Annotated in this window: 138 protein-coding genes and 3 tRNA genes (2 of these 141 cut by a window edge); 71 read left to right on the plus strand and 70 right to left on the minus strand. The window is 35.0% G+C overall.

The window, feature by feature from the left end:
• The 4 genes in view from VG895_01255 to VG895_01270 are tightly spaced (at most 4 nt apart) and all read left to right on the plus strand, a layout consistent with a single transcriptional unit that may run on beyond the window.
• On the plus strand, positions 1-13 hold the final stretch of the coding sequence (locus VG895_01255) for a hypothetical protein (GenBank protein ID HWA51664.1). 200 nt of this gene lie to the left of the window's left edge; the window shows 13 of its 213 coding nt (coding positions 201-213); its start codon lies off the left edge, out of view; its stop codon occupies positions 11-13.
• Complete coding sequence (locus tag VG895_01260) at positions 10-735, plus strand: Fic family protein (protein ID HWA51665.1); 726 nt, start codon at positions 10-12, stop codon at positions 733-735. The genes VG895_01255 and VG895_01260 overlap by 4 nt, the downstream gene beginning before the upstream one ends.
• A gap of 4 nt (positions 736-739) precedes the next feature.
• Complete coding sequence (gene cysS, locus VG895_01265; GenBank protein ID HWA51666.1) at positions 740-2,143, plus strand: cysteine--tRNA ligase; 1,404 nt, start codon at positions 740-742, stop codon at positions 2,141-2,143.
• Positions 2,127-2,756 (plus strand): hypothetical protein, encoded by a 630-nt coding sequence (locus tag VG895_01270; protein ID HWA51667.1) that lies wholly within the window; start codon positions 2,127-2,129, stop codon positions 2,754-2,756. The genes cysS and VG895_01270 overlap by 17 nt, the downstream gene beginning before the upstream one ends.
• On the opposite strand, the gene VG895_01275 is transcribed toward VG895_01270, so the two are convergent.
• Complete coding sequence (locus tag VG895_01275) at positions 2,753-3,889, minus strand: hypothetical protein (protein ID HWA51668.1); 1,137 nt, start codon at positions 3,887-3,889, stop codon at positions 2,753-2,755. The two genes, VG895_01270 and VG895_01275, sit on opposite strands and share 4 nt — an antisense overlap.
• Before the next feature lie 66 nt (positions 3,890-3,955).
• Between VG895_01275 and VG895_01280 the strand changes: the two genes are divergently transcribed.
• Positions 3,956-4,753 carry a hypothetical protein gene (locus VG895_01280; GenBank protein HWA51669.1) on the plus strand — a complete coding sequence of 266 codons (798 nt, stop codon included), beginning with the start codon at positions 3,956-3,958 and terminating at the stop codon, positions 4,751-4,753.
• 9 nt (positions 4,754-4,762) lie between these two features.
• Positions 4,763-5,257 carry a hypothetical protein gene (locus VG895_01285; GenBank protein ID HWA51670.1) on the plus strand — a complete coding sequence of 165 codons (495 nt, stop codon included), beginning with the start codon at positions 4,763-4,765 and terminating at the stop codon, positions 5,255-5,257.
• On the opposite strand, the gene VG895_01290 is transcribed toward VG895_01285, so the two are convergent.
• Both VG895_01290 and VG895_01295 read right to left on the minus strand, forming a co-directional pair.
• Complete coding sequence (locus VG895_01290; GenBank protein ID HWA51671.1) at positions 5,258-5,584, minus strand: GNAT family N-acetyltransferase; 327 nt, start codon at positions 5,582-5,584, stop codon at positions 5,258-5,260.
• Between the two features lie 17 nt (positions 5,585-5,601).
• Complete coding sequence (locus VG895_01295; GenBank protein ID HWA51672.1) at positions 5,602-5,946, minus strand: hypothetical protein; 345 nt, start codon at positions 5,944-5,946, stop codon at positions 5,602-5,604.
• Positions 5,947-5,991: 45 nt separating this feature from the next.
• Here VG895_01295 and VG895_01300 point away from each other — a divergent pair, with 45 nt between their 5' ends.
• From VG895_01300 to VG895_01310, 3 genes are read left to right on the plus strand one after another with little or no spacing between them, the layout of a single operon-like run.
• Positions 5,992-6,522, plus strand: a complete 531-nt coding sequence (locus VG895_01300; GenBank protein HWA51673.1) for a hypothetical protein — start codon at positions 5,992-5,994, stop codon at positions 6,520-6,522.
• Between the two features lie 49 nt (positions 6,523-6,571).
• On the plus strand, positions 6,572-7,756 hold the full coding sequence (locus VG895_01305; GenBank protein HWA51674.1) for an MFS transporter: 1,185 nt from the start codon (positions 6,572-6,574) through the stop codon (positions 7,754-7,756).
• Positions 7,757-7,791: 35 nt separating this feature from the next.
• Positions 7,792-8,130: a hypothetical protein gene (locus tag VG895_01310; protein ID HWA51675.1), complete on the plus strand. Its 339-nt coding sequence runs from the start codon at positions 7,792-7,794 to the stop codon at positions 8,128-8,130.
• On the opposite strand, the gene VG895_01315 is transcribed toward VG895_01310, so the two are convergent.
• Positions 8,123-9,103 carry a Fic family protein gene (locus VG895_01315; protein HWA51676.1) on the minus strand — a complete coding sequence of 327 codons (981 nt, stop codon included), beginning with the start codon at positions 9,101-9,103 and terminating at the stop codon, positions 8,123-8,125. The genes VG895_01310 and VG895_01315 overlap by 8 nt on opposite strands.
• A gap of 104 nt (positions 9,104-9,207) precedes the next feature.
• Between VG895_01315 and VG895_01320 the strand changes: the two genes are divergently transcribed.
• Together VG895_01320 and VG895_01325 are read left to right on the plus strand one after the other, a co-directional pair.
• Positions 9,208-9,738 (plus strand): FKBP-type peptidyl-prolyl cis-trans isomerase, encoded by a 531-nt coding sequence (locus VG895_01320; GenBank protein ID HWA51677.1) that lies wholly within the window; start codon positions 9,208-9,210, stop codon positions 9,736-9,738.
• Positions 9,739-9,752: 14 nt separating this feature from the next.
• Positions 9,753-9,992, plus strand: a complete 240-nt coding sequence (locus tag VG895_01325; protein HWA51678.1) for a hypothetical protein — start codon at positions 9,753-9,755, stop codon at positions 9,990-9,992.
• A 1-nt stretch (position 9,993) separates the two neighbouring features.
• On the opposite strand, the gene VG895_01330 is transcribed toward VG895_01325, so the two are convergent.
• From VG895_01330 to VG895_01350, 5 genes are all read right to left on the minus strand, one after another.
• Complete coding sequence (locus tag VG895_01330) at positions 9,994-11,913, minus strand: hypothetical protein (protein HWA51679.1); 1,920 nt, start codon at positions 11,911-11,913, stop codon at positions 9,994-9,996.
• Positions 11,910-12,194: a hypothetical protein gene (locus tag VG895_01335; GenBank protein ID HWA51680.1), complete on the minus strand. Its 285-nt coding sequence runs from the start codon at positions 12,192-12,194 to the stop codon at positions 11,910-11,912. The genes VG895_01330 and VG895_01335 overlap by 4 nt, the downstream gene beginning before the upstream one ends.
• Positions 12,195-12,452 carry an SHOCT domain-containing protein gene (locus VG895_01340; GenBank protein HWA51681.1) on the minus strand — a complete coding sequence of 86 codons (258 nt, stop codon included), beginning with the start codon at positions 12,450-12,452 and terminating at the stop codon, positions 12,195-12,197.
• A 15-nt stretch (positions 12,453-12,467) separates the two neighbouring features.
• On the minus strand, positions 12,468-13,013 hold the full coding sequence (locus tag VG895_01345) for a DUF4232 domain-containing protein (protein HWA51682.1): 546 nt from the start codon (positions 13,011-13,013) through the stop codon (positions 12,468-12,470).
• A gap of 171 nt (positions 13,014-13,184) precedes the next feature.
• Entirely contained in the window at positions 13,185-13,532 is a 348-nt protein-coding gene (locus VG895_01350; GenBank protein HWA51683.1) for a hypothetical protein, read from the minus strand.
• Positions 13,533-13,583: 51 nt separating this feature from the next.
• On the opposite strand from VG895_01350, the gene VG895_01355 reads away from it, so the two are divergent.
• Together VG895_01355 and VG895_01360 are read left to right on the plus strand one after the other, a co-directional pair.
• Complete coding sequence (locus VG895_01355; GenBank protein HWA51684.1) at positions 13,584-13,730, plus strand: hypothetical protein; 147 nt, start codon at positions 13,584-13,586, stop codon at positions 13,728-13,730.
• On the plus strand, positions 13,727-14,209 hold the full coding sequence (locus tag VG895_01360) for a YdeI/OmpD-associated family protein (protein ID HWA51685.1): 483 nt from the start codon (positions 13,727-13,729) through the stop codon (positions 14,207-14,209). The genes VG895_01355 and VG895_01360 overlap by 4 nt, the downstream gene beginning before the upstream one ends.
• 7 nt (positions 14,210-14,216) lie before the next feature.
• On the opposite strand, the gene VG895_01365 is transcribed toward VG895_01360, so the two are convergent.
• Positions 14,217-14,903 (minus strand): hypothetical protein, encoded by a 687-nt coding sequence (locus VG895_01365; GenBank protein ID HWA51686.1) that lies wholly within the window; start codon positions 14,901-14,903, stop codon positions 14,217-14,219.
• 95 nt (positions 14,904-14,998) lie between these two features.
• Positions 14,999-15,322 carry a hypothetical protein gene (locus VG895_01370; protein ID HWA51687.1) on the minus strand — a complete coding sequence of 108 codons (324 nt, stop codon included), beginning with the start codon at positions 15,320-15,322 and terminating at the stop codon, positions 14,999-15,001.
• A 310-nt stretch (positions 15,323-15,632) separates the two neighbouring features.
• Between VG895_01370 and VG895_01375 the strand changes: the two genes are divergently transcribed.
• Together VG895_01375 and VG895_01380 are read left to right on the plus strand one after the other, a co-directional pair.
• Entirely contained in the window at positions 15,633-16,727 is a 1,095-nt protein-coding gene (locus VG895_01375; protein HWA51688.1) for a trypsin-like peptidase domain-containing protein, read from the plus strand.
• A 24-nt stretch (positions 16,728-16,751) separates the two neighbouring features.
• On the plus strand, positions 16,752-17,747 hold the full coding sequence (locus VG895_01380; GenBank protein ID HWA51689.1) for a redox-regulated ATPase YchF: 996 nt from the start codon (positions 16,752-16,754) through the stop codon (positions 17,745-17,747).
• Here VG895_01380 and VG895_01385 read toward each other — a convergent pair.
• Positions 17,731-18,018 carry a hypothetical protein gene (locus tag VG895_01385; GenBank protein ID HWA51690.1) on the minus strand — a complete coding sequence of 96 codons (288 nt, stop codon included), beginning with the start codon at positions 18,016-18,018 and terminating at the stop codon, positions 17,731-17,733. The two genes, VG895_01380 and VG895_01385, sit on opposite strands and share 17 nt — an antisense overlap.
• 23 nt (positions 18,019-18,041) lie before the next feature.
• Here VG895_01385 and rpsF point away from each other — a divergent pair, with 23 nt between their 5' ends.
• The 8 genes from rpsF to VG895_01425 all read left to right on the plus strand — a co-directional run bounded on the left by rpsF (position 18,042) and on the right by VG895_01425 (position 23,162).
• The gene (rpsF, locus tag VG895_01390) at positions 18,042-18,329 is read left to right on the plus strand and encodes a 30S ribosomal protein S6 (protein HWA51691.1); all 288 of its coding nucleotides are present in this window, start codon (positions 18,042-18,044) and stop codon (positions 18,327-18,329) included.
• Between the two features lie 2 nt (positions 18,330-18,331).
• Positions 18,332-18,811: a single-stranded DNA-binding protein gene (locus tag VG895_01395; GenBank protein ID HWA51692.1), complete on the plus strand. Its 480-nt coding sequence runs from the start codon at positions 18,332-18,334 to the stop codon at positions 18,809-18,811.
• 5 nt (positions 18,812-18,816) lie between these two features.
• Entirely contained in the window at positions 18,817-19,059 is a 243-nt protein-coding gene (gene rpsR, locus VG895_01400; protein ID HWA51693.1) for a 30S ribosomal protein S18, read from the plus strand.
• Positions 19,060-19,084: 25 nt separating this feature from the next.
• The gene (locus VG895_01405) at positions 19,085-20,308 is read left to right on the plus strand and encodes a S41 family peptidase (protein ID HWA51694.1); all 1,224 of its coding nucleotides are present in this window, start codon (positions 19,085-19,087) and stop codon (positions 20,306-20,308) included.
• Positions 20,309-20,338: 30 nt separating this feature from the next.
• Entirely contained in the window at positions 20,339-21,535 is a 1,197-nt protein-coding gene (locus tag VG895_01410) for a trypsin-like peptidase domain-containing protein (GenBank protein HWA51695.1), read from the plus strand.
• Between the two features lie 88 nt (positions 21,536-21,623).
• A complete protein-coding gene (locus VG895_01415; GenBank protein ID HWA51696.1) occupies positions 21,624-21,845 on the plus strand; it encodes a hypothetical protein in 222 nt (73 codons plus the stop codon).
• A gap of 107 nt (positions 21,846-21,952) precedes the next feature.
• Positions 21,953-22,324, plus strand: coding sequence for a hypothetical protein (locus VG895_01420; GenBank protein HWA51697.1), 372 nt, complete (start codon positions 21,953-21,955; stop codon positions 22,322-22,324).
• Between the two features lie 7 nt (positions 22,325-22,331).
• Positions 22,332-23,162 (plus strand): hypothetical protein, encoded by an 831-nt coding sequence (locus VG895_01425; GenBank protein ID HWA51698.1) that lies wholly within the window; start codon positions 22,332-22,334, stop codon positions 23,160-23,162.
• Here the strand turns inward: VG895_01425 and VG895_01430 are convergent.
• From VG895_01430 to VG895_01440, 3 genes are read right to left on the minus strand one after another with little or no spacing between them, the layout of a single operon-like run.
• On the minus strand, positions 23,152-23,838 hold the full coding sequence (locus tag VG895_01430) for a peptide chain release factor-like protein (protein HWA51699.1): 687 nt from the start codon (positions 23,836-23,838) through the stop codon (positions 23,152-23,154). The genes VG895_01425 and VG895_01430 overlap by 11 nt on opposite strands.
• On the minus strand, positions 23,831-24,136 hold the full coding sequence (gene rpmE, locus VG895_01435) for a 50S ribosomal protein L31 (GenBank protein HWA51700.1): 306 nt from the start codon (positions 24,134-24,136) through the stop codon (positions 23,831-23,833). The genes VG895_01430 and rpmE overlap by 8 nt, the downstream gene beginning before the upstream one ends.
• A gap of 7 nt (positions 24,137-24,143) precedes the next feature.
• Positions 24,144-25,049 carry a DMT family transporter gene (locus VG895_01440; GenBank protein HWA51701.1) on the minus strand — a complete coding sequence of 302 codons (906 nt, stop codon included), beginning with the start codon at positions 25,047-25,049 and terminating at the stop codon, positions 24,144-24,146.
• A 47-nt stretch (positions 25,050-25,096) separates the two neighbouring features.
• On the opposite strand from VG895_01440, the gene VG895_01445 reads away from it, so the two are divergent.
• Positions 25,097-27,442, plus strand: coding sequence for a plasma-membrane proton-efflux P-type ATPase (locus VG895_01445; protein ID HWA51702.1), 2,346 nt, complete (start codon positions 25,097-25,099; stop codon positions 27,440-27,442).
• On the opposite strand, the gene VG895_01450 is transcribed toward VG895_01445, so the two are convergent.
• Entirely contained in the window at positions 27,435-28,307 is an 873-nt protein-coding gene (locus VG895_01450) for a HisS family protein (protein HWA51703.1), read from the minus strand. The genes VG895_01445 and VG895_01450 overlap by 8 nt on opposite strands.
• Before the next feature lie 12 nt (positions 28,308-28,319).
• Positions 28,320-29,252, minus strand: a complete 933-nt coding sequence (locus VG895_01455; protein ID HWA51704.1) for a hypothetical protein — start codon at positions 29,250-29,252, stop codon at positions 28,320-28,322.
• Positions 29,253-29,318: 66 nt separating this feature from the next.
• Between VG895_01455 and VG895_01460 the strand changes: the two genes are divergently transcribed.
• Together VG895_01460 and dnaB are read left to right on the plus strand one after the other, a co-directional pair.
• Positions 29,319-29,969 carry an MBL fold metallo-hydrolase gene (locus VG895_01460; protein ID HWA51705.1) on the plus strand — a complete coding sequence of 217 codons (651 nt, stop codon included), beginning with the start codon at positions 29,319-29,321 and terminating at the stop codon, positions 29,967-29,969.
• A complete protein-coding gene (dnaB, locus tag VG895_01465; protein HWA51706.1) occupies positions 29,944-31,296 on the plus strand; it encodes a replicative DNA helicase in 1,353 nt (450 codons plus the stop codon). The genes VG895_01460 and dnaB overlap by 26 nt, the downstream gene beginning before the upstream one ends.
• Positions 31,297-31,299: 3 nt before the next feature.
• Here dnaB and VG895_01470 read toward each other — a convergent pair whose 3' ends face one another.
• The 3 genes from VG895_01470 to VG895_01480 all read right to left on the minus strand — a co-directional run bounded on the left by VG895_01470 (position 31,300) and on the right by VG895_01480 (position 31,839).
• On the minus strand, positions 31,300-31,509 hold the full coding sequence (locus tag VG895_01470) for a hypothetical protein (protein ID HWA51707.1): 210 nt from the start codon (positions 31,507-31,509) through the stop codon (positions 31,300-31,302).
• 12 nt (positions 31,510-31,521) lie between these two features.
• A tRNA-Leu gene (locus VG895_01475) sits at positions 31,522-31,606 on the minus strand.
• Between the two features lie 23 nt (positions 31,607-31,629).
• Complete coding sequence (locus VG895_01480; GenBank protein HWA51708.1) at positions 31,630-31,839, minus strand: hypothetical protein; 210 nt, start codon at positions 31,837-31,839, stop codon at positions 31,630-31,632.
• Between the two features lie 84 nt (positions 31,840-31,923).
• On the opposite strand from VG895_01480, the gene efp reads away from it, so the two are divergent.
• From efp to VG895_01495, 3 genes are read left to right on the plus strand one after another with little or no spacing between them, the layout of a single operon-like run.
• Entirely contained in the window at positions 31,924-32,487 is a 564-nt protein-coding gene (gene efp / locus VG895_01485) for an elongation factor P (protein HWA51709.1), read from the plus strand.
• Positions 32,484-32,966, plus strand: coding sequence for a hypothetical protein (locus VG895_01490; GenBank protein HWA51710.1), 483 nt, complete (start codon positions 32,484-32,486; stop codon positions 32,964-32,966). The genes efp and VG895_01490 overlap by 4 nt, the downstream gene beginning before the upstream one ends.
• A 2-nt stretch (positions 32,967-32,968) precedes the next feature.
• Entirely contained in the window at positions 32,969-33,532 is a 564-nt protein-coding gene (locus VG895_01495) for a hypothetical protein (GenBank protein ID HWA51711.1), read from the plus strand.
• Here the strand turns inward: VG895_01495 and VG895_01500 are convergent, their stop codons facing one another.
• Entirely contained in the window at positions 33,533-33,991 is a 459-nt protein-coding gene (locus tag VG895_01500) for a hypothetical protein (protein ID HWA51712.1), read from the minus strand.
• A gap of 34 nt (positions 33,992-34,025) precedes the next feature.
• Here VG895_01500 and VG895_01505 point away from each other — a divergent pair, with 34 nt between their 5' ends.
• From VG895_01505 to VG895_01530, 6 genes are read left to right on the plus strand one after another with little or no spacing between them, the layout of a single operon-like run.
• Positions 34,026-34,667 (plus strand): hypothetical protein, encoded by a 642-nt coding sequence (locus tag VG895_01505; GenBank protein HWA51713.1) that lies wholly within the window; start codon positions 34,026-34,028, stop codon positions 34,665-34,667.
• A 1-nt stretch (position 34,668) separates the two neighbouring features.
• Entirely contained in the window at positions 34,669-35,058 is a 390-nt protein-coding gene (locus VG895_01510) for a TraR/DksA C4-type zinc finger protein (protein HWA51714.1), read from the plus strand.
• On the plus strand, positions 35,058-35,759 hold the full coding sequence (locus tag VG895_01515) for an RluA family pseudouridine synthase (protein ID HWA51715.1): 702 nt from the start codon (positions 35,058-35,060) through the stop codon (positions 35,757-35,759). The genes VG895_01510 and VG895_01515 overlap by 1 nt, the downstream gene beginning before the upstream one ends.
• A 29-nt stretch (positions 35,760-35,788) precedes the next feature.
• On the plus strand, positions 35,789-36,097 hold the full coding sequence (locus VG895_01520; GenBank protein HWA51716.1) for a hypothetical protein: 309 nt from the start codon (positions 35,789-35,791) through the stop codon (positions 36,095-36,097).
• Positions 36,098-36,125: 28 nt separating this feature from the next.
• Positions 36,126-37,811 carry a cation:proton antiporter gene (locus VG895_01525; GenBank protein ID HWA51717.1) on the plus strand — a complete coding sequence of 562 codons (1,686 nt, stop codon included), beginning with the start codon at positions 36,126-36,128 and terminating at the stop codon, positions 37,809-37,811.
• A 6-nt stretch (positions 37,812-37,817) separates the two neighbouring features.
• Positions 37,818-38,765, plus strand: a complete 948-nt coding sequence (locus VG895_01530; protein ID HWA51718.1) for a hypothetical protein — start codon at positions 37,818-37,820, stop codon at positions 38,763-38,765.
• On the opposite strand, the gene VG895_01535 is transcribed toward VG895_01530, so the two are convergent.
• Positions 38,749-39,321: a tetratricopeptide repeat protein gene (locus VG895_01535; GenBank protein ID HWA51719.1), complete on the minus strand. Its 573-nt coding sequence runs from the start codon at positions 39,319-39,321 to the stop codon at positions 38,749-38,751. The two genes, VG895_01530 and VG895_01535, sit on opposite strands and share 17 nt — an antisense overlap.
• 67 nt (positions 39,322-39,388) lie before the next feature.
• Here VG895_01535 and VG895_01540 point away from each other — a divergent pair, with 67 nt between their 5' ends.
• The 4 genes from VG895_01540 to VG895_01555 all read left to right on the plus strand — a co-directional run bounded on the left by VG895_01540 (position 39,389) and on the right by VG895_01555 (position 42,911).
• Positions 39,389-40,090, plus strand: coding sequence for a YebC/PmpR family DNA-binding transcriptional regulator (locus VG895_01540; protein ID HWA51720.1), 702 nt, complete (start codon positions 39,389-39,391; stop codon positions 40,088-40,090).
• The gene (locus VG895_01545) at positions 40,077-40,856 is read left to right on the plus strand and encodes a hypothetical protein (protein ID HWA51721.1); all 780 of its coding nucleotides are present in this window, start codon (positions 40,077-40,079) and stop codon (positions 40,854-40,856) included. The genes VG895_01540 and VG895_01545 overlap by 14 nt, the downstream gene beginning before the upstream one ends.
• A 787-nt stretch (positions 40,857-41,643) precedes the next feature.
• Positions 41,644-42,579: a site-specific tyrosine recombinase/integron integrase gene (gene xerA, locus VG895_01550; protein HWA51722.1), complete on the plus strand. Its 936-nt coding sequence runs from the start codon at positions 41,644-41,646 to the stop codon at positions 42,577-42,579.
• 29 nt (positions 42,580-42,608) lie between these two features.
• The gene (locus VG895_01555; GenBank protein ID HWA51723.1) at positions 42,609-42,911 is read left to right on the plus strand and encodes a hypothetical protein; all 303 of its coding nucleotides are present in this window, start codon (positions 42,609-42,611) and stop codon (positions 42,909-42,911) included.
• Here VG895_01555 and VG895_01560 read toward each other — a convergent pair.
• Positions 42,889-43,386, minus strand: a complete 498-nt coding sequence (locus tag VG895_01560; protein ID HWA51724.1) for a hypothetical protein — start codon at positions 43,384-43,386, stop codon at positions 42,889-42,891. The two genes, VG895_01555 and VG895_01560, sit on opposite strands and share 23 nt — an antisense overlap.
• 49 nt (positions 43,387-43,435) lie before the next feature.
• Between VG895_01560 and VG895_01565 the strand changes: the two genes are divergently transcribed.
• Positions 43,436-44,449, plus strand: coding sequence for a DnaJ domain-containing protein (locus VG895_01565; GenBank protein HWA51725.1), 1,014 nt, complete (start codon positions 43,436-43,438; stop codon positions 44,447-44,449).
• A 1-nt stretch (position 44,450) separates the two neighbouring features.
• Here VG895_01565 and VG895_01570 read toward each other — a convergent pair whose 3' ends face one another.
• The 3 genes from VG895_01570 to VG895_01580 are packed head-to-tail and all read right to left on the minus strand — an operon-like array spanning position 44,451 to position 47,899.
• Positions 44,451-47,075 carry a DNA gyrase subunit A gene (locus VG895_01570; protein ID HWA51726.1) on the minus strand — a complete coding sequence of 875 codons (2,625 nt, stop codon included), beginning with the start codon at positions 47,073-47,075 and terminating at the stop codon, positions 44,451-44,453.
• A 45-nt stretch (positions 47,076-47,120) separates the two neighbouring features.
• Complete coding sequence (locus tag VG895_01575; protein ID HWA51727.1) at positions 47,121-47,456, minus strand: 4a-hydroxytetrahydrobiopterin dehydratase; 336 nt, start codon at positions 47,454-47,456, stop codon at positions 47,121-47,123.
• 23 nt (positions 47,457-47,479) lie between these two features.
• The gene (locus VG895_01580) at positions 47,480-47,899 is read right to left on the minus strand and encodes an EamA family transporter (protein ID HWA51728.1); all 420 of its coding nucleotides are present in this window, start codon (positions 47,897-47,899) and stop codon (positions 47,480-47,482) included.
• Positions 47,900-47,962: 63 nt separating this feature from the next.
• On the opposite strand from VG895_01580, the gene VG895_01585 reads away from it, so the two are divergent.
• Positions 47,963-48,439: a hypothetical protein gene (locus VG895_01585; GenBank protein ID HWA51729.1), complete on the plus strand. Its 477-nt coding sequence runs from the start codon at positions 47,963-47,965 to the stop codon at positions 48,437-48,439.
• A 450-nt stretch (positions 48,440-48,889) separates the two neighbouring features.
• Here the strand turns inward: VG895_01585 and VG895_01590 are convergent, their stop codons facing one another.
• A complete protein-coding gene (locus VG895_01590; GenBank protein HWA51730.1) occupies positions 48,890-49,291 on the minus strand; it encodes a hypothetical protein in 402 nt (133 codons plus the stop codon).
• A gap of 31 nt (positions 49,292-49,322) precedes the next feature.
• Here VG895_01590 and VG895_01595 point away from each other — a divergent pair, with 31 nt between their 5' ends.
• Positions 49,323-49,883 carry a hypothetical protein gene (locus VG895_01595; GenBank protein HWA51731.1) on the plus strand — a complete coding sequence of 187 codons (561 nt, stop codon included), beginning with the start codon at positions 49,323-49,325 and terminating at the stop codon, positions 49,881-49,883.
• A 180-nt stretch (positions 49,884-50,063) separates the two neighbouring features.
• On the opposite strand, the gene VG895_01600 is transcribed toward VG895_01595, so the two are convergent.
• Positions 50,064-50,615, minus strand: a complete 552-nt coding sequence (locus VG895_01600) for a hypothetical protein (GenBank protein ID HWA51732.1) — start codon at positions 50,613-50,615, stop codon at positions 50,064-50,066.
• A 35-nt stretch (positions 50,616-50,650) separates the two neighbouring features.
• Between VG895_01600 and VG895_01605 the strand changes: the two genes are divergently transcribed.
• From VG895_01605 to VG895_01620, 4 genes are read left to right on the plus strand one after another with little or no spacing between them, the layout of a single operon-like run.
• Entirely contained in the window at positions 50,651-50,917 is a 267-nt protein-coding gene (locus VG895_01605) for a hypothetical protein (GenBank protein ID HWA51733.1), read from the plus strand.
• Positions 50,896-52,641, plus strand: coding sequence for a type IV secretion system DNA-binding domain-containing protein (locus VG895_01610; GenBank protein ID HWA51734.1), 1,746 nt, complete (start codon positions 50,896-50,898; stop codon positions 52,639-52,641). The genes VG895_01605 and VG895_01610 overlap by 22 nt, the downstream gene beginning before the upstream one ends.
• A 7-nt stretch (positions 52,642-52,648) precedes the next feature.
• Positions 52,649-53,197 (plus strand): hypothetical protein, encoded by a 549-nt coding sequence (locus tag VG895_01615; protein ID HWA51735.1) that lies wholly within the window; start codon positions 52,649-52,651, stop codon positions 53,195-53,197.
• 36 nt (positions 53,198-53,233) lie between these two features.
• Entirely contained in the window at positions 53,234-53,620 is a 387-nt protein-coding gene (locus VG895_01620; protein ID HWA51736.1) for a hypothetical protein, read from the plus strand.
• Positions 53,621-53,834: 214 nt separating this feature from the next.
• Here the strand turns inward: VG895_01620 and VG895_01625 are convergent, their stop codons facing one another.
• Positions 53,835-55,541 (minus strand): hypothetical protein, encoded by a 1,707-nt coding sequence (locus VG895_01625; GenBank protein ID HWA51737.1) that lies wholly within the window; start codon positions 55,539-55,541, stop codon positions 53,835-53,837.
• A gap of 98 nt (positions 55,542-55,639) precedes the next feature.
• A complete protein-coding gene (gene typA / locus VG895_01630; GenBank protein ID HWA51738.1) occupies positions 55,640-57,445 on the minus strand; it encodes a translational GTPase TypA in 1,806 nt (601 codons plus the stop codon).
• A gap of 75 nt (positions 57,446-57,520) precedes the next feature.
• Here typA and VG895_01635 point away from each other — a divergent pair, with 75 nt between their 5' ends.
• From VG895_01635 to VG895_01650, 4 genes are read left to right on the plus strand one after another with little or no spacing between them, the layout of a single operon-like run.
• Complete coding sequence (locus VG895_01635) at positions 57,521-57,775, plus strand: DUF2730 family protein (protein ID HWA51739.1); 255 nt, start codon at positions 57,521-57,523, stop codon at positions 57,773-57,775.
• The gene (locus VG895_01640) at positions 57,772-58,512 is read left to right on the plus strand and encodes an SIMPL domain-containing protein (GenBank protein HWA51740.1); all 741 of its coding nucleotides are present in this window, start codon (positions 57,772-57,774) and stop codon (positions 58,510-58,512) included. The genes VG895_01635 and VG895_01640 overlap by 4 nt, the downstream gene beginning before the upstream one ends.
• A complete protein-coding gene (locus VG895_01645) occupies positions 58,497-58,883 on the plus strand; it encodes a hypothetical protein (GenBank protein HWA51741.1) in 387 nt (128 codons plus the stop codon). The genes VG895_01640 and VG895_01645 overlap by 16 nt, the downstream gene beginning before the upstream one ends.
• Complete coding sequence (locus VG895_01650) at positions 58,880-59,371, plus strand: DUF1697 domain-containing protein (protein ID HWA51742.1); 492 nt, start codon at positions 58,880-58,882, stop codon at positions 59,369-59,371. The genes VG895_01645 and VG895_01650 overlap by 4 nt, the downstream gene beginning before the upstream one ends.
• Here the strand turns inward: VG895_01650 and ppa are convergent.
• Together ppa and VG895_01660 are read right to left on the minus strand one after the other, a co-directional pair.
• Complete coding sequence (gene ppa, locus VG895_01655; protein ID HWA51743.1) at positions 59,361-59,897, minus strand: inorganic diphosphatase; 537 nt, start codon at positions 59,895-59,897, stop codon at positions 59,361-59,363. The two genes, VG895_01650 and ppa, sit on opposite strands and share 11 nt — an antisense overlap.
• Before the next feature lie 50 nt (positions 59,898-59,947).
• Positions 59,948-61,906, minus strand: coding sequence for a DNA gyrase subunit B (locus VG895_01660; GenBank protein ID HWA51744.1), 1,959 nt, complete (start codon positions 61,904-61,906; stop codon positions 59,948-59,950).
• A gap of 118 nt (positions 61,907-62,024) precedes the next feature.
• On the opposite strand from VG895_01660, the gene VG895_01665 reads away from it, so the two are divergent.
• A complete protein-coding gene (locus VG895_01665) occupies positions 62,025-63,752 on the plus strand; it encodes an ABC transporter ATP-binding protein (protein ID HWA51745.1) in 1,728 nt (575 codons plus the stop codon).
• On the opposite strand, the gene VG895_01670 is transcribed toward VG895_01665, so the two are convergent.
• The 4 genes from VG895_01670 to VG895_01685 all read right to left on the minus strand — a co-directional run bounded on the left by VG895_01670 (position 63,724) and on the right by VG895_01685 (position 69,470).
• On the minus strand, positions 63,724-64,299 hold the full coding sequence (locus VG895_01670) for a hypothetical protein (protein ID HWA51746.1): 576 nt from the start codon (positions 64,297-64,299) through the stop codon (positions 63,724-63,726). The genes VG895_01665 and VG895_01670 overlap by 29 nt on opposite strands.
• 519 nt (positions 64,300-64,818) lie before the next feature.
• Positions 64,819-66,825, minus strand: coding sequence for a hypothetical protein (locus VG895_01675; GenBank protein HWA51747.1), 2,007 nt, complete (start codon positions 66,823-66,825; stop codon positions 64,819-64,821).
• Positions 66,826-66,827: 2 nt separating this feature from the next.
• On the minus strand, positions 66,828-67,427 hold the full coding sequence (locus VG895_01680; GenBank protein HWA51748.1) for a hypothetical protein: 600 nt from the start codon (positions 67,425-67,427) through the stop codon (positions 66,828-66,830).
• A gap of 57 nt (positions 67,428-67,484) precedes the next feature.
• The gene (locus VG895_01685) at positions 67,485-69,470 is read right to left on the minus strand and encodes an SH3 domain-containing protein (protein ID HWA51749.1); all 1,986 of its coding nucleotides are present in this window, start codon (positions 69,468-69,470) and stop codon (positions 67,485-67,487) included.
• Positions 69,471-69,712: 242 nt separating this feature from the next.
• Here VG895_01685 and VG895_01690 point away from each other — a divergent pair, with 242 nt between their 5' ends.
• From VG895_01690 to pilO, 14 genes are read left to right on the plus strand one after another with little or no spacing between them, the layout of a single operon-like run.
• Positions 69,713-71,452: a GspE/PulE family protein gene (locus VG895_01690; protein ID HWA51750.1), complete on the plus strand. Its 1,740-nt coding sequence runs from the start codon at positions 69,713-69,715 to the stop codon at positions 71,450-71,452.
• A 15-nt stretch (positions 71,453-71,467) separates the two neighbouring features.
• Positions 71,468-72,523, plus strand: a complete 1,056-nt coding sequence (locus tag VG895_01695; protein HWA51751.1) for a type IV pilus twitching motility protein PilT — start codon at positions 71,468-71,470, stop codon at positions 72,521-72,523.
• Positions 72,520-73,725 (plus strand): type II secretion system F family protein, encoded by a 1,206-nt coding sequence (locus VG895_01700; protein HWA51752.1) that lies wholly within the window; start codon positions 72,520-72,522, stop codon positions 73,723-73,725. The genes VG895_01695 and VG895_01700 overlap by 4 nt, the downstream gene beginning before the upstream one ends.
• Before the next feature lie 52 nt (positions 73,726-73,777).
• Complete coding sequence (locus tag VG895_01705; GenBank protein ID HWA51753.1) at positions 73,778-74,287, plus strand: type II secretion system protein; 510 nt, start codon at positions 73,778-73,780, stop codon at positions 74,285-74,287.
• On the plus strand, positions 74,287-75,003 hold the full coding sequence (locus VG895_01710) for a prepilin peptidase (protein ID HWA51754.1): 717 nt from the start codon (positions 74,287-74,289) through the stop codon (positions 75,001-75,003). The genes VG895_01705 and VG895_01710 overlap by 1 nt, the downstream gene beginning before the upstream one ends.
• A complete protein-coding gene (locus VG895_01715; protein ID HWA51755.1) occupies positions 75,000-75,452 on the plus strand; it encodes a hypothetical protein in 453 nt (150 codons plus the stop codon). The genes VG895_01710 and VG895_01715 overlap by 4 nt, the downstream gene beginning before the upstream one ends.
• Positions 75,430-75,891, plus strand: coding sequence for a type II secretion system protein (locus tag VG895_01720; GenBank protein HWA51756.1), 462 nt, complete (start codon positions 75,430-75,432; stop codon positions 75,889-75,891). The genes VG895_01715 and VG895_01720 overlap by 23 nt, the downstream gene beginning before the upstream one ends.
• Positions 75,888-76,352, plus strand: coding sequence for a type II secretion system protein (locus VG895_01725; GenBank protein ID HWA51757.1), 465 nt, complete (start codon positions 75,888-75,890; stop codon positions 76,350-76,352). Before VG895_01720 ends, VG895_01725 begins: the two co-directional genes overlap by 4 nt.
• Entirely contained in the window at positions 76,336-77,502 is a 1,167-nt protein-coding gene (locus tag VG895_01730) for a LamG-like jellyroll fold domain-containing protein (protein ID HWA51758.1), read from the plus strand. The genes VG895_01725 and VG895_01730 overlap by 17 nt, the downstream gene beginning before the upstream one ends.
• Positions 77,503-77,997: a prepilin-type N-terminal cleavage/methylation domain-containing protein gene (locus tag VG895_01735; protein ID HWA51759.1), complete on the plus strand. Its 495-nt coding sequence runs from the start codon at positions 77,503-77,505 to the stop codon at positions 77,995-77,997.
• Positions 77,998-78,033: 36 nt separating this feature from the next.
• Positions 78,034-78,915 carry a hypothetical protein gene (locus VG895_01740; GenBank protein HWA51760.1) on the plus strand — a complete coding sequence of 294 codons (882 nt, stop codon included), beginning with the start codon at positions 78,034-78,036 and terminating at the stop codon, positions 78,913-78,915.
• A gap of 4 nt (positions 78,916-78,919) precedes the next feature.
• Positions 78,920-79,936 (plus strand): type IV pilus assembly protein PilM, encoded by a 1,017-nt coding sequence (pilM, locus tag VG895_01745; protein ID HWA51761.1) that lies wholly within the window; start codon positions 78,920-78,922, stop codon positions 79,934-79,936.
• 1 nt (position 79,937) lies between these two features.
• A complete protein-coding gene (locus VG895_01750) occupies positions 79,938-80,462 on the plus strand; it encodes a hypothetical protein (GenBank protein HWA51762.1) in 525 nt (174 codons plus the stop codon).
• A 3-nt stretch (positions 80,463-80,465) separates the two neighbouring features.
• Entirely contained in the window at positions 80,466-81,140 is a 675-nt protein-coding gene (gene pilO / locus VG895_01755; GenBank protein ID HWA51763.1) for a type 4a pilus biogenesis protein PilO, read from the plus strand.
• On the opposite strand, the gene VG895_01760 is transcribed toward pilO, so the two are convergent.
• The 10 genes from VG895_01760 to VG895_01805 are packed head-to-tail and all read right to left on the minus strand — an operon-like array spanning position 81,124 to position 86,624.
• Positions 81,124-81,357 (minus strand): KH domain-containing protein, encoded by a 234-nt coding sequence (locus VG895_01760; protein HWA51764.1) that lies wholly within the window; start codon positions 81,355-81,357, stop codon positions 81,124-81,126. The two genes, pilO and VG895_01760, sit on opposite strands and share 17 nt — an antisense overlap.
• 12 nt (positions 81,358-81,369) lie before the next feature.
• Entirely contained in the window at positions 81,370-81,588 is a 219-nt protein-coding gene (rpsP, locus tag VG895_01765; GenBank protein ID HWA51765.1) for a 30S ribosomal protein S16, read from the minus strand.
• Between the two features lie 10 nt (positions 81,589-81,598).
• Entirely contained in the window at positions 81,599-82,270 is a 672-nt protein-coding gene (gene rnc / locus VG895_01770) for a ribonuclease III (protein ID HWA51766.1), read from the minus strand.
• Positions 82,260-82,610 (minus strand): transcription antitermination factor NusB, encoded by a 351-nt coding sequence (gene nusB / locus VG895_01775; GenBank protein HWA51767.1) that lies wholly within the window; start codon positions 82,608-82,610, stop codon positions 82,260-82,262. Before nusB ends, rnc begins: the two co-directional genes overlap by 11 nt.
• A 3-nt stretch (positions 82,611-82,613) precedes the next feature.
• A complete protein-coding gene (gene rpmF / locus VG895_01780) occupies positions 82,614-82,772 on the minus strand; it encodes a 50S ribosomal protein L32 (protein HWA51768.1) in 159 nt (52 codons plus the stop codon).
• Between the two features lie 9 nt (positions 82,773-82,781).
• Positions 82,782-84,764 carry an ATP-dependent DNA helicase RecG gene (gene recG, locus VG895_01785; GenBank protein ID HWA51769.1) on the minus strand — a complete coding sequence of 661 codons (1,983 nt, stop codon included), beginning with the start codon at positions 84,762-84,764 and terminating at the stop codon, positions 82,782-82,784.
• Between the two features lie 27 nt (positions 84,765-84,791).
• Entirely contained in the window at positions 84,792-85,139 is a 348-nt protein-coding gene (locus VG895_01790) for a hypothetical protein (protein ID HWA51770.1), read from the minus strand.
• A gap of 22 nt (positions 85,140-85,161) precedes the next feature.
• The gene (locus VG895_01795) at positions 85,162-85,296 is read right to left on the minus strand and encodes a hypothetical protein (GenBank protein ID HWA51771.1); all 135 of its coding nucleotides are present in this window, start codon (positions 85,294-85,296) and stop codon (positions 85,162-85,164) included.
• Between the two features lies 1 nt (position 85,297).
• Positions 85,298-86,464, minus strand: a complete 1,167-nt coding sequence (tyrS, locus tag VG895_01800; GenBank protein ID HWA51772.1) for a tyrosine--tRNA ligase — start codon at positions 86,462-86,464, stop codon at positions 85,298-85,300.
• 25 nt (positions 86,465-86,489) lie between these two features.
• Positions 86,490-86,624 carry a hypothetical protein gene (locus VG895_01805; protein HWA51773.1) on the minus strand — a complete coding sequence of 45 codons (135 nt, stop codon included), beginning with the start codon at positions 86,622-86,624 and terminating at the stop codon, positions 86,490-86,492.
• A 304-nt stretch (positions 86,625-86,928) separates the two neighbouring features.
• Between VG895_01805 and VG895_01810 the strand changes: the two genes are divergently transcribed.
• Both VG895_01810 and VG895_01815 read left to right on the plus strand, forming a co-directional pair.
• Positions 86,929-89,538 (plus strand): transglycosylase domain-containing protein, encoded by a 2,610-nt coding sequence (locus tag VG895_01810; protein HWA51774.1) that lies wholly within the window; start codon positions 86,929-86,931, stop codon positions 89,536-89,538.
• A 30-nt stretch (positions 89,539-89,568) separates the two neighbouring features.
• On the plus strand, positions 89,569-89,991 hold the full coding sequence (locus tag VG895_01815) for a hypothetical protein (GenBank protein HWA51775.1): 423 nt from the start codon (positions 89,569-89,571) through the stop codon (positions 89,989-89,991).
• Here the strand turns inward: VG895_01815 and VG895_01820 are convergent.
• The 9 genes from VG895_01820 to VG895_01860 form a co-directional block, all read right to left on the minus strand.
• A complete protein-coding gene (locus tag VG895_01820) occupies positions 89,988-91,913 on the minus strand; it encodes a phenylalanine--tRNA ligase subunit beta (protein ID HWA51776.1) in 1,926 nt (641 codons plus the stop codon). The genes VG895_01815 and VG895_01820 overlap by 4 nt on opposite strands.
• A 3-nt stretch (positions 91,914-91,916) precedes the next feature.
• A complete protein-coding gene (gene pheS / locus VG895_01825) occupies positions 91,917-92,939 on the minus strand; it encodes a phenylalanine--tRNA ligase subunit alpha (protein ID HWA51777.1) in 1,023 nt (340 codons plus the stop codon).
• A 12-nt stretch (positions 92,940-92,951) separates the two neighbouring features.
• A complete protein-coding gene (locus VG895_01830; GenBank protein ID HWA51778.1) occupies positions 92,952-93,356 on the minus strand; it encodes a prephenate dehydratase domain-containing protein in 405 nt (134 codons plus the stop codon).
• A gap of 161 nt (positions 93,357-93,517) precedes the next feature.
• On the minus strand, positions 93,518-93,856 hold the full coding sequence (gene rplT, locus VG895_01835) for a 50S ribosomal protein L20 (protein HWA51779.1): 339 nt from the start codon (positions 93,854-93,856) through the stop codon (positions 93,518-93,520).
• Position 93,857: 1 nt separating this feature from the next.
• Positions 93,858-94,064 (minus strand): 50S ribosomal protein L35, encoded by a 207-nt coding sequence (rpmI, locus tag VG895_01840; GenBank protein ID HWA51780.1) that lies wholly within the window; start codon positions 94,062-94,064, stop codon positions 93,858-93,860.
• The gene (infC, locus tag VG895_01845) at positions 94,021-94,620 is read right to left on the minus strand and encodes a translation initiation factor IF-3 (GenBank protein HWA51781.1); all 600 of its coding nucleotides are present in this window, start codon (positions 94,618-94,620) and stop codon (positions 94,021-94,023) included. Before infC ends, rpmI begins: the two co-directional genes overlap by 44 nt.
• Before the next feature lie 17 nt (positions 94,621-94,637).
• The gene (thrS, locus tag VG895_01850) at positions 94,638-95,933 is read right to left on the minus strand and encodes a threonine--tRNA ligase (GenBank protein ID HWA51782.1); all 1,296 of its coding nucleotides are present in this window, start codon (positions 95,931-95,933) and stop codon (positions 94,638-94,640) included.
• A 128-nt stretch (positions 95,934-96,061) separates the two neighbouring features.
• Entirely contained in the window at positions 96,062-96,337 is a 276-nt protein-coding gene (locus tag VG895_01855; GenBank protein HWA51783.1) for a hypothetical protein, read from the minus strand.
• Between the two features lie 37 nt (positions 96,338-96,374).
• A tRNA-Ala gene (locus tag VG895_01860) sits at positions 96,375-96,445 on the minus strand.
• 180 nt (positions 96,446-96,625) lie between these two features.
• On the opposite strand from VG895_01860, the gene VG895_01865 reads away from it, so the two are divergent.
• Positions 96,626-97,150: an NUDIX domain-containing protein gene (locus tag VG895_01865; protein ID HWA51784.1), complete on the plus strand. Its 525-nt coding sequence runs from the start codon at positions 96,626-96,628 to the stop codon at positions 97,148-97,150.
• Here the strand turns inward: VG895_01865 and VG895_01870 are convergent, their stop codons facing one another.
• The 5 genes from VG895_01870 to VG895_01890 form a co-directional block, all read right to left on the minus strand.
• Positions 97,151-97,687, minus strand: a complete 537-nt coding sequence (locus VG895_01870; protein ID HWA51785.1) for a hypothetical protein — start codon at positions 97,685-97,687, stop codon at positions 97,151-97,153.
• A 39-nt stretch (positions 97,688-97,726) separates the two neighbouring features.
• The gene (locus tag VG895_01875) at positions 97,727-99,583 is read right to left on the minus strand and encodes an adenylate/guanylate cyclase domain-containing protein (protein HWA51786.1); all 1,857 of its coding nucleotides are present in this window, start codon (positions 99,581-99,583) and stop codon (positions 97,727-97,729) included.
• 3 nt (positions 99,584-99,586) lie between these two features.
• Complete coding sequence (locus VG895_01880; protein ID HWA51787.1) at positions 99,587-100,564, minus strand: FecR domain-containing protein; 978 nt, start codon at positions 100,562-100,564, stop codon at positions 99,587-99,589.
• Between the two features lie 39 nt (positions 100,565-100,603).
• On the minus strand, positions 100,604-102,766 hold the full coding sequence (locus tag VG895_01885; GenBank protein ID HWA51788.1) for a right-handed parallel beta-helix repeat-containing protein: 2,163 nt from the start codon (positions 102,764-102,766) through the stop codon (positions 100,604-100,606).
• Positions 102,767-102,827: 61 nt separating this feature from the next.
• Positions 102,828-103,133, minus strand: a complete 306-nt coding sequence (locus VG895_01890; GenBank protein HWA51789.1) for a metalloregulator ArsR/SmtB family transcription factor — start codon at positions 103,131-103,133, stop codon at positions 102,828-102,830.
• Positions 103,134-103,312: 179 nt separating this feature from the next.
• Between VG895_01890 and VG895_01895 the strand changes: the two genes are divergently transcribed.
• A complete protein-coding gene (locus tag VG895_01895; GenBank protein HWA51790.1) occupies positions 103,313-104,230 on the plus strand; it encodes a phosphotransferase in 918 nt (305 codons plus the stop codon).
• Here VG895_01895 and VG895_01900 read toward each other — a convergent pair.
• From VG895_01900 to VG895_01915, 4 genes are read right to left on the minus strand one after another with little or no spacing between them, the layout of a single operon-like run.
• The gene (locus VG895_01900) at positions 104,224-104,877 is read right to left on the minus strand and encodes a histidine phosphatase family protein (protein ID HWA51791.1); all 654 of its coding nucleotides are present in this window, start codon (positions 104,875-104,877) and stop codon (positions 104,224-104,226) included. The two genes, VG895_01895 and VG895_01900, sit on opposite strands and share 7 nt — an antisense overlap.
• Positions 104,878-104,890: 13 nt before the next feature.
• Positions 104,891-105,661, minus strand: coding sequence for a SagB/ThcOx family dehydrogenase (locus tag VG895_01905; GenBank protein HWA51792.1), 771 nt, complete (start codon positions 105,659-105,661; stop codon positions 104,891-104,893).
• Positions 105,658-106,965 (minus strand): YcaO-like family protein, encoded by a 1,308-nt coding sequence (locus VG895_01910; protein ID HWA51793.1) that lies wholly within the window; start codon positions 106,963-106,965, stop codon positions 105,658-105,660. Before VG895_01910 ends, VG895_01905 begins: the two co-directional genes overlap by 4 nt.
• Positions 106,966-107,021: 56 nt before the next feature.
• A complete protein-coding gene (locus tag VG895_01915) occupies positions 107,022-107,183 on the minus strand; it encodes a hypothetical protein (GenBank protein HWA51794.1) in 162 nt (53 codons plus the stop codon).
• A 104-nt stretch (positions 107,184-107,287) separates the two neighbouring features.
• Here VG895_01915 and VG895_01920 point away from each other — a divergent pair, with 104 nt between their 5' ends.
• The gene (locus tag VG895_01920; protein ID HWA51795.1) at positions 107,288-107,515 is read left to right on the plus strand and encodes a hypothetical protein; all 228 of its coding nucleotides are present in this window, start codon (positions 107,288-107,290) and stop codon (positions 107,513-107,515) included.
• A 47-nt stretch (positions 107,516-107,562) separates the two neighbouring features.
• Positions 107,563-109,230: a hypothetical protein gene (locus VG895_01925; protein HWA51796.1), complete on the plus strand. Its 1,668-nt coding sequence runs from the start codon at positions 107,563-107,565 to the stop codon at positions 109,228-109,230.
• On the opposite strand, the gene VG895_01930 is transcribed toward VG895_01925, so the two are convergent.
• From VG895_01930 to VG895_01955, 6 genes are all read right to left on the minus strand, one after another.
• Positions 109,231-110,307 carry a tyrosine-type recombinase/integrase gene (locus VG895_01930; GenBank protein ID HWA51797.1) on the minus strand — a complete coding sequence of 359 codons (1,077 nt, stop codon included), beginning with the start codon at positions 110,305-110,307 and terminating at the stop codon, positions 109,231-109,233.
• 25 nt (positions 110,308-110,332) lie between these two features.
• Positions 110,333-110,406 (minus strand) — tRNA-Val (locus tag VG895_01935).
• A 40-nt stretch (positions 110,407-110,446) separates the two neighbouring features.
• Positions 110,447-110,638 carry a hypothetical protein gene (locus VG895_01940; protein HWA51798.1) on the minus strand — a complete coding sequence of 64 codons (192 nt, stop codon included), beginning with the start codon at positions 110,636-110,638 and terminating at the stop codon, positions 110,447-110,449.
• Between the two features lie 4 nt (positions 110,639-110,642).
• Complete coding sequence (locus VG895_01945) at positions 110,643-111,047, minus strand: YkgJ family cysteine cluster protein (protein HWA51799.1); 405 nt, start codon at positions 111,045-111,047, stop codon at positions 110,643-110,645.
• 167 nt (positions 111,048-111,214) lie between these two features.
• The gene (locus VG895_01950) at positions 111,215-111,844 is read right to left on the minus strand and encodes a DUF5660 family protein (GenBank protein ID HWA51800.1); all 630 of its coding nucleotides are present in this window, start codon (positions 111,842-111,844) and stop codon (positions 111,215-111,217) included.
• A 10-nt stretch (positions 111,845-111,854) separates the two neighbouring features.
• Positions 111,855-111,917, minus strand: partial view of a trigger factor gene (locus VG895_01955; GenBank protein HWA51801.1) — the end only. 762 nt of this gene lie beyond the right edge of the window; 63 of the gene's 825 nt are visible here — the last part of the coding sequence; the start codon falls outside the window, past its right edge; the stop codon is at positions 111,855-111,857.

Consider the following 111,917-nt stretch of genomic DNA (forward strand, 5'->3'; position numbering starts at 1 on the left):
ATACGGCTTATGATTGTACGAATTGAAAGTGAAGGAAACCGATTACCTGAGAATGAAAACAAAAAAGACAGTGTTTCAGCTTTATGCAGAGCTCATCTTGCAAGGCAATATTCTATTTCAGTTGCAAAAAAATTTAATTTACCCGCTTTTGAAACAATAGTCAAAAATTTAAACTTAAGATTGGTATCAAAAGAAGAATTAAAAGGTAGACTGGATGCTGTAGCAGGGGAATATCGAACAAAAAACGTTTTTATGCCAATATCCCCAGTCTCACCGCCACAACCAGAAGATGTTCCTTATTTAATGAAAAAATTAGGAGTAGCATCTGATGAAAAAATAAAAGCGATAGATTGTAAAAAAGTCGCTGGAATTGAAATTGGAAAAATTTTAGAAACAATGTCATTTACCCATTACTGGATGGCACGCATTCATCCCTTCAGAGAAGGAAACGGTCGAGACGCTAGAGAAACAAACGCTTTACTATCTATCAGAACCGGTCTTCCAATAATTATCATTGGACCTGTAGATAGAGATGAATATATTAAAACGCTTAACACAATACATTTTTATACTTATTTAAACGACAAATTAGAAGCTGACCTTAAACCGTTAACATTGTTTCTTGGAAGAAGAATGCTAAGATCGTTTCCAAATTCTAATTTATCAAAACCGCAAATGGTTCAAAGAGAAAAACTTATATCATATATTTCTAAATTAGATTCTGATATAAAATAAATAAATGCAACTTTATAACTCTCTCTCAAGAAAAGTTGAAGAATTCAAACCCATAAATCCTCCCCATGTTGGAATGTATACTTGCGGCCCGACAGTTTATTCTTATCCCACAATTGGAAATTATCGTACTTATGTAACCTCTGATTTGCTTTTAAGAACATTAAAATTTTTGGGATATGAAACTAAATATGTAATGAATCTCACAGATGTTGGTCATTTGACAGGGGACAATTCTGGAGACGCTGACACTGGCGAAGATCGCCTTGAAAAAGCTTCAAAAAAAGAAAATAAAACAGCCTGGGATATTGCGAAGTTTTATGGAGACGATTTCGTAAATAGTTTGTCTAAATTAAATATCGAAAAACCAGATATTATCGCAAAAGCAACAGATCACATTGACGATCAAATAAAATTAATTGAAGTATTAGAAAAGAAAAAATTAACTTACAAAATTAGTGATGGAATTTATTTTGATACTGTAGCCTTCGAAAAACAAACTGGAGAAAAATATGGTGAGATGTCTAATTTGGATCAAATTAAAGAGGGTGCAAGAGTCGAGCCAAATCCACAGAAAAAAAATCCTCGAGATTTTGCATTATGGAAATTTTCTCCGAAAGACGAAAAGAGACAAATGGAATGGGAAAGCCCATGGGGAACTGGTTTTCCTGGCTGGCATATTGAGTGTTCTGCCATGAGCATGAAATATTTAGGAGAGCAGTTTGATATTCACGCAGGCGGCGAAGACCTTCGGTCCACTCATCATCCAAATGAAATTGCCCAGTCAGAAGGAGCAACTGGTAAAATTCCCTTTGTAAAATATTGGGTTCATGGAGCATTTTTAACTGTTGATGGAGGAAGAATGGGAAAAAGTTTAGGCAATGCTTATACATTGCATGATGTTGAAGAAAAAGGTTTTGATGATTTGGATTTGCGATATTTTTATTTTACAGGGCACTACAGAAAGCAATTAAATTTCACCTGGGAAGCTTTGTCTGCGGCACAGGCTGCATTGAATAAACTGAAACTTCAGGTTCAAAATTTACGTTCACAAGAAGAAAGAAATTCTCTTTCTGAAGAAAAATTATCAAAAGTTGATGCATACAGAAAAGAATTTACAGATGCAATTTCTGATGATTTAAATATGCCGCAAGCTCTTGCAGTAGTTTGGGAAGTTTTAAAATCAAATATTCCCTCCGAGGATAAATATGATCTAATTATGGATTTTGACGAAGTTTTAGGTCTTGAATTAAATAAAGAAGTTACACAAAAAGAAATTCCTCAGGAGATCAAAGATTTAATGCAAAAAAGAGAGGAATTAAGAAAATCTGGAAATTATGAAGAAGCAGATAAAATCAGAGACGAAATAATTCAAAAAGGATATACTGTTAATGATGATAAATCATCATGATAAGGCAATTTGGGTTGTAATTTTTATTCTTACTTTCTTTTTCATTGGTAATTTTATTTTTACGCAAGTCGAAATTCTCCAGCTTAAAAATAATTTAAATACTCCAGTCCAGACTCAAACTCCAGTTGTTTATAATCCAGTACAGCAAACTTCATCTCCTACAAACTCTCCAATTGCAACGTCTACAGTTTTTCCAACAGCTTCTCCAAAAGCCATTGCTACAGCAAAGCCTATTACTCAAATTACCTATATACCATTAACTGGTGGTTCAACTCAGAATACAGATTGGACAACAATAAACAGCTCTCAATTTAATTTTAATATTAACGACTATGGTACGCCGCAAGGCGATAAACTCCCGTATGTAATTTGGGATGCAAATTTAAGAGTTGATAATGGCAGCGGCGAAACCTTCGCAAGGATATATGACACAACTCACAATATTGCAGTAAATGGATCAGAAATAAATATCAGTAATACCAGCACTTCAACTGATGTGATTTCCGGAAGTTTACAATTCTGGAGCGGGAATAATACTTATGTAATTCAAGTAAAATCTTTAAACGGTTCAACTGCTTTTGTTGATAGTGGAAGGATCAAAGTTACCTACTAACTTATTCTTTTTATTTCACCGTTATTTTTAAGCTCGTATGTATGAGTTGGAAATAGAATGTGTAGTAATTGTGCAGCCAAATCTGGACGGTTTACGAACTCTCCAGAAAGACAATATAATACCTTGAAACCATGATGCCCTCTCAAATCCATGACTCTTGAATATTTATTTCGATTTATTGTTAACTCTTCGACATAATTTTCTATAAATTCTCTTGCAGCAGTTAAATCATGTTTTTTTTGAGAATCTGATATGTTTACAGGTCTTTTTTTGGTTGCAGCTTCCTGGCTCCTTCTAACACAAGTTTCCCAGTTGACGCTTTCACTCCAACCATTATCAATTAATATATGACCAAAACCTTTATTGAATAAGCTTTCTATTTTCTCTATATGCTCGTTCTCAAGTAAGGCAGTACTTAGTCTAATTTCATGAATTGGCTCAATTTGTGCAGTTAATTCATCTGTTTTATCTGGTTCTCTTCTATATAAAACTTGATCTATAAAATCAGTTACTAAATATTCTCCATATATTGTTGCTGCGTTTTCATAAAAATCTTTTAGTGTCGACTGACCACTTTTAGATGGTCTCTCGAAATAGTCTCGAAAATCTCTAACAGTTCGTATTTCAGGTTTAGCGATAACAGCTTTTTCAATTGTATCTTTAACGTGTAACCTAGCGTGTAATAACGATCTAGTTGCTTTTTCTTCAGGCATATTAAATTTGTCACTAGCTAAAACAACAATATCTTCTTTCCTGTATTTAAAAGTTCCATCATTGTTTTTCATAATAAGCGTAGACAGGATAAAAGGCCTAACTTTAGTGTTTTTCTGAATAGTTTCCTTTGAAGTAATGTGGCCAGCTAGTCCTTCCATGAATTCTTCTAAGTTGAAATCTTCTTCGTTGATTCCATATTCTTGAATAAAATTTGTGTAATCAGATAGAATTTGTTCAAGTCTAGCTCGAGCAGTGAAATCAAGTGAAGCGAGAGAACCTGTCACAGAGTTCAAAACACCATAATTGTTTTCGTCAATTGCACGATGAGCTTCTGTTTTTAAAGCATCTGTTTTTCTATTTATGGCTTTTTGGGTTAAATCTCCCAAGCGTTCACTAAACCTTTCAAGTTTTGGTGACATATTTACGGACTCCTATAATAAATAATTATTTTGCAAAAGTCAATAATTCCAGTATCATATTTATAGATGAAAAAGTTTTCTGTAATTTTTCTTTCTTTATTTTTAATTTCTACTTTTACACTCATTGTCCATGCTGATTATGCTTCTGATTATCAAAATTATATTAATCAAACAGGAACTTATAACGCTGCTCATGACGCTTATTTAACAGCTCGTGCAACATATATTGCTTCAGGAAGTATTGATAGTCAGGATAAAGCGATTCAGGCAACTTCTCAAATGCTTCAAAGCCGTGATGCAGTATTTATAAATTATTTGACAGCAATTCGCACTAAACTATCTTCTACGGTAGGGATAAATAGTACTGATCAAAGCTCATTAACCGGCCAAATTAATACTGAAATTTCCTGGTACCAAAATCATGCAAGCCGTATTCCTTCTGCTTCAACTCTAAACGACCTGGTTAATGACAGCAACGAAGCTCAAGATCAATATAAAAGTTCCACTCTTGATTTAATTTACAGAAGTTTGATAACAATTGGCGCAGCTAATAATTCTTTTATAAGAGGGGAGTTATCAAACGAAATCACAACCCTTTCTGCAAAAATTGATGAAATAAAAGCAAATCAGGATAAAGATGTAACAGTTGTTTCAAGATCTTTAATTGATGTTCAGGATAAAATAAGTAGAAGCGAGAGTAAAGATAGCGACGCAGTCAACAATATTAATTCTGCAAAGCCAAATGATAATCAGCTGGATAACGATTTTGAAGATTCTCAAAGTAATTTAAGCGATTCAAATTCATATCTTAAAGAAGCAAATCAGGAAATGTTGCAAATAATTGCTGAAATAAAATCAAATTAAAAATAAATTATGGAAAATCAAAACAACCAAAATATAACACCACCACAGCCGATAGCTCCTGTTCCAAATCCAGTAGCAACAAATACTCAGGAGACCGCAGTTCAATCTCCTCAAATGGCAACAGATTTTAATAATTTCAAAAATACAATTGATAATTTAAGACAAAACTGGAAAGAAAAATTTAATAATCTATCTCCAAGATCACGAATGCTTGTAATTATTGCTTCAATTGTCTTTGCAATTATTTTTATTTTATTTTTATTACTTCTTTTAATAGGACCTAAGAAAAAAACAGTTCCAGTTCTGACTCCTTCACCAACACCAGTTTCAGTTACTCCAGCTCCAAATATCATTTTAAATGCAAGCAGATACGCAACAGATAGCGGAGTATTAAAAATCGAAAGTGACTTAAACGGTTTTCAAAGCCAATTAAATAGTAGTGATGTGAAGCAAAGCGATCTTAATTTACCAAATGTAGATTTCAATATTAACTTCAATCAATAATTAAAGTCTCATTGTTGCATACTCATCGTCAATTTCGAAATTATTTTTTCTATAAAATTCTTCTAATTTAGGAATATCAAGCGAACCAATTGTTGCTCTAATATCTCTAGCCCCGTTTTCTTTAGCTTCTTGTACAAATCTATTAAGTAGGGCACTCCCTATTCCATTTCCTCGTTCATTTAATCCGACATTCAACATTTCAACAAACGCGGAATTTTTGATAGTTTTTCCAAATAAAGATCCCAGATCTTCATTTCCATTGCGAGCAAATATGTAAAAAACTTTTCGATCACCCTGAATATGATCAGGTACTTCAAAACTATTCACGATCAAATTATAATTTTTCATAAATTAATCTTCTTTAAATTAAATACAGGTTCTTCGACAAGTGCCGGGGCTTGTCTAATTATTCCCACATTGTCAATTAGAGGAAACATTTTTCTCACTTCATCTTGAAATTTCTGTGCCAATCCTCCTGAATAACTTGCATATCCTGAACCTTCGCTTCGTCCACAAAGTTTATCTTCCCATTGGCGAATTACGGTTTGTACTTTTGCCCCAATTTCATTAAATTCTTTTTGAAGTTTCTCCTCTTCAAGTCCATATCTGTCGTGAATTTGTTTAAATTCATCAAAAAGCTCCTTATTATTTGCAATCATGTTATTAAAATATTCTTGGTATTTTGTCATAAGCAAAGCTTGTCCGTACGGATAAAATTCATTATACTATGCATCATGATAGATTTTGAAGGCCAATTATCAAAAGCTGACTTAAATGAACAATCTCGAAGTTTTGTAACAAAAACAACTTCTCGTTTGATAAGTAAATATCAAAGAGATTGGATGATTGCAGATAATTCAATAAGGATAATTTCCAGTAGAGACACAACTGTGTTGCCAAATCACGAAGAATTACAAGCCCGTGTGGAAAAAAATAAACAACTAAAACCAAAATTAGAAGAACAGGCAAGTATAATGCAATTATTTCCGGCAGAAGTAGCTAAAATGAGTATTACAGGTGAAGAAATGCCGTTACCAGAATTTTTAGGTATGGAACTAGCTCATCTTGAAGATACTGATGGTTTATTGATGACAATTGATTACACTAAAAAGTTTGAAGAGAATCATAAAACTGGATTTAATGCTATGGTATTTGCAGGTATGGAATTAGCTTTAAAATTGAACTTTGGCGATAAAGATGGCAATCCTACCAATATTGTAACTTCATTCAGCTTATGCTTGATGAATAAGATACAAGGAATTTAGCACTTGACCTTCTAAATTGCTATCGGTTAAAATATAACTTCGTTGCCAAATGTTTAAAAACAACCGCCCGTTATTAATTGTTTCTCTTATCGCGATAGTAAATGCCCTTGGATACGGCATTATTATTCCTATTCAATTTTCCTACGCTGCACGTTTTGGTTTAAGTAATTTTCAAAATGGACTGTTGTTTTCGTTGTTTTCATTGTGTCAATTTTTATCATCTCCTGTGATAGGAAATTTCTCTGACCGCTTTGGCAGAAGGCCTCTTTTAATTCTTTCCTTGGCTGGAACAGTTTTATCATTTTTGACCATGGCTTTTGCTCCGAGCGCTATCTTTTTATTTATAGCTCGCGCTCTTGATGGTCTTACTGCTGGGAATGTTCCTGTCGCCATGTCTGTTATATCAGATACCGTCGAGCCAAAAGACAGGGCAAAAGGCTTCGGAATAATTGGAGCAGCTTTTGGTTTTGGATTTGTTTTCGGCCCTGCAATTTCAGCTTTAACAGTGGGAATTAATCCATCTTTGCCATTTATAATTGCAGCCGTCATTACGTTTATTTCAGTAGTTATAACCTGGTTTATGCTTCCAGAAACTAACCAGCACATTGGCCAAGTAAACCAGAGAAAGTTATTTGATTTTCCAAAGCTCGCAAAATCAATTGTTGACGAAAACGTCGGTTCAACGCTCATGGTTGGTTTGATTTATGCTCTTGCTTTTGGTCTCCTTATTTATGCATACAATCCTTTCGCAAAAAGCGTTTTAGGTTTATCAGATACTGTAATTGCTCTAAACTTTGTTATTTTTGGAATTGTCGGCTTAGTTGCCCAAGGTTTTTTGATTCCGCAATTGACAAAGCGTATTGCTGACAAAAAACTGATGATACAGGCATTAATTATTTCAGTTGTTGGCTTTTTCGGAGTTTTCATAGCACATTCATATCTTTTCTTTGTGATCACATCCATTTTTATTTCTCTTTCAAACTCTTTTGTCCAGCCTTTAATTGCATCCTTACTATCAAAAGAAGTTGATTTCAAATCTCAGGGAGAAATTATGGGAATAAACCAAAGCTATGCAAGTATCGGTACAATCTTTGGCCCGATTATTGGCGGATTAATGGCCAGTGTCTTTAGCGTGGCCAGCCCATTTTTAGGAGGAGCACTTTTGAGTTTAGTCTGTGTTTATGTTGGTTACCAAATCTTCAAAAAGCCAGAAAAAGTTGTGAGTTTGGAATGATTGTAAGTAAATAAAACTTATAATATAATCCACTTATGTCACCAGATCAAAAACCAGAAATTCAAAAACAAAATAATCCAGCTAAAAATTTGTTAGCCCATGTTCATGAACTTTATAAAGTTGGATTGCAAAAAGATTTAGCTTTGTTGAACTTATTAGAACAACCTACACCAGAGAATGAAAATACATATAACCAAAAACGTTTGCAATACGATGACATCCAAGAAAGAATAAATACTTCAACTAACGAAGAAAAAGAAGAAGCGTTAATTTTATTAATAGAAGAACAGGAAGAAATAACCAAAAGACATGAAAGTAAGATGAGAGAAATGTCAGAAGCCAGAATTACTATTTCAAGGATACCTGCTAAATAACTTCATAATAAACTCCTCTTGTACTTCCTCTTTTTCGTATTTGCCCTCCATCTTGCAGTTTTTTCAAATCATATCTTAAAGTTCTTTCATTAACATCTCTAAATCTTCTTCGGATCTGATCAAAATTAACTAATTTCTGCTCTTTTATAATTTGATAAATCTCAGCCCGCCTCGGAAGCAAAAAATCAGCAACTTGCGGCTCCTGTTTTTGTAAAATATTTTTCTTAGTAGCGCTTGATGCATCGCGAATTGTCTCAAGCATAAACTCTATATAATTTGTAATATCACGCTCGCTTTCTTCAAGCATTTTGTAATAAGTTTCGCGCCTTTTATCAATCATTTCTTCAAAAGGCAAAATTCCTTTAAATCCGTAGCCGCTTTTAGCAAGTATCATAAGTAAAAACAACCTGCCAACGCGGCCGTTACCGTCTGCAAAGGGATGAATTTTTTCAAATGCATAATGAGAAATCACAGCTCTAATCGGCGCAAAAGTTTCCCTGTCTGCATTTGCATATTTGATAAGTCTGTCAATTAATTTAGGGACATGAGAAGGTGGAGGAGTGTGATAAATCATTACGCCTCCTGCTGCAAACACTCCTTCGTGTTTTTTTCTAAATCTCCCAAGCTCTTCATATTCGATTCCTTTCATGGTTATAGAATGCAGATTTAAAATATCCTTTACTGTGATATCCCTGCCACTTCGCTCAAAAATCCAGTTAATTGCTCTTAAAATATTATTTACTTCAACTCTTTTCTGGTCTTTTGAAGGAAGGTGTGCAAAATCTTCAAGCGTTGTTGGATTTCCCTCAATTCGCGCAGAAAAAACAGAGCTTGCAAGCGTAGATTTGCGCCTTAAGTTTTGTTCTATTTCAATTGGAACCGGGATCGAATCTACGACTTCTTTGTTGGCTTCAATCTCAGCAAGCAGTTTGCTTATTTGTGGGGTCAAGAAATATTTTGGAGGAATAATCATTACCTAATGCTACCAGATCTTGCCAAATATTGCCATATATCGCCAGATATAACACATAAATTTATTATCTTGTGACTACAAAAAATATAAGTTATTATTCTTTTATGAAGGTTTCAGCGAAAGTGGTGTTCGCAATAATTGCAATAATTGCAGTGCTTGCAATTGTTGTTCGAAATGTTAAAGTTGGTGGAGACGAAGGTGTAAATAATTCACCAAGTCCTACAATTACAACAATGAACGATAATTCAAATCAAACACCAAGTGCTACAAGTTCGGCAACTCCAAACGGATTGCAAATCACAGACGAGGTGGTTGGAACAGGCGATACCGCAGTTGCCGGTAAAATGGTTACGGTAAATTATTCAGGTACATTAACAGACGGTACTGTATTTGATTCAAATACAGATCCAAAATTTCAACACGTAACTCCCTTTAGTTTTGATCTTGGAGCAGGTGAAGTAATAAAAGGCTGGGATGAAGGCGTTGCCGGCATGAAAGTTGGAGGAAAACGAAAATTAGTTATCCCTCCAGATTTGGGTTATGGAGCATATGGTGCTCCTCCATCTATTCCAGGAAATGCAACGTTAGTCTTTGAGGTTGAACTTCTCAAAGTTGAGCAAATTCTAGGCAATTAATGCTAGAATAAATCATGACCAATAATCAAATGCTCCAGGCAATCTTTGACACAGTTTCTAGCTTACGAAATGAAATAAAAGACTTAAGAAACGAAATGAACGACAAATTTAAAAAAGTCGATGAAAACTTTAAAAAAGTAAATCAAAGACTCAATAAAATCGGTGAATCTGTCGCATATCTTGAAGATGATACTCCAACTCGTAAAGAATTTGAAAACCTAGAAAATAGAGTTAATAAACTTATTAATAACTAATTTATTTGTATTTCAAAAACTTCCTGTAACTTTGATTAACTAAATAATCAAGTAAGTCTGAGAATTTTACTCTGGCAACTCCAATGTTTTTATCTGCAGCACCATAATACACATATAAATAGTCTCCAATTTCAACCACGCCGCAAGGAAAAACAATTCCTCGTCCGTTTACCTTTTCCCATTCCTCGCTTGGCTCAAGAATTGGATATTTTGTACGTGCATCAACTAATTGTGGATTTTTTATATCAAGAAGCATTGCTCCAGCTCGGTACCAGTGATCAATTGTCGAAATTCCATGATAAATAAGAAGCCACCCTTTTGTTGTCTTTATTGGCGTTGGTCCGATTCCAATTTTTTCATCATCCCACATTCCTTTGCGAGGAATTATATAAGACTTTGTCGCAAGCCACTTTCCTTCGCCAAAAGTTAAAGATTCGCTTTTATCAATTGAAATTCCAGGCGTTATGCGATGAAAAAACACATATTTGTCAGAAATTTTATCAGGAAGAAGGCATGCATCTTTATCATAAATTCCTGGAGCTGTCACAAGTTCTGGTTTAGTCCAGGCGTCCCATTTCCGATTTAAAAAATCTTCTACAGTTATTGAAGTGAGCGCGACTCGCACAGTATTGTCTCCTTCGTAAGCTGTGTAACACATATAAATTTTATTATCCATCAAGGTAACTCTTGGATCTTCGCAGCCCATTTTCTCCTCAGGTTCGCGAGGAGAATAAATAGGGTCAGGAAGCCTCTCATCAATTTTTACTCCATCAGTTGAGATGGCAAGCCCCATCCGGGAAACACTATTTTTATCAACTGCTCGATAAATTAAATATGTTTTGCCATCAAGAAGTATTGCTGCAGGGTTAAGTACACCGTTTGCCTCCCATTCTTTCCCTCCCTCCGGAGTTAGTATTGGATTTCCAGTAAGTTTTTCCATATGTATTGGGACAACATTATTTATTCGGATACGGGAATAAAGTTCTTCCATTGCAACAGTCGCTAAGCAAATTGTTGTATCAGCTCCGCTGTAATAAATAGATAAAGTCCCGTTTTCTATAATTACAGAAGTTGGAAAAATAGTATTTGGCGCATTACCATTTAATTCATAGTCAGTTTCTGGAACGAGAAAAGCATCTTTTACTGCTCCAACTATTTTTTGTGGATCATTCAAATCAAGAAGTACTCCTTTTATTTGAAATTGCCGCCTGGGGGAAAAATAATCCAAAACATAACAATAAATCAAAAGCCAACCGTATGGAGTTTTAATTGGCGTTGAGCCAACTTCAACCTGGTCCATATTACTCCAAAGAAGTGGAAGTGTATGTTCATCAATATTTTTATACCAGTCTTTCCATTTTTCGTGGTCCCAAATATCTTCTTTTTTGTCAAAATACGCGATAGCGATCTTCGAAGGAGGTAAATCTGTATTTGTCGCAAGTATTACAGCATATTTATCATTTATTTTTTCAGGAAACAAAGCACACGCCTTTGCATTAAACGGCGTCACTAAATGTTTTTCTTTTACTGTTTTCAAATCATCTGAAATTGCAAGCCCGGCTTTTATCCCGTTTGCATTAAAAGGAAATTCGCTTAAAGCTGTATAAAAAGTAAAATATTCGCCGTCAATTTCTGTGACGCGAGGGTCTTCGCATCCAAACTGATCCCAGTCTTCGCTGCCTCTTATAAAAATCTGGTTTTTACTAAAATTTATTCCATCAGATCCTTCCGCTTTTCCGATAACAGAGATTGAAAGTTCAGCTCCTTTTACAAAAATCTTTTTACCTTGAGCTCTGTAAAGAATGTTGTAATTATCATTTATTTTGCAAATGCTTCCGTTAAAAACTGCGCTTGATTCCCATGGGTTTGTCGGGTTTGGTTTCAAAATTGGATTATCTGGATATCTTGAAACTGTAATCATTCTAATTTAATTGGATTTATTCGCCCGCTCCACAAATACTTTGTGCCAAGAAAAGCTCCCGTTAAAACTATTCCTGCAATTTCAATATTTCTTGATAATTCGAAAGTTCTTATTTCGCTTTGGTAGGGAAGTAAACATGCATCAATCCAGACTTTTTCCGTATATTGTGAATGGCAGATCGTATCAAATTCATTTGTTTCATAACGAGAATTGTGGAAAAAAATTAAACCTACTGTAAAAATAAAAAGTACTATAAAGAAAAAAAGAATCTGTTTTGCCATCTATGAAATATGTTTCCGCATTTCATCAAATTCTTTTTTTGTAATCTCTCCTTTTGCGTAGCGCTTCTTTAAAATTTCAAGCGCAGTGTCGCTTGTAAATCCATGTCTTGCTTTTATTCTTTCCATTCGTTCGATATGTCGATTTGGATGAAATATGCGAACGATAATAAAAACAAAAGCAAAAATTAAAATTATCCAAATAAATGGAGTAAAAAATCCCGTAAATGGGGAATAATTATAGTAAGGATAATTCAACATAATTTATTATAACACTTACTGTGTAATAGGGGACGAAGAAAGAGGCCAGATTTCTATTGCAGTATTTTCATTAGCCGCAGAACAAGCTTGAATTGTTATACTTCCAACGGTTTGATTATTATAAATAAAATCAACTTTTTGCTGGGAAATGGTACTTTGGCATTGTGGGCCATTAGGAACACGGACCTGCGAATAAGCGCTTGTATTTGGCTGCAATATAAAATTTTGCTGCACTGGGCTTTGATTTTCATAATTTACAGAAATATTACTTGCGCTATATTTTGCTGAAATAGAATTTCCCAAAATTACATTGCAGGCGATCGCTGATGTATTTGTCGCTTTTATATTTGAATAAATGCTTCCTGCAGCTCCTTCAGTTTGAATATCAACTTTTAATTCGCTAGTTGTACAATCTGGAACTGCGCTAGTTGTCGGTACAGTGCTGGCAGATGGAAAAACAGTTGGCGCAGTAATTGAATTATTTTGTTCTCGCCAAAATAAAAATCCGCCAGTAATAATCAACAAAATAATTAATACTAAAACAATTTTAAAACCCTTCATACATATATTTTAATCCGCAAAGTCAAATATTTAGCAAATCAAAATAACTATTCCAAATTACCTTTATGTAATATGGCAAATTTTTCTAGTGCAAGTCAGAAATTCCTAATATTTCTTCTTTAGATAAAATTCTTGGCTCAGAACTAAAGCGGTAGGCCGACTCAGACATAATTATTCTTCTTGTTGGAGAATTGGAGAATAATAAATTATATGTCTTGTAGTATCTCCTGATTTTTCGTTTTTTGCCTCACAATTGATATTACCTTTGTCTGCAAGTTCTGATAATTTGCCTTCTAAAAATCTTGCAAATCCTCGCTCGTCATCTAAGTATTCTATGGGTACTAGTTCAGAAATTGTAGGTCTTGGAAATTCCTGTCTTAAAGCTAGTAGGCCCTTAGCTAAAAATTTGCTTGTCATTCCTGGATTTTTATTAGCTCGAGGAATACCAGAAAATCTTTCTTCTTGCATGGCTCGCGTCTGAACAAATTTTAATGCTTTAATAATGTTTTCAAATTCCATATTAAGTAATATAAAGCCAGAAACTAATCTCAACAAGTGCTAAAATGGTTCATGAAGAAAAATGGCAGATTAACATATATTGCTCTCGGCCTTGCTATTGGTTTAGCCCTCGGCGCAGCTTTAAAAAATATCGGCGCAGGGATTACTATAGGAATTGCAATCGGTCTTGCCCTGGATTCTTCAAAGAAAAATAAATGAAATTTCAAGCAAAAATAGAAATCATTAGTGTAAATCTATATGTAATCCCGCCGCAAAAAGCTTTAGAAGAAATCTTTAAAGATTCAGGCAAATCAAAAGGCCCAATTCAAATCAAAGGCAAAATAAACAGCCATAAATTTATTCAAACCCTTGTTAGATATCAAAATGCCTGGAGACTGTACATAAATACTCCGATAATAAAGGCAACAGGAGTAAAAGTAGGGGACACTGCCGATTTCTCAATTGAGTTTGATAATGTGGCAAGAACTGTTCCCATAAATCCCAAATTAAAATTAGCTTTTGATAAAAATAAAAAAGCAAAAGAAGAATTTGAAAAATTAATTCCTTCAAGGCAAAAAGAAATTAATAGATATTTAAATAATATAAAAAGCGAAGAAGTGTTAGAAAAAAATGTAGACAAAGTTATCAGGTACTTAAATGGAGAAAAAGTTGATTATTTTGTGATATTAAGAAATTAGAGTATTATTACAAATTCAAATCGGGCAGACACTCAACTTTGTTTCCTGAATAATCAACTCCATAAACTTTTACAATTTCTTTCGGATCTAAACCTGTAAGCGTTGCCCAATATCTGTTGCGTCTTCCATATGTATCCGGAACTAAATATTCTTTTTGGTGTGTTATTTGGCTTTCGCAATAGCTTTTAGAAAGATTAATAACACCACCTGTGACTTCCATATCGCAGCCAATATATCCAAAACCCTTAGGATCAATAACCATCTCTGTATTTAAAGTTTTGCATGTAAGCAGCTCGTTTGGTATCAAACTTTCTGGGGATTGAGTAGTAAACTTTTGTGCAACTAAATTAAAGCAATCAAAACCTACTTTGTGCACAAGAACGCTTGAGGTTATACCTTCTGTAATATTTGTTTTAAAAGTAGCACATATTTTGTATGTATTAACGCCTGTAATACTATATTGATAACCTTCCAAATTATTAAAGTAATTCGCGTCAGATAGCGCAGTTAAATCATATGGAAGTTTTTTAAATTTATAATAATATCCCTGGATACTATCTTCCAAACTTTCTATCTCGCTAGTTTTTGCATCATCTTCTTGGATATATCTACCAATCCACGGTGGACCAATTTTCACAAAAATAAAAAGTGAAATACAGATCGCAACAGCCAAATAAAAAAATACAATAATCATTCGATAAAGAAAAGTTCTCTTAGTTTGAGCTACAAAAGTTCTTAAAAGTAAGATAAAAGGTACAGAAATCAGTAGCAGTATACCAAAATCAACCACTAGTTTAGGATCAATATTTCCTGAAGACAAAAACGATGAAATAAAAATAATAAAATAAATAATACCGCAGGAAAAATTAATCCTAAATAATAAAATGTCTTACTAATTATGTCCCGTTTACCCAAAATCACAAAAATAAACCCGATAACAAACGATACGAGCATCACGGAAACAAAACTATCCATCAAATTATTTAAATAAGGGCTGATTGCAATTAATGTAGAGCTAGAAGAGTTTTGACCGGTTGCAAGAGACACAACGAAAAAAAGAAGTAGAGAAAAGACCACAAACGAGGCAAAAACAACCAAGAATCTTAATTTCATCCCCATGAGCAATTATATCATTTAAATTAAAACCATCCGAAAGTGCTAAAATAACTCACGTCTTACGTCGATGGCATTGGCGGTTTTTTATTTCGCTCCAAAAATCCAGAAGAATTAAAGAAATGGTATGTTGAAGTTCTTGGTACTGTAATTACTTATTACAGCTTGACTCAAATTTAGTATTTGCTCAAACTATTGGGAAGATATATATTAATTATAAATGGAAGAGCTACATACTCAACATGTGCACTCAATAGATTTAAACACTCGCCCTTACCCTTACGTTATATCGATCAAAAAGCTTGTAATCATGTCCATCTGTACCTTTGGTATATATGATATATATTGGTTTTATAAGCAATGGAAATCTTTTAAATCAGATAAAAACCTCAAAATTTCTCCGTTTTGGCGATCAATATTCTCTCCCATATTTTCATACTCACTATTCAAAACGATTTCGAATGCATCTAAAGAAATTGATGGAAATAAAGGACTTGAAGCAGGAGCTTGGGCTCTAATATATTTCTTCCTTTGTAGAGTTTGGCCCCTCAGCTCGCTCAGTCTCATACAAGCTCAAAGATCCATTAATTTCTATTGGAAGAAAAAATTAGGTAATCAATTGGTCAGGTCAAAATTTGGTGCTTGGAACTGGATTGTTTTATCAGGTTTCTTGGGATTATTTATTTTTGGATTTGGTGATTCATCAAATTCTACAACTACACCAACAACCAGTATTCCAAATAATGCTGTAACCATAAATTCTCCGAGTCCAACACCAACACTTGAAAGCAATGTTTCGTATGTTGTAGTAGATATACTTTGTAATAATCAAAGTGCTGGTTCGGGAACTATACTAACAAGTGATGGGTTGGTATTGACCAATAATCACGTTATAGATCAAGCAACATCATGTATAGTTACTTTACCAGATAGTACAACAGGCTCCCCAAAAGAAATTTATGTAGGTACCCCTCAAAGTGTTCCGGGTTTAAGTAAGTTGTACGATATTGCAACAGTTCAGATAAATAAACCTTATACAGACTCATCTGGAAAGACATGGGGAATGGATCCTCTAAATTTTGCAACATATAAAAGTCCAGACACATGTAAAACTTATACGCCACATCTAGGTGATTCAATTAGGATTTACGGTTACCCGGTCACGAGCGGAGGATATAATCTTACAATAACAGAGGGTATTATAAGTAGCTTCTCGAATGACGGTTATATACTTACTTCCGCAAAGGTTGATAGTGGAAACTCAGGGGGTTTTGCAACAAGTCAAGATGGATGTTGGATTGGAATACCGTCAGCAGTTGTGTCAGGTAACTTTCAAAATCTTGGTGTAATAATACCTGCAAGTACGATAGAAGATTTTGCAAGTCGTATCCCAACTTCTCAGTAAATTTAAATCTGTTAAAATACAGCAATGTCATCCTTAAAGGTAGGAATAGTTGGTCTGCCAAATGTAGGGAAGTCTACACTCTTTAACGCATTGATGAAAAGGCAGGTTGCTTATGCTGCAAACTTTCCTTTTGCGACGATCGAACCAAACATAGGGGTCGTACCCGTGCCTGACGAAAGATTAACTAAGCTTGCAGAAGTTACAGCTTTAGAAACAAAAGGAGCAACCCCTCCAATAGTGAACGCTACAGTTGAGTTTGTAGACATTGCAGGAATTGTTAAAGGCGCAAGTACTGGAGCAGGGTTAGGAAATAAATTTTTGGCAAACATTCGCGAAGTCGATGCAATTTGTTTTTGCCTTCGTGCTTTTACTGATAACGATATTATTCGAGAGGGAAGTACCAATCCAAAAGACGACTTTGAAATTTTAAAAACAGAATTAGACTTGGCTGATCTTGAAACTGTAGAAAATCATTCTAAGAAAAAAAATCAGGACGTTGAAAATTTGCCCTTATTTAATAAAAAACCATTTTTAGTTGTAATTAATGTCGACGAAAATGCTCTTCATGAAGCTCAAGGATTGGAAGTAAAATATGCAGAAGAATTAGGGTTAAAAGTAGAACAAATTGTTGTAATTTCAGCTAAAATTGAATCAGAACTTTCAGACTTAAGTGAATCTGACCAGAAAAATTATTTAGAAGATTTGGGAGTAAAAGAATCAGGACTAGAAAGGCTTGCCAAAAAAGCTTTTGAGACTCTGGGTTTGATTACATTTTTGACAGCTGGAGAAAAGGAAGTCCACGCCTGGACTATTAATAAGGGAATTGATGCTCAAAACGCGGCTGGAGCAATCCACACAGACTTCATCAAAAAGTTTATCAAAGCAGACGTTTGTGATTTTAAGGATTTTGTCGAGCTTGGAGGATGGAAAAATTCAAGAGAAAACGGAAAAGTCAGAAGCGAAGGAAGAGATTATATTATGCAAGATGGAGATGTTGTGGAATTTAAGATTGGCGCATAATAATTTCCTCGCCGCCAACAATTTGCCCAATTATTTCATGACGTGTTTCTTCAGCGACTACAAGTACTCTTTGATCTGCAATTCCCGGAATAACGATTACTTTTCCAGTTTTAGCCTGCTTTTTAATATCTTCTACCCCTTTATTAATATTTTCCACACAAATCTGGGTACCGCGTTCAAGGTTTTTCCCGCAGCGGTTTCCAAAAAAGCAGTGCTCTTTACATTCCAATCCCACAAAACCAATGGTAGTCTTACGGTCTAGAAATTTCAATACACATTTGATATACTACATCCATGCGTAAATATGAATTAACTATTGTCTTGGATGGCAAAGCAACAGCTGCAAAGAAAAAATCAGTCCAAGAAAGAATAGAGAAATTAATTAAAGAAGCTAAGGGAAAGACAGATAAAGTCAAAGATCTTGGAACAAAAGATCTTGCATACAAAATTGGTAAAAGCGAAACTGGAGCATATTTAATGTTTCCTTTGGAACTTGAATCAGAAAGCGCAAAAGAAATAAACAGTAAAATGAGAGTCGACACTGAAGTTATCAGATATCTTTTAATTAATACAGAAAAATAAATATGGCAAGAAGTTTAAATAAAGTTTTACTTATCGGAAATTTAACTCGAGATCCAGAATTAAGATACACACCGCAGGGAACTGCAGTAGTTACTTTTTCTATTGCAACCAATCGTCAGTGGAAAACTGAGAGTGGGGAAATGAAAGATCAGGCAGAATTTCATCGAGTTGTCGCCTGGGATAAATTAGCAGAAATCTGCGGCAAGATGCTTAAAAAGGGGACAAGATGTTATGTTGAAGGAAGATTGCAAACTCGTTCTTGGCAGGCTCAGGACGGAGCACAAAAACAAACAACAGAAATTGTTATTTCTGATATGATTGTCCTTGATAATAAAAGTTCAAATACAACTTCTGATGTGAATATTCCAGATGATTTTAATCAGGAGCCACAAGAAAAAGCAGAACCAAAAAAGGAAGTTAAAAAGGAAGAACCAAAAGTTGAAGAAGAGCCAGAAGTAAATGAAGACGATATACCATTTTAAAAAATATGCCAAAACAAAAATCTAAACCAAGAAGAAAAGTTCCAACAAATTTAAAGTGTTACTTTTGCGAAAACAAAAAAACACCTAATTATTTGGAAACCGACGAGCTTAAAAGATTTGTAACCGAGCGTGGAAAGATTGCAAGCCGAGAATACACAGGAACTTGTAGCAAGCATCAAAAACAGGTTGCTCAGGCAGTTAAGCGCGCAAGGCATTTAGCTCTTCTTCCTTTCAAGGCTTCTGTGTAATATACTTTAGTATTGTCGATTTATCATGAAGTCTACAAATTTTAAAAATTTAATTGTCGTTGCAGTCCTTATGATTTTTTGCCTTGCCTTAGGCTATGGTATTGGTGCAAAAGGTTTTGAAGTAAATTATGTAAAAGGCGGAAATGTAACCATTAGCCGCGTTACTCCAGAGCCAAATGTGGATTTTTCTCTTTTCTGGAAAGTTTGGGACGATATTAATAGCACTTACTACGACAAATCAAAAATAATTCCTTCTCAAATGGTTTACGGCGCGATTCAAGGAATGGTAAATAGTTTGGGTGATCCTTATACAATGTTCTTGCCGCCTTCTGAAAATCAGGTCACAAATCAGGATCTTCAGGGAAACTTTAGCGGTGTAGGAATTGAATTAGGTTATAAAGGACAAAACCTCGCAGTTGAAGCGCCGCTTCCTGGAAGCCCTGCAGAAAAAGCTGGCGTAAAGCCGGGAGATTTAATTGTTGGTATTAAAGATGCCGCAAAAAATGTGAATATCACAAATACACAAAATATTACTTTGGGGCAGGCGGTTGAAGATATACGAGGAAATACTGGGACAAAAGTTACTTTAACTTTAGTTCGAGACGGAACAAGTCAGCCAATCACAGTTGATATAATCAGAGAAAATATTAATGTCCCATCTGTCACTCTTGAATATGTTGGCGACAATAAAGACATTGCTCACATTTCTATTTTAAAGTTTGGCGCAGATACTTATACAGAATGGCAAAAGGAAGTTGCAGACATTCAGACCCATCAAAACATAAAGGGTGTAATTTTAGATTTACGAAATAATCCAGGAGGATATCTTCAAGATGCTGTTGATATTGCAGGAGAATTTTTGCCGGAAGGATCGACAGTTGTTATTCAGCAGGATGGAAACGGAAATAAAGAACCATTACTAACAAATCGTGAAGGAGCTTTTGTAAATACCAAAACAGTTGTCTTGATAAATGGCGGAAGTGCAAGTGCTTCAGAAATTTTATCAGGAGCGCTTCGCGATGACAGAAAAATTCAATTGGTTGGAGAAAAATCTTTTGGTAAAGGAACTGTGCAGGAGCCTCTTGATCTTGACGGAGGAGCAGGAATTCATATCACAGTTGCCAAATGGCTTACTCCAAACGGTACCTGGGTCCACGGAGTTGGTCTTACTCCAGATGTAAAAGTTACACAAAGTGCAACAAGCACAAGCGATGATCAGTTGAATGCTGCAGTTAAATTATTTCAGTAACCTTTCAGGATTTGATAATATATTTTAAGTATGAGGAAATTAGATCTTCGTAAAGTATTAATAATCGGCGCTTTGATAATTGTAGTTTTGGTTGCAATTGGCGGCGGTGCAGTTGCTGACCGCGTTTTTGGTTTTAAACCTCTGGATTCGCTTTTTCCATCGTCGATTGGCAATGGAAGTACCGTTGGGCCGACAGTTGTCACAAGCGAAGAGCAGGATGTTGAAAATGTTGTTGCCAAATCTTCTCCTTCCGTCGTTACAGTTTCAGGAACCGCAACAAGTCAGCCTTCAATTCAATTTGATCCATTCGGAGGAGGATTTAGCCAAACTCCTGGCGGAAGCCAGTCTCAAGATATTGGAAGCGGTTTCATAGTTTCGGCAAATGGTTTAATTGTGACTAATAAACATGTTGTAAGTGATACTACGATGACTTACAAAGTCATTACAGAAGATAATAAAGAATATCCAGTCCAAACAATTTCCCGCGATCCAAATAACGATATTGCAGTCTTAAAAATTAATGCAAACGGATTGACTCCAATTACTTTAGGCGATTCAACAAATCTTAAAGTTGGCCAATCAGTTATCGCAATAGGGACAGCTCTTGGGCAATTTAGGCATTCTGTCACAACAGGCGTTGTCTCAGGGCTTGGCCGGGGAATTCAGGCTGGCGATCCTTATCAGGGTTATGTTGAAGAGCTTGATAATATTATTCAAACAGATGCAGCAATTAACCCTGGAAATTCGGGCGGTCCATTAATTAATTCTTCAAATCAGGTAATTGGTATTAATGTTGCAGTAGCCCAAGGTGCTCAAAATATTGGCTTTGCAATTCCAATTAATGTTGTCAAAGATGCTCTAAATACCTTCACCAAAAACGGCGGTTTTCCTGGAAAAGCATTTTTAGGAGTCCAATATCAAATGATCAGCCAGCAAGCAGCAATTCTAAACGATGTTCCTCAAGGAGCTTATGTAACCGATGTTGTCACAGGAAGTGCAGCTGATAAAGCCGGAGTTCAGACAGGAGATATTATTACAAAAGCAGACGGACAGACTTTAAATGATAATTCATCAAGTAATAGTTCATCTGATAGCACACAAACAAGCAAACTTGCACAAATAATAAATGGTAAAAAAGTAGGGGATAGTTTGTCTATGGAAGTTTGGAGAAACGGCCAGACCTTAAATCTCACAGCAACTCTTGCAGCTGATACTTCAAATCAGTAATTTAAGCCGACTATCCTAATTATAATCACCCTGTCAATATTAAAAAATTCTTGAAAATTTCATCAGCAGTTCTAAAATTTGATTAATTATGAGTGAATATGATTTTTTAGGTAAAGGTGAGCGTGTACCGTCAGATGAATTTATTGGTGATGATCATGATTGTGGTCCAAATGGCCATTTTACTCAAATCATTGTACGCAAAGATGGGAAAAATATTATTTTTACAGAAAATCTTACAGGTGGAGATCGTGTCATACCAGAACGAGAAATTGCTAGAGTTGAAGAAAAAATAAAACCAAAAACTTCTTGACAATTCACTTTATAAATTTAATTCCTCGTTAATTAATACATAAAATTTAAAAATCTTTGTAATGACTCACTTGTAAAATAGATAAGGAGAATATATAATGAAAACATATGGAAGATTACAGTTTTAAAAAATTTGAAGGTGTAGGTCAAAGATTAGAAAACAGAATAACTATTACTAGCAATAAGTCTTTCGGACTTCCTACCAAGTTTTATATTGATGAACAAGTAGGAAACAATAATTACTTAGTAATATATTATGACGAAAATAAAAAAGTCGTGGCGCTACACTTCACAAACTTAGAAGAAGAACCTAATAAATTTACGATTATGAAGAATCCTGAAGGGAAAGGCGCCTCAGTTATCGCCACGAGTTTTTTCAAAACATACAATATAGATACAAAGGCTATCAAAGGAAGATACACTTGGGAAAAAAGAGAGCTAGAAGGGATAGGAGTAGTCTATATAATCAAACTCCCGTAAGTATGCCATGCAAAACTTCAAGCCTCCCTCGATGTTCTCCAAACTAATTAAAATAATTTGCAACTTTCTGATTGAGGAAATCCACGATCTTGCGCATACTATATTCAAAGCGACAATAGGTGCTTTTCTTGGCACGTTTTTAATAAGTTATGGTGGATTTACTGCATTTTTTCATTCACTTAATCCTCAAATTGATATTGCAAAAACTTCAACAGTCGAGTCAGTACCAACTCAAAATACCATAGCAAATAAAACAAATAATGAAATATTACATGAAGGCTATAGCTTAGAAAATAATCAGTACTGCAGAAAACCTACGTCATCTATTTTTTATTGGCTCCCAATTTATTCTACAAAAAAATACAATATTACAACTGAAAAATTCCAAACAATCATACAAGTTACTGATCCGCAATTAATTAATCCACCCCATGCTGTAATTTTTCTGTTAAAAGACAACAATCCAGTAATACATTTTATAATGCCAACAGTAAATAAAGCTCGTTCTCAGCAGCTTGTTCAATTTGAATATTTATCTACAGATTCGAATGGGAATCCACAGTGGATTCCCCAACAAGGACAAGTACTCAAGGCACCAATAGATCTTTCCCAAGACACTTCTGTTGCCGCTAGTATTATTACGGTAAATGAAACAGACGTTCGTTTTGAAATAGATTTAACGTATTACGATTCAATAAGTGGAGCTAAGCATTTCCAATCAATAACTTCAGAAACTATCCCAAATATAATTTCATTATATTCACAAAATGATTTTACTTTCGGCACTGGATCTCTAAAGGGTCAATGTATTCTAATTAAAGAAGGATTTAATTCTTAGTAAGTTCCACAACTCTATCTAATTCTCCATCCATAATTTTCTCTAAATTTCCCCAATTTTTATGAATTCTGTGATCTGTTACTCTGTCTTGTGGAAAATTATAAGTTCTGATTTTTTCAGCTCTCATTCCTCGCCCAATCGCGCTACGATATCCTGCAACTGTTCTTTCTTTCTCAAGTTCTGCTTTTTCCCAAAGCTTAGCGCGAAGCAAATCCATCGCAATAATTCTATTTTGTTGCTGAAATCGCTCTTCTCTTGCAACAATCATAATTCCAGTTGGTTTGTGTGTTAGTCGTACAGCTGTCGAAACCTTATTAACATTTTGCCCTCCATGTCCGCCAGCTCTAATAAATTGCCAATCAAGGTCTTGCGGGTTTATTTTAATGTCTGTTTCTGTTAATTGAGGAAGAACAGCAACAGTTGCAGTTGACGTATGAATGCGTCCTCGCTTTTCAGTGGAAGGGACTCGCTGCACTCTATGAACTCCGCTTTCATTTTTTAATAATGCAAAAACATTTTCGCCAGTAATCTTCAAAGTTGCCTCATCTATAAGTTCAAATTTCCAGAGCTTACGTGTGGCAAATCGGGAATACATACGAAGGAGATCTTGCCCCCAAAGTTTGGCTTCGTCTCCGCCTGTAGCTCCGCGGATTTCAAGATAAATTGTTTCAACCATTTCGAAGTGCGCTCAAAGTTTCTGGTCTTGCAGATTCTTCTTTCAATTTCTTTTCGCGCTTCAAGCGTCTCTTTTCAGTCTTGCTGATTTTCTTTTCATTTACTTTTTGCATACGGGCGTTAAACGCATCAACTCGTCCTGCTGTATCTACAAATTTCATTTGCCCTGTGTAAAAAGGATGGCAAACAGAACAAACTTCAACATGAATTTCAGGCACAGTTGCGCCAACTGTAAATGTATTGCCACAAGCGCAAATTACAGTCGCATCAAAATATTTTGGGTGAATCTTCGCTTTCATAATGAAATTATACCACCTTGTGCCTAGTTTCAGCAAGATATACTCCTGCAAAAGTAATTATTGTTCCAATTATCACATAAACCGTTATTGCATCGCCCAGAAGAATGACAGCAAGAATCGCAGAAATTACAGACGGGACATATCCAAATACTGCAGCTTCGCTAACGCTAAGCGTTTTTTGAGCTGAATTCCCAAGATAATAAGCAATGCTGCCACTAAAAATTGCCATGTATAAAACCCCAAGATGATATTGTATTGGCAGACTTTGAATTGTTTCAAAAGTATTCACGAGCTTCCCGTTAAACAAAATAATAATTAAAAAGCTAAAAAAACCAATAACCCAGGAAAAATTGCTTAAGCTCAGAGGGTCTTCTCCTTGGCGCAGTAAATTTTTAACAATTATGGTGCTTGCAGCTCCTGCGATCATGGAAATAACCACAAAAATATTTCCAGACACTTCGCCGACATTGTCTCCAGTGGTTATAAACGGTCCGATTAAAATTATAAAAGCTCCCAAAAAGGTAATTAAAATTCCCATTTTAAGCTTTCTGGAAATGCGGTCATGCAGCATAATATATCCTGCAAGGATTGTAAGAATTGGAGAAATAAGTGTAATCAAGCTCCAGTTGAGAAGTGTTGTTTTATTTGCCCCCAGAAATAAAAATCCAAGTGCAACTGTCGAGTTTAAAAATCCGTACAAAATAAAATTTAACAATATCGAAGGCTTTTTGGGAATTTTTAACTTTGCAAAAGGCAAAAGCAAAATTACAATTACGCTTGATATAAAAAATCTGTAAAAAAGAAACGTATCAACAGGTACATTTTTTAAAGTAAGTTTTATAACAGGCCCTGCAATTCCGCTAATAAGAGCGCTAATAATTAAAAAAACAAAAGCGCGAAATCTGTATTTCATATATTTTAGTTTTGCAATTTTTATCAAAAAAAGCAAAAATGTAAATCATGGATCAAGGTTTATCTTCAATCGCCGCAAAAGAGCTTCTCGCCAAAAACGGATTTAATGAAATCCCGCAAAAACACATAAGTATCTTTAAAAAAATCTTAAAAAATTTAATTTCTCCGATTGCTGTAATGCTTCTTTTGGCGTCATTTTTATCTTTTATTCTGCAAAAAACTTTCGACGGTTATTTTATTTTATTGTTATTGTTTCTAAATACAGGAATAACTCTCTGGCAGGAGAATAAGGCTGACAATGCAATTCAAAAATTAAATGAGCATCTCAATCAAAAAGTAAAAGTTTTGCGGGATAATGTCTGGGTTCAAATTGATTCCAGGTTTTTGGTAATTGGAGATGTTGTCAAATTGGCTTCAGGCGAAGTAATTCCTGCTGATGCAAAAATTGTGGGAGAAGAACATCTATCGATTAACGAATCAGCTCTAACGGGAGAATCTCTTCCCAAAGACAAAAAAATAAACGATGAAGTTTTTTCAGGGTCTTTTGTCGCATCAGGAATTGCAACTATAAAAGTTACAGCAGTTGGGACAAATACTCATTTTGGGAAAACTCTTTTCTCTGTCGAAAATATCAAAAAGCAAAGTTCACTTGAAAAAGATATTTTAAGCATTTCAAAATTTTTGACCCTCCTAAGTCTTACTGCAGTAGTAGTTTTGTCAGTTTATTTTATCATTCATAAAGCCCCGATTCTTGAGCTTTTAACCCTTGATTTAAGCCTCGTTATCGCAGGAATTCCCATCAGTCTTCCCACAGTTATGACATTGATTATCGAGTTTGGAGTTATTAATCTCGCCAAAAAAAACGTAATCATTCGCCGTCTTTCAGCTCTTGAAGATTTAGCAAATGTAAATTTTTTACTAACAGATAAAACAGGAACATTAACAAAAAATAAAATTGTTGTTTCTGATATTTACGCCTACGACGGCTTTACTCACAATGATGTCTTGTCTCTTTCAAGTATTATTTCCGGTCTTGAAAGTGATAATCCAATCGATATTGCGATAAACGAAAAATTAAAAGAACTTCATTTAAATATTCCCAAATTTATTAAAAAAGATTTTATTCCAGCAGACTCAAAAAGAAAAAGAAGTACAGTTTTTATTCAAAAAGAAAATAAAGATCAGGTTATAAGCATTGGTGCTCCCCAAATTATCATTAGTCTTTGCAAAATTGATAAAAAGACCCTAGACAAATTTAATAGAGAAGTGGAAACGCTCGCTCAAAAAGGTTTTCGCACTTTAGCAATTGCATCAGGAGACGGCAAAAAAGAAAATAACTTGAAAATAGTTGGCCTGATAGCTTTATCTGACGAGCTTCGTCCGGATGCAAAATCAGTTTTAAATTTTCTAAAACAAAACGGAATTAATTCTTCAATTGTGACAGGGGATAATCGTGCAATTGCCGAAAACATTTCTCGTGAACTAGAGCTAAACGGAGAAATAATTACAAAAGACAAATTAGATAAAACCAATTTTGATGCAATAAGCCCAGCTTTTTTTGAAAATACAGCAGCTTTTGCAGAAATTTTGCCTGAAGACAAACTTGATCTTGTTGAAAAAGCCAAAAAATTCTTTACAGTTGCAGCAAACGGCGACGGAGTGAATGATTTGCCGGCAGTCAAAGCTGCAAGCGTTGGCATGGCTGTTTCCAATGCAGTAAGCGTCTTAAAGGCCACAGCCGATATTGTTTTATTATCAGCTGGGATTAGTGTCATAAAAGATGCAATTTTAGAAAGCCGCAAAATTTTTGAAAGGCTTTATACTTATTCTCTTTATAGGATTTCAGAAAGCCTTCGTTTGATTGTAACAATTGCAGTTCTTGGAATTTCATATGGAGTTTATCCGCTTACTGCTTTGCAGTTAATTTTGGCCGCGCTTTTAAACGATATTCCTATCATTTCTCTCGCCTTTGATAACGTTGAAATTGCTAATAGTCCAGCAAAAATTGATGTTAAAAAAAGATTTACATTAAGCTCAGCCTTCGGTTTAGTAGGCGTATTAAACAGTCTTATTTTATTTTTCATTATGAAAAATGTTTGGAATCTCTCCTGGCCTGTTATTCAAACAATGTATTTTCTAAAGCTCACAGTTTCAGGCCATATGTTAATTTACGTTGCTCATACAAAAAAACACTGGTGGAATTTTTTGCCAAGTAAGCAAGTTGTTATTGCGACATCTCTGACGCAGTTAGTTGCAACTCTTTTCGCATTCTTTGGTTTTTTAATGCCAGGGAAAATTTCTCTAACTCAAATTCTTTTTGTCTGGGTATGGGCGCTTTTATGGATGCAAGTAGGGGAGATTGTAAAATTTATTCAGGAAAAATCTTTTAAATAAGTTCCATTATTCGGTCAATTCCAAAGGAGAAGCCAACAGCAGGAATTTTTCGCTCTGCAAACATTCCAATAAGTTCATCATATCGTCCACCTCCGCCAATTGATTGTTCTTCAGGGCGTCCGTTTGGTTTTAATTCCAAAATAGTTGAAGTGTAATAATCTAATCCTCTTGCAAGTGTCGGGTCAAAGAAAAAGTCTTTTCCTTCTTTTAATTCAAATTCTTTTTCTAAAATATCAAAAATATTCTTAAGATTATCAGTTAATGTAGTTTGTTCTACGAATTCTAATAAATCTTTTCTAATATTTTCTTTGCCGATTTTATACATCTTATCGATTTCTCTGATATCTTCAATTTTTAAATCTTTAAAGTTTTTCCTGTCATTAACTGCCATCTTTGCATCAGTTAGTCCAATTTTTCTCGCAGCTTTAATTGCCGCAGCAATTACTTTTGCATCTTCTCGTTTCTCAGTTGATCCAATAGTATCCATGTCAAATTGTGTAAATTCTCTATAACGCCCTTTTTGTGTATTTTCTCCCCGAAAAACATTCCCAGTTTGATATCTCCTAAATGGACCATTTGCAATTACATTCAAATTGTTGGCAATATATCTTGCAAGGGGAACAGTAAGGTCATAGCGTAGAGCTAGTTCGCGTCCGCCGCGGTCTGTAAATTTATAAATTAATTTTTCTTCATCTCCATATTTTCCAGTTAAAGTCTCTGCAAATTCAACTGTTGGAGTTTCAAGTGGTACAAAATCAAATCCTTCCAAGACATCAGCGATCATATTCATCGTAGCTCGTCGTTTCTTTGCAAGCTCTGGGTTAATATCGCGAAATCCTTTTGGTGTTGTTGGCCCTTTTTGCATATAGTTATTGTATCATTTTAAAACCTGAATACTTCTTGCATCAATATTTCCTTCTTTAAATTCTCCAGCAGCAATTATTTTGTCTCCTGTCTTAATTTGTGAAAAAGTATCATCTCCTGCAATTGTTGCATCAGTATTTGGTGTAACAGTAACTGTTGTATTACTATTTGGATTTTTGACTGTAACAGTTCCAGTTTCTGTATCGATCACAATTCCATAAAATGCAACTCTATCTGTTTTAATTACGGCATCAGATACAACGACTCTTGTTGCCTGCAAAATGTTATTTGCATCTTTATAACCCATCGCGATCAAATAATCTCCAATTGCAACATCAGTTTGCTTAATAATTTTTGTATCATTATTACGGGTATCAATAAAATTAGCGCTTGCGGTTGGATTTATTTGTTCAATATCTCCAGCATCATTTTTAATTTGTATTACAGAATTTGTGATATCTGTAATTGTCCCAACATATGAAAGTGCTTCTCCTTGTTGTGTTGGATCTTTTTGAAATTGGCTTGAAAAAACAAGGTTTAAATTTGCATCAGCTTCATTTCCGTTTTCATCAAATCCGCTAACGATGATTTGATTAACTCCGCCTTCAAGATCTGTGTTTGCACTAAAGCCTCCTGAAGTACTTGCATCAATAATGGAATCTCCATCTTCTCCGGAAATAACAACCCATGTGTTTGGATTTGTAGTTCCAGAAATTGCAATTGGTGTATCAGTTGCAAGTTGATTATTAACCAAATTTTGCAAAACAATTTTAAATTCCTGATTTGTACTGCTTGTTGCGGTTGGGATATTGCTTGCTAACGGAGTAGAAGAGGATGAAGGAGTTGATTTAGATTTTAAAATTGCATTAGCTTTCCATGCTCCAAAAGCTATTAAAAGCCCGAAAGCTCCGCCTGCAATAATGGCAAACAATATTTCTTTGCGCATCGAATATGAGAATTTTTGCAAAGTTGGCCTTGAAAGTCAAGCTGGATGATGATATTTTAATCCTACATGGATATTACTTTTTTTGGCCAGGCTTCTTTTAAAATCAAAGGCAAAAATGCATCAGTCGTTACAGATCCGTTTGATGGCAAAATGCTTGGAATTAAATATCCGAAAGTAGATGCAGACATTGTTACAGTTTCTCATCACCACGGCGATCACGACAAAGTAGAAAACGTCGAAAATGTGAAACGCGTCGTCGATGGCCCGGGCGAATATGAAATAAACGGCGTTTCAATAATTGGTTTGCCAACTTTCCATGATGCGGTAAAGGGAGCAGAGCGCGGCAAAAATACTATTTATGTAATTGAAATCGATGGCTTAAGATTGCTTCATCTTGGAGATCTTGGGCATACATTACCTGATGAAACAGTAAAAGAAATTGGTCCAATTGATATTATGATGATTCCAGTTGGCGGAAGCTTTACAATTGATGCAGAAAAAGCAACCCAAGTGCAAAAGCAAGTCGGCGCATCAATTGTCGTCCCGATGCATTATCGTCTTGATGGACTAACTCCAGAGCTATCAGAAAAGCTTGCTCCGGTTGAAGATTTTATAACTGCATCAAGTTTAAGAACAGAAAAACTACCAAAGCTTTCTGTCAAGTTTGGTGATATAAATAACGAAGAAGAATATGCCGTTATCCTCGAAAAAAAGTGATTTACATGTCCCGCCCCACAGTAACGATGCCGAAATTTCAGTTTTAGGCGCATTACTTCTTGATAAAGATGCAATTATAGAAGTCGCCGAAATAATAAGAGGCGAGCATTTTTATGACGATCGCCATAAAGAAATTTTTGAAGCAATAGTTGCTTTATATGAAGAGCGCGCTCCTATAGATATTATTACTGTCGGGGAAAATTTAAAAAAAAGAAAAACTTTAAAAGAAGTTGGCGGTCAAAATTATCTTCGTGAGCTTTTAGGAAGCGTCCCAACCGCAGCCCATGTTGCTCAATATGCAAAGATTGTAAAAAATCTGGCAACAAAAAGATTATTAATGGCCAAGGCAACCAAGTTGGTTGATTTAAGTTTTGATGAAAGTTTGGAAGCAGAAGATCTTCTTGATAAAGCAGAAAGCGAAATCTTTTCTCTTACTCAAAGTTCTTTAGGCGGAAGTTTCACTCCGGTTCGCGCCGCTCTTGCAGATTCTTTTGATCGCCTCGATGAATTACATAAGATGGATAGCGGGCTTCGCGGAATCCCCACAAGTTTTAAAGAATTAGATGATCTGACAGCAGGATTACAAAAATCAAATTTAATTATTCTTGCAGCGCGCCCTGGAGTTGGAAAAACTTCTTTTGCATTAAATATTGCCCAAAACCTAGCAGTTAATGAAAAAAGATCTGTCGGAATGTTTTCACTTGAAATGAGCAAAGAAGAATTAGTTGATAGATTATTAACTGCCCAAGCAGATATTGATGCATGGAAATTAAAAACTGGAAAATTAAATGATGAAGATTTTACAAATCTTAGTAATGCGATGGGGGAATTAGCAGAGGCGCCTTTTTATATTGACGATACGCCAGCCTTATCAATTTTGGAGATGAGAACAAAAGCGCGAAGGCTTCAAGTTGAATATGGAATCGATTTATTAATTATCGATTATCTTCAGTTGGCCAAGTCTCGTAATTTGGAAAACCGCGTCCAGGAAGTTTCAGAAATTTCTCAAGGGTTTAAAAATATTGCAAGGGAATTAAAAATTCCGGTTCTTGCCCTTTCTCAGTTATCAAGATCTGTTGAGCAGCGCGGTGTAAAACGCCCTCAGCTTTCAGATCTGAGAGAGTCGGGAAGCATTGAGCAGGATGCAGATGTTGTTATGTTTTTATGGCGTGAAGATGATGCAGAAGATCAGGAGCCAGGAAAGCCATTAAATATCACTCTTGATATTGCAAAACACCGTAACGGTGCACTAGGAAGTATAAAGTTATCATTCCATGGGGACAGAACAAGATTTTATCCTCGCGACACAAAACATTCTAAGGAATAAATATTAATTATTATGAAGTTCATCTTCAAACGGAATACCTGCTCCTAAAGGTTGTACAATAGAATTATGTTCGCGATCAATTGCTAGCTTAAGTTCTGCTTCATCTTCTTTACTTAATTTTCCTTCATAAAATGCACGCAAAAAGTAGTCATGATGTCTTTGTTTTGCTCTTTGGAATATTTCTCCAAAATCTAGATTATTATCGAATTCCATTTTATTAGTAAGTGCCGGAGGAGGGAGTCGAACCCTCACGAGGTGTTATCCCCATAGGTTTTTGAGACCTACGCGTCTGCCATTCCGCCACCCCGGCAATTACGCATATTATCTCACGTATTAGTCCAAAAATTCAAAAAAATCCCTTCCGAAAGGATCTCTTTCGTTTAGCCCGACATGTCTTGCTATTTTTCTGACCTCTCGTTGTTTCAAACCTCGGCCAATCATTTGAAAAAACAACTCTGTTGATTTATCTTCAGCATGTCTGACATTATCTTCAGCCAACAATTGTCTTGGTAAATTTGGGTGTGTAATTTCTTTTAGCGACATGAGCATTAATTTTATCATAGTGACAAGCTTCGCTTATTAAAAACTAGCTAAATGAGCTAACTGCGAGGTATAATACCTCTGCAAATGATAAATTCAACAGATCTTAAAAACGGCAAAACATTTATTTATTACGATAAACCTTTCAAAGTCGTAAATTATTCATTAATCAAAATGGGTCGTGGAGCTGCAACTGTAAAACTCATGGTTAAAAACATGGAAACAGGTACAACTCAGCCTCTTTCTCTAGGCACTGAAAATAAATTTGATGAATTAATTACCACAAAGCGCCGCCTTCAATATTTATTTAAAGATGCAACCACAGCAACTTTCATGGATCCACAAACTTTTGATCAAGTAGAAGTTCCTGTCGCAGTTATTAGCGAAGAATTACCTTTTGTAAAAGAAGGGGATAATGTTGATTTACTTTTTTGGAATGAAAAAGTTTTATCAATTGATATTGCTCCAAAAGTAGTTTTGACAGTTGTCGAGACAGATCCAGGAGTCAAAGGAAATACAGTAAGCAATTTATATAAGCCGGCAAAATTAAGTAACGGCATAATCATCAAAGTGCCACTTTTTATAAATGTCGGTGAAGAAATTAGAGTTGATACAAGAACTTCCTCTTATGTCGAACGAGCAAATAAATGAAAACAAAAGAAAAATTTCATAAACTTCACTGGATTATTACAATTATTCTTGGACTTTTGGCATTAATATTGATAATTTACATACTAATTAAAAATAATGACGCTACTGTTTATCTCCAATATCAACCGCATAATATAGAAAACTTCACAACTCTAAACTGTAATGAATTTATAGAAAACGACTTTAATCCCTACACGCCGGATAGTTCATATTATGCAATCGGTTCAACAAGAGGAAATTACAAGTCTACAATAACTGTTTCTCGAGCTGGTCAAACAATATCTCTTAATTTTGCTAATAGTGATAGTAAACCTGAAATAGTCCAAATTGATAATGAAACAAACCAAGATATTAGTGAGTATGATCGGTATGGAAGTTTATACATTTCAAAAATAAATGGCTATCTAGTCCAAACTACAAATGCATCCGCAGGGCCAGTTCAAGAAACAACTGTATATTCTTGTAAGAAAATTAACTAAATATGTCTGATGAGCAAATAAGTAAAAAACATAATCATATTAAATACATGATTTTTTTATTTATTTTTGGCGCAATAATTTCTTTTATCACTTGGTTTATAACTTCATTTAGCTATGAAGACTATACATATGCAAGTTATGTTCCGCCATTAGAGTCAAGTTATTTCACAATGAGTACAGACTCAAACCCTTCTTATATATTTGATAGTAGCCTTATTGAAGGCAACAATTGCTCAATTAGCCCGCAAACTATTATTAAAGAACTATCAAATATTACCCAAGTAAGAGGAGTTGATCCAAAGACCGAAATATCATCAGGTTATATTATAGAATGCAAAGAATTCACTCTTTCGAAGGGTAATGCTTACTTTATTGCTTCTATTAATCATGATTTACTAATATTTGTTCCAACAAATAAAATGCCCGAGATTGTTGTGCAAACTTCAGGGAACTATCCAGCACAAGGAATTGACGAAGTGAAATTCAATCCTCAATATAACGAACTTTTTGCCTATATTAGTGGCTATGATGACCCTCCAAAGTTACTTGATTTGAAATTAAAATAATTAACTGAATATCCAAAACAAAGCAACTAAAACAATAATAAATTGTGTGGCAAGCCCAATGACTGGCTCAGCATCAGCCTGAATAGATTTTTGCCAGGCAATCCATTTTTCAAGAACAGTATATTTTTTATGCAAAAAATAATATGGAATTTCAACAACATCAGGAGTAACTGCTACAAAACTGCAGGCTAAAACATTTGCCGCTTGCATCGGCGTACCAGCATGAAGAGCAAGTGCACTTCCCAGAACCAAAGCAACAGCCGAATCTATCCTGATTATATTAATACTTTGTTTCGTTGGATGTCCATACTTTTTAATTTCGCGATTGATATGTGGATTCCAGTGTGGAGTAATATCCAAAATAAAATGTGAAGCAAATGCAAGGGGAATTGCAATAAACGGGTTTGGGATTTTACTTGCAATCGCAGCGCCAACTGCGACATGAGGCGTTTCAAGCATAAAGTACATAAATGATATAATTTGGTGAGTTTACATGTCAAACGTAAGTATTTTTATTAGCTTTCCTGTCGGAATTTTAGGCTTTTTATATTTTTTCTGGAAAAGCCTCAAAGAAGATTACACATCAGATCAGATCTTCTCTGGCGCGTTTATTGTAATTGGCTTTCTTCTTTTTGGTTTTATTTTAGGCTTTCTTGGAAGAAGCTTATCCATTAATGGTCTAAAAAATATTTTTAATTTTTCTGGTATATGGTTTTGGACTGCTGTTATTTTTTCATGTATCGGTTTTTGTGTTGCCTTTTATAAATTAAACTTGCGCCTATTTGAAACTCTTGAAGCTGTAACTCTTGGTTCTTTGTTTCTACTTTTTACTATTTTTATCGTGAATGCAGTGCTTACAAAAGATGTTTATCTTTTAATTTTTTCCCTTCTTACTGTTGCCCTGATTCCTTTTTTCTCTTTTTTGACCAAAAAATACAAATTATTTAATTGGTATAAATCTGGCAAGCTCGGCTTTGCTGGGCTTGTTTGTTTAGCTGCCTTTTTTCTTTTTAGGGTTGTGTTTGCATTAATAGATCCAATGATGCTATCCTTTGTAGGCAAATTTGATGCAATATTAAGTAGTATTACATCTTTTCTGTTTTTCATAGTGTTGTATAATTTGTCAGGGAGCTAAAATGGCAAAAACAAAAGTAACTAAAAAAGAAGAACCAATAAAATTTCCGTCGTCAGTCTTGCGCCCAGTACAGACTTTCTTGCAAGATCAATTGCATGTCTTAGATCGCCAAAAGAAAAATCTTAAAGAAGAAGATCCCTTTTCAAATCATGCAAGAGCAGATGATAATGCAGCACTGGACACTGAAGCAGAGGAGCAATTTGGCCATGCGACAACATCAGCTCTTCGTGAACAGATTGATAAAAAAAGAATTGAAATTCGTAAAGCTCTAACAAGAATTAAATTGGGTAAATACGGAATCTGCGAAAACTGTGGTAAGATGATTGACACAGATCGCTTGATGGTTTATCCGCAAGCTTCGCTTTGTGTATCCTGCGAAAAGAAAAAATAATGGACAATCCTCAAGTAATCTTCGAAGATGATTACATTCTCGCTCTAAATAAACCAGCTGGCTTTGTTGTAAACGATTCAAATACTATTTCAGATGCGCCAAGTCTCCAGGATTGGATTGATAAAAATTATGATTTTGAAATTGCCCACAATAAAATGTTACGAAACGGAATAGTACACAGATTAGATAAGCCAACTTCCGGAATTATTTTAGTTGCCAAAAATGAAAATATTTTTCATGAATTACAAAAAGAATTTTTTGATCGCGAAGTAAATAAGGTTTATGTTGCATTGGTTCATGGAGAAATGCAGGGCATTGGTGAAATTAATGCAAAAATTGGCAGACTTCCTTGGAAGAGAAGCAAATTTGGAGTAATTGATAATGGCCGCGATGCACTAACAAAATATAAAGTGGCACGAAGTGTCACCCTGAGCGAAGTCGAAGGGTCTAAAGAATATAGTTTGCTCGAATTATATCCAAAAACAGGCCGCACTCACCAATTAAGAGTTCACTTAAAACATATAGGGCATCCAATAGTGGGGGATTTTTTGTATGCAGGCAGAAAAGTTTCAAAAAAAGATTTACAAATTTTTGGCCGCTTAATGCTTCATGCCAAAGAAATTGAATTTATTCATCCAGTTACAAAAAAGAAAATAAAATTAGAAACCAATTTACCAAAAGAATTTGAAAAATTTTTGTAAATATCAAAACATGTATTATAATAATTAACATGGCAAGTCCTTTTATTGAACATGAGCTTCGTAATTCTGAACACACCATGGATATGGTAATTCATGAAATTAAGCAAAAATATGAAAATAGAATATTACCTCAAGAAACTGCAAAGTTAGATGCATTAAGATTAATGATGGCAATAGATTTATCAGCATATGGTGAACTTATGGAACCTTCGGTTGTTAGAGCAGTAGCTGGCGATTTTAAGGATTTAAAAGAGATTGTATTTCGTATTGGTTTGGGAAATGAAGAAGAAGGACTTCCACCAACACAATCAATTCTCAATTTAGCCAATTCTCTTTAAATCTCTTCTTTGCTACACTGAAAAATAAATGATTACCACATTATTTTTCATACTTCTCGCGGCTTTAATCGGTGGTCTTATTGCTAAAGCTCTAAAAATCCCTTCATTAGTTGGTTATATTTTAGCTGGAAGTATTGGTGGTTTAATTTTTTCTTTTGATAATTCAACTAGTCAAAATATTGCCCAGATTGGTGTTATTTTATTAATGTTTTCAGTTGGCCTCGAAATTTCTCTGGAAAAATTAATTAAAGTCGGAAAAATAGCTATTGTTGGCAGCATTTTGCAAATTATTATTGTTACTGCAATATTATTCTTTTGTCTTGTAACTTTTGCGAACATAGCTCCAGCTGCAAGTTTGGTTTTATCGCTTGCATTTTCAATGTCATCAACTGCTTTAATAGTAAAAATTCTTTCTGACCGCCAGGAAGAGGGGACAATTCATTATGAAATTCTTACCAGCTGGGCTTTAGTTCAAGATTTAGCAGTTATTCCAATAGTTGTTTTATTACCAACTTTGACTTTACAAAATAACTCCTGGGGAAGTGTTGCATTAAGTTCTCTGCTTACTACAGTTTTGATTTTAGGGTTGGTTTTATTGATTGGAAAATTAGTTGCTCCCTATCTTACCCATCTTGTAGCTAAAACCAACAATCGTGAATTTTTATTATTACTTGCAATTGTTTTAGCGCTTGGTGTTGCAAGTTTGGTAACTCTTTTTGGAATTTCTGCAAGCTTTGGCGCATTTTTGGCCGGAGTCGTTATTTCCAAAACTCAGGAGAATCATGCCATTTTTAGCGAAACCCGCCCACTTCGCGACATTTTTGTAACTTTATTTTTTGTATCGCTTGGGTTTTTAGTCTCTCCAATTTTTGTCTTTACACATTTTTTCACAATTTTAATTTTGACAGTCTTTATTATTTTTATAAAAGCGCTCGTTACTTTTTTATTAAATCTTTTATTTGGAGTTCGCGGCAAAACTGCGATCGCCGTTTCAATTGGAATTGCACAAGTAGGGGAATTTGCTTTTGTGTTGTTTTTGCTTGCCCAAGCGCTTGGAATTTTAGATTCAAATCTAACTCAAATTGCAATTTCAACAACGCTTGTCACTCTTCTTGTTTCCTCAGTTTTATTTAAAGAGCTTACTCCAATTTGGAATTTTATTAAAGAAAAAACTAAAAATAGTCCTATTCATAAATTTTTTGTAGGAGGAACAAGGCAAAGCGAAGATAATAAACCTGAATTAAAAGATCATATTATTCTTGCTGGTTTTGGCAGAATGGGGAAATGGATTGGAAAAGCTTTAAAAGAAATTGGAGTCGATTTTATTATTATTGATTACAATCATAAAGTAATTCATGAAGCAAAACTAAAAGGCGACAATGCGCTTTATGGTGATGCTTCCGTTCCAGAGATGCTTGAAGAAGCGCAGGTCAAGAATGCAAAAGCTGTCATAATTAGTATTCCTGATCCAGTTGCTCAGGAAGAAATTGTTGCATATTGTAAGAAAAATTATCCAGATTTAAAAATTATGGTTCGTGCGCATCTTGATAGTGATATTAAAAAATTACTTGATCTTAAAGTTCAAAAAGTTGTTCAGCCAGAATTTGAAGCAGCTATTTCAATTGTTAAAAGTATCTTGATTAACTCTGGTAGAAACAAAGAAGAGGTAAATAAAAAATTAAAATCACTTCGCCTTTCTCATGCTAATATGTAAGTTGCCATGCAGGACCTCCATCATCTTAAAACTTCCAAAAAGGCCATAGTCGAAGAACCGCCAAAAAAATCTCATTTAAAATTATTTTTTATCGTTTTTGCAATCCTTTTCACTATTGTTGCTATTTTTTATTTTTTGCTATCAGCTAATTCTTCTTGGGATGGCAAATCAAAAATTCTAGTTGCAAGCGAAGATTCTGCAGGAATTGTAACTATAACTGTTTTAGATCCAGGAACATCTTCAATCAGTTATTTGGTAGCTCCGGCAGAAGTTGAAGTAAATGCTGCAAATAATTTAGGGACATGGAAATTGGGAAGCATCTCAAAGTTGGGGAATGATAAAAATTTAGGAGGAATTTTTTTAAAAAATACTCTTATAAAGTCTTTTAATTTTCCAATTACAGATTGGTCTGGTCCTGATTTTATAAAATTAACAAATGGCAATATTTTATCTGAATTAAGTACCTTTTTTAAGCCAGACATTTCTAATTTATCTGTATTTGATAAATTACGCATGGCAAATTTTGCGATAGCAGTCAATGCAAATGGAAAAATCACGACCAGCCTTGAAGATACAAGTGAGCTTTCTCGCGCGAAATTAACAGACGGATCTTTGGGCTGGACAATTACAGATAACATTCCCACAAGTGTTGAATCTTTTTTGGTAGATACAAATTTAGCAAGTAAAAATCTAAATGTTTTGATAAACGATTACACTTCAACTTCAGTTGCATCGGGAATTGTCACAAAGACAGTTGAAGCTTTAGGTGCAAACGTTGCATCAATCCAAAATATGGATGTCAACAAATCGCTTGATTGCAAAATAACAGGGCAAACTCAGGCTGCAGTCGATAAAATTGCAAAAATTTTCTCATGTGACAAAAGCTATTCCAAAGCACCAAATAATTTTGACATTCAAATAGATATTGGGGAAATTTTTAGAAACCGTTTTTAAGTGCGCGCACAAATATTTTTACACTGCTTCGGTCAGCCGTTTTAACTGACGCTTCGTATTCGCCGCCAAGTTTAAATAAACTTATAAATTTCAAAGCAATATTATCAGGAAATCTCCCGATATATTTATCGTCAAAAGTAGCAACGCTTACTTTATGAAGGCTCGCATCAATTTTAACGGCGTCTCCGCAGCTTAGTTCCATAATTGTCTCTTTATCTCCCAAATTAGTTAAACTAACAATTTTTGTTCTTGCAGGTTCTTCTATAAAACTAATTTTTGCAATTTTATGATTAGTCCCGTTTCCTGGCTTGAAATTTTTCCATTTTTCAACACACTTTAAAGCAATTGTGTTATTCGCATCAATTTTCAATACTTTTTCGCTTAGTTCTGTAGCTTTTTTTATATTTCCGCTTTCAGCATAAGCTCTAGCAAGTCTATTCATTGCATCAATATCTTCTGGTCTGCTTTTTAAAATTTCTAAATTAAGAAGTGTAGCTTTTTCCCAGTCGCAACAAAGTGCTGCGCTTATGGCTTCATGGGCAAGATCTGATTCCATTTTTATGTTGTCAACTTGATTGAGTATAAATTGTCTATTATTTATGTCAAGAGTATAATAAGTAAAAATGTCAGGTCATTCTCATTACGCTACAACTAAACGTCAAAAAGAATTAAAAGATAACGCTCGTGGTCAAGTTTTCTCAAAACTTTCCCGAGCTATTACAATTGCAGCAAAAGGCGGAGCTGATCCAGATGCAAATTTCAAATTAAGAATCGCAATAGAAAAAGCGCGTGAAGCAAGTATGCCTAAAGAAAATATCGATCGTGCAATTTCTAAAGCAAGTAGTGGGGGAGAACTGGAAGAAGTTTTATATGAAGGTTTTGCTCCAGGAGGTGCTGCGGTTTTAGTTGAAGTAGCAACTGATAATAGAAATAGAACAAACGCAGAAATAAAAAATCTTTTTGAAAAAAATGGGGGAAAGATGGGAAATCCTGGTTCTGTTTCCTTTAACTTTGCTCCAAAGGGATTACTTGTAATTAAAAAAACTGCTTCAGATGATGACCTATTAAAATTAATTGATTTAGGAGCAGAGGATTTTGAAGATGTTGGTGAAGAATTGGAAATTTATGTCGAACCAAATAAATTAAATGAAATGCAAAAAAAGCTAACAGAAAATAGTTTTCAAGTAACCTCAGCAGAGTTGATGCAAAAGCCAATAAACTTCTCAGATGTTACACCGGATAAAAGTGCACAAGTAACACAATTTTTAGAGAATTTTGACAATCACGACGACGTCCAAAAAGTCTTCACAAATGCGAATTTCTAAGGAAGTAAGATTTATTATCACCTCAATTGTTTTGTCACTTGGATTTTTAGGTATTAATTTTGTTCCTGACCAATCCCGTCTCTTATCAATTTTCTTTTTGACTTTTGCAACAATCATTTTATTTGTTTTTTCTCTTTGGGAAGGGTTGGGGATTAATGAAAGTTTATTGTCGCTTATTTTGCCTCCGCTTTTTACTCTTGGAGTTGGTATTTTTTGGTTTTTAATCCCGACAAGCATATTTGCCAGGCTTCCTGTCGTTATTCTTTTTGGTTTAGGGATTTATGTATTATGTAGAACTGAAAATATTTTTACAGTTTCAATGCGAAAAACTATTCCGCTTTTTCGTGGTGCTCGTTCTGTTGGTTTTATCTTAACTTATGTAACAAGCTTTCTTTTATACAACGCTCTTATTTCTATTAAGGCAAATATTTTTATCACAGCCCTTGGTGTTGCTTTAATTTCAATGTTTCTTTTTCTTCAAGGCCTTTGGATAAGTTCGATAGAAATCAAAAATCTGAATTTAAATAAAATGTTTTTATACGCAGGAGTTTTTACCCTAGCTTTGACAGAAGTGGGGATTATACTTTATTTTTGGCCCGTAACTGTGGTTGTAGGCTCGGTTTTTCTTACAATTGGTATTTATGTCCTCTTGGGCCTAGGCCAGGCTGAGCTTGAAGATCGGCTTTTCAAATTAACAGTTCGAGATCATTTGATCGTAGGCGTAATCGTATTCTTTATTATGTTTTTAGCGACCCACTGGGGTTGAAGTAGAGGAGTGTAATTATACTGTTTAAGAAATATTATAGGTAATTATAGGACATATTTTCACACAAAGTAGAGAAGAGTTTTCATGAAATGATATAGTTTGTACATAGTTAAATATTTGTATTTAAACTCCTCTTGGAGAAGTGAGGTAAATTAATATCTAAAAATTATTTTAATTTTGCTTCATTATTTTGAGTAAGTATATATAAGCAATTGCGACACTAACCCGAACGATATGTGTTCAATTAAACATAGTCGTACAATAATACTTTTGCGACGTATTATATATACTATATAGAGAAGTGCTGTATTTATCATTTAAGTTTGCTTAGGCATCACAGTTATAATCATGATCATAAATTAATTTTTTCTTTAAATTCTCTCCAGTTTGAATCTCTAAAAATTTTTATATTTATCAGGCTTAATTAATCAATTAATCCCGATAATTTGGGAAACTATTTTTATCCCCATTGTTAATAAAGGATACTAATATCGTCCTTAAAATATGACAGGTCTTAAATCGCATTATATGAAGTCTCTTTTGAGCGAATTGTTTATCATCTATTATCTATAAAAGACTTTATTAAAGTTTGTTTGTATAGCTTAAATTTTTAAAATTTTAAATTTGTGAATATGTAAATATTAAACAATAAATTACAAAAAATAATTAATATATTTTGTAAAATAATTTTTGAATTTATATAAATAAACTAAATTTATTTTAATAATTTAAAAAATACTTTGTGTCGCACATTGACAAATATTTCACGTCGTGTTAATTTTACTTAATGCCTGCAGTTTTAGAAAAAATTGATCTTCCTAAAAAAATAGATCAATTTTTAGATTATCTCCAAATAGAAAAAGGCAGCTCTCCCCTAACCCTTCGCAATTATCGCCATTATTTGACTCGTTTTAATAATTGGATGGCTGGAACAACCTCAGATGAAATAACTTCAAGATTGATTTCTGATTATCGTTTATTTTTATCAAACTTTGCTGATCCAAAAGGCCACCATCTCACCAAGCGTACTCAAAGCTATCATATGATTGCGATGAGAAGTTTTTTAAAGTGGCTTATCAAAAACGATTATCAGGTATTAACTCCGGAAAAAATTGATTTACCAAAAGTCGAAGATCGCCAGGTAAAGTTTCTAAATGCCGAGCAAGTCGAAAGACTTTTAAATGCACCTTCTTTAAGTTCTATTCAAGGAAAACGTGATAAAGCAATTCTAGAAGTTTTATTTTCAACAGGTCTTCGCGTGAGTGAACTTATTAAATTAAATCGCGACAAAATAGATTTAGACCGCAGGGAATTTGGAATTATTGGCAAAGGCGGACATGCAAGAGTTGTCTTTTTAAGCCCCCGCGCTGCTGACTGGCTTGCGATTTATATCAAAGCTCGTGATGATATGTATAAGCCTTTATTCATTCATCACAAAGGCAAAAAAGATATAACTCTTCCTGATGAAAAAATGCGTTTAACTCCAAGAAGTGTTCAGCGAATTGTCAAAAAATATTCCCATAAAGTAAAACTTCCAGTTGAAGCAACACCGCACACATTAAGGCATAGTTTTGCAACCGATTTATTAATTGCAGGAGCTGATATGCGAAGTGTCCAGGAAATGCTCGGCCACAAAAATATTTCTACAACTCAAATCTATACTCATGTGACAAATAAACAAATGAAAGATGTCCACGAAGCTTTCCATGGAAAAAGTCATTGACAATAAAAGATATAATATATAATTAAGTTATGAAAACCAAGAAAATAATTCAACAACAAGTAATCTTCAATGAAGAATTTTGGAAAAATTTCGATCAACATTTAGATATAATGCTTGACAAGAAAATTGACGAAAAAGGCTTGATAACTCTAAAAAATATAAATCATTTACCGACCAAAGAAGAATTTTATGCAAAAGAAGATGAACTCTTAAGTGAACTAAAAACCGTTCGTGAAGAAATAACAACCTTAAGCGGTCTTCATCAAAAAATAAATTCTCATGAAGATCGAATTGAAAAGCTGGAAAAATTTACGAAGATAAAAACTCTTTAAATTCATCAAAATAAGGATAATCATGAGTACTTCCAGGCTTTTCAATTATTTTTATATTTGGATTAATCTCATTTAAAAATCTTCTGGTTTTTTCAAACTGCCCGTGTTCATCTTCGCTGTTTTGAAAAACTAAAATATCTTCAGCTTTTACATCAGCAAGAATTTTATAGAAGCTCAAATCATTTTCATCAATATCATTTACTGGCACGCCGCACATTATTATCTTCCCTACCACATCTTTATTTTTAGTCAGCATTCGCACTAAAACTAAAGTTCCAATAGACTTTGCAGCGATATTAACTTTTTCACTACTAATTTTCTCAATCAATCTTTCAGCTTCTTTTTGTGCATTAAATTTTACAATTGGTTCATTCCAATGCTGCCACTCAAATATCTCCCCGCCAACTTCTTTTGCGGCGTCAATTGCCCACTCTTTATTTTTTGTAGAATATCCAGGTAATACGAAAGTTTTCATTTCTAGGCAAATTCTAGCACAAATCCTCTATTTTTGATAAAATATACATATGAAAACAGCTTATGAGATTCTTGGCATACATAAAAATGCAGCAGCAGACGAAATACGCGAAGCATTTAGAAAAACTGCAAAAGAGTTGCACCCAGACTCTGACGAGGGAGATAAAGAAAAATTTCAAGCTCTAAATAATGCATATGAACAACTCGGCAAAGGCAGAACTGACGATAAGAATTTGGAAATACGAAGAAGATATGATGAGTCATTAATCTCGTTTAAGCCAAAAAATATTGAAGGACGCCAATCTCAAACACCTGCATCTAGTTGGCCACAAACAAACGATCTAAACGATTTTTTAGGGAGGCAAAATCCTTTTGGTTTTGGAAATACAGATTTCTTTGGTCAGCCAATTCAACAAAAACAAGATGAATTTAGACTTGCTGAAAATGATATTGCTTTGCTTGCAGGCTTAACAGAAGCTTATAAATCAAAAGAGCCAGGAACGTGGCTTATTAAAAAATCAGAAAAAGACACTAGGCAGTGGATGCCAAACATTGTCTGGAGTATTAAAAGAGAAGAAGATGGAAGAGTTTCAATATACAGGACAATCAAGGATTGGCGGCGATATTGGGAAAGAGATAATGAAATTGTTCTATACAAAAAGGACAAACCTTGGGAAAAAGATTTAGAAAACTCACTGTCAGCAAATGCTAGATTAAGTGAGGATTATATTTACGGTGCGGGCAGCCGCAGAATAGCAGGGCTAGGGGTTGATCACCCTTACGATGTGGGTGGGTATCTTAATGCAATGAGAAGTTTAGCAATTAAATTTGCAAAAGGTACTGATCAAAACAAAAACTATGATGTTTCTAAAGAAGTCGGTGTTTTAGATTTATATTCCAGAAACTCAAGCAAATTTAGATTTGAAAATGAAAAACCGATGCAATTTACTTTAGATGAACGAGAAGTTGTGAAAATAATCCCTTTTAATCAATTTTGGAAAGAATTTGAAACCGCTAAATCAAGAATCGAAAAGCCTAATTTCGGAAATCCCGAAAGAAAATAATTTATTCCTCTTCTTCCCCACTCTTACTTATTGTAGTAACTGCAGCAACACAATCTCCCTTTTTAGCAAATCTCATTAAAATTACTCCTTGAGTTGCTCTCCCCAATTCTGGAATATCTTTTAGAGAAAGTCTTACAACTTGCCCATGTTTACTTGTAATAATCACTTGAGAAATTTCATTTGTAACAAGCCTTGCTGTTGCCAGTTGTCCTGTTTTTGCTGTAACAACTACTGCTTTTACTCCGCTTCCTCCTCGTTTTTGAGTTGGGAATAAGTCAACCCTTGTTCGTTTCCCAAGTCCATTATCAGATACTGTCAAAATATGTCTAAAAATTTTGCGTCTTCCGTCTTCCACTTTTGCCTCGCGCATGGGGAATACTTCCATTCCAATTACTGCATCTCCTGCAGCAAGTTTCATTCCTCGCACTCCAGTTGTAGCTCTTCCCATGCTTCTTGCATTTGCTTCAGGAAACTTAATAGATTTTCCATTTTTAGTAAGCATCAAAATAAAATCTTCGCCGCTTGTTGCGTGAACTGATACTAGCTGATCATCTTTATCGAGTTTTATTGCAATAAGCCCATTGGTGCGCAAATTCGCAAATTCACTAACGGAAGTTTTCTTAATTACTCCTTTTGCTGTTGCCATAATTAAATGTTTTGCCGTTCCGTCAAGCGCAAGAATTGATCTAATTTGTTCTCCTTGCTCTAAATTAATTAAGTTCACAAGAGCTTGTCCTTTTGATTGTCTTGTTCCCTCCGTTATATCCCAGGCTTTAGTGCCAAAAACTCTTCCTTTGTCTGTGAAAAACAAAATCATGTCGTGAGTTGTCGCGCTAAGTAAATGATCAATTTCATCCTCTTCTTTCATTGCCATTCCGTTTACTCCCTTTCCTCCTCTGTGTTGTGATTTGAAAGAGCTTGAAGACAATCTTTTGATATAACCTGTTTTTGTAATTGTAATTAAAGTTTCTTCTTTGGCGATCAAGTCTTCCTCAGATATTTCTCCAATTTTTTGCTTATAAATTTTAGTTTTTCTTTTGTCTGCAAATTTTTCTTTAACTTCTCCTAATTCTTTTTCAATAATTCCCAAAATTTTCTTTGGATCTTTCAAAATCGCAGTTAACTTATCGATTAATTCCATCATTTCCTTGTATTCCTGTTCAATTTTTTCTCGCTCAAGAGCTGCAAGGCGACGGAGTTGCATATCAAGAATTGCAGTTGCTTGAATTTCGCTAAATCCAAATCTTTCCATCAAATTCTGTTTTGCTTCATCTTGAGTTTTGCTTTGTCGAATGATTTTTATTACTTCATCCAAGTTATCAAGAGCGATTTTAAGCCCTTCCAAAATATGAGCACGGCGCTTTGCAGAAGTTAATTCAAAAATAGTGCGACGAACAATTACTCTTTGTCTATGCCTTATATACTCAACTAAAATTTGTTTTAGGGTAACTGTGTATGGAGTCCCATCAACTAAGGCAACAAAGTTTGCTGGAAAAGTCGTTTGCAGTCTTGTGTATTTGTATAAATTATTTAAAACAGATTTTGGTTTTGCATCACGCTTAAGATCAGCAACAACTCGAAGCCCGTCTTTGTCAGATTCATCACGAAGCCCTGAAATTCCTACAATTCTTTTATTTTTAACCAAGTCTGCAATCTGCTCAACCAAGCTAGCTTTATTTACTTGATATGGAATTTCAGTAATAACTATCTGTGTTTTTCCTTTGGCGCCCTCCACAATATCAGCAATTCCTCGCACAACTATTCTTCCTCGGCCTGTTTCATAAACATCAACTAGGCTTTTTGCATCATATATTGCTCCGCCAGTTGGAAAATCCGGCCCTAAAATATATTCTGTAAGCTCAGCTGTAGTAATATCGCTATCAAACCCAAGGTGTTTAGGTCGAAGTTCTTCCTCAGTAAACTTTTCGTTTAAGTTTCCAGCCATCAAATTAATTTTATTTATAAAAAATTCAGCTTCTTTTTGATGCTCTTCTATGGCAACAGTCTGCTTTCCTTTCTTAATTGTTGCAATTACTCCGTCAATTACTTCGCTAAGATTATGAGTTGGAATTTTTGTTGCCATACCTACAGCAATTCCTTCAGAGCCCATCAACAAAAGATTTGGCAAAAGTGCTGGCAAAAAAGCCGGTTCTTTCATTGTCGCATCAAAATTATCTGTGAAATCGACTGTGTCTTTATCAATATCGGCAAGCATTGGCTCGGCAATCTTTGGAAGTTTGACCTCTGTGTACCTCATCGCAGCTGCCGGGTCGCCGTCGACGCTTCCAAAATTCCCCTGCCCGTCAACAAGCATATATCGCATAGAAAAATTCTGAGCCATACGAACCAAAGCATCATAAACTGCCATATCTCCGTGTGGATGATATTTACCTAAAACTTCTCCTACAACTGTTGCAGATTTACGATATCCGCTAGTTAATAAGCCCATATCATACATTGCATATAAAATTCTTCTATGAACTGGTTTAAGTCCGTCTCGAATATCAGGAAGTGCGCGAGCGACGATGACGCTCATCGCATAATCAAGGTAATTTTTCGAAAGCTCTTCTGTAATATCGACGTCGCGTATTTCTCCGATATTATTTTTTGAAGGTTCGTCTGGCATAAAAATAAGGCTAATTAGCCTTGAATAACTATACCCTATTACTCATCAAGAAGCAACTAAATCCTCAATTTTAGAAGCCAAAATAAAGTCATTTTTAAATAAACCGTTAATTGCATGAGTCCAAAGCTCTATTCGAACAACATTATAAAAAATATAAATATCAGGATGATGTCCTTCGGTGTTTGCAATGTCTGCAATTTTATTTACAAATTCCATTGCTTCTTTAAAATCTTTAAATTTGAATTCATATGATAACTTTTTGTTGTCAATCACTTTCCAATCAAGCTTTAATTCTTTTTTGTAATCCTCTATTTCTTTAGGAATCATGCAGGAAACATTTCCTTCGCAAGGGACGCAGTGCTGTGTTGATAAATTATTCATGATGTAATCGTCACAAGCTTTGCTTATACTGTAATTAATATAGCGCCAATTGTCATAATAACTGCTCCAAGAATTATTTTTGTATTAATCCCCTCACCCAAAAAAAGAATCGATAAAACTACAATAAAAACTAAACTTAGTCTATCAATTGCGGCAACATGTGATGCAAGCCCCATTTTTAAAGCTGCAAAATAACAAAGCCACGATAAAGCTCCTGCAATTCCGGATAAAACAATCAAAATCCAGTCGCGAGTTTCCAGCGAATTTAAAGAAAATCCTTCAAATTTCTTCAGGATTAAAGAAAGCCCAATCAAAAAAACTGCCATTATAAAAGCACGAATTGTTGTTGCAAAAGTTGAATCAATATTTTGTAATCCAATTTTCCCAAAAATAGCAACAAGTGCTGCAAAAAATGCTGATCCAAAAGCCAAAGTAAGCCACATTCTTATTAATATTAATTCTAATCCCCTCTTGACACAATACTTTAAAAAGATAAATACTGAATTATGGCTAAAAGCAAAAAGAAAAAGTTTGGTAAATCAAACGACACAGCTTTGATGCTTCTTGCCGCAGCTGCTGCTTTAATCGTTGGTTTCTTTGCTATTTTTGCTTATAAAAATCAACCAATAATGCCTCTTCCATCCCCAACTCCTTCAGTTGTCACAGTTGCTCTTGATACCCAAAATAAATCTGGCGAAAGCGGAACTGCAACACTTCAAGAAGTAAATGGTCAGGTTGTTGTTACCTTAAATATGGCAGGTTTCCCAAAAGGAATTGAACAGCCAGCTCATATTCACCTCGGAAGTTGTCCAAATCCAGGAGCAATTAAATATCCATTAACCTCGGTTATGAATGGAACTTCCACAACTACTCTAAATGTTACTATGGATCAATTAAAATCCATGATGCCGCTTGCAATTAATGTCCACAAATCAGTCGCTCAATCCTCTACATACTACTCCTGCGGGGATGTGACTTTCTAAAGTCAACAAACTCATTTCATATTTTTTAATTTAATTTTTAATCCTCAAAATGCTATACTATAGGCGTAGCACATTAACAGCTATGTTTTAGTTATTGTCCAAGGAGGACAAGATGAACCAGAAGGTTCGAAAGCAAAGAGCAACATGGTTGGGAGGTTTCCTTGTAGGATTCCTTGTTGTATTTAGTTTGTTTGTGTTCGCAATTGCGCGACCGCAACCAAAACCAGATTATGGACATAACCATTCAGCGACACCTTCATGTTCTGGGGTACAGTTAACGTTGAGCAGCTATCCGAACAGTGGGAACGTTATCCACTACTCCATCGACGGAGTGAGTCAAACAGACATTAATTTCGGGTCGTCTTACTCTCACTTTTTCAGTGTTCCAGATGATGGATTGTCTCATACGGTGCATATTCACGTTGTGAGCAGTGACGACCTGAATGATGTTCAAGGGTATTCGCCAACGTACGATTTCACGGTTGGTCCGTGCCACACGGCAACGCCGACCGCGACATCCACGCGCACTCCATCGAATACGCCGACGAATACGGCAACCAGCACATCTACGGATACAGCGACAAATACGGCAACAGATACGCCGTCACCAACTGTTACGCCAAGTGACACGCCGACGAACACAGTTACACCGAGCGATACGCCCAGTGACACAGCAACAAGTTCGTTGACGCCAAGCGATACATCAACATTGACGCTGACACCGACAAACACGCAGCAACCGTCTGATACGCCAACGAACACGTTGACGCCATCAGATACAGCGACATCGGTACCAAGCGCGACGATTACATCATTTCCGACCGCTAGTGACACGTTATCACCAAGTGTCACGCCGACAGTTGCGCCTAGTGTAACGTCAACAATGACCGCAACGAGGAAATGGACGCCGGGAGCTGATGGATGCGAAGTTTATAACGCTGCTTTTGGAGTACCTGTTGCGCTAGCGTTTGGCGTATACGATGGTCAAACGTATTGGATGGCAGGATATGTGCCATTTGATTCATTTACGCCGGATAAACGTGGGTTAGTTTTCGATACCCACAAGTTGCAAACTGGAATGGAGGTGTTCATTCAACTGACGGACGGTTCCTTTAAGGTTTACGATGTAACTGTCGTAAACGGAATCGACTATTGCAACGAACACGGTGTTCAGCCGACGCCAATACCGTCACCAACGTTGCACCCGGAATGTGTGAGTGGTGATATTGCAGCTTCGCGTAGCAGTGATGGTACGAAAATCTTCGCTGAAGCGAGCTGTGATCCGCCGCATATGCGTGTTCTTGTTAACGGAGAAGTTGTCTTTGACAGCGATTTCGATGGAAGCACTCTCTTCAGAGTCAAACCGTCCGATACTGTCGAAGTAGACATTCTCGGTAATAACGGAACGCTCGAACATTCATACATTTTCACTCCGAAGAGCTAGTCTAGTCCTCCCACTCCAGCTCTATTCGAAGGAATATCTTAGTGCAGAATGCAAGCACAAAAGATGTTCTGGAGAATGGCGCTGGACTGTAAAGAGCAGTTATTAAATTTTTAAGAAATGAATAATTTGCAAGTCATTAATCTTGAAGTTTAATTCTCTCTTTGCTGGGCAAATTTATTTTTATTTAGATGCAGGCTCAGGGCTTGCAACTCCCAAAACGATAATAATAGAAGTTTGATTGTTCAATGTTTCAATTGTCATGTATCCGCTTAAATCGTTTTTGCTTACTACCCAATTTGTCCCGACTCCAGATCCAGTCGTGTCCTGATAGCTCCATCCGTTTGTTTGCAAGTTTGTTTTATAGTAAGAAATCACTTGATCGACACTATCTTTGGTGTTTAAAGTAAGCCAGTATCCGTTCCCTTGTCCGTTTTGATTTCCAGAAAGCGATGTAGTGACGCTGCTGCCTGGATATATAGGAAAATCCTTAGGAAAGTTATCTGGAATTTTATTATTGCCAATTGAAAGGGTTTGCCCAGTTTTTGGATCTGTATAAGTCAAGCTCTTGTTATTATTATCCACATTTACAGAAACTCCAGTTTTTTGCTGAATTGCTCCAGTTATTACTTTTTTAATAATTACTCCGCTAAAAATTAATCCTAAAATAATTAGGATGACCACAATTAATAAACACCCAACCAAAAATCTTTTAATGCTTCTAAAAATAAACATATAATAAATATTATACTATATAATGAATCATTATCATGGCTGAATCTGTAGTTTATAATCTAAAACTTCCCAGAAATACTGAAATCACGCCTGATGCAGCGCTTACTTTTCTTTCATCAATTCTTTCGACCAAATCCCCCATTTCTTTAATTATTTTTCTCGCCAGTAAACAAATAAATTTTAAAATTGTCTGTCATAAAAGCCAGTCAGATTTTGTAGAGTCATCTCTTTTTTCAGCCTACCCAACAATTACAGTCGAAAAACTAAACATCAGGAGTCTTTGCAGTTTAAGAAAAATTTAATTTTAAAATACGGCAGTTATTATCCTATTAAAATTTTCGCAGATTTCAAAGAATCTGATTCTCTTGCAACTCTTTTAACTCTTTTATCCAAAGCCTCAGACAAAGACACTGCTGAAATTAAATATGAATTAAAAAGCACAGGCGACTCATGGGTCGCCAAAGCTCAAAAATATATTGCCGATAACCCAGAAACAAACAAGACTCCAATTTTTAATAAAACTGAAAGCCCGGCCTTTCAAGTAAAAATTCAAATTTCATCAAATAACAAAACTCTTTTAAGTTCTTTAATTGATTCATTTAGCGTTTTTACTCGCGCCGATGGAAATTCTTTTGTTACTAAAAATTTCTTAAAATTATCAAGTTTTTCGATTTTAAATATCAAAGAATTGGCAACTCTCTGGCATTTGCCTTCCAATTTAGTTAAAACTTCTGGCCTTTCCTGGGGCACAGAAATTTTGTCTGACCCGCCTCTAAATTTGCCAACAGAAAATGTAAATTTCTTTGCTAAAACTACATTTAAAAATAAAGAAACAGTTTTTGGGATAAAAGATGACGACCGTCGCCGCCACATTTGGGCAATCGGAAAAACAGGTACAGGCAAATCAACTCTTATTGCCAATCTTGCAATTGATGATATTCGAAAAGGTAAAGGAATTGCCGTCATTGATCCGCATGGAGATTTGGCAGATATTTTATTAAATCACATTCCCGCTTCTCGCATTAATGATGTCATTTATTTAAACCCGGCAGACCGAGAATTTCCTATTTCTATTAATCCTTTGGAGGTTACCGATAAAGACGAAGCAGAGTTTGTTGTTTCCGGAATTATCGCCATTTTCAGCAAAATCTTTGGACAATTCTGGGGTCCGCGTTTGGAATATGTTTTAAGAAATGCACTTTTAACTTTGACTGAAGTCCCAGACGCTACTTTAGCAGATGTCCCAAGAATATTAACAGATAGAAATTTTAGGTTAGAAATTACTCAAAACCTAAACGACAAAGTTTTAAAAAGTTTCTGGGAAAATGAATTTGAAAATTTACCGCCCAATCTTCAAAAAGAAGTTGTTTTTCCTATTCTTAATAAAATTGGCCAGTTTGTTACCTCTCCCCTTCTTCGTAATGTCATAGATAAGCCCAAAAGCACCATTAATTTGGAAGAAGTAATCGAATCAGGAAAAATTCTTATTGCCAATCTTTCTCAAGGAAAAATCGGCGAAGATAATGGAAAACTTCTTGGAGCAATGCTTATCACTAAGCTTCAGCTTGCAGCGATGAAGCGCGTAAATATAAATGAAAACGAAAGAAAAGATTTTTATCTGTATGTTGATGAATTTCAAAATTTTGCCACAGATTCTTTTATCAAAATTCTCTCTGAAGCCCGCAAATATCATCTAAATTTAATGCTTGCTAATCAATATATCGACCAAATTCCTCCTCAAGTCCAAAAAGCAATTTTAGGAAATGCCGGGACTTTAATTGCCTTCTCTGCAGGAGCAAGCGATGCAAGAATTTTAGCTAGTGAATTTGCCAACGTTTTTACCCAGGACAATTTAATTAATATGCAAAATTATCAGATAGCCCTAAGGATGATGATCGATGGCCACAGCGAAAGGCCATTCCTGGCAACTACGTTGCCATTGCCAAGTTTAGTAAACGGAAATAAAGAAAAAATAATCAAAGTTTCCCGCGAAAGATGGGGCAAAAAAGCTAAAGAGGTGGTATAATATTCATATGAAAAAGCTTAAAAAGAACTGGAAGAAAATATTATCAATAGTTGTTGGAACAACTCTTGGTTTAATTCTAATTGTTGGGATAGGAGTCTTTTTGTGGATGCAAACATGGAAAACATTTAGATTTCCCAGTAACGAAATATCAATCAAGTATCCACAGTCGGATTCTGTTTTGTACACACCTAGCGTTGAAAACTTCGGAGAGTTAAATGTGAATAGTGGAAATAACGACTTTAATTTAACAATTGATACAACCGAGACTGATAGAGGGTGTAAAAATAGTTTAGAAACCTGTGTTAATAGCCAAGACATAGTATATCTACAGGCGGTTCACGGACTAACAGAAAAAAGCATAATAAAATTCCATGGATTAGATGCATATTTACTTGATGGATATACTACAGCTGGATATGAAAAACTTTTAATCCTTTATTTTAAAAATACAGTTTACACATTTCTTTGGACAAATAATCCGCAAAACATACTGGAGAATATTTTTAATCAAATTAAAATAAATTTAATATTTTCTTTCGTAAATTTTAATAACTGAATATTTTTATATTATTAATTTTGTTATTATATTAATATGCAAGTCGGTGTAATAGGAACTTTTATAGCAGTCATTGCAGTGATGGTAGTGCTGGATATATTTGTAAAATTACTATATAAAAATAAAAAAAGACCAAGCGAGATTGTAGTTGTAGGGATATTACTTGTTTCAGGATTTATCGAGAAAATCTTTACTTTCATAAACGGAAAGCAAATTGATCCACTTTTATTGATTTTGTATACAATCAATTTAATATGGCTTTACGGTTTTTGGAATATGAAGAGATGGGGTGCAATTGGATATGTTGCAACTTTAATCATTTTTCAAATCGTACTATTTGCTCAACATAAACTTACGCCGAACTCGATACTTGTTGTGATCGGACCTTCTATAGTACTGTACTTTTATCCTAAAATGCAATAAAAAGCGGCAAGTATGTGCTTATATTCCAAGCTTTTATGAATAAAACAATTTATACTTACCGCTTAATTATCTAAAATCAATTTTTGATCTATTAACAATTATTTTACTTTGCAAAAATTAATAAATATTATTAATAAATCTCGAATCAGTTAGTTCAAAAAGGAATTATATGGGAAATCTCAAAAAAGGGATTCCCCATATATTGATACCCGTATTACCCCACGTCTCCGATTACGCCTCCAATTGTGTTAATGGCGTTTTGTAACTGGGATTGAATCGATGGCCATTCTGCACCCACAATATCCATCAGATCCGAAAAACTTCCGGAACAAGAATCGGAAATACCGGCGGGCATAAGAAGCTGTACTGACAAATCACCATGAGCCACAGCTCCAGCTACAACACTTGCGTTACCGATCAATTCTTGAAAGTCATCTGAACACAGCAATACATTCTGTGCTCGAGACAAGTCGGTGACTAACCGAAACGCAATATCGGGTTGCAAATTAGGAAAACCCTGAATTACCCGTTGAAAACTTTGCTCCTGCCCCGACGGAATGTTTGGATAACATTTCCAAGTACTCGCATCGTTGGAATTGGTGAACAAAGCTGCGTCGAATGGTACTCCGTAGTATTGCCAAGCACATGCTTTATCCATATCAATTCCAACAAACTGCCCGTTGGAGTCAACACATTTCCAGCCGTCAATATTATCGACTACAAGCTTCAAGTCCACATATCCCAGCGACTTGCAATACTGATAGAGATCGATTCCTCCAGCTGCTGTCGAAGGAAGGTTTTGATTACCCCCAGATCCATTGTCAGTACTGTTTCCGGATCCTCCATTCCCGCTGTTTCCCGAAGGATTCGACGGATTGCTTAGTGGATTTTGAACTGGCGGATTGGGAGGCTGCGGAACTGCTGTCGGTTGAGCGGTAGTCAGATTATTGGTAATCCAATAGTATCCGCTCCCTGATTCTGCCACCCAACCAGTCTCGTTTCCGAACTGCAACTCAAACCAAGTGTAGCCGTCGCGGCATTGATATTGACCGCCGACAACTACTCCGATGGTTCCCGGTTGCAAAACCTCAATGAGGTCGTTGCTAACTCCAGGGCCGGTTCGAAGATTCAACGACTTACCGTTTTGGGTAACCATTGCCTGTTGTCCAGCTTTTAATTGTGGCGCCAAAGCACCGCAATTGTTATTACTAACCACAGGATTTACTTGATTAGGTGTTGGTGTGACATATATCACCGGCGGTTGTCCAACTGCACCTTGCGCACAACGCCAGCCATCAATATTGTTTGAGATCCTTTCTGGATGCCAATCATCCCCGTAGACATTGTGACATATTAAATTCCAATCCAATGTCCCTAGTGTATTACCACTTTTGCATCTCCAACCATCTGCGTCAGCAGGATTGTCGATGTTTACTGCTCCGTCGCGATAATTAGCGTCATAACAAACAACGCTAAGATTGACACCACCAGGAACATTAGGTTGTTGTGCTCCAGCCAATCTGGGCATTGTTCCGTTTGTTGCAGGTTGCGGATTTGGGTTCCCTGGTGTTGCTGTCGGAGGAATACCTGTTATTGTAGTAGTATTCCCTTGTTGTATCATCACTCCATTACTGAAAAGATAGAACTTGTATGTTCCAGGATTCGTGGGAGGATCGATATAAACAACTCCGCTGGAACCAGATACTGAAATGTGTTGAACTGGATTTCCAGGATATGTACCCTGCAAAAACAATCCGATCCATTCGTCACTTGATTGTTCCGATGGTGCTAGCCCCCACACAACTTGAAGTTTCCCATTCTCAGGTAATGGACCAGTTGCGATGATGGCTCCCGCATCTACTCCTTGTACTACGAAAAGCAGAACGAAAATTGCAATTGCAATTACACGTTTGGTAACCATGGTACTCTCTCCTTTTGAACTGTTAATGTGCTATTCAACGAAATGTTGAACAGATATTATATCACAAAATGAAGTACTATAGGGTTTAGAAGTTTAATTTATTTTATTAACTTTGCAAGTCTTTTTGCTTCAACTTGGTCCAAAATAATTTTTCGGACACGAATATTTTGTGGAGTCACTTCAACTAATTCTGTATCATCAATATATTCCAATGCTTCCTCCAAACTCATTTTCTTTGGTGTGTTAAAATGCCCTTGAGGCCCATCTCCCTTACTTCTCATATTTGAAAGTTTCTTTTCTTTACAAACATTTACGTCAATATCTTCCTCGCGAGCATTTTGCCCAACAACTTCGCCTTTATAAACATTTTCATTTGGCCCGACAAAAAGCTCTCCCCGGTCCTGTACATTAATTAATCCATAAAGTCTTGTAATTCCAGTTTCAAAGGCAACTAAGCTTCCATGATCTCGAGCAAGTACTACTCCGTCATCTTTACGGAATTCCATAAAACTATTATTTAAAATTCCGTTTCCTTTTGTAGTTGTTAATAAATCAGATCGCATTCCAAATAAATTTTTTGTAGCAATATCAAACTCTAAATAAGTGATTCCCTGCTCGCTTTTCATATCAACCATATTTGCATGTCTTTTATTCATATTTTGAATGACCGATCCTGCATATTCATCAGGTGACTCGATATAAACTTTTTCCCAAGGAGTCATCTTTTCACCATTTTCAGTTTTTGTAATCGCAGTTGGGCGTCCTACTTCAAATTCATAACCTTCTCTTCTCATGCGTTCAATCAAAATTGCCAAATGAAGTTCCCCTCGCCCTGATACAATCCATTTTCCTCCCGCTTCTTCAACTTTAAGAGCAACGTCAGACTCAAGCTCACGGTAAAGTCTTGCTTTAAGTTGGCTTCCAGTTTTAAATTCTCCTTCTTTGCCTCCAAAAGGCGAAGTGTTTATATTAAAAGTCATTTTAATTGTCGGCTCTTCAATGGAAAGAACAGGGAGCGCAATTGGAGTTATCGGGTCAGCTATTGTTTCTCCAATTGTAATATCAGGAATTCCAGAAACTGCGACAATATCGCCTGCTTCTGCCTCTTTGATATCCACTTTTTCAAGCCCTTGAAATCCGGTAAGTGTCACGATTCTGTATTTCTTTTGCACTCTTTCACGATTTATATGCATCACATCTTGGCCAAATTTTATTCTGCCGTTATAAATGCGTCCTGTTACCATTCTGCCTTTAAAGCTGTCATAGCTTAAAGTTGTTGCAAGCATCTGAAGTGGTTTATCTGGATCTCCGGACGGGGCTGGGACTTCTTTTATAATAGCTTCAAAAAGAGGAGTAATATCTTTCATTTCAGAAAAGTTTGGAGTGAGTCCTGCAACTCCGTTTTTGGCAGATGCATAAACAATTGGAAAGTTTGTTGCCTCATCAGAAGCTCCAAGCTCTAAAAATAAATCAAATGTTTTTCCCAAAACCCAATCAGGTCGTGCTTCTGGAATATCAATTTTATTAACAACAACAATGATTTTTAGTCCCAATTTAAGTGCATTCTTCAAAACGAATCTGGTTTGCGGCATTGGTCCGTCTTTTGCATCAATAAGAAGCAATACTCCGTCTGCCATTTTAAGCACGCGTTCTACTTCTCCTCCGAAATCAGCGTGCCCTGGTGTATCAATAATATTTATTTTTGTATCTTTATAAGTAACTGAGGCATTTTTGGAAAAAATGGTAATTCCCCGTTCTCGTTCAAGTTCATTATTATCCATAATAAGCCCTGCCTGTTCAATCTCTTTTTTGATTTTAGTGTGAGATTGGCGAAGCATTGCATCGACCAAAGTTGTTTTTCCGTGATCAACGTGAGCAATAATAGCAATATTTCTAATATCCATTAAAAAACCCGCCCTTTCAGCGGATATACAGATATTATATCACAAAATATTTGTAAACTTGTGATATTATGAATTATGACAAATAAAAAACCTAACTATGCCACAAAAGACGATGTGCGAGAAATTGTGACTGATATCGTCCAACAAGCTACTGATGCAATAGTTACTGGAATGCAAAAAATGTTTGATAATGTTCCAACTAAAGAAGAATTCAAAAAACTTGAAAATAAAGTTGATACTTTAACAGTCGAAGTCCACTATATTAAAGACGAAATTAAAAACATTAACGCAGATATTTCTACAATGCCCAGGTATAAAGCCATATCATGAAAAATATTTTTTTTGCTCTAGGAACGTTAATTGTTTTAGTTTTAGCTGCAAACTTTCTACCAATCTCTAGAATTAATTGGGGAAAAATTTCTATACAACCGGCTGGAACTATTACAGTAACTGGAACAGCTCAGGAAGATGTAACTAATCAAGTTGCAACTTTTAATGCTACAGTTACAGCAACTAATGCAGATAAACAAACTGCTGTAAATAAAGTTAATACCCAAATGACTGCATTACTTGCAGCTCTTAAAAATTTTGGTATTGCCGATGCCGATATTACGACTCAAAGTGTAAATACTTATCAAAACCAAGCTCAAACTTTGATCTATCCAGTTCCACCACAGCAAACAAATAATAACGACTGGACAGCAAGCAATTCGATTTCTATAACTCTACGTGATGTCTCAAAAGCTTCAAGCCTTACTGATTTATTAAATAATTCAGGAGCAACCAATGTATATGGTCCAAATTTATCAGTTGATCAAAATACAAACACTGATAGTGATCTACTAACCAAAGCTGTAGCAGATGCCAAAACAAAAGCACAAAACATCGCCAAAGCTTCAGGCCAAACTCTTGGAAAAATAATCACCTTAAACGAAGATGGGACATCTTCTCCCATATCGCCATTATTTGCAACTAAAGATCAGTCAGCTAGTTCTGTCCCAGCTCCGATTCAGCCAGGAACAACTACAATGAGTAAGTCAGTTACAGTCACATGGGAACTCAATTAATAACAGTTATAGCTATTGCAGTGCTTGGAATTTTTGCGGTTCCTGTTGTACAAAATTTAGACAATCCAACTCCAACACCAACTGTTTTAGAGTCACCTACTCCAACGCCAACTGATTCTCCCACCCCAGAGCCCTCAGATACTCCAATTCCAAATGCAACTTCCACAACACTCCCTGATAATGGAACTTTTGAGCAAAAAGATGGCAATTCAGATGTTAAAGTATCAAACAACAATGGCTCAACAAACGTAAACGTTAGTGTTGAAGGAAATGGCAGTGCAGATGTTCATGTAAATAGCAATTCTTCCTCATCATCAACTTCCACTTCTTATTCAAAAACAACTGTCGAATCTTCAGTAAATCAAGAATGAAATATATAGCTTTTCTTCGTGGAGTTAATGTTGGCGGCAATTCTCTTATCAAAATGTCAGACCTTAAAAAAATTTTTGAAGATCTCGGATTTACAAACGTCCAAACTTACATCAATAGCGGCAATGTAATTTTTGAAGGAGACAGGAAATATTTTTCTAAAATTCCCTATAAATCTTTTATTATTTCAGAAAAAGAATTAAATAACGTAATAGAAAATGCACCAAATTCCTGGAAAGAAAATGATTTAAGAAAATATGTAGCTTTTGTTATGGATGATTTAAGTCCAAAAGATTTAGCAAAAGAAATCAAATTAAAAGAAAATATAGATTATCTCGACGCTGGTAAAAATTGGCTATATCTGACAACAAAATTAGATGGACTTACAAAAAGCAGTTTCAAAGATTTAATTAAATTAAAATTTTATAAAAGCCTAACAATCAGAAATTACAATACAATTTTGAAGATAAATAAAATTATCACTTCTTAAATTCTTTTTTATATCTTTGAATTCCTTTTTCAATTTCTTCTTGCGCTTCTTCTCTTGTTTTCCATCCAGTCACTTTAACCCATTTTCCAGGTTCTATGGATTTATAATTTTCATAAAAATGCTTAATTTTATTAACCAAACTTTCCGGTAAATCATCAATTTTCTCTACACTTTTATAAACTGGGTCAACCTTTCCCTTAGGAACTGCAAGCAACTTTGCGTCCTTCCCTTCTTCATCTTCTGTTGCAAGCATTCCGATAACTTTACATTCTATTAATGTACCAGTGGTAACTGCTTCAGAGGAAACAACAATAATATCAAGTGGATCTTCGTCTTCGCTCCAAGTGCCTGGGATAAAACCATAATTGAATGGATATTTAAAAGCTGTATATAAAAACCTATCAGCTCTAATTACTTGCAAATCTTTATCGTACTCATATTTAATTCCGCTTCCAATTGGGATTTCAATGATTACATTTACGGTAGTCTTTGGATCTCCAGCTGGTATGTCATGAAGTAAATTCATATAAGTATTATAACAGAATGTTACAAGCTTCGCTTATAAATAAAGTTAGATTATATATCCAAATTTGCAGTTTTTGCACGGGTTTGAATAAATTTGCGTCGAGGTGGCACTTCTTCTCCCATAAGCATTGTAAAAATCTGGTCAGCTTTTTGGGCATCCTCAATTTTTACTTGTTTCATAACTCTTGTTGCCGGGTTCATGGTTGTATCCCAAAGCTCTTCTGCATTCATTTCACCAAGCCCTTTGTATCGCTGAACTTTAAATTTTTGTGATCCAAGAGTTCTCAAATAAGAATCTCTTTCTTCATCACTAAATACATATTTCTTCTGCTTACCATGCTCTATCTTAAAAAGCGGCGGCATAGCAATATAAATATGCCCCTGCTCCACAATTTCTCTAAGATGCCTATAAAAGAAAGTTAAATAAAGACAGGTAATGTGAGATCCATCTACGTCAGCATCAGCCATAATAATAATTCTATTGTATTTTAATTTCTCAATATTAAATTGATCCGAAATTCCAGCTCCAACTGCAACAATCAGATCTTTAAATTTATCGCTTGTGATTATTTGGTCAAGTCTTGCTCGCTCTGTATTTAAAACTTTTCCAAAAAGTGGCAAGATTGCTTGAAATTTACGATCTCGGCCCGTCTTCGCTGATCCTCCAGCTGAATCTCCCTCAACGATAAATATTTCGCATTCATCTGGGTTGTTTGATTGGCAATCAGCTAATTTCCCGGGTAGTCCCATTCCTTCAAGTGCACCTTTTCGAATAACTGCTTCTTTTGCAGCCCGCGCTGCCATTCGAGCTTTTGCAGCTAAGCTTACTTTGTCTAAAATTGCTTTTGCATCAGATGGATGTTCTTCCAAATAAGTATCAATTCCTTCTTTCGTTGCAGTTGCAACAAAGCCTTGTACTTCAGGATTATTTAATTTCGCTTTTGTCTGACTTTCAAATTGCAGGCTTTCAGAAGGCATTTTAATGTAAATTACTGCTGAAAGTCCTTCTTTGAGGTCGTCTCCCGTCAAAACCAACTTATCATTTGTATATCCATTTTTCTTTGCGTAATCTAAAATGCTTCGTGTAAGTCCGGTCCTGAATCCTGCCACGTGTGTTCCTCCGTCAGTTGTATAAATTCCGTTTACATAGCCCTTTACATTTTCTGTAAAAGTATCTGTATATTGAAGAGCTACTTCGCAAATTATTCCATTTTCTTCATTAGAATTGTCTTTGTTTATATAAATTACATCGGAAATTCTTTGTTTGTCGCGATTGCTGTGATCAACTAATGATTTAATTCCTCCCTCAAAGTAAAAATGCTCTTCATGTTCGTTTCTGTCATCCCACAAATTAAACATAAGTCCCGCGACCAAATATGCTCTGTCGCGAAGCATTGTTTCAACTTTTTTATCTTCAAAGCTTAAATCCTTAAATATTTCAGTGTCTGGAATAAATTTTGTAATTGTTCCAGTATTATTTGCGCCAATTTTTACATTTAATTCTTTTGGGATTAATTTATCAATTTCATCCTGACTTATTTCATGAACTTTTGCTTTTGGTTTTCCTTGGTTATATTCCTGCAAATAAGCTTTTCCGTCTCTTAAAACTATTACCATACAATAACTTGATAAAGCGTTCACTACAGACGCACCCACTCCATGAAGTCCTCCGGAAATTTTATAAGCTCCTCCTCCAAATTTTCCCCCCGCATGAAGCTTTGTCATTGCAAGCTCTAAAGCAGAAACTCCTTGTGTTTTGTGAATATCAACTGGAATTCCTCGGCCGTCGTCTTTTATAATTGCGCCGTTATCTTTTGTGAGAAAGACGGTGATGTTTCTCGCTGTTCCTCCAAAAAATTCATCAACTGAATTATCAACAATTTCGCGCAAACACTCATGAAGTCCTCGAAGATCTGTCGACCCAATGTACATTCCAGGTCGTTTTCGGACAGGCTCTAATCCTTCAAGAACTTGTATAGATTCTGCTGTGTAGGAGTTATTGGCCATCATTCATTCTAACCTGTTTCGAAGCTAATAGCAAGCTAAATATTCACTTTTTCTTCCCTCAAGTATATAATAAATCTATCCCGTTTTTTAGACAGCGCTTTTTTGCGTCCCTAAAATTTCTATGTATAAAACACTTAAAAAATATCATGAATATTTAATGATCAGAAAATTCTGGTTTATTTTGTTTATTGTCACAACAACGATTTCGGTTGTTATTGATTTCTCGACTCCTTATTTTTCCAAACTTTTTATTGATAAAATACAAGCCAATAATTTAAACGGAGTTCTTAGTCTTTTATTTTTATATTTAGCTATAATGATTGTCGGAAATATTTTTGGCAACATCAAAAACTTTTCCGGAGATATCTCAGCAGTTGATGGAGTAAAAAAACTAAAACTTGATGTTTTCAAACAAATTCAGGATTTAGATTTCGCTTACCACACTCAAAGAAATACTGGTTCTTTAATCAGTGCTTTTAAACGAGGAGAAAATGCCTTTTGGGATTTATATGATAGATTTTATTCCCGAGTTTATCCTGTTATTGTCGGCTTTGTTATTTTAGTTTGGTATTTTTTGAGAATTGATTACAGAATAATTGTTATTTTTATTGTCTCGGCAATTATTACTTTAATTATTACCAAAACCCTTTTGCCATTAAATATTAAAAGAAGAAAGGCAGTTAATGACAAAGAAGATGAAATCTCAGGAATAATTACAGATAATTTAATTAATTATGAAACTGTCAAACTTTTTGCAAAAGAAGACTGGGAGCAAAATAGATTAGATAAAGAATTATCTGATTGGAAAAAAATAATCTGGAAATATTTTGTAACCTATCGATACATTGATACAGCTCTTGGAAATTTAATTAATCTCGGCGTCTTTCTTGTACTTTTTATGTCTTTTAATTTGGTTTCTGGAAAAACAATTGGCCTTTCAGATTTTGTATTAATTATTTCAGCTGTTTCGTTATTTTTTCCTCAATTATTTAATATGGTTTATAGCATCAGGCAAATTTCTCAAGGTTATGCAGATATTAAAAAATATTTAGATATTCTCGACGAAGAAGTTCAAATTAAAGATCCCGCAAATGCAACAATATTAGATCACGTCAAAGGCGATATTAATTTTAAAAATATTTCCTTTGCATATAAATCAAGCCGTGGAAGTGCGGTCAAAAATATTAATTTGAAAATCCCAGCTGGAAAATCAATTGCTTTTGTTGGTAGGTCTGGAGTTGGCAAAACAACTTTAGTGCGATTATTAATGCGTTTTTATGATCCAACAAATGGAAAAATTACAATTGATGGAATAAATATAAAAGATTTTACAAAAAGCAATTTGAGATCTTTTATGGGAGTTGTTCCCCAAGAGCCAATTCTTTTTAATAATACTATTCGATACAATATTGAATACGGAGCCGAAAAGTCTACGACCCTGAACGAAGTCGAAAGGGCAGCAAAAATTGCTCATATTGACGGGTTTATTAATAGTCTCCCAGAAAAATATAAAACCGAGGTTGGAGAGCGCGGAGTGAAATTGTCTGGCGGGCAAAAACAGCGCCTTGCAATTGCAAGAATGATTTTAAGTAATCCAGATATTATTATATTTGACGAAGCAACAAGCCAATTGGATAGCGAAAGTGAAAAATTAATTCAAGATGCTTTTTGGAAGGCAGCCAAAGGTAAAACAACAATTATTATAGCTCACCGTCTTTCAACCATTATGAAAGCAGATGAAATTATCGTTATGGAAAAAGGAAGAATTGTCGAGCGTGATTCTCACAAAAATCTGCTGGCAAGAAAAGACAGTTTATATTCTAAATTCTGGAATTTACAACAAAGTTAGTTAATTGAAGTTGTACATTTCCATTTTTTTCTAAAGCGTTTAAAGTTTTATTTGCTTCATCAATCAATTTGTAACTTTCTATTTTACTTTCGCTTGCAGAAAAAATTAAATTTCTAATAAACTCTATCGCCTCTTCTCTTTTATTTATCAAACTAACTTGTTTTATTTTTTGACCATCGTTTGCTTTAATAAAATTTTCCATCTTTTCTTTCTCTTCTTCAGAAAAATTTGGACCAGAACTTTCAAATTCTTTTACTTCACATCTTGAAACAATTGTTGGCAGAATGTTTAGAATATTTTGTGCAGTTAAAACGTAAGTTAGATTAATCTGAGGCTCTTCAAGCGATTTTAAAAATGCATTTTGTGCTTCTGCGGTTGCTTCATCAAACCGTTCTAAAACAATGACAGTTTTTTCTGTCAGTTTTAATTTTGTTGTGGCTTTTAATTCGCGAACATCAGCAATTTTATTAATTACGAAATTAATTTTTCTCCCTTCAAAACTATTAATAAAATCTGAAGAATCTCCAATTATTAAATATGCGTGCATAAATTAATATACATCATCATGCGTACCAATTTCCAAACAATAAATAATACCACGGTCAATGCTGACAATTATTCTTATACTTCTGTTTACTGAAATTGACCAGTTGTTTTCTCCTTCTAACTTGTGGAGACGAAGTGAAGGATAAATTATATCCGGCGCAGCTAGTTTGATGGTTTTATGGATCTGCTTTTCTAACCCCTTATCTTTACTTGAAAACTTTTTTACTTGCTGTTTAAAATCATCAGTAAAAAATATTTTATATATCTATTCAAAGATTTTTAAAAAAATCATCGATATCTTTCTGGGTTCTTAAAACAGCCCCTCTTCCCTGTTTATATTCCTCTTTGGCAATTTCAGCCATCAAATCATATCTATTTTTCTTCACAGTTTCCCTCATAGAATGTCTCACAAGATCACTAAATGAAACAAAAAAGCCTCGATCAATCAACTGCTGCGCTTCTTTTTAGTTTGTTTGGTATGGAAACATTTATCGTTGCCACACAAAAATTATACAAGAAGTCAAGGAACTAATTCCTTCCAGGAAATTGAATTTTGCGCCAAGCTTGGAGGGAAAAGGAGACTTAAGGTTGGGTCAAATACAAAACTTTCTCCTGCTGTTGTAGAGTTTGCCGACTGTAAATCTCGTTGCAAAGTAACACTGCCCCAAGCTGCAACACTTCCTTTAACAACAAGCTGGGTATTCCCGCTTCCCGTATTAAAGCCCCCATCTGTTTCAAAAATTCCATTAAGAGTTGTAGTCGTCGCATTTACATTTGTATTTCCTGAAACAACTGTCATAAAAAACCCGCTTCCCGCTGTCTGGATTATAATGTTCCCATTAATATTTAAACTCCCGCCTTTTACAAAAACAACAATCTTTTTATTTCCTGCAACCGTTAAGTTGCCATTAATCGTCAAACTCCCGCTATTAACAGTATAGTAATAATATCCATCAGGGCTTGCGGTCCCTGAGTCAAAATCAGACTGGCCTGAAACAACTGGCAAGGTATTCAAGATAAGATTTGATGGAAGATTGTTTAAAAATGCTGCAGAATTATATGTTTTTCCTCCATAAACAGAATTTCCTTTCCAGTTCTTGCTCGAAGTATTAATAGCTGTTAGGTTTGTCGTCGCTCCGTAAATCACGTTTCCCGGAAAACCTCCAACACCATCTTTGCTAAATACATTACTTGTTGGGACAAGAGAAGATAAGCTTCCTTTGGAAACTGCATCTCCCCCAGTGGTTTGCCACCATCCAGGCAAATAATTATTAACTGTTATTGTTGGGCTATAAACTGTACAGGATCCTCCGTTTTGTGTTGTTGCGGTGGCAGTGAACTGTACAGTCCCGGTACTTATCCCTGTAATGTTTGTCAAATACGGGCTTGCTGCATCGCTGGTTGGTGTTGCTGTGATTCTTCCGTTTGTAGTTGAAAAAGCCACACCTGTAATCGGCGAGCTATCATTTGAGTCAACTGATGCTGTAACAGGTATCGTTTGCCCAATGCTAATCGTATTAAATGAAGGCGAAAGGCTTATGTCACACTGTGGCGGATTAACTTGTATTGTAAAATATTTGTTGCATACATCTCCTGAAGTCCCTGAACTGTAATGAGAAAGATAAAGAACAACATTCATTGTTGTTGTTCCAGGATTAAGGCCGTATACAGATACATTTGCATAATTTCTACCATAAAGACAACATAAATTTTGCGGATTAGCACTCATTACCTGCAAAAGGTTATCAATAATAGTTGGACTTGGGACTCCTTGAAGACCTTGTCCTTGTTTGGCAGGAGGAGTGACTACAAAGCTTGTTGGAAGAACAGCAAGACCTGCTTGTGGATCGCTTGATCCAGAATTCCCTCCGTCTTTATCTATGCTAAGATTTGAAATTCTATTTTGATAAAGAACAATTGGTGTTGAGCTGTCTGATATACCGTTTACACTATAAACATTGCAGGCCGCTCCGCCTCCTCCAGAAGGCTCGACACAGCAAAGCCCTCCATTAGAACACGACCCCGATCCTCCAACTTTTCCAATCTGACCACAGTTTGATATATCAGTACGGCACTCAGGATTTGATCCTCCGCTACAACTTCCTCCAGAACCTCCTCCGCTTCCTCCTCCGCAATTGCTGCAGTTTTCAGCAGACGAACAAGCTTGTTGTTGTGTTACCTGAATACATGAATTGTTATTGCAGACATTACACGTATAACTATTAACAGGAGGAGTGTAAACACAGGAGCCTCCCATCACTGGACCACCACAAGCAGTATGTCCACATGCCCCGCCTGCAAAACTACAACCCAATGAATTTGTTCCGAAACAGGCATAGCCAGTACATTGGACACATCCAGGAGCACCATTACAAGGATTATTACTGTTGCAAAACTTTGGCGTTGGCTCGTAATCATTACAACAGGTCACATCTCCCGTACAAGTTTGCGCTGAAATACTTTGAACATTTCCAAACAATATTGATATCCCTAAACTTAAAATTATAAAAAATAACAGTTTTCTCATTTTTAATTGAAACTAATATTAAATGGCACACTACCATTATTAACTAACATATTTGCTTTATTCCCTGCCTCGGTAAAATGCTGGGTAATAAGACTTCCCTGATCGCCTTGAGGGGCAGTATTGTTGCTTGCTAAATTTTCCTGGTAATACTCAAGTCCCACGAAAAACTGTTGTAAGGCATCGAATTCCAGGTCTTTTTGAGTTTTATTTAATTTCTCAGCGGTATCAGTATTAACATATAGAGTAACTGTCATTTCTGATCCATTTTGAACGAGATTATAGCCAACATATGGTAATGAGTTTCCAGCACTGTCGTTAATATGGGTCACTATAGCAGTTGGAACTGAAGTAAACTGAAATTGTAAAGTTTTTATACCGTCATTTTTTAAAGAAGTTGCAGTTTGACTGTCAAACTTACTTAGATTAAAACCGGAATTATTATTAACTGTTAATCCCCCACTTTGAAAACTCTTTGTTTGTACTGAAACAGTAGTTGCTGAATTGTGAGAAAGATAAAACACAATTCCTCCGAGAATACAAAAAAATAATATTGCCAAAAATAAAATACCTACCAATAACTTATTTTGCTTTAAAAAATCCATAAAATCCCAATTACTTCAGATTAGATTATCTTAAAAAGAATGTAAAGAGGATTGTGGTTAGGAATTTGAATTACTGGAGATGTTTTTAATTATAAATATTGCTCCAGGAAGATTACTGGCTTGTAAATAATTATTGTATATATCATTTCCAATAGCTTGGTATTTATTGAGCGAATTATTAATTTCATTTAATGTACCCGTTGTTATTGGTGCTACTTGTCCTGCAAAAGGAGCATTCATTATATTAAATGCAGTAGCTCCGAATAGCCAGTCTGCAGCGCCTGGATACGTGTCTTGTTTACCTTCATTAGGATTCTCGACGGATCTTATCAAAATAACATCGCCAAAATTTTGCTTACCCGCAGTTAGAGTGTCTGGCAGTACAATGTCAAAAGAACCTAGCTTTTGTGCGTCGTTTTTCGTTAAAACTGCACTTGTAGTTTCGCCAGGGTAGTTTACGTTAATAATATGTTTTCCCGTAACATCTATCCCGGTATCTTTTTTTATGGATTGAATTGTTCCATTCAAAAGGGTATCGGTACCAGGTTGGCTGAGATAAGCGCTGTTCCAATCAAAATAAAAAGAGTTATTGTTTCTTTGTGAGCCAACTGCAGTGAAAAAACTAATCTTTAGTCCACTTACTCCCTCTTTGTAATCCGAAGATTGTATTGGAGTAGCTGCATATGACCAACTTCCATTCTCTGCACTTGTTGGTTGTGTATGTCCAAAGTAACAAAGTACATGACCTTGTTGGTCTTGTCCTTGGAAACATAAGTTGTCTTTGTTCCAGGTAATATTAGTTATTCCTAAAGTTTGTGCATCTTTAACCATTTGATCAGTATTTCTTCCTGGATAAGATTCCATTACACTATTCATTGTGGCAAGCTCAGCTGAATTTAGAGTTGATCTAACTGCATCAAAGTTAAAAAAAGTGTTTACATTTGCTTCAGGAGCACTTAATTTAGTAATTACGAGATTATTATTACTGTCAAATTGATATATTCCATTATTATCAACAAAAACAGTTCTTAATGAATTTGCATTAAATGATCCTTCTTTTACCAAATCTGCCTTTATAAAGCCGTTTTTACCATTTACGCTTACTTGGTACCAAGGTTGCTGATCGCTACCTGTTACTTGTCCCGTTATAACCACTTCTGTTGCTTCAGGCAAAACAGCTAAGGGTTGAGAATTAGTATTACTATCAGGTCTTAAGTTTGCAGAAGTATTAACTACTCCTTGAGCCCAGCCACTTTTATCTCTTATTCCGTAAGTGGAAGTAAAATCGCTAGCCTTTTCTAACGCAAACGATGTACCTTGGTTCAGTGGATCTTCGGTCAGGACCCAGATCCCACCTGATTTTGGATCTCGAACCCCAACGACTGGTCTCTGAAAACCACTCGCCTCGTTTCTGATAAACATTTCTAACTTCAATCCCGGAGCTAAACTAACCGGAATAACCAAGCCATCTGTTGAATCGTAAACATAATATGTATCTGTATTATCAGGATGAATTTCATGAATAATTCCGCCTACGAGATTACTTCCCGAAATAGAACCTACTTCTAAAGAAATTGTAAATTTGCCAACTTTATCCTTAGGTTCTGTTGCAGCGATAGTTTGGATAATTTTGCTATTATCCTCCATGATCGTTGAGGCATCCTGAGCCAGTAAATCTTGAATTGTAGGATCTCCAAAGTTAATCTGTGAAGGATCAATGTTAGCTAGTGTACTTTGTAAATAACTCGTCTCAAATGCTGCTGGATCTGTTGGAACCGTAAATTCAGGAACTCTTTTAGGTAGCTGCCCAAATTGTGTATCAAAATTTGTTGGCGGAGGTGTTACTCGTCTAATATGGCTTTGGTCCTTATCTACAGCCGCGGTCGTTAAACTGTTTTTTTGTGGACCCATCGTATTTTCTATCTGAGAGTTTTGTTGACCTTGAACTACTCGTGCTCCCACAAACATAGCTGTACCAAAAGCTAATGCTCCTCTTGTGATATTTTTTATTCTTTCTGACATTCTATCTTGTTTATCTGCCATAAAACTCACTGTATCAAATACAAGAGCTTATAGCAATTCCTGTCCCATAGTATATTCCATCTACGTAGAAAGTCAAATTTTTATCAAAAAAAATCCCGCTAGCGATAGCGGGATGACTTCCTACCCTTTCCGTGGAAAGGGAAAAATTGAAAAACAAATAGTTAAGTAATCTCTTTAACATTTCCTCTCTAATTAATTATAACAGATATTGCAAGCCGAAGTTTGACTTGTCATAATGAATCATGGCTGCCCTACCAATTGCTAATGGTATTGATGATAATCAGAATCTTGTCGATATTCTTGTTTCCCAAGGTGCTTTAAATTCAGTAATTGGAGACCGAATCAAAATGGCCCAGGTGCAGACAGGCAAAGACCCTGAAGATTTAATAAAAGAACAAAATTTAGTAACTGAAACTGCATTAACAAAAGCAAAAGCAACTTTTTTTAATGTCCCTTATTTAGATCTTGATACTATTCCTATAAGCCCCGATGCATTATCGTTTGTCACTTCAGATATCGCTCAAAGATTTCGTGTATTTCCAGTAAACGTCGACCGCACCAAAAATGAACTCACTCTTGCGATGGCAGACCCACTAGACCTTTCTGCAATTGAATTTATTGAGCAAAAAACTAATTTACATGTACGCCCCCAGGCAGCAGATGCAAGTAAAATTGATGAGTTCACAAAGACTCGTTATGAAGCTTCGCTTTCACAAAAAGTAACTGAGGCTCTTGAAGACGTCAGTCAAGAAGGAGTGAAAACTCTGGATGCTAAACAAGAAGCAGCAGGGAATTTTGTAAGAGGCGAGAAAATCGGAGAAATTGTAAGCGATATTTTAGATTTTGCAGTGCGTTCTCGTGCAAGCGATATTCACATTGAGCCTGAAGAAAAAGCAGTTCGCGTTCGCTACCGCATTGACGGTATTTTACAAGAAAAATTAACTATTCCGAAGCGTCTCCAGGAGCCACTCCTCTCCAAAATAAAAATTTTGGCAGGAATGAAAATTATTGAAAAAAGAATCCCTCAGGACGGTCGCTTCAATTTTCGAAGCGGTAATAATGAAGAAGTTGATCTTCGTGTCTCTACACTCCCTACTGCCTGGGGAGAAAAGGTAGTTATGCGACTTCTCAAAAAAACAGGAGGTATTCCCGACCTTCCTGAATTGGGGCTAAGGGGCCATGCCTTAAAAAATCTTGAAGATGCCATTCTTCGCCCGCATGGAATTATTTTAATTTGCGGTCCGACTGGTTCTGGTAAAACAACCACCCTCTATTCAATTATTCAGCGCATTAATACGCCGAAAATTAACATCATGACGCTTGAAGACCCGATTGAATATAAAATCGCAGGAGTCAATCAGGTGCAAATTAATCCCGATGTGGGTTTGACATTTGCCTCGGGATTACGCGCGTTTTTACGTCAAGATCCAAACGTAATTCTTGTCGGAGAAATTCGCGACCGCGAAACTGCAGATCTTGCGATCCAAGCATCGCTTACTGGCCATTTAGTTTTTGCAACGCTTCATACAAATGATGCCGCAGGAGCACTTCCTCGCCTTCTTGATATGGGCGCGGAGCCGTTTTTAATCACTTCTTCTATTACTGCTATTGTTGCCCAACGTGTGTTGCGTAAAATTGACGAAAACGGCAAAGTTGCTTACGATCCGGACCTAAAGGTTTTGCAGCAAGTGAAAGACGGACTTGGGACGCTTTACCAGCCCAAATCAAATCCTGTTAAATTTTTTAAAGGCACGCCATCACCTGAAAACAATAATTCTGGATATTTAGGCCGTGTAGGAATTTATGAAGTTTTGCCAGTCACAGAAAAAATTTCCAGATTAATTTTAGAGCGGGCTCCTGCTGGGCAAATTGCAGTTGAAGCTAAAAACGAAGGTATGATTACCCTTGAGCAAGATGGTTTTTTGAAAGTTCTTGATGGCACCACGACTGTTGAAGAGGTGTTGCGTGTCGCGCAAGAATAATATTATGATTAAAATATGACAATTAGAGATTTATTGCAACTCACAGTCGACAGAAACGCTTCAGATCTTCATATAGTTGTGGGAATTGCACCGACTCTCCGCATTGATGAAGAATTAATTCCGGTTCCAAACGAACAAATATTAACTCCCGAGATAATGGAAACTTATTTAAAAGAACTTTTAAATAGCAATCAATTAGAGTCTCTTGCTACAAACAAAGAAATTGATTTTTCTATTTCATTCTCAGAGAAGGCTCGTTTTCGTGTTAACGCCTATACTCAAAAGGGCACCTGGGGTGTAGCTTTTCGTAAAATTCCTCTTATTATCCCCTCTCTCGATGAATTAAAATTGCCAAAAATAATGAATGAGTTTGTAAATATGCGCCAAGGATTTGTGCTTATTACAGGCCCAACTGGTCATGGTAAATCTACCACTCTTGCATCAGTTATAAATGAAATCAATAAAACTCGCTCTGTGCATATTGTAACCATAGAAGATCCGGTTGAATTTATATTTAATTCAGTCAAATCAATTATTAGCCAGCGCGAAATGCACGAAGATACTCATTCTTGGAGTATTGCGCTTCGAAGTGTCCTTCGTGAAGATCCAAATGTTGTTTTGATTGGTGAAATGCGCGATTATGAAACAATTGCTGCAGCGCTAACAATTGCAGAAACTGGCCATTTAGTTTTTGCAACCCTTCATACAAATAGTGCGGCAGAAACAGTTGACCGTATTGTTGATGTTTTTCCTGACGAACAGCAAGATCAGGTGCGTTTGCAGCTATCAAATGTCTTAGCTGCTGTTGTTTCCCAACGTCTTATGCCGGCAATTTCTGGGGGGAGAATTGTTGCAACCGAGGTTATGACTGCAAGTAACGCCATTAAAACTGCAATTCGCGAAGGCAAGACTCATCAGATAAGATCTGTAATTCAAACCTCCGGAAATCAGGGAATGTATACCTTAGAAAGTTCTCTTGCTTCAATGGTTAAAGAAGGAAAAATAACGGCAGAAGTAGCTACAAATTATTCAACAGAACCTGAAGAGCTTGCCAGATTAATGCGATCATGAAAAGATTTATCTACAAAGCAAAAGCTAAAGATGGGAAAATTATATCAGGAGAAGTTGAGGCATCAACTGCGGATGCTGCAGCAAAACTTGTTCGTGCAAAGGGATTTACAGTTTTAAGCATAACTCCAAAAGAAACCGGAATTATTGGAATTTTTACATTATACAAAAACAGAATTACATTAAATGATGTCGCAGGTTTTACCAGACAATTTGCAACAATGATAAATGCAGGACTTCCGGTAACAGAAAGTTTAAATATTTTAAAATTGCAGGCCCAGCCCAATTTTGAACCTGTAATCTCAAAAATTTTAAGTGATGTTGAAAACGGTGAATCTTTATCTACAGCTTTTGACAAACATCCTAAAGTTTTCTCTCCAACATATGTGGCTCTCTTGAAAGCTGGAGAAACCGGAGGAGTTTTGGATAAAGTCTTAGTTCGTATTGCCGATAATCTTGAAAAATCCCAGGAATTTAGAGGAAAAGTAATCGGCGCTCTTATTTATCCAATAATTATTATCGTTGGTATGGTAATTGTAACTTTTATTATGATGATCTTTGTTATCCCTAAGCTTCTTGATTTATATTCGCAATTTAATGCAACACTTCCTTTACCAACTCAAATCGTTATTGGCATTTCCAATTTCTTCGTTCGTTTTTGGTTTATTATTATTGGTCTTATGGTTGGCGGTTTTCTCTTTTTTAATTCTTATTCAAAAACAAGCGAAGGTCGACATAAAATTGATGAACTTATTTTTAAAATACCAATAATCGGAGATCTTCAGCAAAAAGTCATGCTTACAGATCTTGCAAGAACTCTAGCTTTAATGGTTGGAGCTGGAGTTCCAATCATTGAAGGTATGCAAGTCACAGCTGGAGCAATTGGAAATGTAATTATAAAAGACGCATTAACAGATGCTTCTTCTCAAGTTGAAAAAGGCTTCCCTATTGCCTATGCATTTGCAAAGCATCCCGAAGCTTTTCCCTATCTTTTTTCTCAAATGATTGCAGTTGGCGAAGAGTCTGGAAAAATCGATGAAGTTCTTTCCAAATTAGCCCAGGTTTTTGAAACAGAATCAGATCAAAAAGTAAAAACATTAACTGCAGCGATAGAACCGATAGTAATGATTATTTTAGGAGTAGGAGTTGGTTTTTTGGTTGTTTCTATAATCTTGCCAATATACAACTTGACTAATTCGTTTTAAATATTTCATACTGAATTATAAATGAAGGAGGTGATTAAAAATTAACACGTTAATAAAAAAAGGTTTTACATTAATAGAACTTTTGGTAGTTATCGCAGTTCTTGGAGTTTTAGCAGCAGTCGTTATTGTTTCCATAAATCCTTTGCAGCAGCTTGCAAAGACACGTGATGCAGGAAGATTAGACTCTGTTACTCAAATGGGAGATGCTTTACTTACTTATGCTGAAAGCCATAGTAATACTTTCCCAACAGTAGCCCAGTGGACAGCATCGCCAAATCAACTAGTTGCAGCTGGAGAGCTTACAGCGATTCCCTCTGCAGTTGCTTATAGCGGTGGAACTTCAGCTTGCACAACAAACGTAATTAATAGCACATGGTGTTATCAGGTAACAGCAGGAACAGGAGCTATTGTTTATGCCAAGACTGAGGCATTATCAAACAGCAGCAATTGTGGCACTGGAACATCTGCATACTATGTATATTCCACATCGCTTGGAAGAGCAGGTGGGGTTTGTGCAGCAACAGAAGCTGCCATTGGTTTATCGCCAACTTTCACATTCTAATGATAACCATTGGTTTGTTAGTGTTTGGTTTGATAATCGGTTCTTTCTTGGGAGCGCTCACATACAGGCTCCCAAGAAGAATTAGTATAATAAAAGGAAGATCTTTTTGTCCTTCATGTAAAGCTCAAATCAATTGGTATGACAACATTCCTCTTATTTCGTATGTCCTTTTACAGGGAAAATGTAGAGATTGCAGCAGTCACATTTCTCGTCGTGAACCTTTAATTGAGCTTGCGACAGGAATTATTTTTATTTTTGTCGGCCTAAATATTTTTAATCTAATACTTGCAAGTATTCTAATTGCTATTTTTGTAATTGATTTTGAAAATCAAATTATCCCTGATGAATTAGTTTTTGGGGGAATTTTGATTGCGGTTTGTAAATTAATATTCACAAGCTCGTTTCTCTATCCTAATTTATTAGCCAGTTTTTTATCTGCATTAATTTTATTAATGATTAGTTTAATTACGCATGGAAAAGGTATGGGTTTGGGAGATGTTAAGCTTGCGCTTTTGATTGGTTTGCTTGTTGGTCTTAAGTTTTTCTTAGTTTGGCTTTTCTTTTCTTTTTTAATTGGGGCGGTACTTGGTCTTTTTTTGATTATTATTAAAAAAGCAAAATTACGCCAGAGAATTGCTTTTGGTCCGTTTTTAATCTTTGGAATAGCTATGGTTTTATTTTTTGGTGATTATTTTATAAAATTAATTGGTCTATGAAATTTTTTAATAAAACTGAAAGTATTGTAGTCATTATTATATTATCTGTGATTTTCGTTTTATCATATTTTAATTTTGGTGTTGCAAACGCCCGCGGTCGTGACAACGAACGCGAAAATGATTTAAGCGATATTTCTAAAATGCTTGAAAGCTATAAAGATACAAATAGTATTTACCCTCCAAGTTTATCTGGTCTTCCCAATGCTCCCAAGGATCCGGGAACTCCCTTAGGCTATTCTTATTCATATTTTACAGACGGAAAGTTTTATCAACTCTATGCCAGTCTGGAGCGCACCGACGAGGCTGAATATAATCAGACAATTCACAACTTAAGCCTAAAATGCGGCAACTTTATTTGCAATTATGGTATTTCAGCTTCTAATGTCCCTCTTGATAAAACTTTGCAAGAGTATGAAAATGAATTAGATGCTAAAAATAAAACACACTAAAGGTTTTACTTTAATAGAACTTCTAATCGTTGTGTCAATTATTGGGATTCTTACTGCCTTTTTTGTTAATACTTCAACCATAAACATTAAACGAAGCAGAGATGCAAGGAGGAAAACAGATCTTTCAGCAATTCAAAGTGCAATCGAAACATACAAAGCAGACTGTAATGTTTATCCGACATCTATGAATTTTGGAAGCACTTTAACCGGTGATGGTTCGACTGCAAATTGTCTTTCGACAAATAAATACATGACTCTTGTCCCTCAGGATCCAAATAGCGAAAGTTCATATGTTTATTGGTCTGACGGCACAACATATGATATTTGCTCTACTTTAGAAGTAACTGACAATTCCATGGCTGTTACATGTGGCAGCGGAGCAGGAGCGACAACAAATTGTGGTTCAAGTACATGCTATTATGAAGTTACAAACCCATGAGAGCAGGTTACACTTTAATTGAACTTCTAGTCGTCATTGTAGTGATGACCATTTTGTTTACTGTCGGCTTTACTACTTTTCAGGATTATTCCAAACAGCAGGCCTTATTACAAACAATAACTTTCATCCAAACAGATTTGCGTTCTATTCAAGAAGCAGCAATCGCTGGCAACAAACCAACAACCTGCACTGGTACTTTAAATGGTTATCAATTCAATTTTATAAGCGCTACAGAATATGAAACAGATGCTGTCTGCAGCGGCGGCATTATACAGATAAAGGATGTTAATATGCCCAGTGATATTTCTTTAAACACACCAATTCCTAATCCTCTTATTTTTAAAACTCTTGCTCAGGGAACGAATATTCCAGATGGAAACTCTGCTTCTATAGTTATTACACAAGCATCAACTGGAAACGCCAAAACAATTACTATTGGATCAAATGGAAGCATACAATAAACACAGTTTGTCCCCTCTGGATAAAGGCCAATCTTTTTTTGAGGTCGTTGTTGCTATGGCTTTAATCTCTTTGGTGCTTATTGCAATTGTTAGTTTAGCTGCTGTTTCAATTCGTGCCTCGGTCTTCTCTAGAAACCAAACAGAAGCCTCTCGCTTTACTCAACAAGCAATAGAATGGTTGCAATCAGAACGCGATGCTAATTGGACGGCTTTTGTTGGACATACAACTTCTTCAATTTGGTGTCTTGATTCTCTATACTGGCAAAAAGCTGGAACCTGTGATTCTTCAAGTTTAATTTCTGGAACAGTTTTTACAAGATCTGCATCCTTTACTGTAAACACCAACAGCACAATTACAGCTGAAGTTTCTACCACTTGGTCAGATGCTCAAGGAAAACACACTGTGCCTGTAACTGTTGTTTTTTCTAATAATCAAACTACTTTTGCTGCCGTTCCTACCTCCTCTCCGACTTCTTTACCGAGCCCTTCACCAACCGCAACCCCCATTCCTGCTCCAATCGCATATTGGAAATTTAACGAAGGCTCGGGAACAACCGTAAGCGATAGCAGCGGAAACGGAAATACAGGATCATTAATAAATACTCCAACCTGGACAACTGGTATTTCAAACGGCGCGATTAATTTTAATGGAACAAATCAATATGTCTCTGTTTCCGATTCTGGAATACTTAATTTAACAGGAGATTTAAGCATTTCCTTGTGGATTAATCCATCTTCTTCCCAGACAGTAAATAGTGATATTTTACGCAAAGAGTCTTCTGGAAACGGCTTTGGTATCGAACAAACTGGCTCAGGTCTTAACTATAGTTTTGGCTGGAAAAATTCTTCTGGCTTTCAATGCTGGTCAAGTAATCCTTTTAGTCTGACAGCAGGTGCCTGGCAGCAATTAGTTATTGTCAAAAGCGGTGCCACAAGAAGCGTTTATATCAATGGATCTCCACAGTCAGCAGGAACTTGTACAGGAAGTAATGCTTCTATTTCTTCAACGAGCGGGGTGGCATTACAAATTGCTGGTTGGTCAAGTTTTCCGACACGTTATTTTAAAGGCACGCTTGACGATATACACATTTTTAATTATGCTCTCTCGTCAGCACAGGTCCAATACTTATATAATAATCCAGGAAACTAAATGAAAAAAAATAAAGGTTATACATTAATCGAAATGATGGTTGTGATTATTGTTTTCTCTGTTCTTGCTATTGTTGTATCAGAAACGGTAATTTCCACCTTAAAGGGCACATCAAAATCAGCGGCAATTTCTTCTGTGCGCCAGAATTTAGATTATGCTATAGGTTCAATGGAGAGACAAATACGTGGCGCGCAATCAATAACAAGTACATGTAATGGTGCACCAGCAACACAAATAAGTTTTATAGACCAGAATTTAAACCCTGTTACTTTTAGCTGCAATGATATTAATTCAAACGGCCAGGTTTCCAATATTGCATCATCATCTGCAAGTTTAACTTCTGGCTCTATTTCTATAAGTTCTTGTTCTTTCACCTGCACGAACGGTACCACAAACTCCCCGCCTTCAGTCTTAATTAATATCACAGCAAGCGATATAAAAGGCCAAAACGCCCCAATTACAGAAACTACCCAAATAACTCTTAGAAGTTATTGACGTAGGTTAAATTTTATTGATAGACTAGATTTAGATATGAAGAGAGAAGCCGGCCAAGCTATTTTAATTGTTCTTCTTAGCATGTCAGTTGTTCTTACTGTAGTTTTATCTATTATTGCCGCTTCAACTTCGGATATTAAAATTGGTACGGATGAATCACAATCAATCCGCGCCCTTTCTGCTGCCGAATCAGGTGTCCAAGAATCCTTGGTAACAAATTCCGCAAGCACAGGTAATTTAAATGGCGGTGCATCTTTTACTTCAAACGTGACTTCTCTTGCTGCTGGGGCCACCGCTTTTATCTATCCTACAAATATTTATCCTCAGGATTCAGCTATTTTTTGGCTTGTTTCCCACTCAGATAGCGGCATAACAGTATGCGATGCAAATAATCCTTGTTACACGGGTCGTTATTTTAATATTCTTTGGGGTAATCCTAACGATGCAACAACTGATGCAAACTCATCTACAGCCCCCGCTTTAGAAGTTACAGTTTATTATCTGGCAACTCCAGGAGATTATTCCACAGCTAGAGTGGCTAAAAATATTTATGATCCAAATACTACAAGACGATTAACTAATTTTTATAACGGCTCAGGAACGACCTATCCTTGCCCTTGTACAATTGGGACAACATCCTTTAAATATTTAGAAGGTTTTGATTTAAACGCAACTTTTAATTCTACTTACAGTGCAAGTAATGGCCCCCAATTTATTACAGTAAAAATGCTTTATAATAATAATGCTCAGCCTATCGCTATTCAAACAGACACCGCACTGCCCGCACAAGGCTTTACGGTAGATTCAACAGGTACAGTTGACAGTTCAACAAGAAAAGTTCAAGTCGAAAAAGCATATGGCGGAATTCCGTCAATTTTTGACGCGGCAATTTTTTCGCCAAATTCATTAACAAAATAAAATTATGAGCGTAGGATTAGACATTGGTTCAGTAACAATAAAAGCGGTTGAAATAAAGTCGGAAGGAGGCAGGCCGGTTCTTAAGTCTGCTGGTATTATTGGTGTCAAAGATTTAAGCATCGATAGAATTCAGAGTAACTCTGAATATGTTACCGTTGCAGATACAATTAAAAGATTATTTGCAGCAAGTAAAATTTCATCCAAACAAGTAAATATTTCTCTTCCTGAATCTCTTGTTTTTACTCGAAGCATTAAATTTCCCATTCTTACAGATCAAGAAATTGCCTCTGCTGTAAAATGGCAAGCAGAAGAGATTATTCCCATACCGATCAAAGAAGCAATTTTCCAGCATGTTGTTTTAGAACGCAAAGAAAATGCCCAACCGCCCTTCGTTTCCGTGTTGGTAGTCGCTGCACCTCGTGCATTAGTTGAAAAATACATCAAACTTCTAGGAATGGCGGGACTTACTGTGGTGGGAGTAGAAACAGAATTACTTGCGCTTACCAGAGCACTTAGTGTTCCTGGTCAGACAATTGTTATTCTAGATCTCGGTGCAAAATCCACTAACCTTGGTATCATTAAAAATGAAAAACTTGTTTTTACCCGAACAATTCCTACAGCAGGAGATGCTTTTACAAGAGCCGTTGCTCAGAATTTTGGGGTCAATACCTCACAGGCTGATGAATATAAAAAAACTTATGGACTGAGTCCTTCTCAGCTTGAAGGAAAAGTTGCAAACGCTATCTCTCCTGTTTTTAGAATCATTACTGAAAACATTTCTAAGGCAGTACATTTTTACCAAACAGATGAAGGAGAAGAGCAGCCAAGTTTAATAGAAATTTCAGGAGGGACAGCTGGATTGCCAGAAATTAATACAACTCTCACAAAATTAATTGGCAGCGAAGTTGTTATTGCAAATCCGTTTAGCAAACTGGTTGTCGATGAAAATACGAAACAAAGTCTAAATCCATATGCACCTCTTTATTCTGTAGCTGTAGGGCTCGCTTTAAAGGAAGGATGATATGTCGGAAATAAATCTCTTGCCACTTGACCTTTCGCCAAGCCGTGGAAGCGCAAAAGCATCAACGAATCTTAAAAAAATAATCATTATTTTTTTTAGTATTTTCCTTTTCGCTAGTTTACTGGGAACCATAGTTCTTCTTTTTTTTACAACTAGAGTGCAAAGTACTGTAAACGAGGAAACTGTTGTTACACAAAAAATAAAAGCTTTACAAAACACAGAAAATACTCTTTTTGTATTGAAAGATCGTGCAGATAAAATCCAAATAGTTAATTCTGACTCTCAAATTTACGATAATTTTTCATCAGCAAGCATAGTCTTAGCAAGTCTGCCGACAAACGTTTCAGTTAAAAATATTACAGCAGGCGCAGTCGGAAACACCTTTTCCGTGATAAGTGCAGACTCTATAGGTATGGCAACTTTTTTAAGTTCTCTTTCTACAAACATTTCTTTAAAGGGCTTAACAATAAGTGACTTTAATTTTTTTCCGGAAAGTGGTTACACAATTAGATTTACCTTTTTATAAATCATGAAAAACCTAGATAAAGATCTTAAACTTTTAGCAGGACCAATCCTTGTCTTAATCATTTTAGTTGTATTATTTTTAATTTCTGGAAAAATCATTTTCGATAACATGAATCGTTTAAATAATAATTTAAATTCAGAAAATAACTCACTTAAAACCCTGCAACAAAAACTCAATTCTCTTAGCTCTGTAAATGAAACTACTACCCATGAATCTCAAATTGCCTTGCTCGCCCTGCCTTCTTCAAATTCTATTTTTCCAGCTATCTCATTAATTCAATCGCAAGCAAATAATCTCAATTTATTGATTGTTAATATCCAGGCAACCAATCTTCCTGATTCAGCAAAACAAGGAGTAAATTCATCACAAATTGATTTTGAGGTGAGTGGAGATTATTCTTCAATTGTTTCATTTATAAATAATATTAAAAATTCAACGCCGCTAATCCATTTTGGAGAGATAAAAATTGATAATTCTCAAAGTGTTTATAGCTTAACTGCCACCGTTTTCTCTTTTTGGGCTCCTCTTCCTGCCACATTACCTCAAATTGATAAACCAATCGAGATGCTCACATCTGACGAGCAAAAGACCTTAGCTGCGATAACTCCTAATATTGTAAGTCCTATTACTTCAAGCTCCTCAGCTTCGCCTACAGGAAAAATTAATCCTTTTCAATAACTTTAATATTGACGCTTTTCTTATCAAAAACTCCTTTTATTGAGGCAATTCTTCTTATATTTTTAATCGTCTTTCCCTCTTTACCAATAATAAGTCCAATTATCGCTGGATCTGCTTTTACTTCAAAAACTTCTCCCCTTTCGTCTGTAGTTTCGGTTACGGTAAAATCTTCACTTCCGGTAATTTTTGAGATTAAAAATTTAAGTAAATCAATCATAATAAGTTATGCTTATGCTATTAATTTTTCGACTGCTGGAGTTACTTGTGCTCCTTTTTTCACCCAAGCTTCAATTGCTTTTTTGTCTATTTCTTTTTTTCCTTCTCTTTTGTTCCAAAATCCAAGGACTTCTTGAGGAGCTGCTTGAGTTGATTTTTTACTATCAACAACAACAACTCTGTAAAAAGGTTCTCCTTTTGTTTTAATTCTTGCAAGGCGTATTTGTACCATAAGCTGTATTTTAAACTTTTAATGCCTCCAAAGCAACTTGAGCTGCTTTTTGCTCTGCTTTATTTTTATTTTTGCCAGTTCCTCTTCCCATCTCTTTGCCGTCGACAATGACTCCTACTGTGAATTCTTTTTCGTGATCTGGGCCTGTTATTTTTATTGTTTTATATTTTGGAATTGCTTTCTTTTGTGCCTGAAGTATTTCTTGCAACGTGCTTTTCGCGTCTTTTAATGGTTCTTCAAGTTTCTGATCCAGATCAAACAAAATATTGTCCAAAATAAACTTATTGGCAATTTTTAATCCCTGATCAATATAAATTGCGCCAATAATTGCTTCAATTGTATCTGCCAAGATGCTATCTTTGTCTTTTGCACTTTCCTCTTCTCCTTTTGAAAAATAAATTTTTTCTCCTATGTTTATTTTTCGTGCAAATCTAGCCAAATTCACAGTATTTACAATATTTGCTCGAAGTGCTGTCAGATACCCTTCACTTTTATCTGGAAGTTTTTTATATAAATAATCAGTGACAACATATTCCAAAATCGCATCACCTAAAAATTCCAGTCTTTCGTTTGATTCGTGGACTTCAGGGTTTTCGTTAAGGACAGATTTATGGGTCAAGGCCTGCTCAAATAAGCTTTTATTTTTAAATAAGATTTTAATTTCCTCAGAATTATTTACCATTTTTCAAGATTGTTCCCAGTACTCCGTTTACAAACCCGGGTGAACTTTCGGATCCGTACTCTTTTGCAAGTTCTATCGCCTCATCAACAATTACTTTCTCAGGAGCTTTGCCGTCCATAATTTCCCAAACTGCAAGCTGCAAAACAGCTAGATCTACTCTATTTATTTTAGAAATTGGCCATTCAGGAGCAGCAACAGTAATTTTTAAATCAATTGCATCAATATTTTGTAAAATTCTTTTAGTTGTTTCCGAAGAATCCTGACTATGAAATTCATTTGCAAAAAGTTCTTTTATAACTTTTCTACGTAGTTTATGCCTCGGATCAGACGCAGTTTTCATCTATTAAGCTTTACTTCCACAATGTGGACAAACTTTATGTGGGTATTTTAATTTCCCGCAATTTTTACATTTCACCAAAGATGGTAATGTAACTTTATAAGCATTGTGTCTTCGTTGGTTGCTTCTGCTTCTTGTGTGCTTTTTCTTTGGTAACGGTGTCATATAAGGCAATTATAGCCTAGATTGCGTCAATTCTGCAACTTCTCTTGCATCTTTGATCATTTGTAAATTATTCCAATCTGCAATTTTAAGTTCTGGTATTCCGCTTTGTTTGTTTCCGTAAATTTCTCCAGGGCCTCGAAGCGCCAAATCAAGCTCTGCAAGTTCAAATCCTGAGGAAGTTTTTGTCATTGCATTTAGTCTAATTCCAGATTTTTCGCTTTCATTCTCGCTCATTAATAAGCAATATGATTTTAGTTGTCCTCTCCCAACACGTCCGCGAAGTTGATGAAGGCTTGCCAGTCCAAATCTGTCAGCTGCCTCAATTACCATAATTGTTGCATTAGGGATATCTATACCAACTTCTACAACGGGAGTTGCTACCAAAATATTTATTTTCCCAGCTTTAAAATCATTAATTGCTTCATCTTTTTCGCGATTCTTCATTCGTCCGTGAAGTAAGCCAATCCTTAAATCTGGAAACATTTTTTGTAAGTATTCATATTCTTTATTTGCAGCTTTTATCCCGAAGGGACGAGCTTTGCTCACTTCTATTAAATTTTCGCTTTCGTCAATAAGCGGGCAAACCACAAATGCTTGTATATTTTCATTTTTAATTTGTGTTTTAATCCATTTAAATCCGCTACCTCGCTTGTTTTTTGGTACAACCCAGGTTACAATTTTTTGTCTTCCTTTTGGCAACTCATTTAAGACTGACAAAGATAAATCTCCAAAAAAAGTTAAGGCAACAGTCCTTGGGATTGGAGTTGCGGTCATTGTTAATATATGAGCTACTTTTGTAGAAGTACTTTTGTTATTTAATTTTTCTCTCTGTTTTACTCCAAATTTATGCTGTTCATCAATAACAATAAAACTTACAGATCTCATTTTATTTTTAGCATTAAGAAGTGCATGTGTCCCGATGAGTACGTCAAATTCTTCCGCAGTCTTTTCGCTTCCTGTCCAAAGCCCGACTTTGATTTCAGTATTTTTAAATAAACTTTTTAAAGTATTAAAATGTTGATTAGCAAGTATTTGTGTTGGCGCCATCAAAACACTTTTTCTTTTATTAAGATAAGTTGCATAAATTCCAATTGCAGCAACAACTGTTTTTCCGCTACCAACATCTCCTTCAAGTAAACGGTTCATTGGAATATTTTTTTGTAAATCATCTAAAATTTCATCGATTACTGTTTGTTGTGAAGTGGTTAATTTAAAAGGTAAATTTTTAATAAACTTATTTATTTCATTTTTATTTATTTTTAATACCTTTTTAATTTTGTTTTCTTCCCATTCTTTTTTGCGTGCCATATTTACACTATGAAGCGAAAGTAATTCATTAAATGCAAGTCTATTTTTCCCTTTTTCAAACTCTTCTAAACTTTTTGGGAAATGAACGTTTGCAACTGCTATTTTAAAATCTATTAAATTATATTTTTCTAAAACATTTTGAGGTAAAAATTCTTGCAAATCATTTTCATATTTTTCCCATACATCATGAATACGTCTCCTTAGCCATTTTGAAGAAATCCCCGCCGTTTCACTATAAATTGGTATTAATCCTCCGGTATGAATTTGATTTCCCTCTTCATTTAAAATTTCATATTCTGGAGCAACAATTGCTTTGTTTCGTCCCATAAAATTTAATTCTCCGGCAATCGCTACTTTTGTTCCCTTTTTAAAAGTTCTCGCTAGATAAATTTGATTAAACCAAATTGCATTTACTTTTCCTGTATCATCAGCAATTGTAACTATCTGCATCGGCTTCCCTTTTTTTGTGTATTGATTTACAAAGCTAGTAACAGTACCTTTAATAGTTGCAGTTTCTCCAATTTGTAAATTATAAATAGCACTACTTTTTGAAAAATCAAGAAATCTAAAAGGGACATGATGCATCAAATCCCATAAATTGTAAATTCCAAGCTTCTCGAGTTTTTTGGCATATTGAGGACCAACAAGAGGAAGTTCATCAACTTTTACAGTTCTTAAATCCATGAAGTCATTATAACAAGCTTTGCCTAATTACTTTCTTTTCAGTTTTGCATCTATTTTGCTGAATATTATATACAAGGCATCAGTGTCATTGTGTTTCTCTCCAGTTTCTTTGGTTGTGCGAATCTGTATATATTTATAACCTTTATTTTTTTCTTTATCGATAACGACAGAAATAAAATTTCCATGAAGAAATTGTTGACCTGGTTCCGCTAGTATTTCCATTCTTAATCCCTGATATTCTGGTTGTTGTAAAAGTTCGCCCAATGCTTCCAAATATTGACCATCAACTAATAATCTCATAGCGCCAGTAGGAACTTCTGAATTATATGAAAATTCTTTTCTCAAAATTTCGGTTACCTTTAGAGACTCAAGCATTTTGAGCTATTCTATAACAGCCTCATCTTAAAAACAAATAAGGCAAGTATGGAAGGAATGAAGTCAATAAAAGTCCAATTCCAGCAATTAAAACTAAAATTACAACAATTTTCTTTCGTTTTTTCTTTTTTAATTTGTATTCTTTGTAATCATCCATATTAAATTTTATCTACAACAGTTCCAAAAACTTTTTTACCAATTTTAATTTTATCTCCAATTTTTGTTTCGTAATTTCCGTTATTAACAACTTCACCGTTTATTTCAATTGCTCCTGCGTTAATCATTCGTTTTGCCTCTGACATACTTGAAAGTGAGGTAAAAGGCGCAATTGTTTGTATAACTGTTCCTTGGTTTGGTAAAGGTGTTCCGTAGTCTGGCTCTTTTTTTTGAAAAGTCTTTTCAAATTTTTCTTGTGCTTCCTTTGCATCTTTTTCACTATGCAATTCTTTTACAATTTGAAAAGCTAATTCTTTTTTAATTACAGATGGATTTTCATTATCTGCAAGTCTTTTTTTCTTTTCTTCAATTTTCTCATCGGCTAAATTTGTAGCAAGTGTTAAATATGTAACAATTAAATCATCGCGAACACTCATAACCTTTCCGTACATTTCATATGGATTATCATCAATCCATATCGCATTTCCCCAGGATTTGCTCATTTTGCGCCCATCAGTTCCTTCCAAATATCCTGTCACAAGAATAAAACTTTCTTTTTCTCGCAAATCTCTTTGTAAAATTCTTCCCGCCTGCATATTAAAAGTTTGGTCTGCTCCGCCAAGTTGGATATCAGTATTAAGATGCCAGCTGTCATAGCCTTGCATAACTGGATAAAGTGCTTCATGAAGTCCAACTTTTTTCCCTTCTTTAAGGCGTTTGGCAACAAGTTCCCGGCTTGCAAATTCTCCAAAAGAAAAATGCTGGCAAAGTTTAATAATATCTTCAAAGGAAAGTTTTTTAAGCCATTCGCTATTAAAAACTACGTTTACTTTTGAAAAATCCAATATCTTTTCAGCCTGCCTTTTATAATCTTTAAAATTCTGCTGTATTTGTTCATAAGTCAAAACAGGCCGTTCTGTATCTTTGTCTGATGTATCGCCAATTAACGCTGTAAAGTCTCCAATTAAAAATTTAACGTTATGCCCTAGTTCTACAAATTGCTGAAGTTTTCGCAGTCCTACAGCATTACCGATATGTAAATGTGTTGCGGTTGGATCTGCACCAAAATAAATATTTAATTTCTTATCAGATTTTAGTAACTCCTCCAACTTTTGTTTGTTTGGAATTATATTTGTTACTCCCCTTGTTAATACTTCGTCAATATTCATGAATCTATTTTATCAAATAAAATGTTTATTTTAAATCAATAGAGATATTTGTATCTGGAGTTTGGAGAATTAGTTCACCATTTAATTTCCATATACTGATTTTTAAATCTTCATGATGAGAAAGAGTGTTTTGTTCACTTCTATCGTCTATACCAAACACAATGAGCATTGAATTTCCAGGTAATTGAATTTGTTCTTTAATAACGATTTTGTTGCTATCAGGTGACCAAAATGGTTTACCATCAAAATATAAAATACTGTGTCCGTTTACCTCGCTGATGATAGCAGGTTTTGTCCCGTCGGGAGATAGTGCTAAAGTAGCTTTGTCATATTGACAGTGTAGATGCTAACAAAAATCCGACAGCAATACGACCAAATGTTTCGCCAAAAGTTCTTTCAGTCACCACATATTGTACTATAAGATTGATTGTTCTCAAAAATATACATCTGATATAATGAAATTCATGTGGAATGATTATTCTCAAACCCGAAGAAGACAAATCGTCAGAAAAAGATTTCCCTTTTTACCACATCTTCCAGAAGATCCAACAGAACGCGCAAAGTTAATTGCAAAAATTGCAAAAATAAGTTTTATAGTTGTAATAGTTGGAATTTTGGGAGTTTTAATTAGTTTTCCTTTAATTGCTCGCGAGCTTCCTTCTCCTACAAAAGTTGTTAAAGAATCTGGTTTCTCAACCAAAATTACAGACAGAAATGGAAAAGTTTTATATGATGTTTATCAAAACGAAAACAATATCCCAATCGATTTTAGCGATATGCCGCAGTATCTTCGCGAAGGTGTAATCTCGATCGAAGATAAAAATTTTTACAAAAATAACGGATTTGATTTAATCGGAATTGCCCGCGGTCTTTTTAATACCGTTTTCCGCGGCCAATTAGCTGGAGGGTCAACTCTTACACAACAATTAGTTAAAAATAGTTTATTAACACAGGATAGAACTGTAGTTCGTAAGTTTAAAGAAGTTATTTTAACAATTGAAGTTAATGCTAATTTCTCCAAAGATCAAATTCTGCAAATGTATCTTAATCAAATTCCTTATGGAGGAACTGCTTTGGGAATTGAAGCAGCAAGCGAAATGTATTTTGGAATTCCTGCAAAAAATTTAAATCTTGTTGAATGTGCTTTCCTGGCCGGGCTTCCTCAAAGCCCAACTTATTATTCTCCATACACCGGAAGCGTTGCAGCATATACTGCCCGCACTCAAGATGTTCTTCGGCAAATGCAGGCGAATGGCTATATAACAAGCGATCAGGAAAAAGAAGCAGACAATCAAATTGCCTCTCTTCCTTTTCAAAACCCGGGAGCCAGTTTCAAAGCTCCTCATTTTGTCCAATATGTCGAAAAAGAAATTGAAGATAAATATGGCGCTGGTGCTCTTCAAGGAGGAGGCTTAACTGTAACAACAACTCTTGATTTGGATCTGCAGGATAAAGTCCAGCAAATAGTAACAGATGAAATTGCAAAAGTTGAAAGTGACCATATTACAAACGGCGCCGCTGTAGTTTTAAATCCTCAAACAGGCGAAATTCTTGCAATGGTTGGAAGTAAAGATTTCAATGCCAAAGATTATGATGGTCAATATAATGTTGCCGTAGCTCTGCGTCAGCCTGGTTCTTCAATTAAGCCTTTTACTTATGTCACAGCGTTTAAAAAAGGCTACACTCCGGCAACCATGGTCATGGATGTACAAACTTCATTCCCAGGCGGCGCCAATAACCCCGATTATGTGCCAGTAAATTATGACGGAAAATTTGTTGGCCCAATTCAGCTTCGTTATGCTCTTGCAAATTCCAGAAATGTTCCAGCTGTCAAAGTTCTTGCAATGGTTGGCATAAAAGATATGTTGCAGACTGCTTATGATGCGGGTATTCCAGAACTTGCGCCGACTCAGGATAATTTAAACCGTCTTGGCCTCTCAGTTACTCTTGGAGGAGGAGAAGTTACACTTCTTGATCTTGCAGACGGTTATTCTATTTTTATGAATGGCGGTTACAGAGTGAATCCTATTTCCATCCTGAAAATTACTGACGCTAAGGGAAATATTTTGGAACAAAACAATCCTCAAAAAGGAAATTCTGTTATAACTGCCGAGCAGGCTTTTTTGATTGACGATATTTTATCTGACAATGTTGCAAGAACTCCTGAATTTGGCGCTAACTCTTCTCTCTTGGTTCCAGGCCTTGATGTTGCTGTAAAAACAGGAACCACAAACGATAAAAGAGATAATTGGACAGTTGGCGGAAACAGCGAAGCTCTTGCTGGAGTTTGGGTGGGAAATAATGATAATTCGCCTATGCTTTCTGTCGCATCAGGTATTACAGGTGCAGCGCCGATTTGGAATCAAATTATTCAGCAAGCTCTAGCTGGAAAGCCAAAAGTCACATTTAATCCTCCGCCAAACATTGTTAAAGAAGATGTAGATACAGTTTCTGGCTATCAGGCCCATGATGGATTCCAAAGCCGTAGTGAATATTTTATAAAAGGTACACAGCCTCAAGGTCCAGACCCAGTTCATGTTAATCTTAAAGTTTGTAAAGAAGACGGAAAATTAGCAACTCCGTCAAATATTGCAGCAAACGATTACAATAATCAGGAATACTTTGTCTTTAAAGAAGAAGATCCAACAGCAGCTCCAGGAGGAGAAAATAAATGGCAGGAGGGAATCTTAAATTGGCTTAATACTCAAAATGATAATCGCTATCATCCACCAACAACATATTGTGGTTCTGGGAACCCTGTTAATGTTGATTTTAGTTCTCCTCATGATCAGGATGGAATGCTGGGAAATAATTTTACAATTTCAGTTAATGCGCAGTCGTCAAGTACAATTACTGAAGTTGACTTTTACATAGACGGGACGCAAGTTGGCACTGTTAATAATTTGCCATATCAATATCAAGCAAATGGAATTTCAAATGGCATTCACACTCTTCGTGCAGTTGCCAAAGACCAAAATGGAAATCAATCTGATCGAACTATCTCAGTTGGCGTTGGACAATCCTGGTCCCAGCCAACTCCTTCCCCTTCTCCTACTCCAGTTCCTACTCCTTAATCTTGACAAAGTGATATAATACATCAGTTAATGACGCCAGATACACAAATCGGCAATTCAGATTTTGACGAACTTCTTACCCAGAAAAGTGATAGGCTTCCAGAGAAAATTAGACGTTATTTTCAGAATATGCAAAACTCCAGTGGTCTATCTGCTGGATTAAAATTATCAAAAGAAAAACCTTATACTAAGTTAGAAATAGCAAGATTAAAATTGGCCCAAACCTTATCAGAATTATTATCTACCAACGACAAAAAAATAGAGGTAGTTGATATAGCGAAGACATTTTGGCTTTTAAACGCAGTCGGAGATATTACTTCCGAGGAAAGGAGAGATGAACTTAGTACTTATTTAGATAGCTTAAGTGAAGATATGTCTGCGTCTGTAAGTTTATCGTTACCTAACATACGAGACGAAATATCGCCTCTTATACAAACAGATTTTAAAAATTAATTCTTAACACTCCCACCAAATTTACTATTCACTTCCCAAATAATTTTCTCTCTTATTTTATTTACATCCGCGTCGCTCAAAGTTTTTTCGTTATCATGATACCAAATTCGAAATGTAAAATTATTTTTGTAAATTTCTTTCAATTCTACATTTTCAACATTCTCCACTTTTTTAATTTCGCCAATTATTTCTCCAACCTTCACATTACTTAAAAATTCAAAAGTAACGTCTTCAATTTGGCTTGGATATTTTGAAATCGGTACAAACTTTGCAAAATCTTTATAGTTTTTCTTCAAAGTTTCAATATCTATTTCAAAATAAAACTCTGTATCATTTAAAATTTCTAGATTAAATTTTTCGTTAATATGAAGTTCTTTATATAATGCTTCAACTATTCCTTTTGCTTTTCGATATTCATAATTTGCAAAAATGGCAGCGAGAGTCATGTTCTCTTTTGGCAAAGCTGTCACCCTGAGCGCAGCCGAAGGGTCTTTTCTTAAGTAAACGTTTGCAACTTCAAATAAATAAGCCGAATTTGTCGTTTCGTGATAAAATTTTTTGTTTTCTTTGACAGCGTTTATTAAAGAAGGTTTTAAACTGGTTCTTAAATATTCTGCATCTCCTCCAAGCGGATTTTTTAATTTAAGTGCAGTTTCTCCTGCCATCTCTTTTGAAACCAAAGAATTTGTATAAATTTCAAATCCTCCGTGAGATTTTAAAATCTCCTTAATTTTATTCACAAAATCAAAATCTGTATTAGTTATTGGTGCAGGGAGTTTTCCGCTCATTATTTCGCTTGGCAAATTATAATATCCATAAATTCTGGCAACTTCTTCAACAATATCCTCAGGAATTGTTACATCATTTGCTCGCCATGAAGGGACTTTTATGACGTAATCGTCACAAGCTTTGCTTACTTCGTTTCCCTTAACTTTAACTTCAAATCCAAGCTTTTCTAAAATTTCTACAACCTTTTTGTTTGGAATTTTAATACCAATTTTCTTTTCTATGAAGCTGTGGTTAAGCTTCACAAGTTTCTGTTTATAAATTCTTGGGTATATGTCATAAATCCTACTAATTGTTTTTGCATCAGCTATCTTTTTATAAAGCTCGATTCCTTTTTCAAATGCAATTGCTGCAAGCTCAGGATCGACTCCTTTTTCGTTTAATATCGCAGCATTTGTTCGAATTCCAAGTCTTGTGGATGTTTTTCGTAATTTTTGCTTATCAATATTATCAATAAAAAATATAATTCTTTTTGTATTATTATTTACAACAGAATTTTTTGTTCCCATTATTCCTGGTAAATCAATAATATTTCTATTTATATCTTCGATGACAATATCATCTCCTAAAAGCTCATAAGTTCTATCGTCAAGAGTTATTATTGTTTCTCCTTTTTGAGATAATCTGAAATTCAGAATTCCATCTGGAATTAAATCAAAATCAAAAACATGAGTTGGATGTCCTATTTCTTGCATTACATAATTTGTTACATCAACTAAATTGTTTAAAGATCGCATATCAGCACTTTCTAATCTGTCTTTAATAATTTGTGGTGACTTCCCTATTTTTACCTCCATCACTACAGCCATTACTCTATTTACAAATTTAGGGTCTATTTTAATTTTTAATAAATCTTTCGTATTTTTACCGGCGTAGCCGTGCAAGCTTTGCTTATTTTTTTCTCTTTTTAATTTTGCATTAGGCAAAATTGCTGATGCTTCTCTTGCAATTCCAAGAATAGACATACAATCAACTCTGTTTGCAGTTACTTCAGTATCATAAATATAGTCGTTTTTTACTTTCTCTATTTTTTCTACAGAAGGCCCTGATAAAGCAAGTTTATCTCCAATTTCTTTTACACTTGCATTAGTCTGTAAATATTCTTTTAACCAGTTGTGTGATATTTTAATATCCATAAATTAAAATTGTTGTAAAACTCTCACATCACTGCTATATAAAGTTCTTATATCGTCAAAATTCATATTTTCTTTCATCATAAAAGTTCTCTCCACTCCCCACCCAAATGCAAACCCAGAATATTTTTTGCTATCAATTCCTCCAGCTCTTAAAACGTTTGGATGAACCATTCCAGCTCCTCCAAGTTCAAGCCATCCTTCTTTACAAAATTTACAACCTTTGCCGTTACAAATTCCACAAGTAATATCTACTTCAAAACTTGGCTCTGTAAACTGAAAATGATAAGGTCTTAAACGAGTTCGTCGTTTTTCTCCGAAAAACGCGGTTGCAAAGTAATCAAGTGTTCCTTTTAAATTTACTAAAGTTATATTTTCATCAACGACTAATCCTTCAAACTGATGAAACATTGTTAAATGTCTATTATCCAGTTGTCTTCTGTAGCATTTTGCAATATTAATCATTCTTATCGGCGGTTTAGTTCTTTCCATTTCTCGTATTTGCCCGCTTGAAGTATGTGGCGTTAAAATCATCGGTCCAAATTTTACATCAGGATTTGTATCCATAAAAAAAGTTTCCCAATCGTCGCGCGCAGGATGATTCTCGGGAAAATTTAATGCACCAAATCCATACCAGTCCCATTCTACTTCTGGGTATCTTTGTCGAATGAAACCTATCTTTTCAAATACATTACTTATTTCATTAATCGCCTGAGTTACTAGATGAATGTGGCCTATTGGCGGCAACTCTCCTGGAATTGTTTCATCAAATATTTTTTTTGTAGATTCTTTAAAATGCGCTTTTTTCTCGTTTATAAATTCTTCAACAGTTCTTTTCGATTCGTTAATTACAAATCCAACTTCTTTCTTTTGGTTTTCATCAAGATTTGCAATCTCTTTAAAAAATTTATTTAATTGTCCATTTCTTCCTAAAAAATCTATTCTTATTTCTTCCAAGTCTTCCAAATTTGAAGCATCTGTAATTCTCCCTAATGCCTGATTTTTTAAATTAATAATTTCGTCTTTCATGAGTTTATTCTATCAAACTTTTGACACTAATAAAAAAGTTGTCCAATTGTTTGTAATATCTTGTAAATTTCTTTGCAAAATTTGCAAATTATAAATTTCAGCCAGTCTTCTGTTCCCAATTATTGCAATATATTTATTTAATTTATTCTCTGATAGTTCTTTCGCTAAATATGCCGGATCAATTTCTTTATTTTTCCCAACAATCTTTTTAATACTTAAAAACTTTTTATTTAAACTATTTTTGCATTGTTCAAATCCTTGTGGATGAGACATAATAAATTTTATATCTTCTAATTTAACATCAACTTTTCCAAGTAAACACTGCTCAATATTTATAGAATATTTATCAATTATTTTAAAATTATGTTTAGAAACTGAATCAATGCTTTCATCAACAATTCCTCCGTTATTATTCATAATTGCAATTGTCCATAATCTATTTTGTGATTTTCAAGTTCATCAAAAACTTTTTTAGTTGTATATAAATATTTAGTTTTATAATTTTTTAATTTATCATTTTTCCATTAAAAAACCCGCTTGTTTGCGGGTTATCGTTGTCGCGAAAGTCAAACTTCTGTTTACTTTACTGCGGCAACTATTTGTTTAAAGCTTTCTGGATCTTTAATTGCAATATCAGATAATATTTTTCGATCAACTTCAACTTTGTTTTTATGAAGTCCTGCTATAAATTTAGAATATGAAAGTCCATGTTCTCTGACTGCTGCATTGAGCCTTATTATCCAAAGAGCTCTTAAATCTCTTTTTCGAAGTTTGCGTCCTGCAAATGCATATTGTCCTGCATGCAAAACTGCTGCATTCATTGCTGCAATTCTTTTATGTCTTACAGTTCCATAACCTTTCGTTAATTTTCGAAGTTTCCTGTGTTTTACTTGTGCTTTTGATTTAATACGTGCCATATTATTTTGTTAAAGTTACTCCAAGCGACTTTCTTATTTTCTTTGCATAATAACTTGTCATTACAGCTGGTCTTTTTGCTGCTCGTTTCTTTGCACGAGATTTTTTGATACGCAAATGTCTGGAAAAGTTATGACGGAACATTACTTTCCCGTTTTTTGTAATTTTAAATCTCTTTGTTACTGATTTCCTTGTTTTCTGTTTCGGCATGCGATTCCTTTCTGTTAATATTATCGACAAATTCCTTACTCTTTTTTCCTGTCGGCGATATTATCATTGATAAATATCTTCCCAAAAATTTCGGCTCGCTATCAATATGTATCGTATCCCCAAGTTCCTTTACAATCTTATCTAATAGTCCGTATCCAAAACTTTTGCTGTTCATCTGGCGCCCCAAAAAAACAACGGTTAGTTTTACCTTATCTCTATCCTCCAAAAACTCTTTAACTCTTTTGACTCTTGTCGTATAATCAGCTTCTCCAATAAATGGCGAAAATCTGATTTCTTTCAAGTCGCTTACTTTTGCTTTGCTTTTTTTAAGCTTTTTCTCTTCTTGATAAATAAATTTACCAAGATCGGCAATTTTAGCAACTGGCGGATTTGCGCTTTCCGCAATAAGAATCAAATCTAAATTCTCTTCCCTTGCTTTTTTCAAAGCTTCGTCCCGGCTTATTACTCCAATCTGTTTGTTATCAACTGTAAGTACACGAAGCTCGGCAGCGTGTATTTGCTCGTTTGATTTAAAATACAGATTAGTTTTCTTCAAATCTATAGAGAATTATATCAGTTTAGGCTCTTAGTTTCAATTTCTTGTCTTATTTTACTCAAAAATTCGTCTAATTTCATTTGTCCAAGGTCTTTTTCGCCGCGTGTACGCACGGAAATTACTTTTACTTTCTCGTCTCGGTCGCCAACAATTACCATATAATTTACCTTTTCTTTCTGCGCATCGCGAATTTTCGCTCCAAGAGTTTCATTTCTATCATCAATTTCCACTCTAATTTTATTCTCCATCAGTTCCTCATAAATTTTCTTAGCATAATCTACATTTCGCTCTGTAAGTGGCAAGATTTTAACTTGTACAGGGCTAAGCCAAAGAGGAAATGCACCCTTGTATTTCTCAATCAAGAACGCAATTGTTCTCTCAATTGCTCCAATACTTGATCGGTGCACCACCACTGCTTCCTCCTTTTCGCCTTTTTCGTTTATAAAAGTTAAGTCAAATCGCTTTGGCATTACAAAATCATATTGCACTGTAATTGCTGTATCTTCTTTTCCGTTTGCATTAACCATTTGAATATCAATTTTTGGTCCATAAAACGCGGCTTCTTTTTCTGCTTCTGTAAATTCTATTTTGCGAGATTTTAATGCCTTTCTTAATATTTCTTCTGCATCATCCCATGCTTTATCGTCTTTAAAATATTTTTGTGAATCATTTCTATCCCCTAAAGAAAGTCTATATTTATAGTCTTTATATTTAACCAGACCAAGTATATTAGTTACATAATCAATTAAATCCAATACTTTTTCAATTTCATCCATCGCATTTTCTTTTTGAGTAATTATATGTGCATCAGACAAACAAAAACTTCGCACTCGCTGAAGTCCCATTAATTCTCCTGACTGCTCATATCTATAAAGTTTTGAAATCTCTGCAATTCTCATTGGCAACTCTCGATAGCTTCTTGGTCTGCTTAAATAAAGCTCAAAATGATGTGGGCAAGTCATAGGGCGAAGCATATATTCTTCATCATCAATTACAATTGGCGCATACATTGAATCTTTATAATACGGATAATGCCCGCTCTTTTTATAAAGCCCTAAGTTTGCAATATCTGGAGTATAAACGTGCTGGTACCCTCGTTTTATTTCTTCATCAACAATAAATCTCTCAAGTTCACGCCTTATTGAAGCTCCTTTTGGAGTCCAAAGAGGCAATCCTTTGCCAACAACTTCAGAAAAAGTAAATAAATCTAATTCTTTTCCTAAAACTTTATGATCAAAAGATTGCTCTTGTTTTGGTTCAATTATTTTTTTCGTCTTATTCATACAAATATTATATATTTTATGAAGACGAATCTAAAGAAGATATCGTGGTTCCACTTCACTTGCTGCTCTTTTGCTATCCTAAAACTCATTGGTTGGTGAGTCCAAATCGCTGCTCTAAGATAATTTATTATCCAACTCTTATGAGTAATTGTCAACAGTTATGCGAGATTTCTTAATCCTTTTTGTTGTTCAAAATCAATTGACCAAATTTTTCTTTGATTCCTAAATTGTAAATCATAAGATTCTCTATAAGACATTGCATTGGTTAAGTTTCTGTTTGCTTTTCTGCTTTCAAAACCAAGCGCTAGTAATTTCTGATGTCTTTCTCTTGCTTCTTTTACTTCAGCAATAAAATTTTCATTGTTTAAATTCCGCGAACTCTTAAATTGTTCAAACTCAAGTGCATTTGTAAATAGTTTTGTTTCACAAGACATAAATGAATTATATAAAAAATATTTTATATTACAAGTGTGGACCCATGGGGAATCGAACCCCAGTTCCCTGACTGCCAGCCAGGTGTCCTACCATTGAACGACAGGCCCTAAAGGACTGTTGGCAATGCGCAAGCTTTGCTTACCATTGAACGACAGGCCCATTGACAAGCTATTGTATCATGAGCTATACTGTTTTAGTTAAATAAATTAAAGGTTTCTGGCATGAAACCAACCGGATACTACATTTAGAACCGGAAATAATTAACTACAAGTTATATTTAAGAATTTATGATAAATAATCAAGAATTATTGTATGTTGTTGATGAGTTTGATACTCCTCAAAAACCACAACCAAGGAAAAAAGTTTTTAAAGACGGGCTTTGGCGTCGTACTGTTCATGTCTGGATTTTAAATAATAAAAATCAAATCCTTTGCCAAAAACGCTCTATGAAAAAAGACATCTCCCCAGGAATGTGGGAATCCTATGCTGGCGGCCACGTCGGCCATGAAGATGAAAATTATTTTATTGGAGCTGCAAGAGAATTGTCAGAAGAAACAGGTCTTTCAGTTTTGCCAAAAGATCTGGATCTTGTAAAAATTTATAAAGCGGACAAATTTAAAGAATATCGCGGTATTTTCACTTTTAAATGGGACGGAAATATTGATGATCTTAAAAGTGAGGAAGACGAAGTTGATGAAGTAAAATTTATAAATATCAATAAAGTCAAAAAATATTTACAGGAAAAAGATTCAAATTGGTGTTTACCAGGTTACGAAGAAGACATTTTTTCCCATATAGACAATTTAAATTAATCATCTTCCAAAACTTTTTTGTCCGCCGGTATTGGGAGCAGTTGTTGGAGACGGTTGATTAATATTGCAGCTTTCAATAATTTGCCCGTTACAATTTAAATCATTAAATAAATTAAACTGATAAGAAGTATTTAACGAAATCCAGTTTGCATTATAAATATCGCTTCCGTTTAAATTTTGATTATTAATAAGTAAATTATTACTTCCGCCGTTTACACTATCGCATAAACTGGTTTTAGAATTAACCCAGCTATAATTTATTTTTGCAGTACCCTGCATATCAGGACCTGCCGGAGTTACATAATTACAACTGATTGAATTTGAATTATCTTGAATTTTATTTTCACTATTTGTCGTAATATTAATTGGTTCTGGAGTTGAAACGATATTTGTTTCTGCCGGAAAACTTGGTAAAGGGGTATGTTTTTGATTAGTATGAATTACGTTGTATGAAGAATCATTTTGGTTTTTAAAAAATAAATACCCACCAAATAAAACTAATAAAATAATTATTATATAAATAATATTTCTATTCACGAGAAAATTTTAAATAATGAATCTGAAAATATTCTTAAATCACTTTGCGGTTGCATGATATACTCCATCCCATTCGCTTGGGGGATTTGCAATCAATTCTTTAATTCGTTCTATATACATTAAAATTGGCCCGTCTTCTGAATATTTTTTAACCAAAACCTTAAATGCAGTCAACGCTTTTTTAAAGTCACCTTTTTCATAAATTTTTCTTGCTTCTTCAAATTCTTCTAAGAATATTTTCTCTTTTTCCTTTGGTTCTCCAAGTGCCCGTAGTTCGTAAATACTTACTCCTTTTGACTTTCCTTTTACTGCAACATCATCGAGTTTTCTTGCTACTACTCTTCCCTCAACTTTTTTGTAAGTATTCTCACTAATACAAATTTTAGTTCCATAATATTTATTTATTCCTTCAAGTCTACTTCCTAAATTTACATTATCTCCCAAAAGCGAATAATCAAATCTTTGCTCGCTTCCCATATTCCCCACAACCATTTCTCCGGTATTGATTCCGACTCGAGCACTAAAATCAAAATTTTTCTTTATTTCTTCCTGCATTGCAAGTGCCGTAACACAGGCCAAATATGCATGGTCTTTCTCAATTTCTGGAGCTCCCCAAAACGCCATAATGGCATCCCCGATATATTTATCCAAGACTCCCCTGTTTTCAAAAATCACATTTGTCATTTTGGTTAAATAGCTATTTAATAATTTTGCCAAATCAGTTGGCGTTAATTTTTCACTAATACTAGTAAATGAAGCAATATCAGAAAATAAAACTGTAAGTTCCTTGCTTTCTCCTCCAAGTTTTATTTTATGTGGATTTTGAATAAGATGTTCCAAAACTGATTTTGATAAATAAAATCCAAAAGTTTGTTTAAGAAATTTTCGCTGACGGCTTTCTGTTAAATATTTATAAATCGTATCAGCAATACATGAAATAATTATTGCAAAAATTGGAAAAACAATATTACGAATCGTCCCGTTATCAAAAGAAAATATTACATAAACTGCATATATTACTATCATTAAAATTCCTGATATAAAAACAACAACTGGAGATAAATTAATAAAAATAATTGATGCAACAAGGCAAATAATTAGTAATGTAAATAAAGTTATTAATTTTGATTCATTATTCTTAGCGCCATTTGTTAGAATTGTATTTATAATATTTGCCTGAATTTCGACCCCGTTCATAGCTGGAGATGTTGGGACAATTTGGTCGTCATGAAGATCAACTGCAGTAGAACCAATCAAAACTATCTTGTTGTTTAAGTTTTTATCGCTAATTTTTCCATCCAAAATATCATTAAAAGAATAAGTTGTGAAACTATTATTGTTTCCTATAAAATTAATATTTCCATTTTCACTTTTACCTGAAATTTCTGTTGCAAAACTTTTTATCCCATCAATTTCGCTTTCTGGAATTTTTCTGACAACGCCGTCGGAGTCAGCAATTGTATTTGCATAGCCTGTCGCACTTACATTTTTTAATTCATTGATTGGAGATAAAATATTGACGCCGTTTGTTTCGCTTGATAAAACAATTTTTGTATTACTGTAATTTTTCAAAGCAGTTGCAAAATCGCCATCAGATTTTGGGTTTGAAGTTTCTGAAAAAGTTATGTCAATTCCAATTACTTGAGGTTTTACTGCGTCTTTATTTAATTTATTAAGTAAATTTGCATAAACGCTTCTGTCCCATGGAAATCTCCCAATTTGATTAATTGACGCATCATCAATTGCAACAATTACAATATTGTTTGGTGCAGATTTTTGTGTAAATAAAGTATCGCTTAATTTATTTTGCCAGGTACCAAAAAAACCAAAAACGAAAAGGAAAGATAATAAAATAAAAATAACTAAACCAATTATTAATCCTCTAAAATTTTTCATAACTTATTTTATCACCGGTGGTGTTGGCGAGGGAGTATAGATAGGATAATAAATTGGGTAATCAATAAAGTAAGTTGGTGTTGGAGTAGGAATCGGTGTAGATGTTTTTCTTGGAGTGTAAGTCGGTGTTGGCGTTGGAGTCGGAGTATTTGTTGGTGAGCTAGTTGGCGCTTGTGTTGTAATAGGAGTTGGAGAAGCAGTAGGCTTAGCTGTTGGTTTTAAAGTTGGCTTAGGTGTTGGAGTTGGGCTTGGTTCATCATCAAAACTTTCTGGAAATCGTTGATCCAAAATTTTATCTTGATCTTCATTAAATTTTACCCAGTCACTATTTAAATCGCTGTTTGTCAATTTTACAGAAGAAAGTTTACTAAGACAGTTTGTAATCAATTTATTATTTGTTTGTAGATCAATATTTTTGCTTGCATCAGCATTGCACTCCACATAAACGTGAGATTTAATAATTTCAACAATTGTATTTCCGTTTGTATCGCTTCCAAGTCCATAAGAAGTTCCGCGCACTGATGCAACTAAAGTATCATTTTCTGTATCGTTTGAGTCACTACTTCCAAAAAGTTTAGCAACTCTGCTCCAGATATTTCCTTGATCAACCTTTACTTTTGTAACGCTAGGAGTTGTAGTGTAATTTTCAATAGTCATTTCACTATTAAAATCAATACGAGTTACGCTGTGCGTTGGATAAAGTACTTGTGCTCTCCCTGTTGCATCTGTTTTTATAACATCTCCAACATTTACTTTTTCCTGATCTGTAGCACTGACAAAATCGCTTGCACCATTTTGTTTGATGAAAACATTTCCTGAGAAAATTTCAAGAATTGGCATTTGGTTTGGGTCGGTAGTTGTAGAAGTTTGAGCAGATAAAACGTTTTGGTTATTAATCTTTTTAGATTTCACTAAAAAAACTCCACCAATAGCAAGAGCGATAACAATAATTACACCAATAATAAGGGACTTTCTATCCATGAGATGAATTTTACCTTAAAACAGAAGAAAAAGTAAGATCTAAGTTTTCAAAATTTTCCTCAAATATTTATATGTTTTCCATAAAATTCCTGAACTGTTTTGAGAACCTTTTGTGGTAAGCCAGTTTGACCATTCCCCAAATGCGCAGCCGTTTATTGGTATAATTTTAAACGAATAAGATGTATTACGGTCTAAATGGTCTATTTTTATATTTTGTACACCTTCGTTATTATTTTGTGAATAAATACCAATTCCTCCGAATCGTTCGTCATTTTCCTTAAAACCAAATATTACATTATATCGCCTTGTGTTCTTGTCGCTTGGAGTAAAATATAAAATAGCTGTTGATCCAGCTCGATCTATTTCAAAAAGATCCACCTTTTTTGCAGGCTTTGTGTCGCTGCAATAATTACTATTAGCACTACTAGTAATTGAGGAAGTTGAACTATTATTTTGCGTAGGATTATCATTGCCACTTGGTTGATCTGCAGGATAAATAGTGATCGTCCCATATTCGTATACTCCAATATCAGGAGCACTTCCTGCATATAACAAGTTAACAGCATCTCCGCTTTGCCAACTGAGCGATCTATCAACGTTAATAATATTATTAACTAAATCAACTGAAGAAATAATAGCAGCAGAGTTGCCCACACGAATACTGTCTGCTGTTATCATACCCAGATATCCATCTTGAAAATAACTTGCATCTGCAACAGAAATTGCAGTTCCGTTCCCTGAGGCCGTAGTCTGTGTTAAGTTGGCTCCTTGATCTATGCCAGCGCTCCCTGATCTCAAATGCAAATCATAAGTTTCTGGAATTGTAGCAGGAGCATAAGTGATAAAAGTCGGAGCTGTTGCTAAATTTCCTGAAAAATTACCGGACAAATTATTATTTGCTTCTATTGCAGTTCCGCTAATAACCCCTTGGACATGTATAGTATGGTCAGATGCATTCTGATGAAAGAATATATTCCCTTGAAAAAGATTAGAATCAAGAGAGATCTTGGAATCCAAGATCCAAATTTGATCATCCCCAGGATCAATACCTGTGTTAGGTTGGTTATCATAAAAAATATTATTTTTAAAAACATTCCCCGTAATCGGATACATACCATAGCCAAAATTATCAATATAGAGCCCCCCAGGTATCCAGTTTTGGTTTGAACCGCCTGCTCCATTTGGATACCCTCCCGGATCAATCATTGTATGGACAATAGTATTGTTATAAACCCGGTTGTTGGCGCAATCATAAACAATATCTCCTGAATCGCTCCAAACTTCACAATTCATCGCTTCTCCGCTTGAATCTGTAAATATGTTATTTCGTATAATATTTCGCGAAGACGCCATTTGAATATGCATTCCTCCGTGATTTTCGTTGTTCCAGCCAGCTTGTCTAAAAGTGTTTAATTCTATTAAATTATGGTAAGTTGTGTTTTGTACTCTATCGGTAATCTCCAAATCTTTTTCAATATCGTTTGTAAAAGTATTTTGACGAATTATATTATCATGCCCGGATTGAATTTGTACTTCTGCATGCATCGCACTGCCAAAAGTATTTCCCTGTATTAAATTATTATAGGCTCCACCTTTCATATTTATAGCATCACCTCCGCAGTTATAAACATCTTGTGGACAGCCCCATTTCTCGATTGTTGAATTTAAGATCTTATTAAAGCTTGATCCGTCCATTAATATTCCCTGCCAATTCCCCGTTCCGTATTGAGTTGAAAAAGTAAATGTCATGTTCTGAAGTGTATTATTGTTTGCATTAGTTAAATCTGCCCAATGGTCATAAACATCTCGTACAATTAATCCATCAACAACAATATAGCTTTTGTTTGCAAGATTAATCCCTGTTGCAAGCCCGGTTACGTTTGGCGGACTGCCTCCGGAATTTACACCGCTAATAATTGGTGTCTCACCTTGATATGCTTTAAAAGTAATAGGTGAAGATTGGGCTCCGCTTACTATCGGCGCTAATACCTCATGATAAGTCCCCGTCCTTATATAAACAATATCTCCAGAAACTGCAATGTTTGCAGCATGGGTTAATGTTTTCCACGGACTTGCCAAGGATCCGCCGTACGAATCGTTTCCACTTGGAGAAACATAATAAGTTGCCGCAAAGCTACTCTTAACGCCAATAATAAAAAATAACAATACTAATATAAAGATCCCTACCAGTTTATATTTCATAGTTTCGAACATAAGAAACCATAATTCATTATCAACATTTCCTTCTAAAAAAATCAAGAGGCTATTTATTCCAGAGTTTCATCAATATGGCACACGGAGCGATAAGTTCTGGGTTTACTAGCTTGTAATAAGAATTTTTTCCTTCCTTCCTGACGTTTACTATTCTCAAATGTCTTAAGATAGAAAGATGTTGAGAAGTATTTGCTTTTCGTATACCAATTATTTCAGAAAGCTGATCAACGCTAGCTTCGGTGTTTTTTATAATATTTAAAATTTCAAGTCTTTTGGGGTTCGCCATTAATTTATAAATTTCCGAGTTCCTTTCGTAGACATATTTCGGAAAAGGAGATTTTAGTTTATTTGCCATTTTAAAGCTATTTGTGGGCGATGAGGGGCTCGAACCCCCGACCTCTTTCACGTCAAGAAAGCGTTAAAGTGGACCTCTAAATTTAGAGCAATTCCCAAAAACATTATATTATTAAAAATATATTTTTCAAAATTATAAATAAATCCTCTTATTTGATATGCATTGATATAATCATTTGTATGTCTACAGAACATTTTGCAACTGTCCAAAGCTCACTTGAAAAATATGCAAGTTCAATTGATCTTGAAATTACTGAAAAAAATAAAATACCGTTTACTGGCGGTGAAATTATCTATGCTAGAACACAATCTGGTATGGATGTTGTAATTAAAAAGACTGCACGTAAGAATCAAGCTGAACATGAGTGGAGAGGTTTAAATACGGCACATTCTACAGGTATTGCAACACCTTCACCTATTGCACTTGTTAATTACAATCAAGATCATCTAGCACTGGTATCAACACGTATTCATGGAAAAAGTTTGTATTTTAATCCAAATCCAGGGATTAAGGATAAATTAGGCAATCAAATCAGAATAATGCATAATACAGCGCAGGTTACTGGTGATAGTTGGAAAGCAACAGGTAGAAATTCATTTGCTTACTATGATAAATATATTTTTAATTGGTCACGAGTTGGTCTTGAAGAAATTAATATTGACAGTAAATCTTATGCACTAATTAAAAGCTTTAGAGATTTAATGGAGCAGTTTTGCAACGAAACACAGCCAACTTTTAACCACAATGATTTACATGATGGCCAGGTTATTGTTACCGAGGAAAATATTCCAGTATTAATAGATTTTGGAGAGTGGACAGAGGAAACATGGTTAAATGATATTGGATACTATTTATTTCACCAGATTCGAACTGATAGACCAAAAGATGACTTTTCAACTTTCTTAAACGGGTACCTCTCAGGAGAAAGATTATCTGAATCTGAAAGGTCGAACCTCGCCTTCTATTTGCTTTTCATATCTTCAAGAGCTTTAACTTATTTTTACAGGAACAGTAGTCCTTATTTATCAACAGCAAAGGAGACACACGGCAAAGTTTTAAAATATGTTGATAATGAAGAAGTTTGGAAAAATTATTGACGGTTATTTATTCTTATGTCTTTAAAGTGCGAATAATTATTGATGTAATTAATTTTCCACATTTGGAACTGACTACTATGGATTAATAACGACAAACCAGTATTGTCTATGGTTAATGTGTTAATGCTCCTAGCCATTTGTGTGTCAGAATAATCCTTACCTAACAAAATTCTACTGATTAAACATCTAATAAATAAATCATGCGAAACAATTGCTACTCTTTTACCTTGGAAGTTTTTCGTTAAAAATGAGGTTAATTCCATAGTGCGATTTATAACCTCACGTACAGATTCTTCCTTATCTTCAAATTTCCAATCAAGATTATTGAAATTATGGCGAGATTCTTCAATATATTTTTTTGATATATTACTTTCTCTTTGTGCTCCATACATTTCATCTAACTGCTGTCTTTCACAAATATAATCTAAGATGCTAGTTTCTACTCCGATTTTTTTGGAAATAATATCTGCTGTTTGAGTAGATCTTTCTAAATCACTAGAGAATATTTGATCTATCTTGAATGACTTAAGCTGATTAGCCAAAGCTCCTGCCTGTTGTTCACCTAATTTACTTAACTTTGAATTTGGAGCTTGCCAACGATCCTTTACACCGTCAGCTTCTGCATGTCTAACAAGAAATAAAAACATCTAAAGAATTATACTATAAAGTTCCTATTGCAATAACACCAATTACACTTTCATCTATTGGGTCAAAATCCAATAATTTGTTCAATCCATCGTCAATAAATCCGCCTATAGAACATGAACCAAGGCCTAGCTCTTGTGAAATCAGGTAAATATTTTGAGCATAATGACCATATTCGGTAAATATATGTCTTAGCCCCCTATCTCCGTATTTGTTATCAGTCCTTTCAAAAACAGCTGAAACAACAATTAACATTGAAGACTTACGTATCCATGGTTGATTAAACTGCTTAATTATTTGCGCTACAAAACTATTGCTATATATTTCTTCTAAAGAATGACTTTTAACATGATAATGATAAATTGCAGGTTTAATGCTTTCCGCATTAAAAATGACTGGATAAATTTCTAAAGGATACCTAGCTCCTGCAGAAGGATAAAACCTTCTTTCTCCAGATCCTTTAAACAAAAGTTCTTTTAAACCGCTTGAAAAATACAGCAAAGTAGAGAGATCTTGGATTTTTATATCTTTTTTTGTAAATTCTCTTTGAGATTTTCGTTTAATCAATGCATCATCTAAGCTCCAGCGTGCTCTTGCTGGATCAGGTAACAAAACTTGAGGAAATTTAGGATATGCTTTGTAATAAACCTTCTTCCACTGCTCAGGCCAAGCACTATATGAAGTTTTTGTTTTACTAAAATTCTTTATCTTAATACTATTATTAAATTTTATTGAAGATGAAAGCTCTAGCTTTTTAAGTATGTTTATTGTTTTATCGTTTTTCATAAAAACGGATGTGGGTAGGTGTTTAATCTAATATTTTTATACCCCAACTTAACGGGAACAGCGTGCAATCTATTACCTCCACGAAGTGCGAATTTTTCTTCTAAGTATAATGGTTGCATGCCAGGTATTATTACTTTTACTGCTTTGAAATGGATATTTTTGAAATATTCAGGAGTAATATCTTTATAATAAATTTTATAACCAGCTTTATTTAAACTGTCATTTAAATATCTGATTTGTTCCTTTACAGATAAATTATTATTTTTTAAGGTAATAACTTCAGATCTCAACGCTTTAATTAAAAAGTTAATATGAGAAATTGATTCAGGTTTATACCAAAGCAATCCTCTATTTTTCATACTAGAACTTTCAAGCAACTCTTTTTCTGTAATATTTGTTGGATTTTGAATATATGCTTCTCTTATCCAACTTCTTGTATGGTAGGCCTCGTTAATTGAACCAATGATAGCTTTTTCAACATTTAAATTTGATTTTAACCCTACAGAAACTGCCTTACTTAATCCCGATCGATCGATTAAAATGGAAGCCACAGTCGGTATTCCTAAATCTGTAGTTATATCAAGACAATATAATTCCATATGATATCTTTCGGTAATTTCCGCCAGAGAGCGAATTTTTTTGTTCTTAGAAGATTTTAAATTGTATTTTTTTGGTTTTAATTTATTTAAATAATAAATCATAAAAGAATCTCTCTCTATTACCTCATAAATACCTCCTAAAATTGCAGAGTCCAAATCAGAATGAGCAGCTACGCCTGTACTAATCGAAGGATAAAATGTAGGCTCTCCCTTAATTAATTTGTAGGAAAGATATATTGTCTGGCAGGGTACAAGATATTCCTTACCGTCGGTTAATAATTTAACCTTTGTCCAATCAAATCTAGATTTATCGTTTATTTTAAATTTTTTATATTCTGGATTATTTAATTGTTTTTCCGAAAAATACGAGAAGGATTCGGGATTAATTGCATTAGTTTTGATATCAACAAATCTTCCAACGAAATCTATATCTTTTTTAAAGAAAGCAAAGTTGCTATATCTTTCCAACGCTTCAAATAGTGATTTAAGTACGGCTTTATTTTGAGAAAAAAAAGATACTCCAGAAGAATTAGAACTAAAATGCTGCCCTTGGTGCTTTAAATATTTATCGTTTATGATTGTAGAATAAAACCAAAACTTAGGCTCGTCATAATGCAAACGAGTTCTTTGAAAAGATTCAACTAATTTAATATCCTGTAAAGCAGATGCTATTTCTTTGATGGTATTGACGGTATTATTTTTCATTTACACGCTTAAAAACCACCAAAGTATAGCAAACTGCTTGAAAAATAACTATTTAGTTATATTGCCTTCTCTATTTGAACAATTGCATCCACAATCAGCACACGATGAACAACTTCCACAGCTATTGTCTCCACAGGCACAGCTATTACAACTTCCACAGCTTTGTTCACAATCCTGGCCTTTAATGGCAACGCCAATATTTTGTTGTGGTAATGCATCTATTAGATTTCTTTCTTCTCTACTCATTTAAATCACCTTCTCTCATATTAATATGTAAAAAGAATATATTCTTTACTACAGGCTTTGTCAAACAACAATTTTAATGAACAATCCAATTGATCCAGAAGCAGTATTGAATCTTTTTGCTAAGAACGTGGACGTAGGTGGCTTTGCAGGTCCTATTCCTAATTCTTTATTGGCACGTCAAGACTTGGAAGCTGAGATCGTCAAGTTGACAGATCGTAAGACTCCTCTTCGTGACATCATGCCTAGAGTAAAAGGTGAAGGTCGTGCTCATTTGTGGAAACAGTCAGGGGATTATTCATCCTAAGAGATGTCTTTTTTAAAATATCTTTACACAACGAATATAATCATGTTATGAAGTCGGAAACTAGAGTTAGGGAACTAGACCAGTTGGATATTCGCTATCTGGAAGGTGTTTATAAGAGTTTGCCATATGCTGGTAGTTTCTGGTTGAGCGTAGAGAAAGCTCTTAGTGATGATTCTTCGAGTATACAACTGCACAGGTGTACGTGTGGTGCGCTTGTGATGTTAACTAGACAGTATGTGAAGAGATCAAAACTTTTGCATCTAAAAAGACCTCTTGCTGAATGCTGGCATAAAGAAGGTTTTGTAAACTCAATATCTTCGATTAATTCTCAAATTAGAAATAGAACCAACATGATTAGTAAGTTGTTAATTGAAAATCCAGCTCAGGCTTATAAGTTAGGTGCTGGATTATTGCCTACAGATAGTTTTTATAGTTTTGACTACGGACTGTGGCGACTGCAATATATGCTATTTCTTAATGAGTATCGTTCATCTACTTCTGTAAATAAAAGAAAGAAATATAAAGTACCTTATGTAAGTGCATTTAACAATTTATTTGAGCGGGCTGAGAAAGTTAATCCTTCTGAATACAAGAAAGCACTCAAAATGTTTTTCGAAGATAAAACTTACACTACTTTATTCGAATCGGTAGAAATAGGACTAAATAAAATACAAGAATCAGATAATTTACGATCAGAGGAGGCTTATAGGCGAATTACCGGTGGTTTCGTACCTGTGGAAAGGTTGAGGATGAATGATGTTAAGGAAGTTGAAAAGAGAAGTTACCAAATAGCCTTAGATGCTTACCAAGCTTATTTTGAGATTAGCGAGGTTCTTAATATAATTTACAACATTATAAATATTTGTAACGGTGGATCTTTTATGTTAAATCCTTTTGCTGGCAAAAAATACAATGGTTTAAAAATTGGAAACAAGAAAGGTTTAATGATCAAAAAGATAATTGATGATTGCCCTGATCTTATTCTTAAGCGAAAAATAAGAATGGCTTATGATGCAGGGTTGAGAAATAGTACTTCTGGCCATAATGATTATTTGATTGACATGAAAAGGGAAGTAATCAAAATAAAATCTTCAGGGAAAATTTATAAAGTGGACTACTTAATTGATAAGATTGATAGAATAAAGGCAGTCGTTGATTCGATTTATATTTTAATCAACCTTGAAAATTATGCAGATAAGAAAGTAGCTCTCGGTTTAACAGGAATACATAGCATTGTTATAAATTTTGAGAAAGGAAGTGGCAAACCTCTTCCAGCACTTACTATTTTTCAGTTTTGGACTAACGCTGAAAACGATTCCAAAGGAAAAAGATTCAAGATGTTACATTTTCGTATATCTAAAGATCGTAAGGCTGTACTTTTTTCTCCTTCGAACGTCATGATTGTTCCAGGTGCTGCTGCATTGCCAGTGCATCAACACTTATTAGATTGGTTAGAAAATGCATATAAATCTGATAAGGTGTTTATGGAAAGAATAGTTATTGTTCCGAGAATTGAACTTTTTTTAAAACTAGCTAGAAAGGAAGTGACATTAGATAGTCATGATTTTTTTGCAATTTCTAAAACCAATCATGAATTAATTGTTGAGAAGAAATATCTAAAACATGCCCTTAAATTGCTTAGGAAGAAGAAGTTACCTGTCGGCCCAGATTTAGATAACGATCCGATGAGAGACTTACAAAAATACTATTCCTAATTATATTTTGATATTAATTGTTAGTTTTTCACCTTTTCTTGTGTATTTGATAATACCAAAGTCTTTTTGTAGTTTTTCTATAACTATTTTTGCCCTTTCCTCTGTGGATAGAGACTTTCTTACTGTAGGAATTGAATTAATAACCCTGGCTTTGTCTTGCACGGAATAATGGCTATAAATGTCTGCGGTGATGCCAATACTGCTATGACCCAGGATTTTGCTTACCATACTAATATCTGTCCCGTTATTTAATAAACTTGTGGCAAAACTGTGCCGCATGGTATGGAAATGGAAATCATTTGATATTCCCAACTTCTCGCAACCTCTTCTTATATAGTGATTAAGACTGCCGCCATAAACATTGAAAACTTTTCCAGGGCCAACACATCTTCTTTTCATCATTTCAATTAAGTCGGGAGGAACTATGCCAGTATGAAATTTACCTTTACTGTAAACATTAAAAGTTGCTGGGATAGAGTTGAGATTGACATCTTCTTTCTTGAGTCCAATAATTGCCCCGATTCTTAAACCTGTTCTGGCTTCGAAGAGTAAGGCTTCCCTGTTTTCCAGCCTTCGTTCTTTAGCAAGCTTACAGTCCTTTTCTGTGAATGAGGTTCCAGCGAAGATGGTTTTATCTAGCTCTTCGAAACTTACTACTGGATATTGTTTTGGTTGTGCTTTGGGAACCTTAATCTTTTTGGACCAATCAATCTTTATATATTTTGTTTCAAAAAGCCAATGAATAAATGGTTTAACTTTTGAATTAAAGTCACTTCTGATTCCATTTGCCGACCAACCCAAATCGGAACTTAAATGATACATATAATCTTTGGAAGTCTTCAACGTCAATTTTTCGCCGTCAAGATATTTCAAAAAATGGCCAAGAGTCTGTTTTTTCCCAGCAACTGTTTGCTTTGCAAGACCACGTTCAATTTTGCACCATTGAAGATACTTAGTTAATATGATTTCTAAATGTTTACCTTGTAAGTTAGCCATAGCAACCCAAGGGATTGCTTCTAACTTCCCGAGAGTTACCACCTGAGCGTTATGCCGTCTGTAGCGGACTGCCGTTGTCACAGCAACGACTTTTCATAAATACAAGTGGGCGATGAGGGGCTCGAACCCCCGACCTCTTTCACGTCAAGAAAGCGCTCTAGCCAACTGAGCTAACCGCCCGGATAGGTGTATTATATATCACCCACCTATCCATATCTACTTATTCTCCATTAACCATTTCTCCCAAACCTTTTGCTGTTGGCATTAATGGTCTTGGATATTGTACTTGTACTGTTGCAACTGGGTTTTGTACATTTTCACTATATGGCTCACAACCTTTATCTGGTCCAAATACCTCTTCCATTATCTTATCGCAATTAAAACCTTTTGTTCTTATTTCTCTTTCTGTCATATTATCACCTCACAATCTTTAATGTTTCATCTGGTATAAATTCTTCTAACTTTTTATCTACGCATGCTTTAGAATCTTTTTTAAACAAAGTGCATGCATCAGGTCTTCTTTTATAAATTCCACACCAGCCGTTATCTTTCAAGTTTGGACAGTCTCCATTAATTACAATTTCATCAAATGTATCAAAACCTGTATGACTGGATTCATTTGTTTCGATATAATAAACACCTTCATCGCAACTTTCGGATAAATATTGAGTGCCGTAAAAAGAAGATCTTATTGCATTTGGATAGGCTTTTCTTCTCTGTAAACTTTCTATCTTCATAATCATGTTCTTGCAACAAGCATGGCAGTTCTCGCATTTATTTATAGTATTATCTTCTGGTTTGTATTTATTAAAACTTTCCATAAAATAAAAAACCTCTCGTGTGAAAGGTTTGCTTTTTGATTTTTATTTTACTTTTACATCCCTCTCACATTAACTTAGGCCCTTGTAATAAGGGCGACCAAATTAATAATAAGCAAAGCTTGCGGCTCTGCCGTGAGAAGTTTCTTAAACATTAGGAATATTATACATTAACCAGCACTTCTTTGCGAATAAGTTTCAGGGTTTAATAAAGCTGAGCCTTTTTGCACTTTATATTGGTTCCAGAAATTTCGTTTATTTGCACGCTTATTTTGTGCAGCAAACCAGATTGAAGCATTCTCTATGTTCTTCTTGAAATCTTTTAAAAACTGTAAAATTTTATTTAAAAACAAAAGATGATATATATCTGGTTTGTTTCCTGAAATTATTTGGGCGATTTGTATTTCTTTTGCCAATTTTGGAGTTGTCTCAACGACAGATTGCATTTCTCTAGTTATTGCATGAAGCTGTAATTGCAACTCACTATTTTTTCTCTCGACTTCGGCTTTTTGCTCTTCAAGAAGTCTTCTTTCAAATCTTATTTGTTTTTGGGCTTTTTGTTCCTGTTGATATTCTCCAGTCATTGCTTTGCCTGGCTGAAAAGATTGTCCTCGCTCCAAATCTCCAGAAACTTTTGCCTTTTTGATTCCAAGAAGTTGTCTGAAAAATTCTTCGCTCATTGCTCCCGATTCGCGTGCTAATGCTTTTCCAGTATTTCCGCCAAGATCCTTTAGGCTTTCTAAAATGTTAGCCTGCCTTATCTGTTTTATTTTTTGCTGCTTTGAAGTTTTGTCAGCCATTTGCCCCATATTAAGATAGACTTGCAAGTCGGTCAAGAACTATTCTGCGCTTAAGTACGCTTCGTACAATTTG

This window comes from Patescibacteria group bacterium, from assembly GCA_035549555.1.
Lineage (GTDB): Bacteria > Patescibacteriota > Microgenomatia > UBA8517 > UBA8517 > Co84-156.

Excerpts from the sequence above, each read along its gene's own strand:
- VG895_01460 (HWA51705.1), top strand. The coding sequence starts at position 29,319 with ATGGATATTACTTTTTTTGGCCAGGCTTCTTTTAAAATCAAAGGCAAA.
- VG895_01880 (HWA51787.1), bottom strand. The coding sequence starts at position 100,564 with ATGGATAGAAAGTCCCTTATTATTGGTGTAATTATTGTTATCGCTCTT.
- VG895_01730 (HWA51758.1), top strand. The coding sequence starts at position 76,336 with ATGGAAGCATACAATAAACACAGTTTGTCCCCTCTGGATAAAGGCCAA.
- VG895_01695 (HWA51751.1), top strand. The coding sequence starts at position 71,468 with ATGACAATTAGAGATTTATTGCAACTCACAGTCGACAGAAACGCTTCA.
- VG895_01615 (HWA51735.1), top strand. The coding sequence starts at position 52,649 with ATGAAAAAGCTTAAAAAGAACTGGAAGAAAATATTATCAATAGTTGTT.
- VG895_01690 (HWA51750.1), top strand. The coding sequence starts at position 69,713 with ATGGCTGCCCTACCAATTGCTAATGGTATTGATGATAATCAGAATCTT.
- VG895_01890 (HWA51789.1), bottom strand. The coding sequence starts at position 103,133 with ATGGCAAATAAACTAAAATCTCCTTTTCCGAAATATGTCTACGAAAGG.
- VG895_01420 (HWA51697.1), top strand. The coding sequence starts at position 21,953 with ATGGAAGATTACAGTTTTAAAAAATTTGAAGGTGTAGGTCAAAGATTA.
- rpsR (HWA51693.1), top strand. The coding sequence starts at position 18,817 with ATGCCAAAACAAAAATCTAAACCAAGAAGAAAAGTTCCAACAAATTTA.
- VG895_01675 (HWA51747.1), bottom strand. The coding sequence starts at position 66,825 with ATGAGAAAACTGTTATTTTTTATAATTTTAAGTTTAGGGATATCAATA.
- VG895_01295 (HWA51672.1), bottom strand. The coding sequence starts at position 5,946 with ATGACAAAATACCAAGAATATTTTAATAACATGATTGCAAATAATAAG.
- VG895_01600 (HWA51732.1), bottom strand. The coding sequence starts at position 50,615 with ATGTTTATTTTTAGAAGCATTAAAAGATTTTTGGTTGGGTGTTTATTA.
- VG895_01320 (HWA51677.1), top strand. The coding sequence starts at position 9,208 with ATGAAGGTTTCAGCGAAAGTGGTGTTCGCAATAATTGCAATAATTGCA.
- VG895_01500 (HWA51712.1), bottom strand. The coding sequence starts at position 33,991 with ATGCTTGAAACGCCTCATGTCGCAGTTGGCGCTGCGATTGCAAGTAAA.
- VG895_01635 (HWA51739.1), top strand. The coding sequence starts at position 57,521 with ATGACAAATAAAAAACCTAACTATGCCACAAAAGACGATGTGCGAGAA.
- VG895_01725 (HWA51757.1), top strand. The coding sequence starts at position 75,888 with ATGAGAGCAGGTTACACTTTAATTGAACTTCTAGTCGTCATTGTAGTG.
- VG895_01875 (HWA51786.1), bottom strand. The coding sequence starts at position 99,583 with ATGAAAAATTTTAGAGGATTAATAATTGGTTTAGTTATTTTTATTTTA.
- rpsF (HWA51691.1), top strand. The coding sequence starts at position 18,042 with ATGCGTAAATATGAATTAACTATTGTCTTGGATGGCAAAGCAACAGCT.
- rpmI (HWA51780.1), bottom strand. The coding sequence starts at position 94,064 with ATGCCGAAACAGAAAACAAGGAAATCAGTAACAAAGAGATTTAAAATT.
- VG895_01925 (HWA51796.1), top strand. The coding sequence starts at position 107,563 with ATGAAGTCGGAAACTAGAGTTAGGGAACTAGACCAGTTGGATATTCGC.
- VG895_01305 (HWA51674.1), top strand. The coding sequence starts at position 6,572 with ATGTTTAAAAACAACCGCCCGTTATTAATTGTTTCTCTTATCGCGATA.
- VG895_01750 (HWA51762.1), top strand. The coding sequence starts at position 79,938 with ATGTCGGAAATAAATCTCTTGCCACTTGACCTTTCGCCAAGCCGTGGA.
- VG895_01585 (HWA51729.1), top strand. The coding sequence starts at position 47,963 with ATGGCTAAAAGCAAAAAGAAAAAGTTTGGTAAATCAAACGACACAGCT.
- VG895_01885 (HWA51788.1), bottom strand. The coding sequence starts at position 102,766 with ATGAAATATAAACTGGTAGGGATCTTTATATTAGTATTGTTATTTTTT.
- VG895_01440 (HWA51701.1), bottom strand. The coding sequence starts at position 25,049 with ATGAAATACAGATTTCGCGCTTTTGTTTTTTTAATTATTAGCGCTCTT.
- VG895_01905 (HWA51792.1), bottom strand. The coding sequence starts at position 105,661 with ATGAAAAACGATAAAACAATAAACATACTTAAAAAGCTAGAGCTTTCA.
- VG895_01520 (HWA51716.1), top strand. The coding sequence starts at position 35,789 with ATGGCAAGTCCTTTTATTGAACATGAGCTTCGTAATTCTGAACACACC.
- VG895_01595 (HWA51731.1), top strand. The coding sequence starts at position 49,323 with ATGACCGCAACGAGGAAATGGACGCCGGGAGCTGATGGATGCGAAGTT.
- VG895_01665 (HWA51745.1), top strand. The coding sequence starts at position 62,025 with ATGTATAAAACACTTAAAAAATATCATGAATATTTAATGATCAGAAAA.
- VG895_01455 (HWA51704.1), bottom strand. The coding sequence starts at position 29,252 with ATGCGCAAAGAAATATTGTTTGCCATTATTGCAGGCGGAGCTTTCGGG.
- dnaB (HWA51706.1), top strand. The coding sequence starts at position 29,944 with ATGCCGTTATCCTCGAAAAAAAGTGATTTACATGTCCCGCCCCACAGT.
- VG895_01620 (HWA51736.1), top strand. The coding sequence starts at position 53,234 with ATGCAAGTCGGTGTAATAGGAACTTTTATAGCAGTCATTGCAGTGATG.
- nusB (HWA51767.1), bottom strand. The coding sequence starts at position 82,610 with ATGAAAACTGCGTCTGATCCGAGGCATAAACTACGTAGAAAAGTTATA.
- VG895_01560 (HWA51724.1), bottom strand. The coding sequence starts at position 43,386 with ATGAAAACTTTCGTATTACCTGGATATTCTACAAAAAATAAAGAGTGG.
- VG895_01445 (HWA51702.1), top strand. The coding sequence starts at position 25,097 with ATGGATCAAGGTTTATCTTCAATCGCCGCAAAAGAGCTTCTCGCCAAA.
- VG895_01645 (HWA51741.1), top strand. The coding sequence starts at position 58,497 with ATGGGAACTCAATTAATAACAGTTATAGCTATTGCAGTGCTTGGAATT.
- VG895_01470 (HWA51707.1), bottom strand. The coding sequence starts at position 31,509 with ATGGAATTCGATAATAATCTAGATTTTGGAGAAATATTCCAAAGAGCA.
- VG895_01450 (HWA51703.1), bottom strand. The coding sequence starts at position 28,307 with ATGCAAAAAGGGCCAACAACACCAAAAGGATTTCGCGATATTAACCCA.
- VG895_01565 (HWA51725.1), top strand. The coding sequence starts at position 43,436 with ATGAAAACAGCTTATGAGATTCTTGGCATACATAAAAATGCAGCAGCA.
- typA (HWA51738.1), bottom strand. The coding sequence starts at position 57,445 with ATGGATATTAGAAATATTGCTATTATTGCTCACGTTGATCACGGAAAA.
- VG895_01820 (HWA51776.1), bottom strand. The coding sequence starts at position 91,913 with ATGGATATTAAAATATCACACAACTGGTTAAAAGAATATTTACAGACT.
- VG895_01365 (HWA51686.1), bottom strand. The coding sequence starts at position 14,903 with ATGATTATTGTATTTTTTTATTTGGCTGTTGCGATCTGTATTTCACTT.
- VG895_01920 (HWA51795.1), top strand. The coding sequence starts at position 107,288 with ATGAACAATCCAATTGATCCAGAAGCAGTATTGAATCTTTTTGCTAAG.
- VG895_01640 (HWA51740.1), top strand. The coding sequence starts at position 57,772 with ATGAAAAATATTTTTTTTGCTCTAGGAACGTTAATTGTTTTAGTTTTA.
- VG895_01895 (HWA51790.1), top strand. The coding sequence starts at position 103,313 with ATGTCTACAGAACATTTTGCAACTGTCCAAAGCTCACTTGAAAAATAT.
- VG895_01625 (HWA51737.1), bottom strand. The coding sequence starts at position 55,541 with ATGGTTACCAAACGTGTAATTGCAATTGCAATTTTCGTTCTGCTTTTC.
- VG895_01915 (HWA51794.1), bottom strand. The coding sequence starts at position 107,183 with ATGCATTACCACAACAAAATATTGGCGTTGCCATTAAAGGCCAGGATT.
- VG895_01795 (HWA51771.1), bottom strand. The coding sequence starts at position 85,296 with ATGGATGATTACAAAGAATACAAATTAAAAAAGAAAAAACGAAAGAAA.
- VG895_01670 (HWA51746.1), bottom strand. The coding sequence starts at position 64,299 with ATGCACGCATATTTAATAATTGGAGATTCTTCAGATTTTATTAATAGT.
- rnc (HWA51766.1), bottom strand. The coding sequence starts at position 82,270 with ATGGTAAATAATTCTGAGGAAATTAAAATCTTATTTAAAAATAAAAGC.
- VG895_01525 (HWA51717.1), top strand. The coding sequence starts at position 36,126 with ATGATTACCACATTATTTTTCATACTTCTCGCGGCTTTAATCGGTGGT.
- VG895_01270 (HWA51667.1), top strand. The coding sequence starts at position 2,127 with ATGATAAATCATCATGATAAGGCAATTTGGGTTGTAATTTTTATTCTT.
- VG895_01685 (HWA51749.1), bottom strand. The coding sequence starts at position 69,470 with ATGGCAGATAAACAAGATAGAATGTCAGAAAGAATAAAAAATATCACA.
- rpsP (HWA51765.1), bottom strand. The coding sequence starts at position 81,588 with ATGGTACAAATACGCCTTGCAAGAATTAAAACAAAAGGAGAACCTTTT.
- VG895_01350 (HWA51683.1), bottom strand. The coding sequence starts at position 13,532 with ATGGAATTTGAAAACATTATTAAAGCATTAAAATTTGTTCAGACGCGA.
- VG895_01680 (HWA51748.1), bottom strand. The coding sequence starts at position 67,427 with ATGGATTTTTTAAAGCAAAATAAGTTATTGGTAGGTATTTTATTTTTG.
- ppa (HWA51743.1), bottom strand. The coding sequence starts at position 59,897 with ATGAATTTACTTCATGACATACCAGCTGGAGATCCAAAGACTACCGTA.
- VG895_01340 (HWA51681.1), bottom strand. The coding sequence starts at position 12,452 with ATGTTGAATTATCCTTACTATAATTATTCCCCATTTACGGGATTTTTT.
- VG895_01355 (HWA51684.1), top strand. The coding sequence starts at position 13,584 with ATGAAGAAAAATGGCAGATTAACATATATTGCTCTCGGCCTTGCTATT.
- VG895_01510 (HWA51714.1), top strand. The coding sequence starts at position 34,669 with ATGGCAAAAACAAAAGTAACTAAAAAAGAAGAACCAATAAAATTTCCG.
- VG895_01575 (HWA51727.1), bottom strand. The coding sequence starts at position 47,456 with ATGAATAATTTATCAACACAGCACTGCGTCCCTTGCGAAGGAAATGTT.
- VG895_01530 (HWA51718.1), top strand. The coding sequence starts at position 37,818 with ATGCAGGACCTCCATCATCTTAAAACTTCCAAAAAGGCCATAGTCGAA.
- VG895_01275 (HWA51668.1), bottom strand. The coding sequence starts at position 3,889 with ATGTCACCAAAACTTGAAAGGTTTAGTGAACGCTTGGGAGATTTAACC.
- VG895_01260 (HWA51665.1), top strand. The coding sequence starts at position 10 with ATGATTGTACGAATTGAAAGTGAAGGAAACCGATTACCTGAGAATGAA.
- VG895_01375 (HWA51688.1), top strand. The coding sequence starts at position 15,633 with ATGTCCATCTGTACCTTTGGTATATATGATATATATTGGTTTTATAAG.
- VG895_01405 (HWA51694.1), top strand. The coding sequence starts at position 19,085 with ATGAAGTCTACAAATTTTAAAAATTTAATTGTCGTTGCAGTCCTTATG.
- VG895_01815 (HWA51775.1), top strand. The coding sequence starts at position 89,569 with ATGACGCCAGATACACAAATCGGCAATTCAGATTTTGACGAACTTCTT.
- VG895_01555 (HWA51723.1), top strand. The coding sequence starts at position 42,609 with ATGAAAACCAAGAAAATAATTCAACAACAAGTAATCTTCAATGAAGAA.
- VG895_01415 (HWA51696.1), top strand. The coding sequence starts at position 21,624 with ATGAGTGAATATGATTTTTTAGGTAAAGGTGAGCGTGTACCGTCAGAT.
- VG895_01650 (HWA51742.1), top strand. The coding sequence starts at position 58,880 with ATGAAATATATAGCTTTTCTTCGTGGAGTTAATGTTGGCGGCAATTCT.
- VG895_01700 (HWA51752.1), top strand. The coding sequence starts at position 72,520 with ATGAAAAGATTTATCTACAAAGCAAAAGCTAAAGATGGGAAAATTATA.
- recG (HWA51769.1), bottom strand. The coding sequence starts at position 84,764 with ATGGATTTAAGAACTGTAAAAGTTGATGAACTTCCTCTTGTTGGTCCT.
- VG895_01310 (HWA51675.1), top strand. The coding sequence starts at position 7,792 with ATGTCACCAGATCAAAAACCAGAAATTCAAAAACAAAATAATCCAGCT.
- tyrS (HWA51772.1), bottom strand. The coding sequence starts at position 86,464 with ATGAATATTGACGAAGTATTAACAAGGGGAGTAACAAATATAATTCCA.
- VG895_01505 (HWA51713.1), top strand. The coding sequence starts at position 34,026 with ATGTCAAACGTAAGTATTTTTATTAGCTTTCCTGTCGGAATTTTAGGC.
- VG895_01280 (HWA51669.1), top strand. The coding sequence starts at position 3,956 with ATGAAAAAGTTTTCTGTAATTTTTCTTTCTTTATTTTTAATTTCTACT.
- VG895_01950 (HWA51800.1), bottom strand. The coding sequence starts at position 111,844 with ATGGCTGACAAAACTTCAAAGCAGCAAAAAATAAAACAGATAAGGCAG.
- VG895_01910 (HWA51793.1), bottom strand. The coding sequence starts at position 106,965 with ATGAAAAATAATACCGTCAATACCATCAAAGAAATAGCATCTGCTTTA.
- VG895_01830 (HWA51778.1), bottom strand. The coding sequence starts at position 93,356 with ATGAATAATAACGGAGGAATTGTTGATGAAAGCATTGATTCAGTTTCT.
- VG895_01810 (HWA51774.1), top strand. The coding sequence starts at position 86,929 with ATGTGGAATGATTATTCTCAAACCCGAAGAAGACAAATCGTCAGAAAA.
- VG895_01495 (HWA51711.1), top strand. The coding sequence starts at position 32,969 with ATGTCTGATGAGCAAATAAGTAAAAAACATAATCATATTAAATACATG.
- VG895_01335 (HWA51680.1), bottom strand. The coding sequence starts at position 12,194 with ATGGCAAAACAGATTCTTTTTTTCTTTATAGTACTTTTTATTTTTACA.
- VG895_01380 (HWA51689.1), top strand. The coding sequence starts at position 16,752 with ATGTCATCCTTAAAGGTAGGAATAGTTGGTCTGCCAAATGTAGGGAAG.
- VG895_01515 (HWA51715.1), top strand. The coding sequence starts at position 35,058 with ATGGACAATCCTCAAGTAATCTTCGAAGATGATTACATTCTCGCTCTA.
- rpmE (HWA51700.1), bottom strand. The coding sequence starts at position 24,136 with ATGAAAGCGAAGATTCACCCAAAATATTTTGATGCGACTGTAATTTGC.
- VG895_01720 (HWA51756.1), top strand. The coding sequence starts at position 75,430 with ATGCTAAAAATAAAACACACTAAAGGTTTTACTTTAATAGAACTTCTA.
- VG895_01740 (HWA51760.1), top strand. The coding sequence starts at position 78,034 with ATGAAGAGAGAAGCCGGCCAAGCTATTTTAATTGTTCTTCTTAGCATG.
- rplT (HWA51779.1), bottom strand. The coding sequence starts at position 93,856 with ATGGCACGTATTAAATCAAAAGCACAAGTAAAACACAGGAAACTTCGA.
- VG895_01855 (HWA51783.1), bottom strand. The coding sequence starts at position 96,337 with ATGTCTTGTGAAACAAAACTATTTACAAATGCACTTGAGTTTGAACAA.
- VG895_01430 (HWA51699.1), bottom strand. The coding sequence starts at position 23,838 with ATGGTTGAAACAATTTATCTTGAAATCCGCGGAGCTACAGGCGGAGAC.
- VG895_01710 (HWA51754.1), top strand. The coding sequence starts at position 74,287 with ATGATAACCATTGGTTTGTTAGTGTTTGGTTTGATAATCGGTTCTTTC.
- VG895_01715 (HWA51755.1), top strand. The coding sequence starts at position 75,000 with ATGAAATTTTTTAATAAAACTGAAAGTATTGTAGTCATTATTATATTA.
- VG895_01540 (HWA51720.1), top strand. The coding sequence starts at position 39,389 with ATGTCAGGTCATTCTCATTACGCTACAACTAAACGTCAAAAAGAATTA.
- VG895_01580 (HWA51728.1), bottom strand. The coding sequence starts at position 47,899 with ATGTGGCTTACTTTGGCTTTTGGATCAGCATTTTTTGCAGCACTTGTT.
- VG895_01360 (HWA51685.1), top strand. The coding sequence starts at position 13,727 with ATGAAATTTCAAGCAAAAATAGAAATCATTAGTGTAAATCTATATGTA.
- VG895_01285 (HWA51670.1), top strand. The coding sequence starts at position 4,763 with ATGGAAAATCAAAACAACCAAAATATAACACCACCACAGCCGATAGCT.
- pilM (HWA51761.1), top strand. The coding sequence starts at position 78,920 with ATGAGCGTAGGATTAGACATTGGTTCAGTAACAATAAAAGCGGTTGAA.
- VG895_01940 (HWA51798.1), bottom strand. The coding sequence starts at position 110,638 with ATGACAGAAAGAGAAATAAGAACAAAAGGTTTTAATTGCGATAAGATA.
- efp (HWA51709.1), top strand. The coding sequence starts at position 31,924 with ATGATAAATTCAACAGATCTTAAAAACGGCAAAACATTTATTTATTAC.
- VG895_01535 (HWA51719.1), bottom strand. The coding sequence starts at position 39,321 with ATGGAATCAGATCTTGCCCATGAAGCCATAAGCGCAGCACTTTGTTGC.
- VG895_01900 (HWA51791.1), bottom strand. The coding sequence starts at position 104,877 with ATGTTTTTATTTCTTGTTAGACATGCAGAAGCTGACGGTGTAAAGGAT.
- VG895_01545 (HWA51721.1), top strand. The coding sequence starts at position 40,077 with ATGCGAATTTCTAAGGAAGTAAGATTTATTATCACCTCAATTGTTTTG.
- VG895_01490 (HWA51710.1), top strand. The coding sequence starts at position 32,484 with ATGAAAACAAAAGAAAAATTTCATAAACTTCACTGGATTATTACAATT.
- VG895_01945 (HWA51799.1), bottom strand. The coding sequence starts at position 111,047 with ATGGAAAGTTTTAATAAATACAAACCAGAAGATAATACTATAAATAAA.
- pilO (HWA51763.1), top strand. The coding sequence starts at position 80,466 with ATGAAAAACCTAGATAAAGATCTTAAACTTTTAGCAGGACCAATCCTT.
- VG895_01345 (HWA51682.1), bottom strand. The coding sequence starts at position 13,013 with ATGAAGGGTTTTAAAATTGTTTTAGTATTAATTATTTTGTTGATTATT.
- VG895_01325 (HWA51678.1), top strand. The coding sequence starts at position 9,753 with ATGACCAATAATCAAATGCTCCAGGCAATCTTTGACACAGTTTCTAGC.
- rpmF (HWA51768.1), bottom strand. The coding sequence starts at position 82,772 with ATGACACCGTTACCAAAGAAAAAGCACACAAGAAGCAGAAGCAACCAA.
- VG895_01760 (HWA51764.1), bottom strand. The coding sequence starts at position 81,357 with ATGATTGATTTACTTAAATTTTTAATCTCAAAAATTACCGGAAGTGAA.
- VG895_01790 (HWA51770.1), bottom strand. The coding sequence starts at position 85,139 with ATGCTTGAGTCTCTAAAGGTAACCGAAATTTTGAGAAAAGAATTTTCA.
- VG895_01410 (HWA51695.1), top strand. The coding sequence starts at position 20,339 with ATGAGGAAATTAGATCTTCGTAAAGTATTAATAATCGGCGCTTTGATA.
- cysS (HWA51666.1), top strand. The coding sequence starts at position 740 with ATGCAACTTTATAACTCTCTCTCAAGAAAAGTTGAAGAATTCAAACCC.
- VG895_01660 (HWA51744.1), bottom strand. The coding sequence starts at position 61,906 with ATGATGGCCAATAACTCCTACACAGCAGAATCTATACAAGTTCTTGAA.
- VG895_01300 (HWA51673.1), top strand. The coding sequence starts at position 5,992 with ATGATAGATTTTGAAGGCCAATTATCAAAAGCTGACTTAAATGAACAA.
- VG895_01865 (HWA51784.1), top strand. The coding sequence starts at position 96,626 with ATGATAAATAATCAAGAATTATTGTATGTTGTTGATGAGTTTGATACT.
- VG895_01480 (HWA51708.1), bottom strand. The coding sequence starts at position 31,839 with ATGTCGCTAAAAGAAATTACACACCCAAATTTACCAAGACAATTGTTG.
- VG895_01570 (HWA51726.1), bottom strand. The coding sequence starts at position 47,075 with ATGCCAGACGAACCTTCAAAAAATAATATCGGAGAAATACGCGACGTC.
- VG895_01425 (HWA51698.1), top strand. The coding sequence starts at position 22,332 with ATGCAAAACTTCAAGCCTCCCTCGATGTTCTCCAAACTAATTAAAATA.
- VG895_01315 (HWA51676.1), bottom strand. The coding sequence starts at position 9,103 with ATGATTATTCCTCCAAAATATTTCTTGACCCCACAAATAAGCAAACTG.
- VG895_01370 (HWA51687.1), bottom strand. The coding sequence starts at position 15,322 with ATGAAATTAAGATTCTTGGTTGTTTTTGCCTCGTTTGTGGTCTTTTCT.
- VG895_01395 (HWA51692.1), top strand. The coding sequence starts at position 18,332 with ATGGCAAGAAGTTTAAATAAAGTTTTACTTATCGGAAATTTAACTCGA.
- VG895_01330 (HWA51679.1), bottom strand. The coding sequence starts at position 11,913 with ATGATTACAGTTTCAAGATATCCAGATAATCCAATTTTGAAACCAAAC.
- VG895_01735 (HWA51759.1), top strand. The coding sequence starts at position 77,503 with ATGAAAAAAAATAAAGGTTATACATTAATCGAAATGATGGTTGTGATT.
- xerA (HWA51722.1), top strand. The coding sequence starts at position 41,644 with ATGCCTGCAGTTTTAGAAAAAATTGATCTTCCTAAAAAAATAGATCAA.
- VG895_01605 (HWA51733.1), top strand. The coding sequence starts at position 50,651 with ATGGCTGAATCTGTAGTTTATAATCTAAAACTTCCCAGAAATACTGAA.
- pheS (HWA51777.1), bottom strand. The coding sequence starts at position 92,939 with ATGAAAGACGAAATTATTAATTTAAAAAATCAGGCATTAGGGAGAATT.